This window comes from Rhizobium sp. 11_C7_N12_5 (genome assembly GCF_051811145.1).
Taxonomy (GTDB): domain Bacteria; phylum Pseudomonadota; class Alphaproteobacteria; order Rhizobiales; family Rhizobiaceae; genus Rhizobium; species Rhizobium lusitanum.
The window spans coordinates 2422162-2534925 of sequence record NZ_JBPWPY010000001.1; the positions used below are offsets into that span (position 1 = coordinate 2422162).

At 60.9% G+C, this 112764-nt stretch carries 108 protein-coding genes, 1 tRNA gene and 1 pseudogene (1 of these 110 only partly in view); 53 read left to right on the plus strand and 57 right to left on the minus strand.

The features are described 5' to 3' along the window. Nucleotides 1-31 carry the 3' portion of an NAD(P)H-dependent oxidoreductase gene (locus tag AB8B29_RS11955; protein ID WP_037195268.1) on the plus strand. It extends 551 nt beyond the left edge of the window, so 31 of the gene's 582 nt are visible here — the last part of the coding sequence; its start codon lies beyond the left edge, outside the window; it ends in the stop codon at nt 29-31. Nucleotides 32-41: 10 nt separating this feature from the next. Here AB8B29_RS11955 and AB8B29_RS11960 read toward each other — a convergent pair whose 3' ends face one another. From AB8B29_RS11960 to AB8B29_RS11970, 3 genes are all read right to left on the minus strand, one after another. Beyond that, nucleotides 42-770, minus strand: coding sequence for a class I SAM-dependent methyltransferase (locus AB8B29_RS11960; protein WP_037195270.1), 729 nt, complete (start codon nt 768-770; stop codon nt 42-44). Between the two features lie 66 nt (nt 771-836). Next, nucleotides 837-1226, minus strand: a complete 390-nt coding sequence (locus AB8B29_RS11965; RefSeq protein WP_037195272.1) for a RidA family protein — start codon at nt 1224-1226, stop codon at nt 837-839. Between the two features lie 61 nt (nt 1227-1287). Beyond that, nucleotides 1288-2187 (minus strand): DMT family transporter, encoded by a 900-nt coding sequence (locus AB8B29_RS11970; RefSeq protein ID WP_202032697.1) that lies wholly within the window; start codon nt 2185-2187, stop codon nt 1288-1290. 244 nt (nt 2188-2431) lie between these two features. Here AB8B29_RS11970 and AB8B29_RS11975 point away from each other — a divergent pair, with 244 nt between their 5' ends. Further along, nucleotides 2432-2857, plus strand: a complete 426-nt coding sequence (locus AB8B29_RS11975; RefSeq protein WP_439006545.1) for a hypothetical protein — start codon at nt 2432-2434, stop codon at nt 2855-2857. 33 nt (nt 2858-2890) lie between these two features. On the opposite strand, the gene AB8B29_RS11980 is transcribed toward AB8B29_RS11975, so the two are convergent. From AB8B29_RS11980 to AB8B29_RS11995, 4 genes are all read right to left on the minus strand, one after another. Further along, the gene (locus AB8B29_RS11980) at nt 2891-3502 is read right to left on the minus strand and encodes an alpha/beta hydrolase (RefSeq protein ID WP_037195276.1); all 612 of its coding nucleotides are present in this window, start codon (nt 3500-3502) and stop codon (nt 2891-2893) included. A gap of 13 nt (nt 3503-3515) precedes the next feature. Next, complete coding sequence (locus tag AB8B29_RS11985) at nt 3516-4448, minus strand: VOC family protein (protein ID WP_037195278.1); 933 nt, start codon at nt 4446-4448, stop codon at nt 3516-3518. A gap of 143 nt (nt 4449-4591) precedes the next feature. Then, entirely contained in the window at nt 4592-5293 is a 702-nt protein-coding gene (gene ung / locus AB8B29_RS11990; RefSeq protein ID WP_037195280.1) for a uracil-DNA glycosylase, read from the minus strand. A gap of 122 nt (nt 5294-5415) precedes the next feature. Further along, complete coding sequence (locus tag AB8B29_RS11995) at nt 5416-6291, minus strand: LysR substrate-binding domain-containing protein (protein WP_037195282.1); 876 nt, start codon at nt 6289-6291, stop codon at nt 5416-5418. A gap of 258 nt (nt 6292-6549) precedes the next feature. Between AB8B29_RS11995 and AB8B29_RS12000 the strand changes: the two genes are divergently transcribed. Then, entirely contained in the window at nt 6550-7806 is a 1257-nt protein-coding gene (locus AB8B29_RS12000) for an MFS transporter (RefSeq protein WP_113118445.1), read from the plus strand. Between the two features lie 79 nt (nt 7807-7885). Here AB8B29_RS12000 and AB8B29_RS12005 read toward each other — a convergent pair whose 3' ends face one another. Both AB8B29_RS12005 and AB8B29_RS12010 read right to left on the minus strand, forming a co-directional pair. Further along, nucleotides 7886-10333, minus strand: coding sequence for an FAD-dependent oxidoreductase (locus AB8B29_RS12005; protein ID WP_113118444.1), 2448 nt, complete (start codon nt 10331-10333; stop codon nt 7886-7888). Between the two features lie 9 nt (nt 10334-10342). Further along, on the minus strand, nt 10343-11221 hold the full coding sequence (locus AB8B29_RS12010) for a choline kinase family protein (RefSeq protein WP_092573329.1): 879 nt from the start codon (nt 11219-11221) through the stop codon (nt 10343-10345). Nucleotides 11222-11535: 314 nt separating this feature from the next. Here AB8B29_RS12010 and AB8B29_RS12015 point away from each other — a divergent pair, with 314 nt between their 5' ends. Continuing rightward, the gene (locus AB8B29_RS12015; protein ID WP_037195293.1) at nt 11536-12345 is read left to right on the plus strand and encodes a DeoR/GlpR family DNA-binding transcription regulator; all 810 of its coding nucleotides are present in this window, start codon (nt 11536-11538) and stop codon (nt 12343-12345) included. A gap of 4 nt (nt 12346-12349) precedes the next feature. On the opposite strand, the gene AB8B29_RS12020 is transcribed toward AB8B29_RS12015, so the two are convergent. Next, nucleotides 12350-13231: a LysR substrate-binding domain-containing protein gene (locus AB8B29_RS12020; protein ID WP_037195295.1), complete on the minus strand. Its 882-nt coding sequence runs from the start codon at nt 13229-13231 to the stop codon at nt 12350-12352. Nucleotides 13232-13346: 115 nt separating this feature from the next. Here AB8B29_RS12020 and AB8B29_RS12025 point away from each other — a divergent pair, with 115 nt between their 5' ends. Then, nucleotides 13347-14369 (plus strand): YeiH family protein, encoded by a 1023-nt coding sequence (locus AB8B29_RS12025; RefSeq protein WP_037195297.1) that lies wholly within the window; start codon nt 13347-13349, stop codon nt 14367-14369. Here the strand turns inward: AB8B29_RS12025 and AB8B29_RS12030 are convergent. The 6 genes from AB8B29_RS12030 to AB8B29_RS12055 form a co-directional block, all read right to left on the minus strand. Beyond that, nucleotides 14332-16164: a GGDEF domain-containing phosphodiesterase gene (locus AB8B29_RS12030; RefSeq protein ID WP_113118443.1), complete on the minus strand. Its 1833-nt coding sequence runs from the start codon at nt 16162-16164 to the stop codon at nt 14332-14334. The two genes, AB8B29_RS12025 and AB8B29_RS12030, sit on opposite strands and share 38 nt — an antisense overlap. Before the next feature lie 134 nt (nt 16165-16298). Next, complete coding sequence (locus AB8B29_RS12035) at nt 16299-18083, minus strand: IlvD/Edd family dehydratase (protein WP_113118513.1); 1785 nt, start codon at nt 18081-18083, stop codon at nt 16299-16301. A gap of 7 nt (nt 18084-18090) precedes the next feature. After that, on the minus strand, nt 18091-19044 hold the full coding sequence (locus tag AB8B29_RS12040) for an NAD(P)-dependent oxidoreductase (protein WP_376774233.1): 954 nt from the start codon (nt 19042-19044) through the stop codon (nt 18091-18093). Nucleotides 19045-19308: 264 nt separating this feature from the next. Beyond that, the gene (locus tag AB8B29_RS12045; RefSeq protein ID WP_037195302.1) at nt 19309-22506 is read right to left on the minus strand and encodes an efflux RND transporter permease subunit; all 3198 of its coding nucleotides are present in this window, start codon (nt 22504-22506) and stop codon (nt 19309-19311) included. A 132-nt stretch (nt 22507-22638) separates the two neighbouring features. After that, nucleotides 22639-23826, minus strand: a complete 1188-nt coding sequence (locus AB8B29_RS12050; RefSeq protein WP_037195304.1) for an efflux RND transporter periplasmic adaptor subunit — start codon at nt 23824-23826, stop codon at nt 22639-22641. A 172-nt stretch (nt 23827-23998) separates the two neighbouring features. Beyond that, nucleotides 23999-24811 (minus strand): alpha/beta hydrolase, encoded by an 813-nt coding sequence (locus AB8B29_RS12055; protein WP_113118442.1) that lies wholly within the window; start codon nt 24809-24811, stop codon nt 23999-24001. A gap of 232 nt (nt 24812-25043) precedes the next feature. On the opposite strand from AB8B29_RS12055, the gene AB8B29_RS12060 reads away from it, so the two are divergent. Further along, nucleotides 25044-25955, plus strand: coding sequence for a LysR family transcriptional regulator (locus AB8B29_RS12060; RefSeq protein ID WP_037195308.1), 912 nt, complete (start codon nt 25044-25046; stop codon nt 25953-25955). A gap of 143 nt (nt 25956-26098) precedes the next feature. Here the strand turns inward: AB8B29_RS12060 and AB8B29_RS12065 are convergent, their stop codons facing one another. Beyond that, the gene (locus AB8B29_RS12065) at nt 26099-26557 is read right to left on the minus strand and encodes a carboxymuconolactone decarboxylase family protein (protein WP_047638754.1); all 459 of its coding nucleotides are present in this window, start codon (nt 26555-26557) and stop codon (nt 26099-26101) included. 133 nt (nt 26558-26690) lie between these two features. On the opposite strand from AB8B29_RS12065, the gene AB8B29_RS12070 reads away from it, so the two are divergent. Next, nucleotides 26691-27557, plus strand: coding sequence for a sigma-70 family RNA polymerase sigma factor (locus AB8B29_RS12070; RefSeq protein ID WP_112440489.1), 867 nt, complete (start codon nt 26691-26693; stop codon nt 27555-27557). Nucleotides 27558-27560: 3 nt separating this feature from the next. On the opposite strand, the gene AB8B29_RS12075 is transcribed toward AB8B29_RS12070, so the two are convergent. Next, the gene (locus AB8B29_RS12075) at nt 27561-28322 is read right to left on the minus strand and encodes an AraC family transcriptional regulator (RefSeq protein WP_047562335.1); all 762 of its coding nucleotides are present in this window, start codon (nt 28320-28322) and stop codon (nt 27561-27563) included. A gap of 140 nt (nt 28323-28462) precedes the next feature. On the opposite strand from AB8B29_RS12075, the gene AB8B29_RS12080 reads away from it, so the two are divergent. From AB8B29_RS12080 to AB8B29_RS12110, 7 genes are all read left to right on the plus strand, one after another. Further along, nucleotides 28463-29422 (plus strand): DMT family transporter, encoded by a 960-nt coding sequence (locus tag AB8B29_RS12080; protein WP_439006546.1) that lies wholly within the window; start codon nt 28463-28465, stop codon nt 29420-29422. A gap of 80 nt (nt 29423-29502) precedes the next feature. Next, nucleotides 29503-30231 (plus strand): GntR family transcriptional regulator, encoded by a 729-nt coding sequence (locus tag AB8B29_RS12085; protein ID WP_037195457.1) that lies wholly within the window; start codon nt 29503-29505, stop codon nt 30229-30231. A 124-nt stretch (nt 30232-30355) separates the two neighbouring features. Next, a complete protein-coding gene (locus AB8B29_RS12090) occupies nt 30356-31636 on the plus strand; it encodes a cysteine desulfurase-like protein (protein ID WP_113118441.1) in 1281 nt (426 codons plus the stop codon). 180 nt (nt 31637-31816) lie between these two features. Continuing rightward, on the plus strand, nt 31817-32599 hold the full coding sequence (locus tag AB8B29_RS12095; RefSeq protein WP_113118440.1) for an aldolase/citrate lyase family protein: 783 nt from the start codon (nt 31817-31819) through the stop codon (nt 32597-32599). Nucleotides 32600-32788: 189 nt separating this feature from the next. Beyond that, on the plus strand, nt 32789-33997 hold the full coding sequence (locus tag AB8B29_RS12100; protein WP_113118439.1) for a pyridoxal phosphate-dependent aminotransferase: 1209 nt from the start codon (nt 32789-32791) through the stop codon (nt 33995-33997). A gap of 81 nt (nt 33998-34078) precedes the next feature. After that, nucleotides 34079-34876 (plus strand): ABC transporter substrate-binding protein, encoded by a 798-nt coding sequence (locus tag AB8B29_RS12105; protein WP_047562327.1) that lies wholly within the window; start codon nt 34079-34081, stop codon nt 34874-34876. 95 nt (nt 34877-34971) lie between these two features. After that, nucleotides 34972-35646: an amino acid ABC transporter permease gene (locus AB8B29_RS12110; RefSeq protein ID WP_037195322.1), complete on the plus strand. Its 675-nt coding sequence runs from the start codon at nt 34972-34974 to the stop codon at nt 35644-35646. A gap of 9 nt (nt 35647-35655) precedes the next feature. Here AB8B29_RS12110 and AB8B29_RS12115 read toward each other — a convergent pair whose 3' ends face one another. Next, on the minus strand, nt 35656-36171 hold the full coding sequence (locus AB8B29_RS12115) for a MarR family winged helix-turn-helix transcriptional regulator (RefSeq protein ID WP_037195324.1): 516 nt from the start codon (nt 36169-36171) through the stop codon (nt 35656-35658). A 97-nt stretch (nt 36172-36268) separates the two neighbouring features. Next, nucleotides 36269-37837: a phytoene desaturase family protein gene (locus AB8B29_RS12120; RefSeq protein ID WP_047562325.1), complete on the minus strand. Its 1569-nt coding sequence runs from the start codon at nt 37835-37837 to the stop codon at nt 36269-36271. A gap of 399 nt (nt 37838-38236) precedes the next feature. On the opposite strand from AB8B29_RS12120, the gene AB8B29_RS12125 reads away from it, so the two are divergent. From AB8B29_RS12125 to AB8B29_RS12135, 3 genes are all read left to right on the plus strand, one after another. Further along, nucleotides 38237-39019 carry a cyclase family protein gene (locus tag AB8B29_RS12125; protein WP_113118437.1) on the plus strand — a complete coding sequence of 261 codons (783 nt, stop codon included), beginning with the start codon at nt 38237-38239 and terminating at the stop codon, nt 39017-39019. 77 nt (nt 39020-39096) lie between these two features. Then, on the plus strand, nt 39097-40686 hold the full coding sequence (locus AB8B29_RS12130) for a phytoene desaturase family protein (RefSeq protein ID WP_113118436.1): 1590 nt from the start codon (nt 39097-39099) through the stop codon (nt 40684-40686). A 24-nt stretch (nt 40687-40710) separates the two neighbouring features. Then, on the plus strand, nt 40711-41217 hold the full coding sequence (locus AB8B29_RS12135; RefSeq protein ID WP_037195331.1) for a MarR family winged helix-turn-helix transcriptional regulator: 507 nt from the start codon (nt 40711-40713) through the stop codon (nt 41215-41217). A 20-nt stretch (nt 41218-41237) separates the two neighbouring features. On the opposite strand, the gene AB8B29_RS12140 is transcribed toward AB8B29_RS12135, so the two are convergent. The 4 genes from AB8B29_RS12140 to AB8B29_RS12155 form a co-directional block, all read right to left on the minus strand. Next, complete coding sequence (locus AB8B29_RS12140) at nt 41238-41543, minus strand: type II toxin-antitoxin system RelE/ParE family toxin (protein WP_081938715.1); 306 nt, start codon at nt 41541-41543, stop codon at nt 41238-41240. Further along, on the minus strand, nt 41533-41808 hold the full coding sequence (locus tag AB8B29_RS12145) for a type II toxin-antitoxin system ParD family antitoxin (RefSeq protein ID WP_037195333.1): 276 nt from the start codon (nt 41806-41808) through the stop codon (nt 41533-41535). The genes AB8B29_RS12140 and AB8B29_RS12145 overlap by 11 nt, the downstream gene beginning before the upstream one ends. A gap of 66 nt (nt 41809-41874) precedes the next feature. Further along, nucleotides 41875-43434, minus strand: a complete 1560-nt coding sequence (locus AB8B29_RS12150) for an indolepyruvate oxidoreductase subunit beta family protein (protein ID WP_112440491.1) — start codon at nt 43432-43434, stop codon at nt 41875-41877. A gap of 9 nt (nt 43435-43443) precedes the next feature. Then, nucleotides 43444-45597: an indolepyruvate ferredoxin oxidoreductase subunit alpha gene (locus tag AB8B29_RS12155; RefSeq protein ID WP_037195337.1), complete on the minus strand. Its 2154-nt coding sequence runs from the start codon at nt 45595-45597 to the stop codon at nt 43444-43446. A gap of 374 nt (nt 45598-45971) precedes the next feature. Between AB8B29_RS12155 and AB8B29_RS12160 the strand changes: the two genes are divergently transcribed. From AB8B29_RS12160 to AB8B29_RS12185, 6 genes are all read left to right on the plus strand, one after another. After that, nucleotides 45972-47507 (plus strand): ABC transporter substrate-binding protein, encoded by a 1536-nt coding sequence (locus AB8B29_RS12160; protein ID WP_037195342.1) that lies wholly within the window; start codon nt 45972-45974, stop codon nt 47505-47507. A gap of 226 nt (nt 47508-47733) precedes the next feature. Continuing rightward, entirely contained in the window at nt 47734-48741 is a 1008-nt protein-coding gene (locus tag AB8B29_RS12165) for an ABC transporter permease (RefSeq protein ID WP_037195345.1), read from the plus strand. Further along, entirely contained in the window at nt 48734-49627 is an 894-nt protein-coding gene (locus AB8B29_RS12170; RefSeq protein WP_051963388.1) for an ABC transporter permease, read from the plus strand. Before AB8B29_RS12165 ends, AB8B29_RS12170 begins: the two co-directional genes overlap by 8 nt. Further along, a complete protein-coding gene (locus AB8B29_RS12175; RefSeq protein ID WP_037195347.1) occupies nt 49624-50496 on the plus strand; it encodes an ABC transporter ATP-binding protein in 873 nt (290 codons plus the stop codon). The genes AB8B29_RS12170 and AB8B29_RS12175 overlap by 4 nt, the downstream gene beginning before the upstream one ends. Next, nucleotides 50493-51347, plus strand: coding sequence for an ATP-binding cassette domain-containing protein (locus tag AB8B29_RS12180; protein WP_037195351.1), 855 nt, complete (start codon nt 50493-50495; stop codon nt 51345-51347). The genes AB8B29_RS12175 and AB8B29_RS12180 overlap by 4 nt, the downstream gene beginning before the upstream one ends. A gap of 83 nt (nt 51348-51430) precedes the next feature. Next, nucleotides 51431-51994, plus strand: a complete 564-nt coding sequence (locus tag AB8B29_RS12185; RefSeq protein WP_037195353.1) for a VOC family protein — start codon at nt 51431-51433, stop codon at nt 51992-51994. A gap of 38 nt (nt 51995-52032) precedes the next feature. On the opposite strand, the gene AB8B29_RS12190 is transcribed toward AB8B29_RS12185, so the two are convergent. Further along, nucleotides 52033-53643 carry an AMP-binding protein gene (locus AB8B29_RS12190; protein ID WP_113118434.1) on the minus strand — a complete coding sequence of 537 codons (1611 nt, stop codon included), beginning with the start codon at nt 53641-53643 and terminating at the stop codon, nt 52033-52035. 297 nt (nt 53644-53940) lie between these two features. Between AB8B29_RS12190 and AB8B29_RS12195 the strand changes: the two genes are divergently transcribed. The 8 genes from AB8B29_RS12195 to AB8B29_RS12230 are packed head-to-tail and all read left to right on the plus strand — an operon-like array spanning nt 53941 to nt 63086. Next, complete coding sequence (locus AB8B29_RS12195) at nt 53941-56259, plus strand: bifunctional salicylyl-CoA 5-hydroxylase/oxidoreductase (protein WP_037195357.1); 2319 nt, start codon at nt 53941-53943, stop codon at nt 56257-56259. A gap of 7 nt (nt 56260-56266) precedes the next feature. After that, a complete protein-coding gene (locus AB8B29_RS12200; protein WP_037195360.1) occupies nt 56267-57046 on the plus strand; it encodes an SDR family NAD(P)-dependent oxidoreductase in 780 nt (259 codons plus the stop codon). Nucleotides 57047-57050: 4 nt separating this feature from the next. Continuing rightward, a complete protein-coding gene (locus tag AB8B29_RS12205) occupies nt 57051-57902 on the plus strand; it encodes an enoyl-CoA hydratase family protein (RefSeq protein WP_037195362.1) in 852 nt (283 codons plus the stop codon). Between the two features lie 3 nt (nt 57903-57905). Next, nucleotides 57906-59087 carry an acyl-CoA dehydrogenase family protein gene (locus tag AB8B29_RS12210; RefSeq protein ID WP_037195365.1) on the plus strand — a complete coding sequence of 394 codons (1182 nt, stop codon included), beginning with the start codon at nt 57906-57908 and terminating at the stop codon, nt 59085-59087. Nucleotides 59088-59101: 14 nt separating this feature from the next. Continuing rightward, the gene (locus AB8B29_RS12215) at nt 59102-60283 is read left to right on the plus strand and encodes an acyl-CoA dehydrogenase (RefSeq protein WP_145675869.1); all 1182 of its coding nucleotides are present in this window, start codon (nt 59102-59104) and stop codon (nt 60281-60283) included. An 8-nt stretch (nt 60284-60291) separates the two neighbouring features. Continuing rightward, on the plus strand, nt 60292-60723 hold the full coding sequence (locus tag AB8B29_RS12220; protein ID WP_037196573.1) for an acyl-CoA thioesterase: 432 nt from the start codon (nt 60292-60294) through the stop codon (nt 60721-60723). Further along, on the plus strand, nt 60701-61096 hold the full coding sequence (locus AB8B29_RS12225; RefSeq protein ID WP_037196571.1) for a RidA family protein: 396 nt from the start codon (nt 60701-60703) through the stop codon (nt 61094-61096). Before AB8B29_RS12220 ends, AB8B29_RS12225 begins: the two co-directional genes overlap by 23 nt. A gap of 22 nt (nt 61097-61118) precedes the next feature. After that, a complete protein-coding gene (locus AB8B29_RS12230; RefSeq protein ID WP_112440694.1) occupies nt 61119-63086 on the plus strand; it encodes a 3-hydroxyacyl-CoA dehydrogenase NAD-binding domain-containing protein in 1968 nt (655 codons plus the stop codon). 69 nt (nt 63087-63155) lie between these two features. On the opposite strand, the gene AB8B29_RS12235 is transcribed toward AB8B29_RS12230, so the two are convergent. The 3 genes from AB8B29_RS12235 to AB8B29_RS12245 all read right to left on the minus strand — a co-directional run bounded on the left by AB8B29_RS12235 (nt 63156) and on the right by AB8B29_RS12245 (nt 66259). After that, the gene (locus AB8B29_RS12235) at nt 63156-64367 is read right to left on the minus strand and encodes an adenylate/guanylate cyclase domain-containing protein (RefSeq protein ID WP_037196567.1); all 1212 of its coding nucleotides are present in this window, start codon (nt 64365-64367) and stop codon (nt 63156-63158) included. A gap of 156 nt (nt 64368-64523) precedes the next feature. After that, nucleotides 64524-65426 (minus strand): SDR family oxidoreductase, encoded by a 903-nt coding sequence (locus AB8B29_RS12240; RefSeq protein WP_439006547.1) that lies wholly within the window; start codon nt 65424-65426, stop codon nt 64524-64526. A 92-nt stretch (nt 65427-65518) separates the two neighbouring features. Beyond that, nucleotides 65519-66259 (minus strand): SDR family oxidoreductase, encoded by a 741-nt coding sequence (locus AB8B29_RS12245; RefSeq protein ID WP_037196564.1) that lies wholly within the window; start codon nt 66257-66259, stop codon nt 65519-65521. A gap of 122 nt (nt 66260-66381) precedes the next feature. On the opposite strand from AB8B29_RS12245, the gene AB8B29_RS12250 reads away from it, so the two are divergent. From AB8B29_RS12250 to AB8B29_RS12260, 3 genes are all read left to right on the plus strand, one after another. After that, a complete protein-coding gene (locus tag AB8B29_RS12250; RefSeq protein WP_113084932.1) occupies nt 66382-67293 on the plus strand; it encodes a LysR family transcriptional regulator in 912 nt (303 codons plus the stop codon). A gap of 140 nt (nt 67294-67433) precedes the next feature. Continuing rightward, nucleotides 67434-68780, plus strand: a complete 1347-nt coding sequence (locus AB8B29_RS12255; RefSeq protein ID WP_037196561.1) for an LLM class flavin-dependent oxidoreductase — start codon at nt 67434-67436, stop codon at nt 68778-68780. Nucleotides 68781-68789: 9 nt separating this feature from the next. Then, complete coding sequence (locus AB8B29_RS12260) at nt 68790-69332, plus strand: carboxymuconolactone decarboxylase family protein (RefSeq protein WP_037196560.1); 543 nt, start codon at nt 68790-68792, stop codon at nt 69330-69332. Between the two features lie 183 nt (nt 69333-69515). Here the strand turns inward: AB8B29_RS12260 and AB8B29_RS12265 are convergent, their stop codons facing one another. Continuing rightward, nucleotides 69516-69944, minus strand: a complete 429-nt coding sequence (locus AB8B29_RS12265) for an OsmC family protein (protein WP_037196558.1) — start codon at nt 69942-69944, stop codon at nt 69516-69518. A gap of 150 nt (nt 69945-70094) precedes the next feature. On the opposite strand from AB8B29_RS12265, the gene AB8B29_RS12270 reads away from it, so the two are divergent. Then, complete coding sequence (locus AB8B29_RS12270; protein WP_037196557.1) at nt 70095-71360, plus strand: glycerate kinase type-2 family protein; 1266 nt, start codon at nt 70095-70097, stop codon at nt 71358-71360. 20 nt (nt 71361-71380) lie between these two features. On the opposite strand, the gene AB8B29_RS12275 is transcribed toward AB8B29_RS12270, so the two are convergent. Together AB8B29_RS12275 and AB8B29_RS12280 are read right to left on the minus strand one after the other, a co-directional pair. After that, nucleotides 71381-71563, minus strand: a complete 183-nt coding sequence (locus tag AB8B29_RS12275; protein WP_037196556.1) for a hypothetical protein — start codon at nt 71561-71563, stop codon at nt 71381-71383. 146 nt (nt 71564-71709) lie between these two features. Beyond that, complete coding sequence (locus tag AB8B29_RS12280; protein WP_037196555.1) at nt 71710-71895, minus strand: hypothetical protein; 186 nt, start codon at nt 71893-71895, stop codon at nt 71710-71712. Between AB8B29_RS12280 and ggt the strand changes: the two genes are divergently transcribed. Continuing rightward, nucleotides 71894-73639: a gamma-glutamyltransferase gene (gene ggt, locus AB8B29_RS12285; RefSeq protein WP_439006548.1), complete on the plus strand. Its 1746-nt coding sequence runs from the start codon at nt 71894-71896 to the stop codon at nt 73637-73639. The two genes, AB8B29_RS12280 and ggt, sit on opposite strands and share 2 nt — an antisense overlap. Before the next feature lie 368 nt (nt 73640-74007). Next, nucleotides 74008-75462, plus strand: coding sequence for an MFS transporter (locus AB8B29_RS12290; RefSeq protein WP_037196552.1), 1455 nt, complete (start codon nt 74008-74010; stop codon nt 75460-75462). A gap of 207 nt (nt 75463-75669) precedes the next feature. Here AB8B29_RS12290 and AB8B29_RS12295 read toward each other — a convergent pair whose 3' ends face one another. After that, the gene (locus tag AB8B29_RS12295) at nt 75670-75879 is read right to left on the minus strand and encodes a cold-shock protein (protein ID WP_034503699.1); all 210 of its coding nucleotides are present in this window, start codon (nt 75877-75879) and stop codon (nt 75670-75672) included. A gap of 511 nt (nt 75880-76390) precedes the next feature. Between AB8B29_RS12295 and AB8B29_RS12300 the strand changes: the two genes are divergently transcribed. Both AB8B29_RS12300 and AB8B29_RS12305 read left to right on the plus strand, forming a co-directional pair. Further along, nucleotides 76391-76642, plus strand: coding sequence for a hypothetical protein (locus AB8B29_RS12300; protein ID WP_037196550.1), 252 nt, complete (start codon nt 76391-76393; stop codon nt 76640-76642). Between the two features lie 120 nt (nt 76643-76762). After that, nucleotides 76763-78316 carry a VOC family protein gene (locus tag AB8B29_RS12305; RefSeq protein ID WP_037196548.1) on the plus strand — a complete coding sequence of 518 codons (1554 nt, stop codon included), beginning with the start codon at nt 76763-76765 and terminating at the stop codon, nt 78314-78316. Nucleotides 78317-78358: 42 nt separating this feature from the next. Here AB8B29_RS12305 and AB8B29_RS12310 read toward each other — a convergent pair whose 3' ends face one another. Beyond that, a complete protein-coding gene (locus tag AB8B29_RS12310) occupies nt 78359-79636 on the minus strand; it encodes an L-fuconate dehydratase (protein ID WP_047638932.1) in 1278 nt (425 codons plus the stop codon). 41 nt (nt 79637-79677) lie between these two features. Further along, nucleotides 79678-80838, minus strand: a complete 1161-nt coding sequence (locus AB8B29_RS12315) for a CaiB/BaiF CoA transferase family protein (protein ID WP_037196546.1) — start codon at nt 80836-80838, stop codon at nt 79678-79680. Nucleotides 80839-81071: 233 nt separating this feature from the next. On the opposite strand from AB8B29_RS12315, the gene AB8B29_RS12320 reads away from it, so the two are divergent. Next, nucleotides 81072-81485 (plus strand): carboxymuconolactone decarboxylase family protein, encoded by a 414-nt coding sequence (locus AB8B29_RS12320; RefSeq protein ID WP_037196545.1) that lies wholly within the window; start codon nt 81072-81074, stop codon nt 81483-81485. 57 nt (nt 81486-81542) lie between these two features. Here AB8B29_RS12320 and AB8B29_RS12325 read toward each other — a convergent pair whose 3' ends face one another. Next, complete coding sequence (locus tag AB8B29_RS12325; RefSeq protein ID WP_037196544.1) at nt 81543-81932, minus strand: hypothetical protein; 390 nt, start codon at nt 81930-81932, stop codon at nt 81543-81545. A 338-nt stretch (nt 81933-82270) separates the two neighbouring features. Here AB8B29_RS12325 and AB8B29_RS12330 point away from each other — a divergent pair, with 338 nt between their 5' ends. From AB8B29_RS12330 to AB8B29_RS12345, 4 genes are all read left to right on the plus strand, one after another. Continuing rightward, complete coding sequence (locus AB8B29_RS12330) at nt 82271-82768, plus strand: cupin domain-containing protein (protein ID WP_037196543.1); 498 nt, start codon at nt 82271-82273, stop codon at nt 82766-82768. A 211-nt stretch (nt 82769-82979) separates the two neighbouring features. Then, nucleotides 82980-83828, plus strand: a complete 849-nt coding sequence (locus AB8B29_RS12335; RefSeq protein ID WP_037196542.1) for a MetQ/NlpA family lipoprotein — start codon at nt 82980-82982, stop codon at nt 83826-83828. Nucleotides 83829-83959: 131 nt separating this feature from the next. Then, the gene (locus AB8B29_RS12340; protein ID WP_113118522.1) at nt 83960-85045 is read left to right on the plus strand and encodes a methionine ABC transporter ATP-binding protein; all 1086 of its coding nucleotides are present in this window, start codon (nt 83960-83962) and stop codon (nt 85043-85045) included. Then, nucleotides 85035-85691, plus strand: coding sequence for a methionine ABC transporter permease (locus AB8B29_RS12345; protein ID WP_113118523.1), 657 nt, complete (start codon nt 85035-85037; stop codon nt 85689-85691). The genes AB8B29_RS12340 and AB8B29_RS12345 overlap by 11 nt, the downstream gene beginning before the upstream one ends. Nucleotides 85692-85711: 20 nt before the next feature. On the opposite strand, the gene AB8B29_RS12350 is transcribed toward AB8B29_RS12345, so the two are convergent. The 3 genes from AB8B29_RS12350 to AB8B29_RS12360 all read right to left on the minus strand — a co-directional run bounded on the left by AB8B29_RS12350 (nt 85712) and on the right by AB8B29_RS12360 (nt 88685). Next, nucleotides 85712-86710 carry an SPFH domain-containing protein gene (locus AB8B29_RS12350; RefSeq protein WP_037196538.1) on the minus strand — a complete coding sequence of 333 codons (999 nt, stop codon included), beginning with the start codon at nt 86708-86710 and terminating at the stop codon, nt 85712-85714. A gap of 191 nt (nt 86711-86901) precedes the next feature. After that, nucleotides 86902-87933 carry a hydroxyacid dehydrogenase gene (locus AB8B29_RS12355; RefSeq protein ID WP_047639019.1) on the minus strand — a complete coding sequence of 344 codons (1032 nt, stop codon included), beginning with the start codon at nt 87931-87933 and terminating at the stop codon, nt 86902-86904. A 56-nt stretch (nt 87934-87989) separates the two neighbouring features. Then, nucleotides 87990-88685 (minus strand): DNA-3-methyladenine glycosylase I, encoded by a 696-nt coding sequence (locus AB8B29_RS12360; RefSeq protein ID WP_047638935.1) that lies wholly within the window; start codon nt 88683-88685, stop codon nt 87990-87992. A gap of 258 nt (nt 88686-88943) precedes the next feature. On the opposite strand from AB8B29_RS12360, the gene AB8B29_RS12365 reads away from it, so the two are divergent. The 5 genes from AB8B29_RS12365 (at nt 88944) to AB8B29_RS12385 (ending at nt 91161) form a co-directional block, all read left to right on the plus strand. After that, the gene (locus tag AB8B29_RS12365; RefSeq protein ID WP_047555395.1) at nt 88944-89210 is read left to right on the plus strand and encodes a DUF982 domain-containing protein; all 267 of its coding nucleotides are present in this window, start codon (nt 88944-88946) and stop codon (nt 89208-89210) included. 172 nt (nt 89211-89382) lie between these two features. Further along, nucleotides 89383-89742: a DUF4189 domain-containing protein gene (locus AB8B29_RS12370; protein ID WP_080760475.1), complete on the plus strand. Its 360-nt coding sequence runs from the start codon at nt 89383-89385 to the stop codon at nt 89740-89742. A gap of 233 nt (nt 89743-89975) precedes the next feature. Further along, entirely contained in the window at nt 89976-90233 is a 258-nt protein-coding gene (locus tag AB8B29_RS12375) for a DUF982 domain-containing protein (protein ID WP_047555394.1), read from the plus strand. 299 nt (nt 90234-90532) lie between these two features. Further along, nucleotides 90533-90787, plus strand: a complete 255-nt coding sequence (locus tag AB8B29_RS12380; RefSeq protein ID WP_037196530.1) for a DUF982 domain-containing protein — start codon at nt 90533-90535, stop codon at nt 90785-90787. A gap of 122 nt (nt 90788-90909) precedes the next feature. Beyond that, nucleotides 90910-91161, plus strand: a complete 252-nt coding sequence (locus AB8B29_RS12385) for a DUF6074 family protein (protein WP_037196529.1) — start codon at nt 90910-90912, stop codon at nt 91159-91161. A gap of 5 nt (nt 91162-91166) precedes the next feature. On the opposite strand, the gene AB8B29_RS12390 is transcribed toward AB8B29_RS12385, so the two are convergent. The 3 genes from AB8B29_RS12390 to AB8B29_RS12400 all read right to left on the minus strand — a co-directional run bounded on the left by AB8B29_RS12390 (nt 91167) and on the right by AB8B29_RS12400 (nt 92982). Further along, complete coding sequence (locus AB8B29_RS12390) at nt 91167-91487, minus strand: hypothetical protein (RefSeq protein ID WP_234903749.1); 321 nt, start codon at nt 91485-91487, stop codon at nt 91167-91169. 598 nt (nt 91488-92085) lie between these two features. Continuing rightward, nucleotides 92086-92454, minus strand: a complete 369-nt coding sequence (locus tag AB8B29_RS12395; protein WP_113118524.1) for a VOC family protein — start codon at nt 92452-92454, stop codon at nt 92086-92088. Nucleotides 92455-92685: 231 nt separating this feature from the next. Then, the gene (locus AB8B29_RS12400) at nt 92686-92982 is read right to left on the minus strand and encodes a hypothetical protein (protein WP_051963452.1); all 297 of its coding nucleotides are present in this window, start codon (nt 92980-92982) and stop codon (nt 92686-92688) included. 153 nt (nt 92983-93135) lie between these two features. Here AB8B29_RS12400 and AB8B29_RS12405 point away from each other — a divergent pair. Together AB8B29_RS12405 and AB8B29_RS12410 are read left to right on the plus strand one after the other, a co-directional pair. Then, nucleotides 93136-93222, plus strand: a pseudogene (locus AB8B29_RS12405) (DNA cytosine methyltransferase); the annotation flags it as partial. Nucleotides 93223-93254: 32 nt separating this feature from the next. Further along, a complete protein-coding gene (locus AB8B29_RS12410; protein ID WP_439006549.1) occupies nt 93255-93566 on the plus strand; it encodes a hypothetical protein in 312 nt (103 codons plus the stop codon). Between the two features lie 220 nt (nt 93567-93786). Here the strand turns inward: AB8B29_RS12410 and AB8B29_RS12415 are convergent, their stop codons facing one another. From AB8B29_RS12415 to AB8B29_RS12455, 9 genes are all read right to left on the minus strand, one after another. Then, nucleotides 93787-94158: a hypothetical protein gene (locus tag AB8B29_RS12415; protein WP_439006550.1), complete on the minus strand. Its 372-nt coding sequence runs from the start codon at nt 94156-94158 to the stop codon at nt 93787-93789. A 218-nt stretch (nt 94159-94376) separates the two neighbouring features. Continuing rightward, nucleotides 94377-94453, minus strand: a tRNA-Met gene (locus AB8B29_RS12420). Nucleotides 94454-94617: 164 nt separating this feature from the next. Then, nucleotides 94618-95817 carry a tRNA 2-thiouridine(34) synthase MnmA gene (mnmA, locus tag AB8B29_RS12425; RefSeq protein WP_037196525.1) on the minus strand — a complete coding sequence of 400 codons (1200 nt, stop codon included), beginning with the start codon at nt 95815-95817 and terminating at the stop codon, nt 94618-94620. A 273-nt stretch (nt 95818-96090) separates the two neighbouring features. Next, nucleotides 96091-96741: a CDP-alcohol phosphatidyltransferase family protein gene (locus tag AB8B29_RS12430; RefSeq protein ID WP_037196523.1), complete on the minus strand. Its 651-nt coding sequence runs from the start codon at nt 96739-96741 to the stop codon at nt 96091-96093. Next, nucleotides 96731-97147 (minus strand): hypothetical protein, encoded by a 417-nt coding sequence (locus AB8B29_RS12435; RefSeq protein ID WP_037196521.1) that lies wholly within the window; start codon nt 97145-97147, stop codon nt 96731-96733. The genes AB8B29_RS12430 and AB8B29_RS12435 overlap by 11 nt, the downstream gene beginning before the upstream one ends. Further along, nucleotides 97144-98094: a phosphatidate cytidylyltransferase gene (locus AB8B29_RS12440; RefSeq protein WP_037196519.1), complete on the minus strand. Its 951-nt coding sequence runs from the start codon at nt 98092-98094 to the stop codon at nt 97144-97146. Before AB8B29_RS12440 ends, AB8B29_RS12435 begins: the two co-directional genes overlap by 4 nt. Nucleotides 98095-98096: 2 nt before the next feature. Then, entirely contained in the window at nt 98097-98744 is a 648-nt protein-coding gene (locus AB8B29_RS12445; protein ID WP_051963448.1) for a lysophospholipid acyltransferase family protein, read from the minus strand. A gap of 205 nt (nt 98745-98949) precedes the next feature. Next, nucleotides 98950-100545, minus strand: a complete 1596-nt coding sequence (serA, locus tag AB8B29_RS12450; RefSeq protein ID WP_037196518.1) for a phosphoglycerate dehydrogenase — start codon at nt 100543-100545, stop codon at nt 98950-98952. Nucleotides 100546-100689: 144 nt separating this feature from the next. Next, the gene (locus AB8B29_RS12455) at nt 100690-101868 is read right to left on the minus strand and encodes a phosphoserine transaminase (RefSeq protein WP_037196517.1); all 1179 of its coding nucleotides are present in this window, start codon (nt 101866-101868) and stop codon (nt 100690-100692) included. Between the two features lie 265 nt (nt 101869-102133). Here AB8B29_RS12455 and AB8B29_RS12460 point away from each other — a divergent pair, with 265 nt between their 5' ends. Beyond that, nucleotides 102134-102919 (plus strand): glycosyltransferase family 25 protein, encoded by a 786-nt coding sequence (locus tag AB8B29_RS12460; protein ID WP_439006551.1) that lies wholly within the window; start codon nt 102134-102136, stop codon nt 102917-102919. Nucleotides 102920-102928: 9 nt separating this feature from the next. On the opposite strand, the gene AB8B29_RS12465 is transcribed toward AB8B29_RS12460, so the two are convergent. Both AB8B29_RS12465 and AB8B29_RS12470 read right to left on the minus strand, forming a co-directional pair. Further along, nucleotides 102929-103747, minus strand: a complete 819-nt coding sequence (locus AB8B29_RS12465; protein ID WP_047638944.1) for an outer membrane protein — start codon at nt 103745-103747, stop codon at nt 102929-102931. Between the two features lie 246 nt (nt 103748-103993). Next, nucleotides 103994-104848 carry an outer membrane protein gene (locus AB8B29_RS12470; RefSeq protein ID WP_047639021.1) on the minus strand — a complete coding sequence of 285 codons (855 nt, stop codon included), beginning with the start codon at nt 104846-104848 and terminating at the stop codon, nt 103994-103996. Between the two features lie 321 nt (nt 104849-105169). Here AB8B29_RS12470 and AB8B29_RS12475 point away from each other — a divergent pair, with 321 nt between their 5' ends. Then, the gene (locus AB8B29_RS12475; RefSeq protein WP_047638945.1) at nt 105170-105724 is read left to right on the plus strand and encodes an SH3 domain-containing protein; all 555 of its coding nucleotides are present in this window, start codon (nt 105170-105172) and stop codon (nt 105722-105724) included. Nucleotides 105725-105814: 90 nt separating this feature from the next. Here AB8B29_RS12475 and glmM read toward each other — a convergent pair whose 3' ends face one another. From glmM to pal, 5 genes are all read right to left on the minus strand, one after another. Next, a complete protein-coding gene (gene glmM, locus AB8B29_RS12480; protein ID WP_037196514.1) occupies nt 105815-107167 on the minus strand; it encodes a phosphoglucosamine mutase in 1353 nt (450 codons plus the stop codon). A gap of 376 nt (nt 107168-107543) precedes the next feature. After that, nucleotides 107544-109487, minus strand: a complete 1944-nt coding sequence (gene ftsH / locus AB8B29_RS12485; RefSeq protein ID WP_034503653.1) for an ATP-dependent zinc metalloprotease FtsH — start codon at nt 109485-109487, stop codon at nt 107544-107546. A gap of 115 nt (nt 109488-109602) precedes the next feature. Beyond that, nucleotides 109603-110934 (minus strand): tRNA lysidine(34) synthetase TilS, encoded by a 1332-nt coding sequence (tilS, locus tag AB8B29_RS12490; protein ID WP_047555381.1) that lies wholly within the window; start codon nt 110932-110934, stop codon nt 109603-109605. Between the two features lie 5 nt (nt 110935-110939). Continuing rightward, nucleotides 110940-111947 (minus strand): tol-pal system protein YbgF, encoded by a 1008-nt coding sequence (gene ybgF / locus AB8B29_RS12495; RefSeq protein ID WP_037196512.1) that lies wholly within the window; start codon nt 111945-111947, stop codon nt 110940-110942. A gap of 161 nt (nt 111948-112108) precedes the next feature. Beyond that, nucleotides 112109-112642 carry a peptidoglycan-associated lipoprotein Pal gene (pal, locus tag AB8B29_RS12500; protein WP_037196511.1) on the minus strand — a complete coding sequence of 178 codons (534 nt, stop codon included), beginning with the start codon at nt 112640-112642 and terminating at the stop codon, nt 112109-112111. Nucleotides 112643-112764 lie beyond the last annotated feature (122 nt).

Genomic DNA, 112764 nt, shown 5'->3' on the forward strand with positions numbered 1-112764 from the left:
AAAGGTGAAGCAGGAAATGGGGCGGTTCTGACGCTCCAGCCTCAGGTCCGGGTCGAGATCAGCAGGAACATCGGCCGCTCGCGCTCGATCGCCCACTCCGGATGCAAGGCAAGTTCCGCATCGCTCGGCGACCACTCCTCGACATGCGCAATAGTGAAGCCTGACTTTATCAGCAGGTTGAGCGTCGTGCCCATGGTGCGATGCTGCTTGACAACGCCTTCGGCGAGCCAGTTCGTCACCCTCGGCCCCTCAATCTGATAGGCATTCAGCGGCCAAACCTTGCCGCCATCCGCGCCGACCAGCCATTCCGGCTGCCGCGGTGCCATGTAGATCGGATGTTCGATGGAAAAGATCAGCCGTCCGCCCGGCTTCAACGCCTGACGGATATTGATCAGAAGCCCGGCGAAATCCTTGATATAGTGGAAGGCGAGCGAGCTATAGACGAGATCGAAGCCGCCGGCCGGAAGCTGCAGCCTTTCCAGATCCGCCTTGTCGTAGCGAATGCGGGCATCCGTCGTCTCGGCGCGGGCACGCGCAAGCATGTTGTCCGACACATCGAGCCCTAGCACGCCGGCGGCGCCGTGCTCGGCCGCCCATCGGCAGAACCATCCGAAGCCGCAACCGAGATCGACGACATCGAGGGCATGCAGATCCGGCAGCAAGGCGCGAATAGCCGGCCACTCCGCAGCCCCAGCCAGCCCGTCGACCGAACGCTGAAGCCGGCTATAACCTTCGAAAAAGCCTGGATCGTCGTAGATATTCTGGGTCATGCCAGTCTCCCGAAGATCGGCAGGTTCGATCCGACAGCGCCAACACCGGAGCCGGAAGCGCTGAGGTTACATCACCTTCGCTGCCGTGACCTCGACCTCTACCAGAAACTCCGATCGGGTAAACCCGCCCACGATCAGCAGCGTCGAAACCGGCTTCGGATCCAGCGTATAGCGGTCGCGCACGGCCATATAGGCGGGGAAATCCTCGCGTGTGGTGACGAAACCGGCGATGCGGATGACGTCGGCGAAGCTCATGCCTGCATCGTCGAGAATGGCCTTGATTGCCTGGAAACACATCTCGGCCTGAGAGGTAACGTCATGCGGGATTCGGTCATCGAGGCCGATGCCGAGCTGGCCGGATGTGACAAGAAGACTGGCGCCAGGCGGCACCAGCAGGCCATGATTGTAATTGCCGAAGGGGCGTCGGACAGACGGTGGGTTGAATACCTTCTTCATCGATAGCGATTCCTCGTGATCGGACCGATTTCAGCATTTTGAGGCCAAGCCGACAAGCCGTTCAATGCGCTTGTGCTGAAGTAACCACCCGATTTCGACGGACCTCCAACAGGATATGACCGAAGAGTGCAGCCAGCACGATCGGGCCGCCGATCAACGTCGCCGTCGACGGGCGCTCGGCAAAGGCCATCCAGACCCAGAGCGGCGTCAGCGGCACTTCGAGCGCCGTCAGCAGGGCGGCATCCGAGGCCGGAACCAGCCGCGAGCCGAATGTGTAAAGGCTGAGGCCCATTGCATTCTGAATGATGCCGAAAGCGATGATCAGGCCGAGATCCTGTCCCGACAGCGCAAGCGGCGAAGCGAACCAGAAGGTAATGAAGGAGCACAGCCAGGCCGACAAAGCCATGGCCGGCAGCATCGGCACATTGCGATGCTGACGCATGACAACGGCGAGACCGGCGACCGTCAGTGTCATGACGCCCGCGAGAACCTTGCCGAGCCAGCTGCCCACGTCGCTCGCATGTCCCGAAAGCATGACGAGGACGCCGATGAAGGCGATGCCGCTGGCAACCAGCGTCCGCATGTTCGGACGCTCGCCGATGAAGAGAAAGGCAACGCCCGCGGTAACAAAGGGCACGGTCGCGTAGATGACCATGGCATCGGCAACCGAGGTATAATAGATCGAGCCGATACCGCTTATCATGGACGCCGTGGAAAAGATCGTCGCCGCCAGCGAAGGGCCGCGCATAGAGCGCAGGATGCGCCAGGCGTTGCGGCGTTCGATGTAGAAAAACAGCGTGAATACGCCCAGGCCTGAGACTATTCCACGACAGAAGAGGATGGTCATGAAGTCCGCATGGATCGCCCGCACGAAGAGACCGGAGGTCGACCAGGCCAGCGCCGAAAGCGCCACATAGGTCACGCCCAGCCTGTATTGCTGCTGTTCCGCCAGCGTCACCATCAACTCCCCCGTCCCTTAGCGGCAGATCATTAGCGAGCGGCGATGATACCCACAAGCAAAGCTTGCGCCGCTCCATGTCGCGGATGCCGGAAGATTGTGAGGGTTGCAGGAAGGCCACGCCAGATCCCGTCAGTTGAGTGGCGGATGGTCGATGTCGTCTTGAACACGGACCCGATCACATTCATCTTGCAGATATTCTCTGCCGCTTTACGGTCCGCATGGGTTTCGGTTCAGGGAGAATCAATTGCGCTTGCTGTCAGCCACCTTGTTCGCATGCGGCTGCGTCTGCCTGGCCGATGGTCCTCTTTGGCCGCCGGCGCAGACCTATGTCGATACGACGGTGCAATGCAGCCAGCGCAGCAATCCGGCCCGTTGCCAATACACGCGCGATACGTGGAAGGCCGACTATGACGAGGCCATTGCGGGCGGATATCGAGCCCAGAAACATGTCGCATTGTGCCTGAGTACCGGCTGCGATGAGGCAATTCAGCCCGACAAGATGCTCGGCTGCGCCTGGCGCATCGTCATTGCCGATGCGAGACATGCTGAGGCCGACAGCACCGATGCGATGAATCTCGACCGTTTCTGTGGAACCGATTATATCGACGAGAACGGAAAACTTGCGGCCGCATCCCAGGCGAAGGCAATGCTGCGCCTGATCGGAAAATAGCCGGCCGCAGAGCGGCCGGGGTCTCATTCAAACTCACGCGTAAGGCGTGAGGAAGACGCGGATCGCCTCGATCTCGTTCGGCCTGATGTCGTGGCCGCCGGGATGCCATTCGAGCGTCGTCTCAGCCTCCTGCCGCGCGAAATAATCGGCCAGAGCCTTGGTCACGGGCGCAGGCGAGATCGGATCCCGCTCGCCTGCGGTGATCAGCACACGCCTGCCCTCCAGCCGGGCATTGTCCTTCGGCTGGAACGGAATCAGCGGATGCATGAGCACGGCCGCGTCGAAAAGATCGCCATGCTCGATCAGCACGTTGGCGAGGATATTGGCCCCGTTGGAGAAACCGAGACCAAGCACCTGCGACGCGCCGTATTCGGCCGCAAGGCCCGAGACATAGGCCGCCATCTTGTCCGTTGCCCGAGCAAGGTCCGCCATATCGTAGACACCTTCGCCCGTCCGGCGGAAGAAGCGCGCCGCACCATGTTCCGAGACATCGCCGCGCGGCGACACGATGGTCGCCTCGGGCAGCAAGCGGGCACCGAAATCGAAGAACTGGTTCTCGTCACCGCCAGTGCCGTGAAAGGTGAAAAGAATGGGTTTTCCGGGTGCACCGGCCTTCAGCCGGTGCACATAGGTCGTATCCGTCATGATCCTCTCCCAATTAGCCTTCCAGCGGTTCGAGGTGCTGCTCGATCAAGGCGCGCAGATGCGCATGCTGCTCAGGCAGTTTCAGAGCCTCGCCGAGATGGGCCGTATCCTCGTCACGGTTGAAGCCGGGTTCGTTGGTGGCAACTTCGAACAGCACGCCGCCCGGCGTGCGGAAATAGATCGCCCAGAAGTAGTCGCGGTCGATAACAGGCGTGACCTGGTACCCCGTATCCATCAGCGCCTTGCGCACCTCAAGCTGCTTTGCGCGGTTCTCGACGGCAAAGGCGACGTGGTGGACGGAACCCGCGCCCGGAAGCGCACGGTTGATATTCGGCATGGTTTCAAGGTCGACATAGTCGGCACCGTTGCCGCCAGGCATGGCGAGGCGCTTGACGCCCTCATGCGTATCGACGACCTCGTAACCCATATATTTCAACAGTTCGGCCGTGGCGCCCTCGTCCCGCAGCCGCATGGCGACGGAATGGAAACCCCTGATGGCATGCTCGGCATCGACCCCGCCATGGGTCCAGGGCTGACGGCTGTCATCCTTGACTTCGACGAGAGCGAAGCCATCGCCATCCGGGCCGGCGAAATGCAGGCGCTTCTGACCGAAGGATTCGTCGGCTTTCAAGCCTTCGACACCCTGCTTGCCCAGCCGGTCGGTCCAATAGCCGATCGCACCTTCCGGAACGGAGAAGACGGTGTTGCCGACTTCGCCGGTGCCTGGGCGACCCTGTGCCATCTTCGGGAACGGAAAGTAGGTCATGATCGTGCCGGGCGCGCCGGTCTCGTCACCATAGTAGAGGTGATAGACATCGGGCGCATCGAAATTGACCGTTTTCTTAACGCGGCGCAGGCCGAGCGTATCGGTGAAGAACTTGTTGTTGGTCCGGGCGTCTCCAGCCATCGAAGTAACGTGGTGAAGACCTTTGATCTGATTGAGCATCTCTAACCCCTTGTCTCGCCTGCGACGGCAGGCGTTTCTCATGGGCAGAAGATGGTCCGGGAAGCCCTGTTTCGATAGCCCCCAAGTGCCAAACGGATTGTCTTCAATTGTTGAACGACGGATAGAGGTCGTTCAATATGAGCTTAGCTATTGCCCGGATTGCTCGGCAGCGCCCAATCGATCGGCTCTCGACCATTCTCAGCCAGATAGGCATTGGCCTTCGAAAAATGCCGGCAGCCGAGGAAACCGTTATGGGCAGACAGCGGCGATGGGTGGGCTGCCTTCAGCACCAGATGGCGTTCGGTATCGACAAAGGCCGCCTTCTTCTGTGCATAGGAGCCCCAGAGCATGAAGACGACGGCATCGCATTCGTCGTTGACCTTGCGGATCACGGCATCGGTAAAGCGCTCCCAGCCCTTGCCCTGATGTGAGGCGGCCTGCGATTCCTCGACCGTCAGCACGCTGTTGAGCAGCAGCACGCCCTGCTTCGCCCAGCTTTCCAGAAAGCCGTGCCGCGCTGGCGGAATGCCGAGATCGGTCTCGAGCTCCTTGTAGATATTGACAAGCGACGGCGGAATGCGCACGCCGGGGCGAACGCTGAAGCAGAGCCCATGCGCCTGACCGCTGCCGTGATAGGGGTCCTGCCCGAGAATGACGACCTGCACCTCATCGAGCGGCGTCAGATCCAGCGCCCGGAAATACTCGCTGCCGCGCGGAAAGATCACCTTGCCACGCTGCTTCTCCTCGACAAGAAAGGATTTGAGCTGCTGCATGTAGGGGCTTTCGAATTCCGGAGACAGCGCCTCTTTCCAGCTTTCCTCCAGCTTGATACCCGCTTCCGCCATCGTCTCTCGCCTCCGTCTGTTGTCAGCATGCCGATTGAGGATGAAAGCGAGGGCGTGTCAAGAAAATGGCGGATGCTGCGATGGGGAGATCACAGTTTTCAGGGCGCATGCACGGAAGCCTTTCATTCGAGGTTCCGCATTTCGGTATCCATCCAGCCGCAGAATTGCCGGACTGCTCTCGATTCCGAGCGGCGCTGGTAACGATATGTTCCGGTCTCCACTGGCTCATATCCGGGTAGCGTCACCAACGCGCCCGACTTCGTTTCCCTGCCTGTCAGAATTGTCGGTGCGAGTAACATCCCAAGACCGGCAACACAGGCATGAAGAGCAGCGTCGTCCGTGTCGAATGCATGGGCGAGAGAAAGGTCTGCTGGCGAAATATCAAACGTCTCGCACCAGAGCTTCCAGTCCCAGTTTCCCACACAGCATTGAAGAGCCGGTATGTCCGGAACGGCAATCTCCTGACTGGCATCCCTTGCCAGCAGGCTCGGAGAAACAACCGGGCGGCGCAGGTCGCGAGCAAGGAATTCCCATCCCTCGGCCGCCTCCCCTATCCGGAAATGACGGATGCTGACGTCAGAGTCCGGGACGGTTGGAAAACCTCGCGCAGAACTCGTTTCCACCCGAACGCGGACCTGTGGGCAGAGGGCGCGAAAACGATCCAGTGACGGGATGAGCCAACGCAGCGCAAGCGACGTCGTCGCGTGGACGCTGATTTCATTTTCGTCGCGATAAAGGGCATCGGCCGAACGCTCGATGAGTCCGATCGCCGGCGCGACCTCCTCATAGAACCGCCGTCCCACGTCGGTCAGCGAAATGGTGTTATTTCCTCGGCGGAAGAAGCCCACCCCAAGCTCGTCTTCGAGTTTTTTGAGTTGGTGGCTTACCGCGCCGGAGGTAACACCGAGTTCAGCGCCCGCGGCCGTCAGACTTCCGGTGCGCGCCACGATTGCAAATACCCTGATGGCGTTGAGAGAGACGCGATGCTTTTCCTGCATGAATTTTCCTCAGGCTCCCCTCAAATTCCTCGTTTGAGCATCACGCGAAAATCTAGCACAAGCGAAGGCGAAAAGGCTCCCAGGAAAATGAGATGTGCTCACGCCAATTACACAGATACCAAAGCCGTCGCATGGGTAGTCGCTGGGGCAGCATTATTTTCTTTAGGCCTCACATCGACAAAGTCTGCTGACGGAAGCATCGGTCCTTCGTCGTTTCCTTGACAGAAACAAAAAGCTACTCGCACTCAGAGGTCTTTAATGACTCCCCTTCGACATCACGGCCGCGATTTGATCGCGCTTTCCGCGCCAGTTGCAGGGATACCGTTCCGCTCGCCCACAGCCCGGGCTGTTGCCGCCCTGTCGCTGACCCAGCTCATTGGCTGGGGCGCCACGTTCTGGTTGCCTGCTGTCACAGGACCTGCCATGGCCGGCGAACTGGGCATGGCCCTGCCCATGGTCATGGCGGGACCGACAGTGATGCTTGTCGTGATGGCCATGGTGTCCTGGCCGCTGAGCGCCATCTTAGAGCGGCACGGCGCCCGCCCGATTATGGTTTGGGGGTCGCTTCTGGGCGCAGCCGGTCTGCTGGTCATGGGCTTGGCCAATGGTCCGGCACCCTATGTCCTGTCGTGGATCATTCTCGGGCTCGCCGGTGCCAGCATGTTAACGACACCGGCGCAAATCGCGGTGACCGAGATCGCCGGCGAGAAAGCGCGCCAGGCGCTCGGCGTGCTGATACTTGCCGGTGGGCTGACATCAACCATCGTCTGGCCGCTGACAGGCCTTCTGCAAGCTCAATGGGGATGGCGCACGACGACGCTGGTCTATGCCGCCCTCATGCTCCTTGTCTGCATGCCACTGCATTGGACCATGCTTGCGCACCGCCCCACGGAAAAATCGGCTGCGAAGGCGACGACCGAGCCTGCTTCCATCGACAGGCCGAGGTTCGTCCTGCTGGCCGCAAGCTTTGCCGCCAACGGCTTCGTAACCTGGGGATTTGCCCTCACCATCATCATTCTGTTCGAGGCTGCGGGGCTCGATCACGCCAGTGCGCTGGCGGCCGCAGCCTTCATCGGTATTGCTCGATGGGCGGGGCGCATGATCGACGTCCTCGGCGGCCGGCGATGGTCAGGCTTCGTCACCGGTGTTGCCGCCTCTGCCCTGTTTCCGCTGAGCTTCATCGTTCTTCTCCTAACCAACAATTTCATCGGCGCCATGCTTTTCGCCACGCTTTATGGAATTGCCAGTGGTATCACCGCCGTCACCCGAGCGACGCTGCCGCTCCAGATTTTCCCCGCCGGTGCCTATGCTCGCGCATCGGCACAGCTGGCCGTGCCGCTCAATCTCTCCTTTGCCGTCGCTCCACCGGCGTTCACCGCCATCATGACATCTGCCGGTCCTCATGCCGCCCTATGGCTGGCCTTTGCGATCTCAATCTTTGCCTTCTGCACGCTTCTTGGCCTTCTGCTGCTACATCGCCGAATGGACCACACAACACAAAGGGCTGAAACCTGATGTCATAGTCTCGGAGCAGGCTGACAGCTTACGACACCGTTCCCTTGGATCCTGTCTCACAACCGCCTCCCCTCCGCAATCACCCCTTGATCCGCACCATCTGCGGATCATAAAGCGGCTTCAGCGACACCTGGCATGGCACGCGCTGCTGCGCGACATCCAGCTCATAGCGGCCGGAAAGCACGAAATCCTCCGTCACCCCGCCGGGGTCACGGACATAGCCATAGCCGATGGCCTTGCCGATCGTGTAGCCATAGCCGCCGCTCGACAGCCAGCCAACGCGCTGGCCGTCGCGGTAGATCGTCTCTCGGCCGAGCAGCACGGTCTGCTGATCGTCGGGCACGAAGCAGGCAAGCATCTTCTTCACGCCTGATGCCAGTTGCCGCTCGATCGCCTCTCGGCCGCGGAATGCGACATCCTTCTTCGTCTTCACAGCCCAGGCAAGCCCTGCCTCGATCGGCGTATGATCCGGCCCGATATCGGAACCCCAGGCACGATAGCCCTTTTCCAGCCGGCAGCTTTCGATGGCGCGATAGCCGGCATTGATGAGGCCATGCTCGCGGCCGGCCGCCATCAGCACGTCATAGACAGTGCCGGCATATTCCACCGGCACATGCAGCTCATAGCCGAGTTCGCCGACATAGGTGATGCGCAGCGCCCGCACCGGGCAGCCGGCAATACCGATCGTCTTCACCCTGCCAAAGGGGAAAGTGGCGTTCGAAACATCGTCCGATGTGACAGTCTGTAATATCTCGCGCGATTTCGGCCCCATCAGCGACGACACGGAATAGGCGGAGGTCACATCCACCAGTTCGGCATGCAGGTCGGCTGGAATATTTCGGGCAATCCAGTCGAAATCATGCGTGGCGAAGCCGGTGCCCGTCGTGATGTAGAACTCGTTCTCGGCAATACGACCAATGGTGACATCGCACTCGATGCCGCCCCGATCGTTCAGCATCTGCGTATAGGTCAGCGCGCCCGCAGGCTTGGCGACGTCGTTGGAGGCGATCCACGAGATCGCCGCCTCAGCATCCCGGCCTTTCAACACGAACTTGGCAAAAGACGTCTGGTCGAAGATGACGGCGGCCTCGCGAACCGCCTTATGCTCACGACCGACGGCATCGAACCAGTTCTGACGGCCATAGGTGTAGACGTCCTTCGGCTCCTCGCCCGTAAAGAGATCGGCAAACCAGTTCGGCCGCTCCCAGCCGAGCTTTTCGCCGAAACAGGCGCCCTGCGCCTTCAGGCGATCATAGAGCGGCGACTTGCGGCAGGGTCGGCCGCTGGAATGCTCCTCGAAGGGCCAGGCCATGGTGTAGTGCTTGCCATAGGCTTCCAGCGTGCGCGTGCGTACCCAGTCTGTGTCGAAATGCGGGCGGCCGAAGCGGCGGATATCGACCGGCCAGAGATCGTAGGGCGGCTCGCCCTTTACCACCCATTCGGCGAGCGCCATGCCCGCGCCGCCGGCAGAGGCGATGCCGAAGGCGTTGAAGCCGGCGCCGACGAAGAAGTTTTTCAGCTCCGGCGCCTCGCCGAGGATGAAGTTGCCATCGGGCGTAAAGCTCTCGGGGCCGCAGAGCAGCTGCTTGACGCCGGCCGTCTGCAGGGCCGGCACGCGCACCAGCGCCTGCTCCATGATCTGCTCGAAATGATCGAAATTGCTGTCGAGCAGCGTGTAGTGGAAATCTTTGGGAATACCATCAAGCGCCCAGGGGATCGGGTTGGGCTCATAGCCACCCATGACCAGCCCGCCGACCTCTTCCTTGTAGTAGGTCAGCCTGTCCGGGTCGCGCAGCGTCGGCAGGTTGGAGGGCACGCCGAAGGACTCGGTGATCAGATATTGATGCTCGACGGAGACGAGCGGCACATTGACGCCGAAGCGACCGGCAAACGTCCGCGTCCACTGCCCGGCGCAAACGACGACGCGCTCGCATTTGATGCGGCCCCTCTCGGTAATGACGGCGCGGATCCGGCCCTTGTCGATCTCGAGATCCAGAACCTCGGTATCCTCGAAGATCGAGACGCCGCTCATGCGGGCGCCTTTCGCCAGCGCCTGGGTGATATCGGAAGGATTGGCCTGACCGTCGGTCGGCAGGAAGGCGGCGCCGACGAGATCGTCGATATCCATCAACGGCCAGAGATCGAAAGCCTCCTTGGGCGTCAGCAGATGCATCTGCAGGCCGAAGGATTGCGCCGTCGTCGCCTGCCGCTTGACCTCGGTCCAGCGTTCCTCGTTACAGGCGAGACGCAACCCGCCATTCATCTTCCACCCGGTGGCAAGCCCGGTCTCGGCCTCAAGCTTCTTGTAGAGATCGACGGAGTAGCCGAGCATCTGGGTGATATTGGCGCTGGTGCGCAACTGGCCGACAAGGCCGGCGGCGTGAAACGTGGTGCCCGACGTCAGCTTCTTGCGCTCCAGCAGCACGGTATCGGTGAAGCCGAGCTTGCCGAGATGATAGGCCGTCGAGCAGCCGATGATGCCGCCGCCGATGACGACGGTCTTTGCAGTGTTCGGCAGTTCCTTCATTGCTTCACCTCAAGAATTCCGAAAACTCTGCCAGGCGCTCTCGAACCGCCGCAGATTTTCGTTTGTGTAGGAAGAATAGTCGAAATCGATATCGGAATGGATTTCCGAAACCATGCTCCACATCGTCTCGCGCAGGAGCGAAGCGCATTTCATCGCCTGGTAGCGCCGGCGCAGATCGTCATTTATCGGCGCTTCGAAATAGGTTTCCAGCATGACGCTCTCCTGCGCTTCGGAGAATTCGTTGTTGGAGGCTAGGCCGCCAAGATCGAAGAGCGGCGTGTTGAAGCCGGCATAGTCCCAGTCGATCAGCCAAAGCCGCTTGCCATCATCGAGAAAATTCGCGGCCAGCAGGTCGTTATGGCCGAAGGCGATGTCGAAAGGGCCGGCCGCCTGTTCGAGCCGTTGCGCTATATCGAGAAAGGACGGCAGCAACGGCTTGTGCCGGCTACCGCCGGCATCGAGTGCGGCCGCATAATCCCTGACCACATGAAAGACCCAGAAGATCGCGGGCGGCCCGCGAAAATGCCCGGCGACATCGCGATGGCAGGAACGGACGAGACGCACGACGCGCGCCAACATCGCGGGATCGCGGACACCGTCGGCAGAGAGCGGCTTTGCATCGATATAATCCAGCACCAATATGCCGGGCTCATGGTGGATGACGGCCGGCGAAAGACCGGCCGCATGCGCTGCCCGGCTCGCAGCCACCTCGTGGACGCGGCTGATATGGTGAATGGGAATATCGGAGCCAAGCCTGACGACGAAGCGCCGGCCGCTGTCGCTGACCAGATAATTGCGATTGGTGATGCCGCCGACGAGCGGGGCGATATCGATCGGCCCGTGCCAAATGCCAAGAGACTGTATCTTGTCTTCAGCCGTTGCGATCATCCCCCCTCCGACGTTGCGACCGTGTATCCTCGATAATGGAAGGGTTCCTCACCAACGGAGGCTTGTCAAGCATCATCCCACAAAAGGAAACGAATATTTGGCTTTTTGTTGGTTTGACGAAAAGGAACGCCATCGCATGAGCTATGGATATCGCAACAGAGCGCTTCACCGTAAGTGAGATTTGACTTAAAAACTCACACGCGAGGCAAATGGATCGAGCTTGCGTCTTTACGCCACTTTCCGGCGTCGCATGACTGCCCGATCCGCAAGCCGCTCGCACATTTTGGGATCATACCCCTAATAGGATCAGGACCATGCCGGGCACCTCCCAACCGCCGCTTCATTCCAATCATCGCGAACGGGAGATCCTGGAGGAGCTGCGGCTGGCCGGCGGCGCCAGCCGCATTCAATTCCTCGCCGAACGGCTCGGCGTCTCGGAAGAAACCATTCGCCGCAACATCCGCAGTCTGGAGGCCAATGGCCTCGTGACCAAGGTGCATGGCGGCGTCCATATCAAGGACGCCATGATCGAGCCGCCGCTGCACCTGCGGATGAACGAGAATGCCGAAGCAAAGCGGATGATAGCCGCGTCCGTCGCGGCGATGATCAAGGACGGCGACACCCTCTTCCTTGATGTCGGCTCCACCACGGCTTTCATCGCCGTTGCGCTGCAAAAGCACCAGAACCTCTTCGTCGTCACCAACGCCGTGTCTGTGGCCCATGCGCTCGCCACCCGCAATGGCAACCGCGTCTTCTTCGCCGGCGGCGAGCTGCGTGGTCACGATGGCGGCACTTTCGGCATGGAAGCGGCCAATTTCCTGCGGCGCTTCAATGTGCGTCATGCCGTGTTGTCCGTCGGCGCCGTCAATGCCACGTCCGGCTTCATGCTGCACGATCTCGAGGAAGCGGAATACTCTCGAGAAGCCGCAAGCCGCGCCGAAAACCGCATCATCGTTGCCGACAGCGCCAAGTTCGGCCGCACCGCGCCGGTCGTTCTCAACGAACCGGCAACCTATGACGTGCTGGTCACCGACGACATGCCGCCGCCGGACATCCGGGCCATGCTGGAGCGCAACGAGATCGAACTGGTGATCGCCAACCGACAGCGGATGGAGCGGCGGTAAGCGGCTAACCCTTGCACATGGCTTCCAGCGTCAGCGCCGCCTTGCTGGCGTGGCGCTCCTTATGACGCAGCAATCGGAAGCTGCGGACGGGCATATCGAAGCGGGCCTGAACCAGCAGACCCTGCCCGAGATAGGCCCTGGCCGCCGCGCTGGAAATAGCGGCCGCGCTTTGTCCCGCGCAAGCGGCTGATAGCACGGCCTCGTTCGAGGGCAGGACGAGCGCCACCTTGAGATCACCCGGCGAAGCGCCAAGCTTGGCAACCGCGTTTTCGAATTCCGATCGGGTGCCGGAACCCTCTTCACGCATTACCCAGGATGTGTCGCTGGCAAGATCGGCCGCGGCAAGCTGCCGCCCATCCGCCCAGGGATGGTGTGGCGGCACGACAATGACCAGCGCATCCTGCGCAACGATCGTCATCGACAGGGCCGGCGCATCCACCTCACCTTCGATGAAACCGAGCTCGGCCGCGCCATTGATGACGGCTTCGGTGACGGTGCGCGTATTGCCGATCGTCAGGTCCAGTTCGATGCCGGGATAGTCACGATGAAACCGCATCAGCAACGGCGGCAGCCAGTAGCTGGCGATGGTCTGACTGGCATAGAGGCTGAGCTGACCGCGCTGCAGGCCGCCCAGCTCGGACAGCATCAGTTCGGCCGAGCGCACGCGGGCAAGCGTCGCCTTGGCTTCGCCGAGGAAGGAGCGGCCCGTCTCCGTGAGCTCGATCCGCCTGCCGACGCGGTGAAACAGCTCCACGCCGTAATAGGCTTCAAGGTTCTTGATCGCCGAACTGACAGCCGAGGGTGTCAGATGAATGGCTTCCGCGGCATGCGTCAGATGTTCCCGCTCGGCGACGGCGACGAAAATGGCAAGTTGCTCGAAGGTCATGGGAAATCATTCTAATTTATCGAACGAAACGTAGGATAATATTCGATGGATGTCCACATCGGGAGATGAGACTTTCCAGCCGTCACTCAATCGGAATAACGAACGGCAGTACGACATGTCCCATGCTCAGCGCGCAAACCAGATACTTCCCGGCCTTGCACTCACTTGCGTCGTTGCGCTTCTTGCCTATGCCGGCGAGCACATTGAGGAGGGCATTTTCGGTGGCAGGTGGATCGAAAGCCTGGTGCTTGCCATCGCGCTCGGCATCGTCGTCTGCACCATCAAACCGCTGAAGCCGGCCATGCGGCCAGGTATCGATTTCAGCGCCAAGATCCTGCTGGAAATCGCCATCGTCCTTCTGGGCGCATCCATCAGCCTTTCGGCGATCCGGGGCGCAGGCGTCTGGCTGATTGCCGGCATCGCCATCGTCGTCGTCCTTTCGATCGCGGCCACCTATCTCATCGGGCGGCTGCTCGGCCTGCCGCCGAAGCTGGCGACGCTGATCGCCTGCGGCAACTCGATATGCGGCAATTCGGCCATCGTCGCCGTAGCCCCCGTGATCGAGGCGGACTCGCAGGAAATCGCGGCAGCCCTGGCATTCACCGCCGTGCTCGGCATTGCGGCTGTATTCCTCTTGCCGCTTCTCTATTTTCATCTTGGCATGAGCGTACCGCAATACGGCACATTGGCCGGGCTCACCGTCTACGCCGTACCCCAGGTGCTTGCCGCCACGGCCCCGGCCGGCCTTCTCGCCGTCCAGACCGGCACACTCGTCAAGCTCGTGCGCGTCCTGATGCTGGGACCAGTCATCTTCCTGCTCGGCATCCTCACCAAGGTCGAAACGACAGACACGAAAGGACGCAGCGGCCATCATCACTCGCTGGTTCCGTGGTTCATCTGCGGTTTCCTTGGGCTGATGGCACTGCGCTCCTTCGGCCTCATTCCGGACGCGCTGATCGCCCCGATGGAATCGGTTTCAGGCATCCTGACTGTCATCGCGATGGCGGCACTCGGGCTGTCGGTGAATATCCGCTCGGTTGCCCATGCCGGCGGCCGCGTGATCGTAGCGGCCACATTGTCGCTGCTGATGCTGGGCGCCATCAGCTACGCTCTGATCGTCGCCTTGCAGATCCAGTAGTCCGCCCACCGCCACCAGCCGAGGATCGGTTCTTGCCCAATGTGCGGGCCGATTTCAGCAAAGCGGCGGTATCGCTCTCCGAAGAAGGATAGCCGATGGCGTAACCCTGAAGTTCATCGCAGCCGACCTCTGCCAGAATGCATGCATGCTCTTCGGTCTCGACACCCTCGGCGATAACCTCGACATTCAATGTCCGGGCGATTTCGACGATCGAGCCGACGAGGCGGCGCTGCTCGTCTGACACGGTTATCGCCGTCACCAGCTGCCGGTCGATCTTCAGCCGCTTCGGCTTCAGCTTGACCAGACCGATCAGCGAAGCATGACCCGATCCGAAATCGTCGATTTCAATATCGATCCCCATCTCCTTGATCGCATCGATATTGGCCAGCACCCTGTCATCGGGATCGTCGAGGAAAATGGTTTCCACCAGTTCGAAGGCGATGGCCTGGCGCGGTATCTCGAGCGCCTGCAACCCCTCGATCAAATTGGGGTCGGCAAGCCGGCGTCCGGAAATGTTGACGGCAATGCGCGGCGGCGTGATACCTTGCGAAACCCAGGCGGCGCGATCGGCAAGCGCGCGCTTCAACACAGCGGCATCGATCTCGGCCGTCAGCCCATATTCGTCTGCAACCTTGAGGAACGCTGCCGGGTTCAATAGTCCCTTTTCCGGATGCCGCCAGCGTGCCAGCGCCTCCAGCCCGACGATGTGGCGGCTGCGCGCATCCACCTGGATCTGATAGAAAGGCTCGATCTGACGCAGCACAGGCGCCAACCGCAACTCGTCGGCCAGCTGACGTTCCGTGTGCAGATCGGACTGGAGCTGCGGCGTGAAGAATTCGACCCGATTGCGCCCGAGCTTCTTGGCCTGGAAAAGCGCCACGTCGGATTCCGCCAGCAGATTGCCCGCGCGGTCAGCCCGGCTTGAGGCCACGCCAACGGATGCGCCGATCCGCAGCATTTCATTGCCGAAGCGCACTTCGCGCCGCAATCGCGAGAGAATATCGTCCGCAATGGCTTCCAGCTTTTCGGCACTGCCGACATTGGCCAAAACAGCGACGAATTCGTCGCCGCCGACACGGGCCACAATGTCGTTGGCGGTGATCGCGCCGGAGATACGCGCGGCCGCGCTCTGCAGGGTCGCATCCCCGGCCGCATGGCCCCATTTGTCGTTGATCTCCTTGAAGCCGTCGAGATCGATATGGAGCACGGCCAATGTCTGCCCGGCATTATCCTTGCGCAATTCGGCCAGCCGCCGGTCGAAATAACGTCGATTGGGAAGGCCGGTCAGATAATCATGATCGGCGGCATGCTCGATACGCGCGCGGCTTTGCTCGAGCGCCACCGCGCGCGCTTCGGCGATGGCCTTCTGGCTGCTGAGCTCGCGATTGAGCAGGACGTCGGCGGTGACATCCCATTCCGCACCGATGAAGGACGGCGCACCATCGGGACCTTCATAGAAATGAGCGCGTGAGCGCAGATGCCGCACCTCTCCGCCCGGCAGGACGACGCGAAACTGCGAGTTATAGAAACCCCTTTCGCCAAGGGCGGCCTGAAAGTCGCTAAGCGCCTCCTCAACGTCTTCGGGGTGCAGGGCTTTCAGCCAGACATCGGATGATACCTTGCGATCCTGGCGACCGGTCCCGTAGAGCTTGTGCATCTGGGGATCCCAGAGCAGTTCCTCATCCTTGATATTGTGCTGCCAGACACCGATTTGAGACGCCTCCAGCGCAAGCTCCAGCCTTCTCAAAAGGTCCTGGAACTCTTCCTCTGTTCGCCCTGACGCCGCCTCTGCCAACCGGCTTCACCCCCTTGGGACACATTGAGAGATTACGCACATGCAACTGATATATTTGCACTACTCCCTTACACGAACTTTAATGCCCGCGCGCGTGTCGTGACCTAGTCTGCGATTTCCCTCGATATCCTTAGCTAATGATTGTGCCGCGGCGGATTGGCCGCGATGTTGCAGAAATCGGCCGCGCCCTCGAGCACGGCACCATCGGACAGCTGCGTCACGGAGCGGCGATAGATGCGCTGCCATGGAGTTGCGTCGGGCGGGACGGCCGGGATGCCATCGCCCTTTCGACGCTCGATTTCCGTTTCGTCCACCAGCATGTCGCAGCGCCCGTGATTGAAATCGATACGAATGATATCGCCGGTCCGCAACCAGGCAAGCCCTCCACCCGCCGCACTCTCCGGCGAAGCGTTGAGGATCGAGGGGCTGTCGGCCGTGCCCGACTGACGCCCGTCGCCAATTGTGGGCAGGCTGCGGATGCCGCGCTTCAGAAGCGCGTCCGGCGGCTGCATGTTGACCACTTCGGCCGATCCCGGCCAGCCGATCGGCCCGGCACCACGGATGACGAGGATGGTTCTCTCGTCGATGCCGAGATCGGCGTCGTTGATGCGCCTGTGATAGTCCTCGGATCCGTCGAAGACCACCGCCTTGCCCTCGAACACGCCTTCTTGGCCCGGCTCCTGCAGATAACGAAGGCGGAAGTCTTCCGATATGACGCTCATCTTCATGATGGCGAAATCGAAGAGATTGCCCTTCAGCACGAGGAAGCCGGCCCGCTCTTTCAACGGCGCCGCGAAGGGGCGGATAACCTCTCGATCCGTCGCTTCGCGCCCCTTCAGATTCTCTGTCATCGTCCTGCCGGTCACCGTCGGACAGTCGCCATCGAGCTTGCCGGCCTGCAGCAGCTCCCACATGACGGCGGGTACACCGCCGGCACGGTGGAAGCGTTCGCCGAGATAGGCACCCGCAGGCTGCACATTGGCCAGAAGCGGAATGTCGAAACCATGCACCTGCCAGTCGTCGGGATAGAGCTCGACGCCGGCATGCTTGGCCATCGCGGCCAAATGCGGCTGCGCATTGGTCGATCCGCCGATGGCGGAATTGACCCGGATGGCATTCAGGAAGGCCTGCCGCGTCAGCACGTCGGACGGCTTGATGTCCTCAAGTACCAGTTCGACGGCGCGCCGCCCGGTGCGATAGGCCATCTGACCGCGCTCGCGATAGGCGCCGGGAATGGCCGCGCAGCCGGTAAGCGACATGCCGAGCGCCTCGGCCATCGCATTCATGGTCGAGGCCGTTCCCATCGTATTGCAGTGACCCACCGAAGGAGCAGAGGCGAGTGACGCCTCCATGAATTCCTCTTCGTCGATCTCTCCGGCCGCCAGCTTGCGGCGCGAACGCCAGATCACCGTGCCGGACCCGGCAAGCTCGCCATCGTGCCAGCCATCCAGCATCGGCCCGCCTGACAGCACGATCGCCGGAATATTCACGGTGGAGGCCGCCATCAGCGCCGACGGCGTGGTCTTGTCGCAGCCGGTCGTCAGCACAACCCCGTCGAGCGGATAGCCGTAGAGCACCTCGACGAGGCCGAGATAGGCGAGATTGCGGTCGAGCGCGGCCGTTGGGCGCTTGCAGTTCTCGAAGATCGGATGGGTCGGAAATTCGATCGGAATGCCGCCCGCGTCGCGAATGCCGTCGCGCACGCGCTTGGCAAGATCGAGATGATGGCGGTTGCAGGGAGTGAGATCGCTGCCGCTCTGGGCGATGCCGATGATCGGCTTGCCCGAACGCAGCTCTTCCGGCGTGATGCCGTAATTCATGAAGCGCTCCAGATAGAGCGCGGTCATATCGATGTGATCCGGATTGTCGAACCAATCCTGGGAACGCAGGCGACGCCTGGATGCAGCCTTATCGCTCATCTTTTCCTCAAGCCTTTCCTCGGGCATTCTTGTCTTCCAAATGCTGCAGCAAACCGCTGTGATCCTGTTCGCCGCCGCCATTTTCAACGAATTCGGCAAATTCGGTCCTGACGATTTCAGTCAGCGGCAGGTGAAGCGACAGGCTTTGCGCGGCAGCAAGAACCGTATCGAGATCCTTCAGCTGGTTGCGGGCCGTTCCACCCGGCTCGAAATTACGCTCGATCATGCGCTGGCCGTGCAGGTCCAGGATTCTGCTTTCAGCAAAACCACCGCGAATGGCGGCACGGAACGCCTCGCGCGATCCACCACCGGCTTCGACCAGCAACATCGCTTCCGCGACGGCACCGATCGTCACCGCGACGATCTGCTGATTGCCGAGCTTGGCAAGCTGGCCGGTGCCGCTCGGCCCGACGCGAGTCACGCGACCGAGCGGTGCCATCACATCGCGAACGCTGTCTATGATATCGGCATCGCCACCGGCCATGATGGCCAAAGTTCCGGCCATAGCGCCGGCCACACCGCCGGAGACCGGCGCATCGATATGCCGAATGCCGCGTTCGGCAAGCTTGAATGCGTGTTCACGCGCGACCGCCGGCGATATCGAGCTGTTGTCGATGACAACGGCACCTGGCTCCAGCGCGTCGGCCACCCCGCTGCCGAACAGGACTTCGCTGACGGCGCCGCCATTGGTCAGCATGGTAAAGAGCACCGATGCACCCCGCGCCGCCTCGGCGGCAGTGGCGGCCAGGGTCGCGCCATCATCCGCCAAGGGATCCGCCTTGCTACGGTCGCGATTCCAGACGGTGACCGGAAAGCCGGCGGCCAGCAGCCGCCGCGCCATCGGCGCTCCCATCAGACCCGTTCCGAGAAAGGCGATCTTTCTGCCGCTCATGGCAAGCGTCCTCCGACATAAATTTGTGCCGGCCCCGCCATCGCGCGGCCACCGATTATGCCGATCGATTCGGCAAGGACGTCATGCACGCAATCCTCCTCGAGCCTCGAGCGTCAAGAGCAACTCCTCTTGCCCGACGCACGTCAATCAACTCGTCCAAGAGCTTGATAAACCTATGGTGCCAGCATGCAAAAGAAATCGGCGCGCATACGGAAAATTCTTCAAAAAATCAGATGATCGAAGCGGCAGGAGTGAAAAAGTGGCCGCACAAAAACAAAAAGGGCGGGACCTTGCGGTCCCGCCCGTGAACGTATCCGGCACCGGAGTACCACCCTATTCGGCGGCGATCGGAAGCACCTCGGCCGAATGGTCGTTGTCGTTGTGATGGTGCTGCTTCAGCGGACGGTTGCCCGTCAGATTGCGGATCAGCACGTAGAATACCGGCGTCATGAAGATGCCGAAGAAGGTCACGCCGATCATGCCGGCGAACACCGCCACGCCCATGGCCGCACGCATCTCGGCACCGGCACCGGTCGAGGTAACGAGCGGGACGACGCCCATGATAAAGGCCATGGAGGTCATCAGGATCGGGCGCAGACGCAGGCGGCTGGCCTCGATAGCGGCCTGTACCGGCTTGCGGCCTTCCAACTCCAGCTCGCGGGCGAATTCCACGATCAGGATCGCATTCTTCGCCGAGAGGCCAACCAACACCATCAAGCCGATCTGCGTGAAGATGTTGTTGTCGCCACCCGTCAACCAGACGCCCGTCAAGGCAGCCAGCACGCCCATCGGCACGATCATGACGATCGCAAGCGGCAGCGTGACGCTCTCATACTGGGCAGCCAGCACGAGGTAGACGAGCAGCAGGGCTAGAGGGAAGATGATGATACCCGAGCTGCCGGCCAGGATCTGCTGGTAGGTCAGATCCGTCCATTCGAAACTGATGCCCTTGGGCAGGGTTTCGTTGGCGATACGCTCCACGGCCGCTTGTGCCTGACCGGACGAGAAGCCCGGAGCCGGACCGCCGTTGATATCGGCGGCGAGGAAGCCGTTGTAACGCGTCGTCCGCTCGGGACCGGTGCTGGCCTCGACCTTCAAGAGCGCCGACAGCGGGATCATCTGACCCGATGCCGAACGGACTTTCAACTGGCCGATGTCGCTTGCATGAGCACGGAACTGGGCGTCTGCCTGCACACGCACACTGTAGGTACGACCAAAGGCGTTGAAGTCGTTGACATAGAGCGAACCCAGGTAGATCTGCAGCGTATCGAAGACATCCGTCACCGAGACGCCGAGCTGCTCGGCCTTGGCGCGATCAAGGTCCGCATAAAGCTGCGGCACGTTGATCTGGTAGCTCGAGAACAGGCCGGTAAGCTCCGGCGCCTGATAGGCTTTGGCGAGGAATGCCTTGTTGGCCTGGTCAAGCGCCAGGTAGCCGAGGCCGGCGCGATCCTCGATCTGCATCTTGAAGCCGCCCGTCGTGCCGAGACCCTGAACGGGCGGCGGCGGGAACATGGCGATAAAGGCGTCCTGGATGCCGGCGAACTTCTGGTTCAACTGCATGGCAATGGCGCCGCCCGACAGATTCGGCGTCGTGCGCTCCTCGAACGCCTTCAGGGTCACGAAGACGATGCCGGCGTTGGACGAGTTGGTGAAGCCGTTGATCGACAGGCCCGGGAAGGCGATGGCATGCTCGACGCCCGGCTGCTGCATGGCGATGTCGCTCATGCGGTGGATGACGTCGTCCGTCCGGTCGAGGGTCGCGCCGTCAGGCAACTGCGCGAAGCCGATCAGATACTGCTTGTCCTGCTGCGGCACGAAGCCGCCCGGAACGGTCTGGAACAGGAAGTAGGTTGCGCCGATCAGAGCGATATAGATGACCATGACCAGGCTCTTCAGCGACAGGATGCCGCCGACGCCCTTGCCGTAGGCATTCGAACCACGGTTGAACACCCTGTTGAAGCCGCGGAAGAACCAGCCGAATGTCACGTCCATCACCCGCGTCAGCATGTCCTTCGGCGCGTGGTGGTCCTTCAGGAGAAGAGCCGCCAGAGCCGGAGACAAGGTCAGTGAGTTGAACGCGGAAATCACCGTCGAGATGGCGATCGTCAAGGCGAACTGACGATAGAACTGGCCCGACAGACCGGAGATGAACGCAAGCGGTACGAAGACGGCGACCAGCACGAGAGCGATCGCGATGATCGGACCCGAGACTTCCTTCATGGCGCGATAGGTTGCGTCACGCGGACTGAGGCCGTTCTCGATATTGCGCTCGACGTTCTCCACGACCACGATGGCGTCGTCCACGACGATACCGATCGCCAGCACTAGGCCGAAGAGGCTGAGCGCGTTGATCGAGAAGCCGAAGACATACATCACCGCGAAAGTACCGATGATCGAGACAGGAACGGCGATCAGCGGAATGATCGAGGCACGCCAGGTCTGCAGGAACAGAATGACGACGACGACGACCAGGGCGATGGCTTCGAGCAGGGTATGGACGACCTTGTCGATCGAGGCACGCACGAACTGCGTGGTATCGTAGACGATCTCATACTTGACGCCGTCGGGCATCGCCGTCTGCAGCTCGTTCATGGTCTTGATGACATTGTCCGAGATGGTAATCGCGTTCGATCCCGGGGCCTGGAAGACGGGAACGGCGACCGCCGGCTTGCCGTCGAGCAGCGAGCGCAGCGAATAGTCCGACGCGCCGAGTTCGACGCGGGCGACATCGCGCAGACGCGTGATCTGACCGTTTGCGCCACTCTTGACGATGATGTTGCCGAACTCTTCCGGCGTGGTCAGACGGCCCTGGGCGTTGACGGAAAGCTGGACGTCGAGACCGGGAACGCTGGGGGACGCGCCGATGATACCGGCGGCGGCCTGGACGTTCTGTTGACGGACGGCGTTTGCGATATCGCTGGCGGCAAGACCGCGCTCGGCGGCCTTCTGCGGATCGACCCAGACGCGCATCGAGTAATCGCCCGAACCGAACACCTGAACCTGGCCGACGCCCTCGATGCGGGCCAGACGGTCCTTGATGTTCAGCGTCGCATAGTTGCGCAGATAGGTGATGTCGTAGCGATTGTCGGGCGAGATGAGGTTGACCACCATCATCAGGTCAGGCGAGCTCTTCACCGTGGTGATGCCGAGGTCGCGGACGTTCTGCGGCAATCGCGGTTCTGCCTGCGAGACACGGTTCTGCACCAGCTGCTGCGCCTTGTCCGGATCAGTGCCGAGCTTGAAGGTGACCGTCAACGTCAACAGACCATCCGAGGTCGCCTGGCTGTTCATGTAGAGCATGCCGTCGACGCCGTTGATCTGCTCTTCCAGCGGCGTCGCCACTGTTTCGGCAATGACTTTCGGATTAGCGCCCGGATACTGCGCCGTGACGACGATCGAGGGCGGCACGACCTCCGGATATTCGGAGATCGGCAGCAGCCGCATGCCGATCAGGCCGGCGACCAGGATGAGGACCGATAGCACTCCGGCAAACACCGGACGGTCGACGAAAAATCTTGAGATGTTCATGGCAGAACCCTCTCCAGGGGGTGAATCAAGAGGACACGAGGCCCGTGCCCGCGGCCCACCGAGGCGCCACGAGCATTGAAAATCGAAACATTGGAATAGCGGCCGGAAGATTTCGCCTTCCGGCCGCGCAGATTACTTCGCGGCGACCTTCTCTTCCGGCTTCGGATCGACCACGGCACCGGGGCGAACCCGCTGCAGGCCGTTGATAATGACCCGGTCGCCGGCATTCAGGCCGGAATTGACGATGCGCATGCCATCGGAGGTATCGCCGAGACTGATCGGCCGATACTCAACCTTGTTATCGGCCCCAACAACGAAGACGAACTTCTTGTCCTGGTCCGTGCCGATCGCGCGCTCGCTGATGAGGAGCTTGCTCTCGGCCTTTGGCTGGCCCATGCGCACCCGCACGAACTGGCCCGGGATAAGACGGCCGCCCGGATTGTCGAAGACGGCGCGAACGGCGATGGTGCCGCTTGCAGTATCGACTTCATTGTCGATCAGTTGCAGCTTGCCGTTGACCGGCGTGCCGTTGTCGTTCGCTGTACCGATCTGCACGGGGATCTGCTCGACCGGTGGCGCCGCGCCATTGGTGACCGGAAGTTCGGCCAGCGCCTGGGTGACCGTCTGTTCGCTCGCATTGAAGCTCGCGTAGACCGGATCGACCGAAACAAGCGTCGTCAGCGCCGGCGAGGACGAACCGGCAGCAACCAGATTGCCGACGGTAACCGCGATCTTGCCGACGCGGCCGGAAATCGGAGCGCGAACCTGCGTGTAGTCGAGGTTCAATTGCGCCGTCTGCAAGGTTGCTTGCGCCGCCTTCACATTGGCATCCGCTTCGGCGTAATTGCTGGCGCGCGTATCCATGTCGCTCTGCGAGATCGTCTTGTTCTCGAAGAGCTTCTGACCACGGTCGACTTCGACCTTGGTCAGGTTAAGCCTGGCCTTTGCCGCTCCGACCTGGGCCTGAGCCTGGGCGACGGCCGCCTGGTAGGTTGCCGGATCGATCGTCACCAGCAGGTCGCCCTGCTTGACCAGGGCACCTTCGCGGAATTGCACCGACTGAATTGCGCCGGCCACACGCGGCCGGACTTCAACCCGGTCAATGGCTTCGAGCCGCCCCGAAAACTCCTGCCATGAGGTGATGTCACGCGGCTCTACCGCAGCAACGGTGACGGGGACGGGCGGCATTGCCGCCGGGCCAGCCGCCTCGGTTGCTTGAGCGCCGCGTGGCAGCTCAAGATAGAAAGCTGCGCCTGCAACAGCCGCAGCGACACCCATGCCGGCGCCCCACAGGGCCCAGCGCTTACCGTTGGACTTCATGTTATTCTCTCCTTTGGCACCGCCTTGGGAAACGGGACCGAAAATTCCTAATATCTCAATACAGTCTGGGGTCCGAAGCACTGCGCATCCGCGCGAAGATCACTCCGGCTTTCTGCCTCCAACATCCCGTCCAATTCCGCGATTTCCCTCGCGATCGGGATGCTGTAGTCGATCAAGCCTGCACTTCTTCGACAAAGCCCTTGAAACAACAGCAAACATCTTGCTGCCACGAGGGCCTGTCCTTCGACTGCCCGCCGTAGAGGGTGGGCCAGCCTGTCCCGGCGGGAAGGACTTGCTGGCGAACACGGACGCCGGCCGCTTTCAGCCGGCTGCCGTATTCCATGCTCTCGTCGCGGAGCGGGTCGTCCTCGGCCGTGAGCACCAATGTCGGCGCGAGGCCCGAAAGCCGCGAACAGTATCGAGGCGCCGCATAGGGGTGGCAGACACCGCCCAGGAAACCCAGGTATCGGTTCCAACCCTCCGTCCAGCGCTCGCGCATGCCGCTTTCCTCCGCCTGGAGGAAAGATTTCGATCCCATGAAGGGGTCGAGCAAAGGCGATATCAACACCTGTCCATCCAATGAACCCGGCATCTGATCGCGTGCCTTTAAAGCGACACCTGCTGCTACATTGCCACCCGATTCCTCTCCGGCGACAAACAGCAGTGATTTTTTCGCTCCACCCAGCGCAAGCATGTTTCGCTTGTTGCCGAGATAGGCCAGAATCCCGTAGGCGCATTCGAGCACCTGCGGAAAAGCATTCTGATTGCCGCTGGTATAGTCCGCGGCAACCACGATCGCGCCGGCTTCCGCGAGGCTTACGGCCACCGGCCGGTCGATTGCGTGATTGGTGTCCAGAAAAGCGCCGCCGTGCAAATAGAGCACGAGAGGTGCCGCCTTCTTCAAACCTTCGCCGTTATAGATCCGAGCTGCCACCGGCCCCGTAGGCACGTTTTCCAGCACAACATCTTTCCACGGCGCACTCATCGACCCAAATCCTATCTGCTCGAGTGAATATGATCACTTTCAGAGGCTTTTATCATGCCCTGTGACCATGTTCCCGATAATGCGGTCTTTAGCGCCCCCATGCCGCATTGCAACAATTACACAGACAACATATTGTTATTCCGTTCCGAGAATAAGTAGCCTATATTCGATCAGACTATTCACAATCACAAACAATCGACCCCTTTTCGTTGTGGTCGAGGGGCATCATGGAATGGACCAGTTGTCAGCAATGCGGGCATTCGCGCGTGTGGTGGAAACGGGTAATTTTACCCGCGCCGCCGCGGCCCTCTCCATGCCGAAAGCGACGGTGACGACACTCATCCAGTCGCTTGAGGCGCATCTGCACGCCAAGCTTCTGAACCGGACGACCCGGCGCGTCATGGTGACGACCGACGGCGCGCTTTATTACGAGCGCGCCATTCAAATCCTCTCGGAAATCGAGGAACTGGACGGCAGCATCAGCAATTCGCAGAGCCTGCCGAGCGGTCGCCTGCGCGTCGAAATGGCCGGCGCCTTCGCCGAGAGGATCGTGATGCCGGCGCTCTGTGATTTCCACCAGCGCTATCCCGATATCCATATCGACCTCGGTGTTGGTGACCGACTGGTGGACTATCTGGCCGAGAATGTCGACTGCGCCTTGCGCGCCGGCATGCCGAGCGACCAGTCGCTGATCGCCCGCCGCGTCGGCGAGATCCACTTCGTCACCTGCGCCGCGCCGCTTTATATTGAAAAGCACGGCATCCCGGAGCGCCCGGAAGAGCTGGAGACGGCTCACTATGCGGTCAGCTATTTCCGCGCGCAAACGGGCCGTACTATCCCTTTCATCTTCGAACACGGCAACGAGTCGCTGGAAATCACCCCGCGCTACATCCTTTCGGTGAATGACAGCCGCAGCTACATCCAAGCGGCACTGACCGGGCTAGGCATCGCACAGGTTCCCAGCTTCATGGCCCGCGAGGCGCTTGCCAAGGGTGATCTGGTGCCCATCTTCACCGGCTGGACCCGGCCTGCGCTGCCCATGCACATCGTCTATCCGCCCAACCGGCACCTGAGCAACAAGGTGCGCGTTTTCGTCGATTGGCTGGCGAAATTGCTGATCACCTCGCGGGTGGGAGAAGCCTGAGATAGCAAACTGCCTTCCCCTATTTGAGCAGGCAACCGTAAGCACCTTCTCCCCGAGGGGAGAAAAGTTGTGCGGCAACGACCTCACCTCATATACGATTGCTCTGCCTATCTGAGGGGAGAAGGCCAGGTTCTCCCGACCGCTCAGTTCCAGGAGGCTCCCGCCTGCTGGCGAACCGTTGCGTTCAACCGGTTCCAGACATTGTCGATCGCGATCGCAACGATCAGGGCGGACAGCGCCTTCTCGTCATAGTGTCGGGCAGCCTCGTTCCAGACCTCGTCGCTGACGGCATCCGGCCGGTCGGCAAGCCGGGTGACTGCCTCGCCGAGCGCAAGGGCCGCACGCTCGGCGTCCGAGAAATAGGGCATTTCTCGCCAGGCGGAGACCCCGACGATGCGCTCCATCGTTTCGCCCGCTTTCTGCAGCTTGCGAAAGCCCATGTCGGTGCAGACGCTGCAGCCGTTGATTTGGCTGATGCGCAGATGCACGAGGTCGATTGTGTTTTCAGAAAGGCCGCGATCCTTAATGGAAGCGCTGACGGCCAAAAGGGCCTGCAGTGTTTCCGGCAGGATGACGGCGGGGTTCTGCATACGAGCTTGCATGTTTTGTCCTCTGATTGTTCGGGCGCCACGATGGCCTCGATCTTGACGATGAATTTTCCTGTCGATCTTGTGTCACACCGGCCGGACTGCATTCGTCATGGGTTTGACGGAACACGATGAGGGAATGTGACAGATGGACGGAAAAAACTGGCAGGCTGAAAAATTCGAGGCGAACCGGCCGCATCTGCGCGCCGTCGCCTACCGCATGCTCGGCTCGCGGACGGAGGCGGAAGATGCAGTGCAGGAAGCATGGCTCCGTCTACTCAAGGCCGATAGGTCCGAAATCGAAAACCTCGGCGGCTGGCTGACGACGGTCACCGCACGCATCTGTCTCGATTTGCTGCGCGCCCGCAAATCGCGTCGCGAGGAGCCGTTAACGGTCCTCATCCCCGAGCCGGCAGTGACCCACGAGGCCGAGCAGGATGCGCTGCTGGCCGATTCCGTCGGCCTTGCTCTATTGGTCGTTCTGGAGAAGCTCAACCCGGCCGAGCGGCTTGCCTTCGTTCTGCATGACATGTTCGATGTGTCTTTCGACGATATAGCCCCGATCGTCGGGCGGACCACGGTTGCGACGCGCCAGCTTGCAAGCCGCGCCCGCCATCGCGTGCAGGAAACGCCTGTCTCGATGGAAGCCGACCTCGCCCGCCAGCGGCATGTCGTCGACGCCTTCTTCGCCGCCTCGCGCGGAGGCAACATGCACGCGCTGCTCGCCGTTCTCGATCCAGAGGCAGTCTTCCGCCCGGATGCCGTCGCGGCGCGTATGGGATCAGTCGGGGAAATCCGCGGGCGTGTCGATGTCGCCAAAACCTTCAACGGCCGCGCGCAGGCAGCCCGGCTCGCCGTCATCGATGGCGCGGTCGGCGCCATCGTGGTTATCGGTGGGCAGTTGCGTATCGCCCTACATTTCACCGTCAACGAAGACGGCATGGTCACGACCATCGATGCGATGGCCGATCCGCAACAGCTGCGCAGGCTCGATATCGTGTTGATCGAGCCATGAAACCTATCGCATCTGTGTCGGGCTCGTGCCCGTCAGCCGGCGAAACATGGCGATGAAGGCGGAGGCATTGCTGTAGCCCAGCTGCGATGCAATCCGGTGCACCGGCTCGCCGGCTTCGATCAGCGCCAGGGCTGCGACCAGCTTCAACCGCTGACGCCATTCGTTGAAGGAAAGGCCGAGATCATCCTGGCATCGACGCGACAGCGTCCGCTCGGTCGTCCCCATCCTGCGCGCCCATTCCGCCAGGGAGTGCCGATCACCCGGATCGGCCTGCAACGCGCTGAGCACCGGGCCGAGCAATGGGTCGTCGGAAAGCGGCAGATAGCTTTCACAGCGTGGCGCCAAGCGGATCTGGTCGACCAGAACCTGTGCGAGCCGCAGGTCCTCGGACGTTTCAGGCAAAGTGATATCCCGTGCCGCGAAATCCGCCAGGATTGCCTTCAGCAGCGGGCTGATGCTCAGCGTCGAAGGTTCGGCCGGCAGATCGGCGCAGAGGTCGCGCTCGACATAGACGGTCACATAGCGCAGGTCATGCCGGTTATGCGCCCCATGCATCGTATCCGGCGGCAGCCAGATGGCGTAATGCGGCGGCGACAGATAGGGCACGCCCTGAATATCGAACTCACAAACGCCGACCAGCGCATAGTTGAGCTCACCCCACGGCTGGCTTTTCCTCGGAAAAACCGTGCCCGCTCTATAGTTCTCCGTCCGAAAGGAAACGGGGCGCGGCGGATCGCCCTCAATGCGTGGAAGCCTGTCCGGCATGTCCTCATTTCGCTACCGATTGTCCTAATCTCGTTATATACCAAAATTCGGACAAAGAGTAGAAGGATATCCCAGTGGTGAACGATGTCCGCCATGCCTCGTTTAGTACAGAAGCCAGAATGACGTCGGGAGACCATTCCATGAGCACCCAGCCGCACTCATCCGCATCCGTCGTCAGCGTGGCCGGACTTGCGCCGCTGCAGACCGTGCTGATCTGGTCCGGCAATACCGTCGTCACCAAGGCATCCGCCGGCCTGATTTCGCCCGGCTCCATCTCCTTCTATCGCTGGCTGCTCGCCTTCGTCGTGCTCCTGCCCTTTGTCGGCCGAGCGGCATGGCGCAACCGCGCGCTAGTACGCGAGCATTGGTTGAAGCTCGCCATCCTCGGAGCCCTCGGCATGGTGATCTACCAGAGCCTTGCCTATGAGGCGGCCAAGACCACCTCGGCCGTCAACATGGGCGTCATGCTCGCCTTGATGCCATTGCTGTCGACGTTTTTCGCTAGTCTGCTCGCCGGAGAAAGACTGAGCGCTTCCAGCCTCGCAGGCGGCGCCATCTCGCTGATTGGGCTCATCTATCTGACGTCTCAGGGCGACCCGACAAGATTGATAAATGGCGGCTTCCATATCGGCGACGGCTTGATGATCATCGCCGTGCTGTCGAACGCGCTCTATGGCGTGATGTTGAAACGCTGGGCAATGCCGATCCCGATCTGGCAGCAGCTTTTCTGGCAGATCGGCTTTTCGACGCTGCTGCTGATCCCGGTTTTCCTGATGGGTGACATTTCGCCGGTCACGACGGCCAATCTGCCGCTGATCCTCTATGCGGCGATCCCGACGTCGCTTGTCGCCCCGCTCTGCTGGATGATCGGCATCCAGAAACTCGGCGCCAGCCGCACCTCGCTGCTGATCAATCTTCTGCCGATCGTGGTCGCGGCACTTGCCTGGGCGCTTCTCGGAGAGCAGTTGCATTCCTATCATGCCATCGGCGGCGCGCTCGCCCTGATCGGCGTCGGCCTTGGTCTGCGAAAGTCGCCGACGGCGAGCGATCAAGCGGCACCCGCAGCCGACGAAGCAGACTGGGAAGCGGAGGAAGCCTGAGCACTTCTCCGCGAAACTCTTTCCATTCGCCTGTCCTTCGTTCTACCATGAACGAGTCCCCAAGCGAAAAGGAAACGAGCGTGCGCATAGCCCTGGAACCGGTGTCCTCCAGAACGACGATCCAGGAGGGCGTCTACCAGCAGCTCAGAAACGCGCTGATGGCCGGTAATTTCGATCCCGGCCAGACGCTCACCATCGCCTCGCTCGCCGAAACGTTCGGCACAAGCAACATGCCGGTCCGCGAAGCCCTGCGCAGGCTGGCCGCCGAAAATGCGCTCGAAGTCGCCGCCAACGGCTCGGCCCGCATTCCGATGGTCACACTTGCCCGACTGGATGATCTCTGCCGCGCCCGCATCGCCGTGGAAGGGCTGGCCGCTGAGCTCGGCATACCCAATCTCACCCCGACCGACATCGCCGCGCTCGAGCGCATCGCCGTCGATCAACACGCAATCGGCCTTGGCAGCAATGTCTACGATCTGATGGCGAAGAACCAGCAGTTCCATTTCACAATCTATCGCGCCTCCGGCTCGGAAGTGCTGCTGCAGCTCATCGAAACATTATGGCTGCGGTTCGGCCCCTATATGCGCATGCTATCCGCCTCGGTCGAGCCCCTGATGCGCAGCGGGGAGCTGGATCCCGCCGGCCAGCATGTTCCGATTGTCGAGGCCCTGAAGGCCGGCGATTTTGCCGCTGCCCGCGACGGGGTCGTCGCCGACATTCGCCGCACACACGAAATTCTGCGCGATTATTGCCCGGTCACGCAGGACGAGCCACGAAGCAAGGGGTCCGGCTCGGCATCCCGCCGCTAACTTGCGAACCGTCGACAATTAACTTGCGGCCAGCGTCAGGCGAAATTTGGTTGAACCTTAAAGTATTTTGTGATCAAATGATCAAAATACAGATTTCAGTCCCATCGTTCAGAGCGAGATCCCCATGAGTTCCGCCCCTTCCACGTCGCAATTTGCCGGTCATAACAGCTTTCCGGTCGATGAGATCCGCGCCCTGTTTCCGGCTATCCAGAAGGCCGGCGACTTCGTCTTTCTCGACAATGCAGGTGGATCGCAGGTCCCCCAGACGGTGGTCGATGCGGTCGCCAACCATCTGATCGATTTCAACGTCCAGCGTATGGCGAAATACCGGCACAGCCAGGGCGTCGACCGCAATCTCGATGAAGCACGCGAAAGCGTCGCCATGCTGGTCAATGCCTATCGACCGGAGGAAATCTCCTTCGGCCAGAACGCCACCTCCTTCATCCGCCTGGTGAGCCTCGGCATCGCCAAGCTGCTCAGCGAGCGCAACGAGATCGTCATCACCGACATGGATCACGATGCCAACATCGCCACTTGGCTCGCCCTGGAAACAGACGGCGCCAAGATCGTATGGTGGCGCATGCGTGAGGACGGCATGCTGCATCCCGAGGATCTGAAGCCGCTCCTGAACAATAAGACCCGCCTCGTTGCCTGCACCGTGACAGCGCATTCCATCGGCACGATCGTCGATGTCGCCGCCGTCTGCAAACTGGCGCATGCGGCCGGCGCCGAGACCTTTCTCGATTGCGTTCACTACGGTCCGCATGGCCTGATCGATGTTCAGGCCTGGGGCTGCGATTATCTCGTCTGCTCCGGCTACAAGAACTTCTCGCCGCACATGGGCTTCCTCTGGGGCCGCTACGACGCGCTGGTCAAGCTTCCCACCTTCAAGGAAGACTTCATTCCCGACGTGCCGCCCTACAAGATCGAGGTCGGCACCTTCACCTACGAGAATGTTGCCGGCATGAACGCCGCGGTCAAATATCTGGAAGGCCTCGGCCGGCGTTTCCTCCCGACCGGCGACCATAGCCGTCGGGAAGCCCTGGCTGCGGCCATGGGCGCGATCCGCCAGTATGAGCTGATGCTCTCACGGGAGATGGTAGCGGTCCTGAAGCGCCACGGCGCCGTCATATACGGAATTTCGGATGAGGCCCGCCTCGAGCAGCGCGTTCCCACAATCTGCTTCAACATGCCTGGCATCACGCCGCAGGAATTCGCCACAGAGATGGGCGAAGCCGGCATCGGCCTGCGCGACGGGCATATGTTCGCACCACGTCTGATGAAACGCCTCGGTCTTTCCATGGAAACAGGCGCCATCCGCGTGTCGTTGGTGCATTATAACAAGGTCGAGGAGATCGCCCGCTTCGACTCCGTCCTGACTGAGATCATGGCGCGACGCAGATAAGCCGCGCCCATGAGCGGTGGCGGCGCCCGAACAACTCCGCCACCGCAATGCCTCCGTGCCGTCGACCCCAACCGGCAACGGCACGGAACGCTGCCTGAGTTGAGAGCAGATTGCCGCTTCGCAGCTAGGTTTTTTCGGTCTATCCCTCATTGAGATGACCGCTGAAATGTGAGGAAAAGGATGAGCGATTTCCGCCGGAACTGTATCGAGCGCGAGCTGCTCATCGGCACGTTTGCGGCCATCCCGCATCCGGTCGCCATCGAAGTCATCGCCGCTTCCGGCGTCGATTTCCTCTGCATCGACTGGGAACATTCGCAAATCAGCCGCGAGCGCATCGAGGATCTGATCCGCGCCGCCGACGTCCATCGCGTTCCCGCCATGGTCCGTGTGCCCGGCCACGCGGCGGAAGATATCGCCGCCGTGCTGGATGCAGGAGCAGCCGGCGTTCTGGTGCCGCGGATTTCGACGGCGGAGCAAGCTCGGTCTGCCGTTCGGGCCATGCGCTATCCGCCGCTCGGTGCGCGCGGCGTCGGTCCGGGCCGTGCGGCCGCATACGGCTATCGCATCCCGGATTATCTCGCCAAGGCCAATACCGAGCTGGTACTGGCCATTCAGGTCGAGACGGCCGAAGGGCTGGAGAATATCGTCGATATTGCCGCAGTCGACGGCGTCGATCTCATTTTCATCGGCCCCGGCGATCTCTCGGTCTCGATCGATGCCATGGGTCCGGCAGGCAAGGACAAGCTCGATGCGGCCATCCGGACCATTGTGAAAACGGCCCTGTCCGCCGGCCGCGCAGTCGGCATTTTCCGCCCGACAGCGGACGACGTCGGCACGTGGTCGGCGGCAGGGATAAGCTTCTTCCTGCTGGCCAGCGACACGATGTTTCTCGGCACCGGCCTGACCGCCGGCGTCATCGAAGCAAAGAAGCACAAGAGTAGTTTTGGAGTCGCGGAAAAATGAACGATTCCAGAGCTTTAAGATGTGCGCCACCCATAGATGAACCGGATGAAGGGGAAGACTTTTTAAGCTTAAACTTTATCCTTGAAATGCACTCGTTTTTGGATAACCATTCGAAAATGAAGGGCAATCCGAGCGCAGGCCTCTGCAATCGCATCGTCCCTTCGACACCGAATTCCGAGGGGAAGTTCCTTGTCTCTTCTGCCGCAGCATAACCTGCCGAACACGATCGGCGGCCGCGATGCCCTCGAAGGCATCCGCGCTCAGATCCGCGACATGCGCACCGACAATATTGCCGTGCTCGCCAAGCGCGCCCGCGAACTCGGCGGCGTCATCCCGCTCTGGTTCGGCGAAGGCGACATCGTGACGCCGGCCTTCATCCGCGACGCCGCAAAGAAGGCGCTGGACGATGGTGCGACCTTCTACGTTCCGAACATGCGCGGCCTCCAGACGCTGAACGAGACGCTGTCCGAATATCAGACCCACTGGCATGGACGCCCCATTCCCATCGAACGCACCACGGTCGCTCCCGGCGGCATGCAGGCGCTCTACATGGCGCTGGAACTGCTCGTCGATGTCGGCACCAATGTCGTCTACGTGGCGCCGCAATGGCCAAACATTCATAACGCCATCCATTTGATCGGTGGTGAGCCCCGGTCTGTATCGCTCGATTTCGACACCGATTGGCGCCTCGACCTCGACAAGCTCTTTGCGCGCTGCGATGCCCGCACCCGAGCGATCTTCCTGTCGACCCCCTCCAATCCGACCGGCTGGACGGCATCCCGCGAGGAGATGCAGGCCCTGCTCGATTTCAGCCGTCGTACCGGCATCTGGATCATCTCCGACGAGGTCTATGCCCGCCTCTATTTCGAGGGCGAAATCGCGCCCTCGATCCTGCAGATCGCCGAAGACGGCGATCGTGTGATTGCCATCAACAGCTTTTCGAAGGCATGGGCGATGACCGGCTGGCGCGTCGGCTGGCTGACGCATCCGTCGGCGATTGCCGACCAGCTCGGTGCGATGACGCAATATATCAACAGCGGCACATCGGCCATGGTCCAGGCGGGAGCAGCGGCGGCACTGCGCGAAGGCGAGCCGCTGGTTGCCGAGATCCGCGGCAGGATCAAGGCCGGCCTCGACCTTGCCTACGAGAAATTGCCGCAGATACCGGGCATGATCCTGCCGGAAAAGCCGCGTGGCGGCATGTATGCCTTCTTCGCGCTGCAGGGAGAAGCCGATGCGACCGTACTTTGCGAGCGCATTCTGGAGACGGCGCGCGTCGGCCTAGCGCCCGGATACCATTTCGGTGAATCGTCCCGCGCCTTCCTGCGCATGTGCACCTTCCGCGAAACAGAACAGATGCGTATCGCCCTCGACCGCATGGTCGATGCGATGACATGACACGGCCGCCCAGGCGGGCGGGCGGGAATACCCGCGGGTAAGAGGAATGCCCGCAGCCATAACCAGAGGGAGACTAAGAAAATGCATATTACTCGTCGCAGTCTGCTGGTCCTTGCGACCGCCGTTGGCCTCGCCGGCGGAAGCCACTTCGCCTATGCCGCCGATGTGCTGAATGTCGGCTCCTATCCGAACAATCCGCCATTCGAATACAAGACCGCCGAGGGCGGTTTCGAGGGCTTCGAGGTCGACATCGTCACCGAAGCGGCCAAGCGCGCCGGCATGACGACCAATATTGCCGACTACGGCTTCCAGGCCCTGTTCGCGGCAACGAGCTCCAAGCGCATCGACGTGGCGATCTCGTCCATAACAATCACGCCGGAACGTCTGAAGTCGCAATCCTTTACGCAGCCCTATTACGATTCCGACATGGGCGTCGCCGCCAAGGAAAGCAGCGCGATCAAAAACCTTGCCGATCTCAAGGGCAAGGCCGTCGGCGTGCTGTCGGGCTCGACGGGCGAAAAATGGGTCAACGACAACAAAGCCGCCCAGGGCTTCGCCGACGTCAAGGGCTACAACTCCCAGCAGGACATGTTCCTCGATCTCGGTGCCGGCCGCATTGACGCCGTCGTCAGCGATATCCCAGGCATGCAGTATCTCTTCGTCAAGACGAAGGGCTTTGCCATCAAGGATCGCATCAAGACCGGCGAACAATACGGCCTGATGATGACCAAGGATTCGCCGCTCGTCGGTAAGATCAACGATGCCATCACCGCGATGAAGAAGGACGGCACGCTGGAAAAGATCCACGAAAAGTGGTTCGGCAGCAAGGCGCCCGCCGGCTCCTCCACCGTCACCGAACTGCCCATCCCCAAGGCGTGATCAAAAGATCATCTACGAAATAGCGCTTACGCCGGCCATTGCGGCCGGCGTAAATGTAAGGAAATCCTATCTTCGTCTCGTACACGGGAGTGCCAATGTCTTTCGTCGATACCTTCTTCAATTCCGACGTCATGATCTCGGCTTTCCCTCAACTGCTGCGCGGGCTTTGGATGACCATCGCGCTTGGCGTGGTCAGCATCGTCATCGGCGTCTCTGCCGGCCTCATCGTCAGCCTGATCCGCCTCTATGCGCCGAAGCCGCTCCAAATGCTGATGATTGCCTACATCGACATCATGCGCGCCATGCCGATGCTGGTCGTGCTGATCCTGATCTATTACGCGCTGCCCTTCGTCGGCATCAGCTTTTCGGCCTGGTGGTCGGCGATCCTCGGCTTTTCCATCGTGCTGGCTGCCTACTCGGCTGAGGTCTTCCGCTCAGGCATCGAAAGCGTGCCGCGCGGCCAGTTCGAAGCCGCCGCCGCCCTCGGCATCCCGTTCCTGATCACGCTCTACAAGGTCGTGCTGCCGCAGGCGGTGCGGATCGTCATTCCGCCGACGACCAGCAACTGCGTCTCCATGTTCAAGGACACGTCGCTTGCCTCGACCGTTGCGCTGCCGGAACTTCTGAAAGAGGGGCAGAACGCTCAGGGCTTCTACGCCAATCCCTCGCCGCTGATCATGGCCGCACTGATCTACATCATCCTGCTCTGGCCGATGGTGCGTCTCGTCAGCGTGCTCGAAAAGAGGTTCAAAAGCGAGCGGGCCCGATAGAGCCGGCCATCAATCGAAGTCACCGCCTGAAAGGTGGTTGCTCACCGACGACTTTACCGCGCCGATATCCTGCCAGAGCTCGCTGACGATGGCGGGATCGACATCCGCCATCATATCGCGCAGCCAGCCTTCATGGGCGACAGCCATGGCGCCGAAGATCGTCTCGCCCTTCGCGGTCAGCTTCGCGACCGTCACACGCCGGTCGCCGTCAGGCGTGACGCGCAAGACCAGCCCGTCCGTTTCCAACCGCTCGACCAAGCCTGTGACATTGCCGTTGGTGACCATGGTGCGCTTGGAAAGCTCGCCGAGGCGCAGGCCGTCGCGTTCGCGATAGAGCTGCGCCATCAGGTCGAATTGCGGCAGGGTCGCGCCGAACTCGTTGCGCAGCCGGCGACGAATTTCCTGCGAGACCAGCTTGGTGGTCGACAGCATGCGCAGCCAGAGTCGCAGCTCCTGCTTTTTGCCTTCCTGCGCTCCCTGAACAATGATTTCCAGGTCGACGGCTGCACTCTCAGGCTCTGTCATCACGTCAGCTAAACCCACCGCTTTGCATTGCTTATATGAACGATCTAGGGGCCGACATTTGAAATGTCAAAGGTTTACACGTCAAGTCCGTTGGTCGTCACTTGGCCAGCATTTTCCCCAGCATGAAACCGGAACCGGCGCCGGTGCCCGCGCCGGGCCAGGTGGAGGCTCCACACATGAACAGCGACCCCACAGGCGTCCTGTAGCGCGAGTAGCCCGCGACGGGTCGGAACAGGAAGTTCTGGTCGAGGTGATGGCTGCCGGAGAGATTGTCGCCGCCGATGAGATTCGGGTTCTCCCGTTCGAGATCGAGGGGCGAAAACACGGATCGTCCCAGTATCTTGCCGCGCAGGCCGGGCGCGTAGCGCTCGACGATATCGAGAACGCGTTCTGCGTAGACATCCTTGATCTCGTCCCAGTTCGCACCGCTGATTTCCCCCGCGGCATCGCCGCGGAATTCCGCCGGCAGGACACGCACCTGGATCCAGAGCACATGCTGCCCGGTCGGAGCGCGCGACGGGTCGATGGCCGTCGGCTGTCCGACGACAAGGGCCGGCTCGGCGGGTAACAAGCCGCCCATCGCCTCGGCATAGACGCGCGACATCATCTCGAGATCTGGCGCTATATGGACATAGGCGAAATTCTGGAGCGCCTTGCCCGCCGTCCAGTCCGGAAGCCCCGATAGCGCCAGGTGGATCATCATCGTCCCTGGACCAGCCCGGAAGCGCGAGACTTTGTTATCGAATTCCTGGCGCGACGGCTCCCGATCGAGAAGCTTGCCGAACAGGATCTGCGGATGGACATTGGCAATGACGGCGCGCTTGGCTTCATAGCGACGGCCGTCGGCGAGGATGACGCCGGTCGCCTTCCTACCTGACGTCACGATCTTGTCGACGCGCGTCCCGAGCATAAGTTCGCCGCCCTTGCTCTTCAGCACGGCCGCCATCGCCTTGACGATCGTATCGGCCCCGCCCTTGCCGATCACCATGCCGAAAGCCTGGTTGGCCATGGATTCGAGATAGGGAAACAGCGCGCCACCGGCGACATCGGGCGCGAAGTCGAGATGTAGTCCCCAGGCAGCCATCATCGTCTTGAGCTTGGCGTTCTGGAAACGGGCGTCGAGAAAGTCGCGCGGCGAGGCAAATAGCATGCGCGCCGTGTCGTACAGCCAGCCGCTTCCCTTTTCGCGCCATGCCTTCCAAACGACCCTGGCGGCCGCCATCGAAGGCATCGGCGAACCGAGCAGGCCGAAGATATGAGGCGCATCCGCGCCGAACTCCGACAGCATGTGCCGCCACGCAGCTGCGTCCTGCGGCGATATGTCGGCGATGGCGCCGGTGGTCTTTTCGAGATCGGTGCTGACGCCGAGAAAGGTGCCGTCGCGAAAGACGCTGGCAAAGCAATCCGCCGCGGGCACGAAATTGAGACCTTCGGCAGAAAGCTCGTTCTTGTATTGCGCAAAAAAGGCCGAGCCGGCGAACATGGAGAGGTTCATGGCACAGAGATCGTGGCGGAAGCCCGGCAGCGTCACCTCGCGGGTTTTCACCGCTCCACCCGGCTCGGCATTGCCCTCGATGACGGCAACCTTCCAGCCCTTCGCCGCCAGATGCACCGCCGCTGCCAGGCCATTGTGGCCCGCCCCCACTATGATCGCATCATAGCTCATCGATTGCCCCTCTTTCGCCGGTGATTATTATTGTCACATGCATACATCTTGAGTTTTAAGCTTCAAGTACCAATCAACGCGAATCGTAAAGAAAAGAAACAATCTTGAGTAGTATAATCGCAATCAACCTCAGAGATTCACGTTTAGTTTCAGCGCCTTACAAACACCCGCTAGCCCGCCGGATATGGGTCAATTTTGGGCCTGGAGACCATGCCGGAATGCTTGCAATATCATATATTGTAACATAGGCTCCCTTCATTCCGCCGCCGCGCGGACCCGGTGCCTGGAGGAAAGGCACCCCTGCGCATGGCGATGAAGGCTTCAAGCTCGATCCTGGACGGAAGGCCCGCAATGCGACTCTTCGCATGGGATCAGGCGACAACAAGGGGAACGCTACTTATGACCGCCACCACACTTTCCAGCCTGGCCTCGGCCCTGCTTTCAGGCTCCATCAAGGTCGTCGATCTCACAGCGCCGCTCGGCCCTGAAACACCGGTACTCTACCTGCCACCACAGTTCGGCAAGAACACGCCGTCGGTCAAGGTCCATACGATCTCGGAATATAACGAGAACGGCCCCTTCTGGGCCTGGAACTGGCTGGAACTCGGCGAACATACTGGCACGCATTTCGACGCCCCCTGCCACTGGATCACCGGCAAGGACAATCCGAACAACACGACCGACACCATACCGACGCAGAATTTCGTCGCACCGGTCAACGTCATCGACCGGTCGAAGGAAGCCGCCGCCAATCCGGACTATCTGCTGACGGTTGACAGCATCAAGGAATGGGAAGCACAGAATGGCGCGATCGAGGCCGGCAGCTGGGTGCTGCTGCGCACCGACTGGTACAAGCGCAACGGCTCGACGGAAACCTTCCTGAACGCCGATGAGAGCGGCCCGCATTCTCCCGGCCCGACCGCCGAGGCGATCGAATATCTTCTGACCAAGAGCATTATCGGCTGGGGCTCGGAAACCATCGGTACCGACGCCGGTTCCGCCGGCGGAATGAACCCGCCCTTCCCGGCCCATAACCTCATGCACAAGGCCAACCGCTATGGCCTCGCCAGCCTCTCCAATCTCGATCAGCTCCCCGCCAAGGGCGCCGTGCTGATCGCCGCACCGCTGAAGTTCGTCAAGGGCACGGGTTCACCGGTCCGTGCGCTGGCACTTATCGCATGATAGGTTGGGAAGGCTGGACTCCAGGGGCGAATTAAGCTCCTCCTTTCCACACTCCTTGCCTATGAGGGGCAACGGCAATGGGCGATCATGACTACATCATCGTCGGCAGCGGCATAAATGCGCTTGTCGCGGCCGCAATGCTCGGCAAGAAGGGCCACAAGGTGCTCCTCCTCGAGCGCAACGACCGCATCGGCGGCTGTCTGCGCACAGAGGAGATCACCCAGCCCGGCTTCATCCACGACGTCATGGCGACGACCATGGTGCTGTTCCTCACCTCGCCGGCCTATAGCGCCATCGGCAAGGATCTCGAGGCCCGCGGCCTGGAATTTGCCCATGCCGACCTTCCCACAGGCGTGCTGAGGCCGGATGGCTCGCATGTGATCTTTTCCAAGGACAGGCGACGGAACATCGCCACCTTCGATGAATTGTCGCTCGGCGACGGGCAGACCTTCTCTCGCGAGATGGACGCGCTCGCCGCCGATGCCCCCTTCCTGTTTTCCCTGCTCGGTGGTGCACTCTGGTCGGGATCGACCCTGAAAAACGTTGCCGGCCAAGGCTGGAATCGCGGCCTGCGCAAGCTTGCGGCCTGGTTCGGTGAAGCCCTGACACCGGCCCGCGGCTATCTGGAGACCAGCTATCGCTCCGAGGATATTCATGCGCTCTGGGCACCCTGGGTCCTGCATTGCGGCCTCGGGCCCGAAAGCGCCTATTCCGCCGAAATGCTGAAGGTCATCGGCTTTGCGCTGGAGCTTGGCGGCGCGCCGATCGTCAAGGGCGGTGCGGGAACATTGCTGACGGCCTTCGAACGGCTGATCAAGGATAATGGCGGCGAGATCCGCATCAGCGCCGACGTCGAAGCCATCATTCCCGGCGCCAATCGCCGCGCCGACGGCGTGCGCCTTGCAGGGGGCGAAACGCTGAAAGCCAAGGCCGGCGTGATATGTTCGGTAACGCCCAACCAGCTCTACGAACGGCTGATGAAGGACTGGCCCGACCCGCTGCCGACAGAGATCAAGGCCGGCGTTGCGAGCTATCGCTACGGCAAGGGCGACATGCAGATCCACTATGCCCTCTCCGCGCCGCCGCGCTGGAAGGCCGATGCCGAGCTCGGCAAGGTGGCGCTGCTGCATCTGACGCCTGGTCTCGACGGTGTCTCCCGCGCCGCCAATGAATGCGAGCGCGGACTGCTGCCAGCTGAACCCACTGTCTGCGTCGGCCAGCCCGCCTCCCTCGATCCCAGCCGCGCACCGGAGGGTAAATCGATCCTCTGGCTGCAGCTTCCCGAAGCGCCGCGCCATATCAAGGGAGACGCCGCGGGCGAGATCGCAACGCCGAAGGACGGCTGCTGGACGGAAGAGGTGCGCGAGCGCTATGCCGACCGCGTCGAGGCGCTGCTCGAAAGCCATATCGAGAATTTCTCCGGTATAAAGCTCGCGCGGCGCGCCTATTCGCCGGGTGATCTGGAAGCCATGAACGTGAACCTTGTCGGCGGCGATCCCTATGGCGGCTATTGCGGCCTGGACCAGTTTTTCATCTGGCGCCCCTTCAAGTCATCTGTTAACCACCGCACCCACATATCAGGCCTATACCATATCGGCGCCTCGGCGCACCCGGGAGCCGGGCTCGGCGGAGGCTCAGGCTTCCTCCTCGCATCATCGCTGAAGTAACACGTTTCAGGAGGAGTATCGTCGATGGAGGAGCGATTTTCAGGCACTGTTTTAAGGCGTAGTCGGGAGGAGCCCGTAAAACGTCCGACCATGGGCGAAATAGGCCTCAATCACTTCGCGCCCTATCTGATGAACCGGTTGATGGCCCGCTGGAACGCCAACCTGTCGGACGAGCTGCGCGAATACGACATGACGACCGCCAAGATGCGGGCGCTTGCCGTGCTCAGCGTCTCCTCCAGCGTTACGATCAACGAACTCTCCGTCTTCGCCGTCACCGAGCAATCGACGATGAGCCGCACATTGGACTCGCTCGAGCGGCAGGGCTTCATCCGCCGCCAGCCACGCGCCGAGGACATGCGCATCCGCGACGTTTCCATCACCGAAGAAGGCCGCGCCGCCTTCGAGAAGGTGTGGCCGACCATGTACGACCTGTTCCTGCAGATGTTCGACGGCGTCGAGGAGGCCGAATATCGCGCATTTATTTCGACGCTGCACAAGGTGCTGCATAATATCAGGAAGCATGAGATTTGACGAGCAAAGCTGACGGCCAGCTACTCAGCCGACCAATCCTTCGGAAACATTTGTCCTCCGTACAGCACACGTAAAATGCGCACGGTGTCTGCTTCGACAATAAAAGCGATCGATGCACGGTGCTCGAAACCTATGACTCTGACACCCGGGAAAAGGTCATCTCTGACGGTGCCACGCTCAGGAAAAATTGCAAGTGAGCGACATGATGCTTCCATTCGGTCGATATAAGCACCAGCGACCCTATGATCGGCTTGTTTGGCAATATAACTATAGAGCGCCTTCAAATCGGCTCGTGCTGCCGGTCTGAAAACAATCTTATAAACCACGCTTGTCGGTTCTCACCTGTTCCAGATGATAAGCGCGCAATTCAGCAAAGACATCATCAACCGGAATATCAGGGGCAGGATCCTCCAGTGCTTCACGAATCTTGGCGCGAACGACCGCATTCACTGCAGCCTCCTCACGATCAAGAGCCCGAAGCGCAGCCCTGATAACTTCGCTGGCAGATTCATATGCGCCTGTCTCAAGACGCTCATCCAAAAGATGCTGCTGCTTTCCGAGCGTGACAGTAATCGGCTTGCTTGTGCGCATGGCAGATATCCTCAATTCGCCCCATCATAGCACACAATTATTACACTGTAATACACCCTCTGCCGTTCACAACGTCTCTACAGTCTTCAGCGCCCCATCCAGCGCAGCCCCATTCTCGTCTAGCAACGCCGCCTGCCGCAACCGCTTCATCCAGGCGGCTCCATCCTCGCGGTCGCGCAGCATCGGCAGCGCCGACATCACCCGATCGAATTTCGACAGGCCGCGCGCATGCGTATCGGAATAGCCTTTGACCAGGCGGCGATTGTTCAGCACCTCGATGGCGAGATCGTAATTGACCGTAAGCAGGTTGGCCGCCGCCACAAGCCAGGCTTCGCGATGCTGGACCTCGCGCATGTGCCGCAGCGTGCCGCGACGGGTGCGGCGCAAGGCCGAGACAATATAGAGGCTGAGGAACCAGAAGAGCGTTCCTGTCTGCACACGGCGGCCCTTGTTGACCATGCGATCGAGACGGTCGAAGAGCTTCGGCCGGTTTTCGATCCAAAGGCCGAGACCCTTCGGCATCGTGCCGCAGACTTCCTCCATGCGCGGATGCATGTACTCGGTCATATAAACGATCTGATCGTCCTTGGCGCCGACCTCCTTGCGCACCCGCTCGAAGCGCGATGCGCGCACCTTGAGATCGGCAACGCGGATGACATCGTCATAGGCCATGGCCACCGCAAGATATTTTGCGGCCTGCACGGTAAACGCAAAGTCTTTGTCCGCTCCGCCGGCTTTGCGGTCGAGCGCATGGAGAGCCGCCACGCGGCTCAGATATTCATCAGCATAGGCCGGGTCCTGATAGTCGGTCAGCCTCTTGGCGCCGGCAAACAGCAGCGGGCGAGCCGCTTCCGGAAATTCGACGCGGATGCGATTGACCAGCCGATCCAGTGCCGGGTGGCCGGCCGTCTCAGGCAGAACGTCGAAATGCTTCGTCGGCGTTGCGGAAACCGCATCACGCGGTTTGTCCTTGACCCGGTCGAAGGCGGCGTTGAACGCCTTGAGGCTCGGCTCGATACCCTTGCCGCCGGCCCGGATCATCGCTTCGAAAGCCTGCTTTGCGAAAGGAAGCGCCCCCGAACCAGCCAGAGCGCCGAACATGGAAGCCGAAATGACGCTGCCGTTCTTGATGGCCAGCGTCTCCATATCGAAGGCGATGGTGCGCTTGGCGGCGAAATCCGTTGCTTCGACCACGATTTCGGGATTGCCGATGCCGTCGCCCGGCTTTTCCTTCTCGCCGACCGCGAAGGAACGATGCGTCGAAGCGATCAGCACGGTCTTGTCTGGCGTAACCAGACCGCGCAGGACGGAGCGGCCGGCCTCCATCAACTCCGCCGCCATGACGACATCGACATCGCCAGGCGTCGGCATCAGCGAAAAGATCGGCGCGTGACCGTCCCTCGCCGGCAGCATCTCGATATAGTAGATCGTCGCGCCCGTTCGCTGCGCCACGCCGGGCACAGACGTCGTCTGCGCCATCCAGCCTTCGGCTTCCGCAAGACCGACGATCCAGTCGGCCAGCACGCCGCCGCCCTGCCCGCCCATGGCGAGAATGGCAAGCGACAATGGCTTGTCCGTCGAAAGGCGGCTGGCGCCGAGGTCACTCATGCTCACATGCTCGTTCATATCGCCCTCTCAATCCGAAAAGACGATGCGGCCGGCGCGGCGACGCGCCTGCAGCCAGCCGATCACGGCGGAACGCAAGCGGGCGGCGAAGCGGTCCCAACCCGTGGGGTTATGAATAATATCGGCGCGATAGAAGGAGGGACAGAGCACCGCAGCCTCCGCGACTTCGCCGCAATTGCCGCAGCCGACGCAATTATTGTCGATCGCCGCCACCGGATCATCCTTCAGCGGATCGTCGGTATGCTTGACCGACAGCGACGGACAGCCGGAAAGCCGGATGCAGGCGTGATCGCCGGTGCAGACATCCTCATCGACGCCGAAACGCTCCTTAACGATGCGCTTGCCGTCCTTGACAGCCTTGGCAAATTGCGGCTTCACGCGGCGCTGCTTGTTCAGCATGCATTCCGAGGAAGCGACGATGATCTTCGGCCCCGGCTCCTTCGAGGTCAGCGCCTCGCGCAGCGTGTCACGCATCTTGGCGACATCATAGGTGCGGTCGATCTGGCGGACCCAGGTCGCGCCGATGCCCTTGACCGCATTGACGATGGAATTATTGGTCTTGCGGCGCGGGTTCAACGCACGTGATGACGGGATGTCCTGCCCGCCAGTCGCGGCCGAATAAAAATTGTCGACAACGAGGATGACGCCGTCCTGCTTGTTGAAGACGGCATTGCCGACGGAAGTCGCCAAACCATTGTGCCAGAAGCCGCCATCGCCCATGACCGAGATCGCGCGCTTGTCGGCGGCGACATTGAAGGCCGAGGCCGCCGCCGGGCCGAGACCGTAGCCCATGGTCGTACTGCCCAGGTTGAACGGCGGCAGGATCGAGAACAGGTGGCAGCCGATATCGCCGGAGATGTGGTGCTGGCCGAGTTCGCCCTCTACCATCTTCATCGCGGCGAAGATCGGCCGCTCGGGACAGCCAATGCAGAAGCCCGGCGGGCGCGGCGGCACGACTTCGGCGAGCGCCTTGATCTTCGGATCGTTGAGGATCGGCGACGGGTCCGGCAGTGGCGGCTGGTTGCCGAGCAGCACGCGCTGATGTGTCTCCAGGAAATTCTTGATGCCCTTCATCAGGACAGGCGCGGTATATTCTCCGCCCATCGGCAGGACATCCTTGCCGGAAATCTTCGTCTGGATATCGCGGCGCCGCAGGATGGTGTTGAGCGACTGCTCGATATATTCGGGCGCACCCTCCTCGACCAGCAGAACCGCTTTCTTATTGGCGCAGAACTCGGCCATCTGATCGTCGATCAGCGGATAGGCGACGTTCAGTACGTAGAGCGGCACGGCGGAATTGCCGTAGACATCGGCAAGGCCGAGCTGCTGCAGCGCCCGCATGACGCCGTTATAGGCACCACCGAGCAGGATGATGCCGACCTCGCCTTCCGACGGACCGAAATACTCGTTGAGCTGGCGCCTCTTAATGAACTCGACGGCAGCCGGCCAGCGTTTCTCCAGCTTTTCCTTCTCATGCAGGAAAGAGGCAGGCGGCAGCACGATGCGGTTGACGTCACGGATCGGATTTTCCAGCGCCTGCTTCAACGTATAGGCCGGCCGCTTGTTGTCCTTGGCGACGAACTGGCCGTGCACATGACAGCTGCGAATGCCGACCTGCAGCATGACGGGCGTATTGGAGGCCTCCGAAAGCTCGAAACCCTCCTCCACCGCCCGCACGATCGACGGCAGGTTCGGGCGCGGGTTGAGCAGCCACATCTGCGATTTCATCGCATAGGCATGGCTGCGCTCCTGCATGATCGAGGAGCCCTCACCGTAGTCTTCGCCGATAATGATCAGCGCACCGCCGGTGACCCCACCCGAGGACAGGTTGGAGAGTGCATCGGAGGCGACATTTGTCCCCGCCGTCGATTTCCAGGTGACGGCGCCGCGCACCGGATACATCACGGAGGCCGAAAGCATGGCGGCAGCCGCCGCTTCCGATGCCGAGGTCTCGAAATGGACGCCGAGATCCTCCATCACATCCTTGGCGTCGGCGAGCACATCCATGAGATGGGAGATCGGCGAGCCCTGATAGCCGCCGACATAGGACACGCCGGATTGCAGGAGTGCCTTGGTGATCGCGAGAATACCCTCGCCGCGGAAGATATCGCCTTCCCCGAGCTTCAGATCCTCGACCTCGCGCGCAAAAGACCGCTCGGCCATAGACGTTACCCCTTTGCCCTATGGGCTTCTTTTAAATCATTTGCAAAATCATATTTTGAACTTCCTCGAGCTGTCAACGAACAAATATGAGACTTCGGGGGTTGATTGGCGCTCAAGCCGCAGAAATGTGCCGTCCGATTCCGAAAACGCCCCGAAGAAATCGTGGGTGAAAGCGCATATATATGCAAATGCATGAAATATGGGCGCATTACGAGGCGCGCTGAAAAATGAAGGCCTGGATTTTGTGAGACGCTCAGAGAAAGCGCTTGCCGCTCCGAAATACTTATTTTAGGATTAAAACATTCCGACAATAAATCGCCAGCGGCAGGCGGGCGTCATGCTTTTCTGCCGCTTAACAGGGGAACGGAGTGACCATGACAACGCTTACTCGGCGCGAGGCCTTGAGCCTCGGCGCAGCCGCATTCATTACTGGGATTCTCGCGGGCAGGACACATGTGGAAGCCGCCGAAGCCGGCACGCTGACCATCGCTTACAACGTCAACCTACCTTCTTTCGATCCGACCACAGGACCGTCGGCGGTCAATCCGTCGATCCAGGCGATCTATCGCTCGGTCTTCGACCAGTTCATCGCCCAGGGGCCGGACTTGAAATTCCAGCCGGGCCTTTTGACCGCCTGGGGCTGGAACGACGACAAGACCAAGGTTTGGATGGACGTTCGCGAGGGCGTTACCTGGCATGACGGCTCCAAGTTTACGCCCGACGACATCGTCTGGTCACTGGAGCGCGCCGCCAAGCAGGAAACCGGCAACCCGATCCAGTTCATCTGGTCGACGGCCAATAATTATAAGGTGGAAGGCAACCGTATCACCGGCGATGTCGTTCGCTTCGAACCCACTTACTTCAAGTGGATGGCTTTCCTCACCGGCTATGTCCTGCCGAAGGACTATTATACCAAAGTGGGCGCACAAGGCTTCGAGAAGAAGCCTGTAGGTACCGGCCCCTATATGGTCGACGCCTATGAGGGCAATTCCTATCTGCGCCTGAAGGCGAACCCCAACTATTTCGGCGGCAAGCCGGCCTTCGATACGGTCATCTTCAAGTTCGTGCCCGACACCACGAGCCGCGTCGCCGAAATCGAATCCGGCTCGTCGGATGTGACGCTGGAAATCCCCTATGAGGATTTCGACCGGCTGAGGAAGAAGTCCGGACTTGCAGGCGTTGCCACGCCGATCTCGGATATCGGCATGATCTTCATCAGCAACGTCGACCCGATGCTCGACAAGAACGTCCGTCTCGCTGCCAACCTGGCGATCGACAAGGAAGCGATCATCAAGCGTCTGCTGCGCGGCTACGGCAAGCCGCTTTCGACGCTGGAAGCGCCGGAATACGAAGCCTACGACGCCTCGATCAAGATCCCCTATGATCCGGAACAGGCGAAGAAGCTATTGGCGGCCAGCGGCTATTCGCCGGCAAAGCCAGTCAAGTTCGGCATCAAGACGACCCGCGGCTTCAAGCCGAAGGATTACGAGATGATCCAGGCGATCGTCGGCATGTGGCGCAAGGTCGGCATCGAAGCGGAAATCGAAGTCTACGAAATCGCCAAGCATTACGAACTGCGCGCCGCCCACCAGCTCGGCCCCGCCGCCTTCTACAACTGGGGCAACGCCATCGGCGACCCCACGACCTCGACCGGCTTCGCCATGTTCGGCCCCTCGCCGCACTCGGCCTGGAAGACCAAGGATGTCGACGACATGCTGGGTCCGCTCTGGGTGGAAAAGGACGAAGCGAAGCGCATCGCCGGCTGGAAGGCTGCAATCAAGTACATTGCAGAACAGGGCTATGTGATCCCGCTGCTGCAATATGTTCAGCCGATCGTCTATAAATCGAGCCTGAAGGTGACGCCGAACGTTTCCGGCGCGCTGCAGCCGACGCTGGTGTCGAAGGGGTGATCGTCCAGCTTTGAACGTGTAGCCCGGCCCCTCACCCTAGCCCTCTCCCCGTTTTGACGGGGAGAGGGGACGATCTTTGTATCCTCGCCGGAACATGTCGTTAGGGGTAGGCTGTAGGTGCGTCTTCCCTTCTCCCCGTCAAAACGGGGAGAAGGTGCCCGACAGGGCGGATGAGGGGCTTGGGGCTCTCCATCACCACCAGCCGTGCGATCGGAATTCATAACGAATGATAGCAGTCTCCATTCTCAACCGCCTGATCATGGCCGCCGCCACGCTCTTCGGCGTGGCGTTGATCGTGTTCGTGCTCCTGCGGGTCGTGCCGGGCGATCCCATCGCCATGATGATCTCACCGGGCGCTAGCCCCGCCGATATCGCCGCGCTCCGCGCCCATTACGGCCTCGACGCAAGCCTGACCACCCAATTCGGCATCTGGCTGAAGTCGGTGCTGGCGGGTGATTTCGGCACCTCGATCTCGCTGAAACGCGATGTGTTATCGCTCTTGGGAGAGCGCCTGCCGGCGACGCTGGAACTGGCTTTTGCGGCCCTCGTACTCGCGGTCCTTCTCGGCGGCGCTGTCGCCATCATCGGCACACTCGCCCGCCGCACCATCCTCGAACCGATCCTCGACAGCCTCAACGGCCTCTTCCTTGCCGTGCCGGATTTCGTCTGGGCGCTGGCGCTGGTTCTGGTCCTCGGCGTGCTGTTTCCGCTCTTCCCGCTTTCCGGCCGCATCGATCCAAGCACGGACGTGCAATTCGCGACCCCCTTCTATCTCATCGAAAGCCTGCTCACCCTCCGCTTCCGCGTCTTTGCCGATATATCAGCCCATATGGTCATGCCGGTGCTGGCGCTCGGCCTGCCGTTGGCGGCCATCATCGCCCGCGTGCTGAAGGCCGCACTCTCTGAAGCCATGGTGCAGGACTATATCCTGCTCGCCAAGCTGAAGGGCATGTCCGACCTGCGGCTGGTGCTGCAGGAAGCGTTGCGTAACGCCGTCGGCCCGACCATTGCGCTCACCGGCGTACAATTCACTTTCCTGATCGGCGGCACCGTCATCGTCGAGCGCATCTTCGCCTATCCCGGCATCGGAAACATGGCGATCGACGCGGTCATCAACCGCGACCTGCCGCTCATCCAGGGGCTCGTCTTGGTCTTCGGCGCTCTCTTCATCCTCGTCAACCTGGCAGTTGACCTGCTGGTCGCGGCCTTCAATCCGAGGCTCGCCCATGGCTGACGTCATCTCGCCCGCCATGCCAAGCCCGCCCTCCAGAATGGCGAAACGGGTTCGGGCATTGCTCTCCGAGCCGAAGGTGATCTTCGGCGGCGGCTTCATCCTCATCCTGATCATTCTCGCTGTTTTCGCGCCCTATCTCGCGCCGAAGGATCCGCTGGAGCAGGATCTCATGTCCGGCACCTTGCCGCCGGTCTGGGTCGACGGCTCCGATCCAGGCTTCCTGCTGGGCACGGACGATCTGGGCCGAGACGTCCTGTCCCGCGTCATCTTCGGCACGCGTATCGCATTGACGGTCGCCTTCGTCGCGGCAGGGCTTGCGGCATTCATCGGCACGTTGCTCGGCCTTCTCGCCGGCTGGTATGGCGGATGGATCGACAAGGTGATCTCGCGCCTGGTCGATATCTGGATGGCCTTCCCGCCGGTGCTCTTGTCGATCCTGCTGGTCGCTGTCTTCGGCTCGGGCGTGCATTCGGTCATCGCCGCCATCGTCATCATCGACTGGACCCGCTTCTGTCGCGTCGTGCGCTCCGAAACCCAGGCGCAGGCGCAGATGGACTACGTGACAGCCGCCCATACGATCGGCTTTTCGCGGGCGAAGATTCTCTTCAGCGAGATCCTGCCCAATGTCATGCCGGTCCTGATCGCGCTTGTCAGCCTGGAGATGGGCATCGCCGTCATCGTCGAGGCCATCCTGTCCTTCGTCGGCCTCTCCGTCTCCTCGGACACGCCGACCTGGGGCGGCATGATCGCCGAGGGCAGGCAGATGATCTACCAAGGCTGGTGGGTGCTGGTCGTGCCGCTGATCGCCCTCTTCGCGACTGTACTTGCCTTCAATCAACTCGGCGACGGCCTGCGTCGCGCTCTCGATCCGGTAATGCGCCGATGACATCTACGCTTCTCTCCATAATGGGCCTCAGCGCCGTATCCGACCGCGAAGGCGGCGCGCCGATCCTGCGAGATGTCTCCGTCACGCTCGAGCGCGGCGAAGTGCGCGGCCTCGTCGGAGAAAGCGGCGCCGGCAAATCGACGATCGCGAAGGCCTTGCTCGGCATCCTGCCGCGCGGCGTTCGCATCACCGGCGGCTCCATCCTTTTCGAGAATCGCGATCTTCTCACTCTCTCCGCTAGGGAATTGCGCGATATCATGGGCAGCGACATCTCGCTGATCCCGCAGGACCCGCAGACGGCGCTCAATCCTGGCCGCCGCATCGAGGCACAACTGACCGATGGCCTGCGGCTGAAGCGGGGTATGTCGTCGCGCGATGCGAGACTGCGCGCGCTGAAATTGCTGGAAGAAGTGCATATCCGCGATCCCGAGCGCGTGCTGCGTGCCTATCCCCATGAATTGTCGGGTGGCATGCGGCAACGCATCTTGATTGCCGCCGCCTTTGCGCTGGAGCCGAAGCTGGTTGTCGCCGACGAGCCGACCACGGCGCTTGACGTCACCGTGCAGAAGCAGATCCTGCGGCTGATCCGCGGCCTGCAGGAGGCGCATGGCACCGCCGTCGTCTTCGTCACTCACGATCTCGGCGTCGTCGCCCAGATCTGTGACAGCGTTACCCTGCTCTATGCCGGCAAGGTCATCGAGCAGGGAAGCACAAGCGATGTCCTTGCGCGCCCGCAGCACATCTACACGAAATCGCTGCTGTCAGCCGGCCCGCGCTACGACCGGCCGGATGCCGGGCTGACGCCGGTGCCGCAGGCGGTCTTCGAGCAATTGCGCCGAGAGATCGGCATTCCGGAGGTCGGACGATGAGCACTTCCGATAATCTCATGTCGGCCAGAGGCATCGAGGTCACCTATGGCGCCAAGCGGCATCTTTTCGGACCACCGGGCCACGGCATCAAGGTGCTGCACGGCGTCGACATCGATATCCGCCGCGGCGAGACCGTCGGCATCGTCGGCGAAAGCGGCTCGGGGAAGACGACGCTCGGCCGTGCCCTTCTGCGCCTGGTCGACGTCTCCGCCGGCAGCATCCATTTCGACGGCGGGGACATCACGCATCTGCCGGATAGCGAAATGCGGCCGCTGCGCCGGCGCATGCAGATGATTTTCCAGGACCCTATGGCTTCGCTCAACCCGCGCCATACGATCCGCCGCATTCTGGTCGAGCCGCTGCTCCTGCACGGACTGGCCTCGGATCGCAAGGAGGCCGAACGCCGCGTCGCCAAAATCCTCGAGCGTGTGACGCTGCCTCAAGCGTGCCTCGACCGCAATCCGCACGAGCTTTCCGGAGGCCAGCGCCAGCGCATCGGCATTGCCCGCGCCGCCCTGTTGGAACCGGACTTCGTGCTCGCCGACGAGATCGTTTCCGGCCTCGACGTGTCGACCCAGGCGCAAGTGCTTAACCTATTGAAGGAACTGTCGCGAGACCTCGGCCTGTCCATGGCCTTCATCAGCCACGACCTCTCGGTCATCCGCGCTCTCTGCGACCGCGTCTACGTCCTGCGGCACGGCCGCATCGAGGAAGAAGGCGATTGCGAGCGCGTCTTCACCGAACCCGCTTCCGCTTATACCCGCATGCTGCTCGATGCGATTCCCCTGCCGGAAATCGACCCGCACTGGCTCGGCCGCGAAAGCCTGATTGAAGAAGCATCCAGTGCTTGAATAGTCGCCCGCAGGGGGGCGCAAAGCTGCCATTTTAACCGCAGCGAGCTGCGCGACGGCACCGGCAACAGAAGGGAAGCAATATGAAATACCCTGTGTCAGCAGCAACAAAAGCCACCGGGCTACCCGGACTTCGTGGTCACGACCATACAGGACTCACGGTACCGGATATGAAGCAGGCGATCGATTTCTTCGAGAATGTGCTCGGCTGCGAGGTCGTAATGTCATTCGGGCCGTTTGCCGACGATAAGGGCACATTCATGAAAGATCTGCTCGGCGTCGACCCCAAGGCTGAAATAAAGCAGATAACGCAAGTCCGCTGTGGCTTCGGATCGAACATCGAGCTGTTCGAATATTCGGCTCCCGATCAGCGAGATCTCCAGCAGAAGAACAGCGATGTCGGTGCATTTCATATCTCGCTGTACGTTGACGATATCGCTGCAGCAAAAGCCTATCTCGATAGCAAGAACATCGAAACGCGGCTGGGACCATTCACAATCAACGACGGTCCGGCAGCTGGCCAGTCGATCCTTTACTTCCAGGCACCATGGGGGCTGCAGTTCGAAGCAATCAGCTATCCGAAGGGCATGGCCTATGAAAAAAGCGCCAAAACACGGCTATGGAATCCAAAGAGCCCGAGCAAGTGAGATTTGGCGGGAAAACGACGTCCTGATCGAACCTCCGGCTATTTCAGGCGAAAGCGCTGTATCTTGCCCGATTCCGTCTTCGGCAAGGCGTCGACGAAAATGATCGAACGTGGATATTTATAGGGCGCAATGACAGTCTTGACGTGGTCCTGTAGCGCCTTGACCAGAAGCTGCGAGCCGCTCACACCCGGCATCAACACGACATGCGCCTGAACAATGCTGCCCCGATCCTCGTCCGGCTTGCCGATGACAGCGCATTCCAGCACATCGGCATGCGACAGAAGTGCCGCTTCGACTTCCGGTCCGGCAATATTGTAGCCGGCGGAAAGAATGATGTCGTCGGAACGCGCGGCGAAATGGAAATAGCCTTCGTCGTCCCGGATGAAGCTGTCACCGGTGATGTTCCAGCCATCCCGCACGTAATCGGCCTGCCTGTGGTCGGCGAGATAACGGCAGCCGATCGGCCCGCGAACCACCAGCTTGCCGATCGTGCCGCGCGGCACCTCGTTCATCTCGTCATCGACGATGCGCGCCTCATAGCCGGTCAGCGGCCTGCCCGTGCAGTTCGGCCTGGCATCATCGAGCCGATTGGAAATGAAGATATGCAGCAGCTCGGTCGAGCCGATCCCGTCGAGGATCGGCTTGCCGGTCTTGCGCGTCCACTCCTCGAAGATTGGCCCGGGCAGCGTCTCGCCAGCGGATACCGCGATGCGCAGCGAGGAGAGATCTGCCCCCTCTTCCATCGCCGCCAGCATGGCGCGATAGGCAGTTGGCGCGGTGAAGCTGATCGTCGCGCCATATTCCTGGATGATCTCGACCATGTTCTTCGGCGAGGCATTTTCAAGCAGAGCGGTTGACGCTCCGAAGCGCAACGGGAAGACGACCAGACCGCCGAGCCCGAAGGTGAAGGCGATCGGCGGCGAGCCGATGAAGACATCGTCTGGCGTGACCTGCAGAACTTCTTTCGCATAGGCATCGGCGATGATCAGGATATCGCGATGGAAATGCATCGTCGCCTTCGGCACACCCGTCGATCCCGAGGTGAAGCCGAGCAGCGCCACATCGTCGCGCCCGGTTTTCACCGCTTCGAAACGAACTGATTTGTTGAGGGCGATACGGTCGAGTTCGGCATCGTGATTGGCGGTGCCGTCAAAGCCGACCACCTGCTTCAGGAAGCGGCTGTCCTTGGCCGCGGCGACAAGCTCCTCAAGCAGCCTCGTATCGCAAAGCGCCAGCGAGATTTCCGCCTTGTCGATGACCTTCGAAAGTTCGCCCGCCCGCAGCATCGGCATGGTATTGACGGCCACGGCTCCGACCTTCGTCACCGCCAGCCAGCAGGCAATCATCGCCGGGTTGTTGCCGGAGCGGATGAGAACGCGATTGCCGGGCTTCACGCCGAAATTTTTGACAAGCGCATGGGCGATGCGGTTGGTCCAGTCCGCCAATTCCTTATAAGTGCGGCGGCGGCCGTTGCCGATCAGCGCCACATGATCGCCGAAACCTCGCTCGACCATCCGGTCGCTGAGTTCGAAGCCGGCGTTCAGCCATTCGGGATAGTCGAAACCATCCATCAGCAACTCGGGCCATTCGCCGAAGGGCGGCAGATTGTCTCGCGTGAATGTATCGGTATGACCGGTCGGTCCCAGCATCGCCTTGCTCCCGCATTCTTCTCGATCAAATCGCCAGGGCAGCCGCTTTCCCCTGCAGCCGTGTAGCGCGATAAAAAAGATCGCATCGAAGATCGAAATGTTCAAGCAAGAAATTTTAAGCCTAAAATATTTTTGGATTCTCTTTGATTTCAAAAGGCAATTTTGGAATTTTGAGCTATTGTGACTTTCTGCTGATCGCAGATTCCGGCAAGACAAGCCTTGACGAACGGTCACGACAAGATATTTTAAACTTAAATGATTTTGAGGCGACTTCGGTCGCATGAGGAGGGATAAGCGATGCGCATCGTCTGTATCGGCGGCGGGCCTGCCGGCCTCTACTTCGCGCTTCTCATGAAGAAGCTTCATCCCGAACATTCGATCCGCGTCGTCGAGCGCAACCGCCCCTATGACACCTTCGGCTGGGGCGTCGTCTTCTCCGATGCCACCATGATATCGATGCGCGAATGGGATCCGGAAAGTGCGGCCGAGATCGAGGACGCCTTCAACCATTGGGACGATATCGAAGTCCTGTTCAAGGGCACGCGTCAGCGCACTTCAGGCCACGGCTTCGTCGGCATCGGCCGCAAGAAGCTGTTGAATATCCTGCAGAAGCGCTGCGAGGCTCTCGATGTCGAACTGATCTTCGAGACCGACGTCAATTCCGATCTCGATTACCCCGATGCCGATCTCATCATCGGTTCGGACGGCCTCAATTCCCGCATTCGCAACCATTATCCGGAGGTCTTCCAGCCGGATATGATCACCCGGCCGAACCGCTATATCTGGCTCGGCACAAACAAGCAGTACGACGCCTTCACCTTCGATTTCCGCAGGACCGAGCACGGCTGGTTCCAGGCGCACATCTACAAGTTCGACGACAAGACCTCGACCTTCATAGTAGAGACCACCGAGGAGGCCTACCTCGCCCACGGTCTCGACCAGATGGATCAGGATGGCTCCATCGCCTTCTGCGAAAACCTGTTTTCCGAAGTGCTCGACGGCGCGTCGCTGATGACCAATGCGCGTCACATCCGGGGATCGGCCTGGCTGAATTTCAACCGGCTCATCTGCGGCAAGTGGAGCCATTTCAACGGCAATTCGCATGTTGTGCTGATGGGTGACGCCGCCCACACCGCGCATTTCGCCATCGGCTCCGGCACCAAGCTCGCCATCGACGATGCCATCGAACTAACCAGGCAGTTCCAGATCCACGGGCACGATAAGGACAAGATCCCGGCCGTTCTCGAAACCTACGAGGAAATCCGCCGCGTCGACGTCGCCCGCATCCAGAATGCCGCCCGCAACGCGATGGAATGGTTCGAAGTCGTGGGACGCCGCTATGCCGACACGCTCGAGCCACCGCAATTCATGTATTCGATGCTCACCCGCTCGCAGCGCATCAGCCACGAAAATCTGAGGCTTCGCGACAAGAACTGGCTCGAAGGTTTCGAGCGCTGGTTCGCGGAGAAATCCGGCCTCGCCGTCGGCAACGACCGCTGCCTGCCGCCGATGTTCACGCCCTATCGCCTGCGCGATGTCCAGCTCGTCAACCGCATCGTCGTCTCGCCGATGGCGATGTACTCGGCGGAAAACGGCATCATGAACGATTTCCACATCGTTCATCTCGGCTCGCGCGCGCTTGGCGGTGCAGGCCTGATCTTCGCGGAGATGACCTGCGTCACACCGGATGCACGCATTACCCCCGGCTGCCTGGGCCTCTGGAACGACGAACAGGTCGCGCAATGGAAGCGGCTCGTCGATTTCGTCCATGCGAGCAGCGCCGCCAAGGTCGGCATTCAGCTCGGCCATGCCGGACGCAAGGGCGCAACGAAGCTTGCCTGGGAAGGGATCGATCAGCCGTTGGCGGAAGGTGAATGGCCGCTGATCTCGGCGTCAGCTGTCCCCTACCTTAAGAACAGCCAGGTGCCGAAGGCCATGGACCGCGCCGATATGGATCGCGTCAGGGCCGACTTCATCCGCTCGACCGAACTCGCCGTCAAGACCGGCGCCGACTGGCTGGAGCTGCACTGCGCCCACGGCTACCTGCTGTCGAGCTTCCTGTCGCCGATCACCAACACGCGTGATGACGAATATGGCGGCAGCCATGAAAACCGTGCCCGCTATCCCCTTGAAATCTTCAAGGCCATGCGCGCGATCTGGCCCGCAGACAAGCCCATGTCCGTCCGCCTCTCCTGCCATGACTGGACCGATGGCGGCAACACGCCTGAGGATGCTGCGATCTTCGCGCGTCTGTTCAAGGAGGCCGGCGCCGATCTGATCGATTGCTCCTCCGGCCAGGTATCGAAAGAGGAAAAGCCTGTTTACGGCCGCCTCTTCCAGACACCCTTTTCCGATAAGATCCGCAACGAGATTGGCATTCCCACGATTGCCGTCGGCGCAATCTCGGAAGCCGACCACGCCAATTCGATCATTGCCGCCGGCCGCGCCGATCTCTGCGCCGTCGCCCGCCCGCATTTGGCCGATCCCGCCTGGTCGCTGCATGAGGCCGCCAAGATCGGCCTGACGTCCATTCCCTGGCCGAAGCAGTATCTCTCCGGTAAGACGCAATATGAAACCAACCTTGCCCGCGCGGCCACGACCGCGCCGGCGAAGTGAGGATCGGATGACGACTTCTGGCAAACTTGCGGGCCGTCACGCCCTCATCACCGGCGCCGGCAGCGGCATCGGTGCAGCGATCGCAAGGGCGCTTGCAGCGGACGGCGCGCGCGTCACCCTGCTCGGCCGCCGCAAGGAGCCTCTGGAAGTGGTCGCAGCCGAAATCGGCGCGCAGGCATTCGTCGTCGATGGGTTCGACGTCACAAGTACCGAGGCTATCGCCCAAGGGCTCGCAAGGGCACGCGAAAAATTCGGCCCCATCGATATTCTCGTCAACAACGCCGGCGAAGCCCCGAGCGCGTCTTTCGAGAAGACCAGCCTGGACACATGGAACCATGTCCTGTCAGTCGACCTCACCGGTGTCTTTCTGGTGACGCAGGCAGTCTTGCCCGATCTGAAGGCGCATGGCGCCGGCGCGCGCATCATCAATATCGCCTCGACGGCCGGCTTGAAGGGATATGGCTACGTCTCCGCCTATGTTGCCGCCAAGCATGGCGTCGTCGGCCTGACCCGTTCGCTGGCGCTGGAATTCGCCAAGACCGGCATGACAGTCAATGCCGTCTGCCCCGGCTTCACCGATACCCCGATCATCCAGCGATCGATCGAAACCATCGTCGCCAAGACCGGGCGCACGGCCGAGCAGGCGCTTGGCGAGTTCACGAAATCCAATCCGCAGGGGCGGCTCGTCACACCGGAGGAAGTCGCTGATACCGTTCTCTGGCTGGCATCGCCGGTAGCGGCATCGATCAATGGACAGGCAATCGCGGTTGCCGGTGGGGAGATTTGAGGGGATGAGCGATCTAGATATGACGATGCGGGGCCATCTGAAGCCCTTCAAGGATTACAAGCCGCAGCATTTCCTCTGGGATGTCAGCGAGGATGGCCGCGTCGCTACGCTCACGCTGAACCGCCCGGAACGTAAGAATCCATTGACCTTCGAGAGCTATGCCGAGCTGCGCGACCTCTTCCGTGATCTCGTCTATGCATCGGATATTCGCGCCGTGGTATTGACGGGCGCCGGCGGCAATTTCTCCTCCGGTGGCGATGTGTTCGAGATCATCGAACCGTTGACCCGCATGGCCATGCCCGAGCTTCTGGCCTTCACACGCATGACCGGCGATCTCGTGAAGGCGATGCGCAAATGCCCGCAGCCGATCATATCGGCCGTCGACGGCATCTGCGCCGGTGCCGGCGCCATCCTCGCCATGGCCTCCGATCTGCGGTTGGCGACGCCCGAGGCCAAGACCGCCTTTCTCTTCACCCGCGTCGGCCTTGCCGGCGCCGATATGGGCGCATGCGGTATCCTGCCCCGTATCATCGGCCAGGGCCGCGCCGCCGAACTTCTCTTCACCGGCCGCTCAATGACGGCGAGCGAAGGTCAGGCCTGGGGCTTCTACAACGGCTTGCACGCCAGCGCCGATCTGAAGCAGGAAGCCGTCAAACTCGCTCGCTCGTTGGCCGATGGTCCCTGGTTCGCGCATGGTATGACGAAGACCATGCTGAACCAGGAATGGGCGATGGGCATCGACGAGATGATCGAATCCGAAGCGCAAGCCCAGGCCGTTTGTATGGCGACGCAGGACTTCCGTCGCGCCTTCGAGGCTTTCGCCGCCAAGCGCAAACCGGAATTTCAGGGAGACTAGGCAATGTCTATGGCAAGCGCCCTCCCCGGTCCGACGCGAGACCATTTGGATTGGCCGTTCTTCGAGGAACGCCACCGTGAATTCGCGGCTGAGGTGGACACTTTCGCCAAATCCCCTGCGATCGCGGCGACCGATCACAGGGATGTCGACGGCGCTTGCCGAAAGCTGGTCAAGGCGCTCGGCGATACCGGGCTTCTTGCCGCCGCCACGGGTTCTTCCCATGACGAACCGCTGATCGACTCCCGCCTCGTCTGCCTTGCACGCGAAACCCTTGCCTGGCATGACGGCCTTGCCGACTTCGCCTTTGCCATGCAGGGGCTGGGCACCGGCGCGATCGGCCTTTCCGGTTCACCAGAGCTGCGCGCGGCTGTTCTGCCCAAAGTGCGCTCGGGCGATTGGCTTGCCGCCTTCGCGCTTTCGGAAAAAGACGCCGGTTCCGATGTGGCGGCCATGAGCTGTGCCGCCCGCCTCGATGGCGACCATTATGTTCTCGACGGCGAGAAGACCTGGATCTCGAACGGCGGCATCGCCGACGTCTACACGGTCTTTGCCCGCACAGGCGAGGCACCGGGAACGCGCGGCATTTCCGCCTTCGTCGTCTTTGCCGATGATCCCGGCTTTTCCATCGCCGAGCGCATCGAGGTGATCGCGCCGCATCCGCTGGCGACGATCCGCTTCGAGAATTGCCGCATCCCCGCGTCGCGGCGGCTCGGTGCGCCGGGCGAAGGTTTCAAGATCGCCATGCGCACGCTCGATATCTTCCGCGCCTCGGTCGCTGCCGCAGGCCTCGGCTTTGCCCGCCGCGCGCTCGATGAATCCCTTGCCCATGTTCGCGCGCGTCCGATGTTTGGCGGAAGGCTCGCGGACCTTCAGTTGACGCAGGCCGCCCTCGGCGATATGGCGACCGGCATCGACGCGGCGGCATTGCTCACCTATCGGGCGGCCTGGCGTCGCGACGTGCAGCGCTTGCCGACGACGCGCGAGGCGGCCATGGCCAAGATGACGGCTACGGAAACCGCACAGAGCGTCATCGACCGCGCCGTTCAGCTCTTCGGTGGACGTGGCGTAAGGTCCGGCGAGATAACGGAAAAACTCTATCGGGAGATCCGCGCGCTTCGCATCTATGAAGGTGCGACGGAGGTTCAGAAACTCATCGTCGCGCGCGAACTTCTGAAAGCCAATTAGTGGGAGACGACAGCATGAGCCGCGAGATTTTCGACTGGGCCGATCCGTTCCGGCTGGTGGAGCAGCTGAGCGATGAAGAACGCATGGTGCTGGATACCGCACATGCCTATGCGCAGGAGAAGCTTGCCCCCCGCGTGCTTGAAGCCTTCCGCCACGAAAAGACCGATCCGACGATCTTCCGCGAGATGGGCGAGCTTGGGCTGCTCGGACCGACGATTGCGCCGGAATATGGCGGCGCCGGCCTCGGCTATGTCGCCTATGGCCTGATCGCCCGCGAAGTGGAACGCGTCGACAGCGGCTACCGCTCGATGATGAGTGTGCAGTCCTCGCTGGTCATGGTGCCGATCGATGCTTTCGGCTCCGAGGCGCAGAAGCAGAAATATCTGCCGAAGCTTGCCACTGGCGAATGGATCGGCTGCTTCGGCCTCACCGAGCCGAACCATGGCTCCGACCCCGGCTCGATGGTGACGCGGGCAAAGAAGGTCGATGGCGGCTATAGCCTGACCGGCGCCAAGACCTGGATCTCCAACGCACCGATCGCCGATGTCTTCGTCGTCTGGGCAAAGACCGAGGACGGCATCATCCGCGGCTTCATCCTTGAAAAGGGCTGGAAGGGACTGTCGGCACCCGCCATCCACGGCAAGGTGGGCTTACGCGCCTCGATCACGGGCGAAGTGGTCATGGAGAATGTCTTCGTGCCGGAGGAAAACCTGCTGCCGAACGTTTCTGGCTTGAAGGGTCCGTTCACCTGCCTCAACTCCGCCCGCTTCGGCATTGCCTGGGGCGCATTGGGTGCTGCCGAGGATTGCTATGCCAAGGCGCGGCAATATGTGCTCGACCGCAAGCAGTTCGACCGGCCGCTTGCCGCCAACCAGCTGATCCAGAAGAAGCTCGCCGACATGGTGACCGAGATCACCCTTGGCCTGCAGGGCTGCCTGCGTCTCGGCCGCATGAAGGAAGACGGCCATCCGCCTGTGGAGCTGACGTCGATCCTCAAGCGCAACAGCTGCGGCAAGGCGCTGGATATCGCCCGCGCCGCGCGCGACATGCTCGGCGGCAACGGCATTTCCGACGAGTTCGGCATTGCCCGCCACCTCGTCAACCTCGAGGTGGTCAACACCTACGAGGGAACCCACGACATCCACGCCCTCATCCTCGGCCGCGCCATCACAGGCATCGCCGCTTTTGCGAATTGAGGTCCGTCTTGGCGTTTAAAACCACCAGACCCCTGCGCTTCGGAGATTGCGACCCCTCGGGAATCGCCTATTTCCCGTCCTATCTGAACATCCTCGTCGGGGTGTTGGAAGATTACTTTGCCTCGATCGGCTTTTCCTGGCGAAAGCTGATCGACGAGCGCCGCATCGGTGTCCCGACCGTGCGGCTCGATCTGACTTTCATGAAGCCGGGCCTTCAGGGCGACGACCTCGAATTCCTGCTGACAGTACGCGGCATCGGCCGCTCGTCGCTGGACCTGGAACACCAGGTCTCTGCAAACGGCCATGTGCTGTGGACGGCCAGGCACCGCGTCGTCGCCACCTCGCTCGATAACCATCAATCGCTTGCCTGGCCGGATGATATCCGCGCCGCACTGACCTCTCATCTGGAGACGACCGATGCACACCATCCTGCAACCTGAAGGCTGGGCCAAGCCGATCGGCTATGCCAACGGCATGACGGCAACCGGCCGCATGGTGTTCGTCGGCGGCCAGGTCGGCTGGAATGCCGCCTGCGAATTCGAAAGCGACGACTTTGTCGAGCAGGTGCGCCAGACATTGAAAAATGTCGTCGCCATCCTGGCCGAAGGCGGCGCCGAGCCGAAGCACATCACCTCGATGACCTGGTATTTCACCGACAAGCAGGAATATCTCGGTAGCCTCAAGGCTATCGGTCAGGCCTATCGCGAAATCATCGGCCGGCACTTCCCGGCCATGGCTGCCGTACAGGTCGTCGCTCTGGTCGAGGATCGCGCCAAGATCGAGATCCAGGCGACCGCCATCATTCCGGAATAATATCGCACAGGCGGTCAAGATCATGTCGGCACTGCGCTTTTCGGACACCATCTCGGCGGCGCTGACTGACGGGGTCATCGTCGTCACCATAGACAATGCGCCCGTCAACGCGCTCTCGGCCGATGTCCGGGCCGGCCTGATGGCGGCGCTCGATCATGCCGAGAACGAAAGCGCAATCGCCGGCGTCGTACTGACAGGCGCGGGCAACAGCTTCATCGGCGGCGCAGACATCAAGGAACTCGGCAAGCCACCGGTCGAACCGCTCCTGCCTGACGTCATTGCCCGCATCGAAACCTTTCCGAAACCCGTCGCCGCGGCGATCAATGGCGCAGCGCTCGGGGGCGGCCTGGAAGTGGCGTTGGCCTGCCACCGCCGCCATGCGGCTCCATCAGCCAAGCTCGGCCTGCCGGAAGTCAAGCTCGGCATCGTGCCCGGCGCTGGCGGCACGCAACGCCTGCCACGCCTCATCGGCACCGCTGCCGCCATCGATATGATCGCCGGCGGACGCATCATTTCTGCCTCGGAAGCCCTCAAGCTCGGCATTGTGGACAGAGTCTCCGAAAGCACGCTGCTCGCAGACACCATTGCCGATATCAAGAATGCCGACGCCTCATCTTTGCGCCGTACCGGTATGCTTTCCGTTCCATCTACTCTCATTGAAACCATCGAAAAGGCAGCCGCCGATGCACTGCGCAAGGCACGCGGCCAGCGTGCCCCAACGGAAGCCGTCCGCCTCGTTCGCCTCTCCGCAACCGCTCCCCTGGCCGAGGGGTTGGCCGAAGAACGCCGCACCTTCCTAGAGCTTCGCGACAGCGAGGAGGCGACCGCGCTGCGCCATGTCTTCTTCGCCGAACGCGCAGCCGGCAAGGTCGAAGGTTTGGAGGCAGTCACGCCACGCAGGATTGAAACCGTCGGGATCGTCGGCACCGGCCTGATGGGATCGGGCATCGCGGTCGCCGCGCTCAACGGCGGCTATCGCGTCATCGGCGTCGAGCAGAGTGCCGAAGCAGCCGAGAAGGGCCGCGAACGGATCGCCGGCATTCTCGACAAGGCGGTGCAATCCGGCCGCCTCGACGCGGCCGGTCGCGAGGACCGTTTAAGTCGATTGAGCGTGACCGCCGATATGCAGCAACTCGGGCAGGCCGATATCGTCATCGAAGCCGTCTTCGACGACCTCATCGTCAAGACCGAACTGTTCCAGCGCCTCGATACGATCGTCCGCGCCGACGCAATTCTCGCGACCAATACCAGCTATCTCGATCCTGACGTCATCGCTGCGGCAACCGCGCGGCCCGGGCGGGTCGTCGGCCTGCACTTCTTCTCGCCCGCCCACATCATGCGGCTGCTGGAAGTGGTGAACTGCAAGAAGACGGCGCCGGAGGTCCTGGCGAGCGCATTGGCATTCGCGAAACGCTTAAGCAAACTGCCCATCGTCTGCGGTGTCACCGAAGGCTTCATCGGCAACCGCGTCTTCTCGGCCTATCGCCGCGAGGCCGAATACATGGTCGAGGACGGCGCTTTGCCCGACGAAATCGATGCGGCTCTGGAAGCCTATGGTTTTCCCATGGGTCTTTTCGCCGTCTACGACATGGCAGGCCTGGAGATCGCCTGGGCGCGCCGCAAGCGGCAGGCTGCAACGCGCAATCCTGCGGAACGCTATGTCGTCATCGCCGACCGACTCTGCGAGGCCGGCCGCTTCGGACAGAAGGCCGGGCGTGGCTGGTATGCCTATCCCGACGGCAAACGGACGATCGATCCCGACGTAACAGCCATGATCGAAGCTGCGCGCGCCGAGAAAGGCATTGTGCCAAAGCGCTTCACCGCCGAAGAGATCGTTGCCCGCCTGCTGAAAGCCATGTCCGATGAGGGCGACGCACTGCTTGCGGAAGGCATTGCTGCCCGCGCCAGCGACATCGATCTCGTCATGATCAACGGCTACGGCTTTCCATCGAGCAAGGGCGGCCCGATGTTCGCCGCCGGCCGCCGCTAGAGCATTTCCAGGAAAAGTGCGAAGCGGTTTTCCGTCTGGAATGCGTAAAGAAACAAAAAGATAGAGCGTTCACGCTGCCGAAGACAGCAGCGTGAACAGTTCCTGTGGTCGGTTGACCCCGCGCAGCGCGTAGCGACCGACGGAGACAAGATCGTTGCTGTTGTGTGTCGATAGCGCCTCGACGAAGTTCGACGACATCAGGACATTGCGGTCGGCCGAACGGCACATGGAGGCAATGCGGCTCACCTCGTTGACAGCAGGCCCGATGACGGTGAAGTCCAGCCGGTCCATGCTGCCGATATTGCCGTAGAAGACATCGCCGATATGCAGGCCGAGATAGACATCCGTGACGGGCCTGCCCTCGATCTGCCGCTGGGCGTTAAGATCGCGCAACCGCTGGCGCAACAGCGATTCCGCCATCAGCGCAGCGGCGCAGGCATCGGCCGAATTTCTGGCCTTGAAGATCGCCAGCGTGCCGTCGCCGATCAGCTTCAGCACGTTGCCGCCCGCCTCGTGGATCGAGGAAATGACGGCATCGGCATAGGCGTTCAGCATCGGGATGATCTCATCCGGCTCGGCGGTATCCGAGATGCGCGTATAGTTGGCGAGATCGGAAAACCAGAGCGCCGCTGAAATCCGTTCGGTCTTGCCGCGCGTGATCTTGCCTTCGAGAACATGGCGGGCGGCATCCTCGCCGAGATAGACCTCAGCGATCGTGCGGGCGATGCGGCTCATGCCGGTGCACTTGATTGCCAGCGCCAGCGCCGGCGTGAGCTTGCGCAGCACGTACAGATCCTCGTCGGGGAAACCGACTTCGGCAGCGGTGGCGAAATTGGAATAGAAGCAGTCCATCTCGCCGATCGTACCGCCCTCTTCGAAACGGTGCACCATGGCAATGTAGTCCGTGTGACCATCGGCCTGCAGTGTATCGAGCCCGTAGAAATCTGCCGGCTCGCCAAAACCGATACGCCGGCGCACCTCGTCCCCGCCTGTCGTCAACATATGATAGAAGGCGGAACGTTGCCAATTCTCGGCGGCGATCCCCTGATGCGACGGGCCATATTCGAACTCGCGCTCGATCACCCGGTTGCCGTCCCAGCGGAAGGCACGGCCTTCATAGACCGGATGCAGCGTGTCCATCAGCGCCATGGCTCGATCGAGGTTGAGGCCATGCTGGCGGCACTGCTCGCAGAAACCCGCCAGGATATCGGTTTCTGCCATGCCCTTGAGGCCTGCTTGCATGAGCCAGCTGGCGATTTCGCCGATGTCCTTCGCGTCCATGGATATCTCCCGACCCTCTAAAGGATTCGCTTTAGTACGAAACTTATAGGCTTGGAATGCCATACGACGCAAAATAGTCTCTATGGAAGCAAGTGATCGCCGCCCCTGTGGCACAGAAGCGGCGATTTGACCCGCTGGAAGGGTGGTGGCGAAGCCTCAGCCCCTTACATGCGGCTTCAGCAGATCCTCCAGGCCGATGCGCCGGAAAATCTCGGCGCGCACCCGGTCGGCGACGCCATTGACGATTTCCGCACCATCTTCCGACGGATCGATATGGATACGGAACGGGCGTGTGCCGAAGGGCATATCCACGACTTCAACGATCGCGGTCGCGACGGAGGCCGCATCGGCGTCGGCCGGTTCCAGCGAGGCGAGACCCTTCAATGCCTGATCAGGAACGCCTGCATAGGGACCGTTGTCGTATTCGGCAGCGCGGGCCTTGTCTGCGGGCGAGCCGGAGTGGGCGAAATGGTTGGTGCCCTTCGTGAAGGCGCCGGGCACGATGATCGCTGTTTCGATGCCCCAACGGGTGAGCTCCGACGCATAGGAGACAGCCAGCGAATCCATCGCCGCCTTGGCGGCGAAATAAGGCGACAAGTAGGGCGGCGTGCCGCCACGGGTGCTGGACGAGGATACCCAGACAACCAGGCCGCTGCGCTGTTTGCGCAGATGTGGCAGCACGGCGCGATTGACGCGCTGGGTGCTGAGCACGTTGATGTCGTAGAGCTCGGCAAACTGCTCCGGCGTGAAGGCTTCCGCCGGGCCGAAGGACATATGGCCGGCATTGTGGATGACGGTGTCGATACGACCCTGCTGGGCGATGATCTCGGCAATGCCGGCTTCGACCGATGCATCCGAGGCAACATCGAGCTCGACAGCTCTAAGATCGACCCCATTCTCCCTGGCGAAAGCGGCAACGGCTTCCGCCTGCGGCGCGTTGCGCCCCTTGGTTTCGCGAATGCCGGCATAGACGGTATGGCCTGCTCTGGCGAGGGCACGCGCCGTCAGAGCGCCGAAACCGCTCGATGCGCCTGTTATGACGATGACTTGCTTGCTCATGATCCTGTTCCTTTTTGGATGTTCAGTTGCTGACGATGACATGATGTCGAGAGGGGTGGTGGCGGCAGGCATTGCCCTACCGCCAGAATGGCTCAGATCATGCCGCCGTTGGCGCGCAGCGTCTGGCCGTTGATCCAGCCGCCATCAGGACCGACGAGGAAGGAGACGGCGGCAGCAATGTCCTCAGGCGTGCCCAGTCGCTCCAGCGGATTCATCTTGGCCAGCCGGTCGATGAGTTCGTCGCTCTTGCCATTGAGGAAGAGGTCGGTGGCCGTCGGGCCGGGAGCAACGGCGTTGACAGTGATCGAGCGGCCGCGCAGTTCCTTCGACATGATGCCCGTCAGTGTTTCGACGGCCGCCTTCGTGGCGGCGTAGACGCCATAGGATTCGAGCTTAAGCCCGACGACGCTGGTCGAGAAGTTGACGATGCGGCCGCCGTCGCGCAGGCGCTTGCCGGCTTCGCGCAGCGTGTTGAACGTGCCCTTGAGGTTGATGGCGATATGATGGTCGAAATGCGCGTCGTCCGCATCGGCGATCTTGGCAAGCTGCATGATGCCGGCATTGTTGATGAGCACGTCGACGCCGCCGAAAGCCGCCTCGGCTGCATCGAACATGCGGCGCACGGCATCGACATCGGAAACATCGGCCTTGGCGGTCAGCGCCTTGCCGCCCTTTTCTTCGATCTTGCGGGCCAGCTCCTCGGCGGCAGCTTCGCTGCCTGCATAATTGATGACGACGGTGAAACCGTCTGCGGCCAGCCGCTGCGCAATGGCTGCGCCAATACCGCGGGACGCGCCGGTGACGATCGCTACCTTGTTGGAATTATTGCTCATTTTCTTCATCCTTGCTGGTTTTGCGCCTCAGCGCCTTTCGACGAGGAGAAGATGCCTCTTTTCATGACGCGGATAATCGGCCATTAATCGGCATCACTATCCGAAATAGGCGAACAAATAAGATGGACAGATTCGATGCCATGCGCGTGTTTTGCCGCCTCGTGGAGCGGCGCAGCTTCACGCTGGCGGCCGAAGACACCGGCCTGCCGCGCTCGACAGTGACGGATGCGATCAAGCAGCTGGAGGCGAGGCTCGGCGTACGGCTGTTGCAGCGCACGACGCGGCATGTGAGCCCGACGCTCGACGGCGAGGCCTATTATCAGCGCTGCCTGCGCATCCTCTCCGACATAGAGGATGCCGAAGGCGCCTTTGCCGGCGCCAAGCCGAAGGGGGTGCTGCGCGTCGACGTGCATGGAACTCTGGCTCGGCACTTCGTCTTGCCGAACCTGCCGTCCTTCCTCGAAACCTACCCCGAAATCGAATTTCAGATGACCGAGGGCGACCGCTTCGTCGATCTCATCCGCGAGGGAATCGACTGCGTGCTGCGTGTCGGCACGCTGCAGGACAGCGACATGATCGGGCGTCGCGTCGCGATGCTGGAAGAGGTCACACTGGCAGCCCCGGCCTATGTGGAGCGTCACGGCATGCCCATGCATCCGGATGCGCTCGACGGCCATCGCATGGTCGGCTTCCGCTCCTCGGCGACGGGCGGCCTGCTGCCGCTGGAATTCGAGGCAGGCGGCACGCTGCGCGAGATCACCTTGCCCGCAACCATCTCCGTCAATGCGGCCGAGAGTTATTTTGCCGCGGCCAAGCTCGGCCTCGGCTTGATCCAGGTCCCGCGCTACCACGCCGAGGATGCCCTGGAAAAAGGTCAGTTGCTGCATATTCTGAAGGACTTTCCGCCGACCCGGACGCCGGTATCCATGCTCTATCCGCGCAGCCGCCAGCTTTCACCGCGCGTGCGCGTTTTCATAGACTGGCTGGTCAAGGTCTTCGCGGGACAGATCGGCGTGGAAACGCAGGCTGGATGAATATTCCGCGCAAGCGATCAAATAAATGAAATCGGCTCTTTGAATGCGTGAGGAGCACGCCTACGTCGTAGTGCATATTCCGCTGACGACGGCGTCGCGATGTTGTGGCGACCCGGCAATTTTCGAGAGAGACTGAGCCGATGACCGAACAGAAGCAATTGAAGCTCGGGGCCTTCATGCGCCCCGTCAGCCTGCATACCGGCGCATGGCGCTATCCTGGCGCCTATCCGGACGCCAATTTCAATTTCCAGCATATCAAGAGCTTTGCGCAGGAGCTCGAAAAGGCGAAGTTCGACGCCTTCTTCATGGCCGACCATCTGGCAGTCCTCAACATGCCGATCGAGGCGCTGAAGCGCAGCCACACAGTAACCTCCTTCGAGCCCTTTACCCTGCTTTCGGCGCTGGCCGCCGTCACCGACAGGATCGGCCTCGTCGCCACCGCGTCGACCACCTTCGACCAGCCCTATCATATCGCCCGCCGTTTCGCCTCGCTCGACCATATCAGCGGCGGCCGCGCCGGCTGGAATATCGTCACGACATCCAACCCGGACGCAGCCCTCAATTTCGGCCTCGACGAGCATATGGACCATGGCGAGCGCTACCATCGCGCCCGCGAATTCTACGATGTCGTCACCGGCCTCTGGGACAGCTTCGCCGACGACGCCTTCATCCGCAATGCCGAGACCGGCATCTTCTTCGACCCGGAAAAGATGCATGTGCTCGCCCACAAGGGCGAGGAGCTCAGCGTACGCGGCCCGCTCAACATCGCCCGTTCTCCTCAAGGCTGGCCTGTCATCGTACAGGCCGGACAATCCGATGCCGGCCGCCAGCTTGCGGCCGAGACGGCGGAAGCGGTCTTTGCCGCACCGCGCAATCTCGGCGACGGCAAGGCGATTTTCGCCGACATCAAGGGACGAATGAGAGAGATCGGTCGCAACCCCGATTATCTGAAGATCCTGCCGGCCGCCTTCATCGTCGTCGGCGATACAGTTGAAGAGGCGAAGGCCAAGCGGGCGAAGCTTGACAGCCTCGTTCACTACGACAGCGCCATCGCATCTCTGTCGATTGCGCTCGGCCATGATGCCTCCGGCTTCGATCCGGATGGCCTGCTGCCTGAAATTCCGGATACCAATGCCAGCAAGAGCGGACGCGAGCGCGTCATCGCACTTGCCGAGGCGGAGAAGCTGACGGTACGCCAGCTTGCCCAGCGTCTCGGCGGCTATGCCGGCCTCGCTTTCGTCGGCACGCCGCAAACCATCGCCAACGAGATGGAGCAATGGCTGCACGAGGAAGGCTCCGACGGCTTCAATGTCGTCTTCCCGTTCCTGCCGCAGGGCCTCCTCGACGTGACGACCCGCGTCGTTCCGGAGCTGCAGCGCCGCGGTATTTTCCGCCGCGAATACGAAGGCACGACCTTGCGCGAGCATCTGGGCCTGCCGCGCCCGTGCAATCGGTTCTTCAAGGCAACGCCTGCGGCAGCGCAGTGAGAGATACCAATGAGCCATATCACGCCGATCGATTACGAGACCGCCTCCGACGCCGTGCGTGCCGAGCACGACCGCGAAGTGGAGCTGCGCGGCCGCATGACGAATATGAAGCGGACACTGCTGCATTCGCCGGTGGCGCATCGCATCTATGCCGAATGGTTCACGCTGCGCGAGGAGCTGCGCCCGGCACTTGATGATCGCGCCGTCTGGCTTCTCTGCCAGGCCATTGCAACGGAATGCCGCTCGATCATCCCGGTCGGCTTCTTCCGCCGCGCGCTGATCAATGCGGGGCTGACGCCGGAGACCATCGTGCCGAGCGAAGACGAAGCCCTGCTGATCGATTTCGGCAAAGCTATCGTCAGGGATTCCAATGCCGTTCCCGAGGAATTGTGGGAGCGGCTGAAGGCGCGCTATGACGAGCCCACGCTCGTCAACCTCGTTGCCTTTGCCGGCATCATGATTGCCACGGCGATCTACACCAACGCCGTGAAGGTGGATATCGACCCGGAGCTTGGGCCTTATCTGGAAGGGTTTGAGCTGCCCGCCAAATAGCGGAACGGCCCCCTCACCCTAGCCCTCTCCCCGCTCGCGGGGAGAGGGGACAACCTCTGTACCCTCGCTTAGACCAGAGCTGAAAGAGGGATAGTAATGGTGCTTCTATCCCCTTCTCCCCGTCAAAACGGGGAGAAGGGGCCCGACAGGGCGGATGAGGGGGCCTCTCCGTCTGCGCCAACCCTACCCCGAAATCACCGTCTCGAACTTCGGATTGCCGCGGATCGTGTTGCTCACCGTGCAGATCTCGTCTTCGGCGGCATGCGCGATCGCGTTGCGGATCTCGTCGCCGAAATCGCCCTTGATGGTGAAGGCGATGTTGAACTTTTCGACGCGGGAAAGCCCTTCCGTCGCCTTTTCGCCTGTTACGACGGCGGTGACTTCGGTGAGCTTGTCGAGCACGCCGAGGCTGCTCGCCGCCATGCGGGCGCTGAGAACCAGGCAGGCCGACAGCGACGAATAGAGCAGATCGAGCGGGTTGAATCCCGGCTGCGACGGCGAGGTGACGATGTCGATTTCGCCACCCATCACCGATGTCACATGCGGAAGACCGGTGCGGCCAACCGTAGCGGTGGCACCGGTCTGTCTCGTCTTCACCTTCAATTCGGCCATTTCGAAAATCCTTCAAATCGTGCAATAAAACCCATGCTCAGAACATAGGGATTCACATCCTCGGACACAATTGCCGCTGTGGCCTCTTGCGTGTCGGCGCGAGTTAAGCCACCAAATGGTTACAAGCTCATCGCAGACAGGCACTTTGACATGACCGTTTCCGATCCCCGCACCTTCCTCACCTCCCTGTTCGACGCAGCCGTGCGTGCGGCCGATCCGCTGACCGGCATTCGCGCGCATCTGCCGGCCAAGCCGAAAGGACGGACGATCGTCATCGGCGCCGGCAAAGGCTCGGCACAAATGGCGGCGGCACTGGAGCGATGCTGGGATGGTCCGCTCGAAGGGCTGGTGGTGACGCGATATGGTTTCGCAGCGCCCTGCCGCCAGATCGAGATCATCGAAGCTGCCCATCCCGTGCCCGATGAGGCAGGACTGATCGCCTCCGGCCGGCTGCTGAAGTTCGTCGAAGGCCTGACGGAGGACGATCTGGTGATCGCCCTCATTTCCGGCGGCGGCTCGGCGCTGCTGCCGTCTCCGGCCGGCTCTTTGACGCTGGCCGACGAGATCGCCGTCAACAAGGCACTGCTCGCCTCCGGCGCGCCGATTTCGGCGATGAACGTCATCCGCAAGCATCTGTCGACCATCAAGGGCGGCCGCCTCGCAGCGGCAGCTCATCCGGCCAAGGTCGTCTCGCTTGTTGTCTCGGATATTCCCGGCGATGACCCGGCTTTGGTTGCCTCCGGTCCGACCGTGCCGGGTGCCGGCACGCGTGCGGAGGCGCTCGATCTCATCCGCCTCTACCGGATCGAGCTGCCCGCCGCCGTTCTCGCGCATATCGAAAGACAGGAGGCCGATGCGCCCCGGCCCGATGATCCACGCTTTGCCGGCAACGAGGTGCATCTCATCGCCTCCGCCGGCGTCTCTCTGGAGGCGGCTGCCGAAGTGGCACGCGCAGCCGGCATCGAAACGGCCATTCTCTCGGACGCCATAGAGGGCGAAGCCCGCGAAGCCGCACACATGCATGCCGCCATCGCCCGCGAGGTGCTGCACCGCAACCGGCCCTTCACAAGGCCGATCGTACTGCTCTCGGGCGGCGAAACGACGGTGACCCTGAGAGGCAAAGGCAAGGGCGGCCGAAACTCCGAATTCCTGCTGTCGCTGGCGATGGACATAGACGGCCATGGCGGTATTTATGCCATGGCGGCGGATACCGACGGCATCGACGGCAGCGAGGACAATGCCGGCGCCTTTGCCGACGCCGGCACGGTGGCGCGGCTGCGCAACGCCGGAGTGATTCCAGCCGAAATGCTTGTGAATAACGATGCCTGGACGGCGTTCAACGCCATTGGTGATCTCTTCGTCCCCGGCCCGACGGGAACGAATGTCAACGATTTCCGCGCCATTCTGATCGTGTAAACGCTAGGGGTAGATGCAAGTCAGGTGCCAACAGTGCAGTCGTCGCAGCGCCAGTAGGCGGCCGCCATCGATGTCCATCGAAGAAAGTGGCGGCTGCAATGCATGCACTCGATTTCGACGACATGCGTCTTCTCGGCAATGACGTGCGGCTTGGCCTTGGCCTTGCGTTCGTTCTTCCACTGTTCAAGCTTCGTGACGGCCATCATTACCTTCCGCGCAACACTTCGGCCTCGACAAGGTCTTCACTAAAGTAGGCTTAACTAATGAAAGAAATATTGCAAGTGCGAAGGCACAGCCAATTCCTATATCCGGGAAGGACGAAAGGAGCCGTCCGTCGCACGCGCTTGACTCAATAATCGGTCAGTTGGCAGCCGCCGCGGTCTCTCGCGAAAGGTGGGCGTTTTACTTTCGATTCATCTCTCGACGGCACCGTCAAAAAAATCACAACCGCGGATATCGCCATTTTCGCGCTGAACACCATGTCAATGATGGGTTCCTTTACCCCTAATACGGAAACGAGAGGCATCATCATCATGCGCCAATTCCGCCTGCGGGCGATCTCCTCGGCCACTCTGGTCACATTCGCTCTTTTCTCCATCACGACAGCCCGAGCCGCCTCGCCGCCGCCGGTGGAGGCCGAGCATGGCATGGTGGTCACCGCCCAGCATCTGGCCACAGATGTCGGCGTGCAGGTGCTGAAAAGCGGCGGCAATGCCGTCGATGCCGCGGTCGCGGTCGGCTATGCGCTGGCCGTGGTCTATCCGACCGCCGGAAATATCGGCGGCGGCGGCTTCATGACCATCCGCTTGCGGGACGGCAAGACTACATTCCTGGATTTTCGTGAGCGTGCACCGCTTGCAGCCACCAAAGGCATGTATCTTGACGACAAGGGCAATGTCGTCAAAGGCGCAAGCACCGATGGCTATCTTGCCGTCGGCGTGCCCGGCTCGGTCATGGGTTTCGAAATGGCCCGCGAGAAATATGGCACCAAGTCCCGCCAGGATCTGATGGCGCCCGCCATTCGCTATGCCAAGGAAGGCTTCACGCTCAATCAGGCCGATGCGGCCGAGCTGAACGGAGGCAAGAAATGGCTCGCGCGCGATCCGGCCACGGCCGCGATCTTCACCAAGGTGGACGGAACGCCCTTTGCAACCGGCGATAAGCTGACGCAGCCGGATCTCGCCAATGCTCTTTCCGGCATTTCGGAACAGGGGCCGGATGGCTTCTACAAGGGACCCATCGCCAACGCCATTGTCAAGGCAAGCCAGGACAAGGGCGGCATTCTCGCAAACCAGGATTTCGAGCAATATAAGGTCCGCGAACTCGATCCCGTGAAGTGCGACTATCGCGGCTACGAGATCATTTCCTCGCCACCGCCCTCTTCCGGCGGCATCATCATCTGCGAAATCCTCAACGTGCTGGAAGGCTACCCGCTTTCCTATACCGGCTATGCCTCGGCTGATACGGTGCATTTCATGACCGAAGCCATGCGTTACGCCTATGTCGACCGCAATTCGGCTCTCGGCGATCCAGACTTCGTCGACAACCCGGTCAGCAAGCTGCTGGAAAGAGACTATGCCAAGAAGATCCGCGACAGCATCAATCCCTACAAGGCCGGCATTTCCAAGGATCTGATGCCGAAGGGCCTCGGCGAAAGCCATGAGACGACGCATTATTCGATCATCGACAACGATGGCAACGCGGTTGCCGTCACCTATACGCTGAACGGTTCCTTCGGCGCCGGCGTCGTCGCGCCCGGAACGGGCATCCTTTTGAACAACGAGATGGACGAGTTTACCTCCAAGCCGGGCGTGCCCAACCTCTATGGCCTGGTGCAGGGCGAAGCCAATGCCATCCAGCCTAAGAAGACGCCGCTTTCATCCATGAGCCCGACGATCATCGCCAAGGACGGCAAGCCCTTCATGGTGATCGGCAGCCCCGGCGGCTCGCGCATCATCACCATCACGCTCGAAGCGATCATCAACGTCATCGATTTCGGCATGAATATCCAGCAGGCGATCGACGCACCGCGCATCCATCATCAATGGCTGCCGGATAAGATCTATACCGAACCCTATGCGCTCTCACCCGATACGATGAAGCTGCTGGCCGGCATGGGCTACACGATTCAGGTCGGCGGCGACTGGCCGGTCTGGGGTCAGGCCGCAGGCATCCTGGTCGGCGGCAAGAGCCTCGGCGATATCGCCAAGGGCGGCGGCGCCCGCTACAACGGCGCCATGGACAGCCGCGCCGGCTCGGGCCTTGCCGAAGGCTACTGACCGCTTCCCCACATGCCATCGCGACACTACAGGCCGGTGCCGTCGTCTTTCGGCACCGGCATTTTTGCGCGCAACGTCTAAGACCGAAACGCCGACGCGCGCGCACCATCTTACGTGGTAAAATGAACCGTGAGCGCCACAACCACGGCATAATGCCTCATCTGTTCATCTGGCATTCATCCGTTGTTGCATTCCTGCCCGGCTGCGTCATTTTTTCCATTTCGATCAATAAGTTTTGCGATTTCTGATATAGAAATCGCGCGCGAGCGGGAGTATACAGGCGGCTATTCGAACCGGCCTTGGCGCCGCGACCAGACTTGCGGTTCTGTCTCCGGACCCCTCCGCACCATCGAGAGCGATCCCCGACAATGTCGGATCAGATATTCCAGGCCGCCCCCACCCGGCGGGCCGCACCGAATTTTCGTGTAGTAGCGCTTATCGTAGCAAGCGCGATGTTCATGGAGCAGCTTGACGCGACAGTGCTCGCAACAGCCCTTCCGACCATGGCAAGAGATTTCGGCGTCAGCGCGCCGGCCATGAGTATCTCGCTGACTTCATACCTTCTCAGCCTCGCGATCTTCATTCCCGCCAGCGGCGCCATCGCCGACCGTTTCGGGTCGCGCACCGTCTTCCGATCCGCCATTGCGGTCTTCGTTGTCGGCTCACTTCTCTGCGCACAGGCGCCGAACCTGTTCTTCCTCGTCATCGCGCGGCTCCTCCAGGGTCTCGGCGGCGCCATGATGCTGCCTGTGGGACGTCTGGTGCTGATGCGCAGCGTCGCCCGCAAGGATATGGTGAACGCTATGTCCTGGCTGCTCATTCCGGCGCTCGTCGGCCCCATCCTCGGGCCTCCCGTCGGCGGCATGTTCGTTACCTATCTCGACTGGCGTTGGATCTTCTATATCAATGTGCCCATCGGTGTCATCGGCTTCATACTGGTGACGATGTTCATCGAAGATGTGAAAGGTCCGCGCAACGGCCGTTTTGACCTGTCGGGCTTCATTCTATCAGGCATTTCGCTCGGCTCGCTGCTGTTCGGCTTCGAAATGTCCAGCCGTGAGGGCGAAGGCTATATGGCCGTCTTCCTCATCTCGGTCGGCCTGCTCTTCGGCATCGCCTATCTTCGCCATGCCCGCAAGCATCCATCGCCGATCATGGATTTCTCGCTGATGAAGGTGCCGACCTTCCGGACATCGGTTATCGCCGGCTCGTTGACGCGCATCAGCCAGGGCGCCCATCCCTTCCTCATTCCGCTGATGCTGCAGCTCGGTTTTGGCCTTTCAGCCGCCGCAGCCGGCCAGATCGCCATCGCGACCGCGCTCGGCTCCATGGCCATGAAGCCGTTCCAGGTCCGCATCCTGCGCACGCTCGGCTTTCGTACCGCCCTCATCATCTTCGGTCTGATCGGCACGCTCGGCTACGGACTGTGCTCCATCTTCCAGCCCGACTGGCCGCTGCCTGTCATCTTCGTGATCTTGTTCTTCTGCGGCTTCTTCATGTCGTTCCAGTTCACGGCCTACAACACGATCGCCTATGACGAAATCGAGCGCGACCGGATGAGCATAGCGACCAGCTTCTATTCGACCTTCCAGCAGCTGATGCTTTCTCTCGGCATCTGCATCGCTGCCCTTGCCCTGCACGGCTCGACGCAGCTGCGCGGACATGCGAAAGCCGAAATGAGCGACTTCTCCGTCGCCTTCATCGTCGTCACAGCCATCGCGCTTCTTGCGGTCATCTGGAACGCCAGATTCTCGCGCACGGCCGGCTCGGAGATCAGCGGCCACCGCCGCAAATCGCCGGCGGATGGGCTCGGCGAACACTGAGTCGGCCATACCGCTCAACTGCAAAGACAAAATAAAAAGCGCCGATCATCGAGCGGCGCTATCGGTCTTGATAGACGGTCTTGTCTACCCTGCTCAACCGGAGCTGATTGCAGACAACAAAAAAGGCCGGGCTAACCCGACCTCTTCCTTCATTGTCTCTACGATCGATGCCAGTAAATCCGTGGCCAAAGATCGGAAACAAATGGCTTACATGGCTTCCAGCTGATCAGCCGACATCTTGCCCGAACGCTTGTCCTTGACAAGCTCGTAGGAAATCTTCTGGCCGTCGCGGAGAGTGCTCATTCCAGCGCGTTCAACGGCTGAAATATGCACGAAAACGTCCGTCGCGCCATCATCGGGCTGAATGAAACCAAAACCCTTGGCAGCATTGAACCACTTTACAGTACCTGTGCTCATAACGATGACCTTTCAATCGCTCATATAATAGTCCCTATCCAGGGAATAACTGGATGGCAGTACACCGATTTTGAGAGGAAGCTCGTCAGTATTGCGCGGAACGCGTCGCAGCAAAGTTCATTCACCAATATCGATGCCGGTGCTTATATCCGATATGCATATTCCTCACAAGCAGAAACACCTAAAATATCGAAACAGCCAGATATCTCATCAAAAACCGGCCCGGATGGAGGAAAATCCAGACACAATTTTTGATTGAAAAAACGAAGGTTTTTCAATTGATTTCCCGCTATTTCCATTATCTTTCGCCACGCTTCACCGGGTATTTTTAGTCAAGTTGCAGCTTGTGATAGAGCTTCCATCGACTGTTTCCGCCAAGGGTCGCGGAATTATATCGCTTATTCGGCGCATCATCTGCTACAGGATGAAATCATAAGTCCTGCAAGCGCGGTCGATCACCGCGCAGTATTTGCAACCAACGCCAACGCCGACACGAACCATGGAGGCCGATATGGCGCCACCCAACAAAGACAATCTATTCGGCTCCAAGAAACAGGCAGCTCCGGCCAAGGCCAATCAGCTCGATTCCACCGTCAAGGAAATCCTCGCCAGCGAACAGGCGATGCGCGCGCGGAAAACGGCTCGCCTGCGTGAGCTTCGCCTCGAGAAGGAGGCATCGCAACCGCCGCCGGAGCCAAAGACGAAGGCCAAGCGGAAGACGGCAAAAGCATCCGAAGCGGCCAAATCCGAATCCGAAAAATAACATAGCCCGATAGACGTCATTGCGCATTTCGTGAACACACCCTCCACGTCCCACGCATTGAACAGACGGCAGCTTGTGCCCTAGATTGCGACCAATCTCACAATCGAGTCTGGAGCAACCATGATCGCCGGCATCCACCACGTCACGCTGATCACCCGCAAGGTACAAGCGAATGTCGATTTCTACGTCGGCTTCCTTGGCATGCGCCTCGTCAAGCGCACGGGCGGCTTCGAGGATGCCACCCAGCTTCATCTGCTCTATGGCGACGCGAAGGGTTCACCCGGTTCGCTGGTGACCTTCCTCGTCTGGGAGGACGGCTCGCCGGGCCGCGCCGGCGTCGGCCAGGTCGGCGAGATTTCTCTTGGCATCGACCCCATGAGTATCGGTTTCTGGCTGACGCGTGCCTTGAGCGCCGGCCTGAAGCCGGAAGGTCCTTTCGAGGAATTCGGCGAACCGGTCCTGCGGCTGAAGGATCCCGACGGCATCATCGTCAAGCTGGTCGGCACCAACGCCTTGCAGGCGGCCGCCCCCTGGACGAACGATACTATCCCGCAGGAGCACGCCATTCGCCGCATTCGCGGGGCGACGCTGTTCAGCGAAACGCCGGACGAGACGCGGGAGCTTCTGGTCAACCATTTCGACTATCGGCCGCAGGCAACCAATGGCGCCATCAGCCGGCTCGTGTCGGAACCCGGCGATATCATCGACATCAGGGATGCGCGCGGCTTCTGGGCGAGTGCACCGGGCACGGGTACGGTCGACCACGTCGCCTTTCGCGCTGCCGACGATGCCGAGCTTCAGTCCGTGCGGACAGCATTGCAGGCCGTCAATTCCTGGCCGACCGCGATGCATGACCGCAAGTATTTCCGCTCGCTCTATGTTCGCGAACCCGGCCGCATCCTCTTCGAACTGGCAACGGATGCACCGGGCATGCTGGTCGATGAGGATGAGACAACGCTCGGCACGCGCCTCTTTTCGCCTGACGACAAGCCTGAGCGACAGGCCGAGCTGGAGGTGATCCTGCCGCAGTTCTCCATGCCCGGCGACCCGCGCGTCATCTATCGCGACCTGCCCTTCATCCATCGCTTCTTCACGCCACAGCAGCCGAACGGCAATATCTTCGTCCTGTTGCACGGCTCCGGCGCCAACGAGACGGCGATGTTGCCGATTGCCCATAAGATCAATGCCCATGCGACGCTGCTCGGCGTGCGCGGCCGGGCGCTCGAAGAAGGCGCGCCGCGCTGGTTTCGCCGGAACGGGCCCATGTCCTTCGATCAGGCCGATATCGTCAGCGAAGCGGAGGCCTTCGCCGCTTTCATCGACGGCGCGATCCATGCCTATGGCCTCGATCCGGAGCGCATGGTCTATATCGGCTATTCGAACGGCGCCAACCTGCTCGGCGCCATGCTGTCACTGCACCCGCAACTCATTCGCCGCGCGGTGCTGCTGCGGTCCATGGCCGTGCTGACCGATCCGCCGGCGGTGGATATGTCGACCGCCGACGTGCTTGTTATCGCAGGCGAGAAGGATCTGTACGGCCCATACACCCAACCTCTTGCCGAGCGCCTGCAGAACGGCGGCGCAAAGGTCGAGCTTGCGACCGTTCCTGCTGGTCACGAGCTTGACGATGCCGATGTGCCGGTCATTCAGCGCTGGCTGAAGCAGTCCGTGTGACCCCTTCCCCCCAAAAGGGGAGAAGGTACTTGAGGCAGATGATCAACCCTTGAAGGTGTATTCGGTGATCGACTCCGGCTTCATCTCGATCGAGAAGCCCGGCAGGCTTGGCGGCATGTAAGCGGCATCGCGGATGATGCACGGGTCGATGAAGTGCTCGTGCAGATGGTCGACATATTCGATAACGCGGCCGTCCTTGGTGCCGGACACGGCGATGTAGTCGATCATCGACAGATGCTGCACATATTCGCAGAGCCCAACGCCGCCGGCATGCGGCCAGACCGGCAATCCATACTTGGCGGCAATCAACAGCACGGCCAGAACTTCGTTGAGACCGCCCATGCGGCAGGAATCGATCTGCACGATATCGATCGCGCCTTCGGCGATGAACTGCTTGAACATGATGCGGTTCTGGCACATTTCACCTGTCGCCACCTTCACCGGGCCGATCGCCTCGCGGATCTTGCGATGGCCGGCGACGTCGTCCGGGCTGGTCGGCTCTTCGATGAAGAACGGCTTTGCGAAGGCAAGCTTGCGCACCCAGTCGATCGCCTGACCGACTTCCCAGACCTGATTGGCATCGATCATCAGGTAACGGTCGGGACCGATCACCTCGCGGGCGATGGTGAGGCGGCGGATATCGTCTTCGAGATCGCGGCCGACCTTCATCTTCACATGATTGAAACCGGCATCGATAGCCTCCTGGCAGAGGCGGCGCAGCTTGGCATCGTCATAGCCGAGCCAGCCGGCCGAGGTCGTGTAGCAGGCATAGCCCTCGCGCTCGAGCGTGGCGATACGATCCGCCTTGCCGGCTTCCGCCTTCTTCAGAATGGCGACCGCTTCGTCGCGGGTGAGCACGTCAGTCAGATAGCGATAGTCGACGATATCGGCGATGTGCTCCGCATCCATCTCCGCGACCAGGCGCCAGACCGGCTTGCCTGCCTCCTTGGCGAGCAGATCCCAGACGGCATTGACGACCGCGCCGGTAGCAAGGTGCATTGCGCCCTTTTCCGGGCCGATCCAGCGCAGCTGGCTGTCGCTGGTCAGATGCCGCCAGTATTTGCCGGGGTTTTCCAGCACCGTCGCAAGCTCGGTGCCGACAACGAGATGCCGCATCGCCTCGATCGCCATGCAGCAGATGTCGTTGCCGCGCCCGATGGTGAAGGTCAGGCCGTGGCCCGCAAGGCCCGGCCTGTCGGTCTCGAGAATGACATAGGCCGCCGAATAATCCGGATCCGGATTCATCGCATCGGAGCCGTCGAGGCTCTGCGATGTCGGGAAGCGCAAATCGAAAACGCGAAGATTGGTGATGCGCGTCATTGGAAAACTCCTTCTAAATCCATCGGCCGCCTCTCGAAACCTCAACCGAGGTCGAACTCCTCCCAGAGCGCCGCATTATGCTCGCCAACGTGCGGGGCCGCACGCTCGAATTTCGGTCGCTGCCCGTCGATGCGGATAGGCGAGCGGGTGGTGCTGAGGCTAACCCCGTCTTCGCGTCCGATCGTCTGTAGCATGTCGAGAACGCGAAAACCCTCGCTGCCGAGCAGCTCCGGCCAGTTCAGCACCCGGGCGCACCAGATGTCGGCAGGCTCCAGGATAGCAAGCCATTCGTCGACGCCGCGGGTCGCAATGCGCGCCGCGATAATCGCCTTGATATCGTCGCGCGAGGTGAACCAGCTTTTCGGGTCGTCTCGATAAGGCGCCAGTTCCTCGATGCCGAGCAGATCGGCAAGCTTCGGGATCGGCGTCATGGCGATGGCAAGGTAGCCGTCGGCCACCGGGTAGACGCCATATGGCGCGGAAAGATAGGCATGGGCGCTGCGAACATGCGAACGCTCCGGCAGCTTGTTGCCGCTGTTCATGTGCACGCTCAGCACCTCGACCTGCAGGTCGATCAGCGCCTCAAGCAAGCTAGTCTCGACCAGGCCGCCCTCGCCTGTCACGCCGCGCCGAACCAGCGCCGCCAGAATGCCCTGAGCCGCTGCCGCACCGGCCAGCATGTCGCCGATCGCCAGACCGAAGGGCACTGGCCCCTGCCCTTCGTCGCCATTCAGCCACATGACACCGGAGCGTGACTGCGCCAGGAGATCCTGACCCGGCCGCGATACCCACGGGCCTTCTTCGCCGTAGCCGCTGATCGAGCAATAGACGAGGCGCGGGTTGAGCTTGCTGGCGGCCTCGTAATCCAGCCCCAGCCGCTCGATCACGCCCGGGCGGAAATTCTGCACGAGAACGTCGGCCTTGGAGATGAGCTTGCGCAGCGCGCTCATATCGCGCTCGTTCTTCAGGTCGACCGCGAGGCTTTCCTTCGAACGGTTGATGGCATGGAAAATGGTGGAATCGCCGCTCTCGGCATCGCTGAGATAGAGCCCGCGAGAGAGATCGCCACCACCGGGCCGTTCGATCTTGATGACCCTGGCGCCGAGATCCATCAGCCTGAGGGTGCAGTAAGGCCCGGACAGGAACTGGCTCATATCGACGACCACCAACCCGGCCAGCGGCAAGTCCTTCTTCAGCGCCATCAGTATTTCTGCTCCCCCGCCATCATCTCGGCCAAAAGCGCTTCTCCACCTCGGCGAACACTCTCGCCGCCGATTCCCGCGTCAGCCTCAATCTTCTTATGTAAATAGTATTTTCACATATGGATGACATTTGCAAACAAAAAGAGGGAGGATATTCGCCGGCCATCCCGCCAAGACCACAGGAAAATGCGATATGGTTCGACAAGATCAGGATTGCTGAAAGGAGATTGAGGATGGCGACGGTCAAATTGCTCGATGATACGGAGGCGGAAGCGATCCCGGCGGTGAAGGCGGTGTTCGATGATATACGTGCGGTCCGAAAGTCCGATTTCGTCAATAATTTCTGGCGCGGCCTCGCCAAGGATCCAGCCTTGCTGAAGCGTACCTGGGAAGGCCTGAAGGCGGTCATGATGGCGGAGGGCGCGCTCGATCCGCTGGTGCGCGAGATGATCTACATCGCTGTCTCGACAGCCAATGGCTGCACCTACTGCGTCCATTCCCACACCGCAGCCGCCAGGGCAAAGGGCATGACGGATGCTCAACATGGGGAACTGCTGGCTGTCATCGGCCTTGCCGGACAGACGAACCACCTGGTCACGGCAATGCAGATTCCCGTCGATCCAGAGTTCGACGTCGGTCATCCCTGACAATGAAAAAGGCCCGCCAGCATTGCGCCGGCGGGCCTTCGATCATTGATCGCGTTTCTAGCGGTCAGACTTTTCCGTAGCCTGAGCTTCTACGGCAATAGCAGCGACGCTGATGCCGTTGTTCACGGCCAGCAGCCTTTTGCGAACCAGGACGCCCATGACGCGGGCGGCGGTCGAAAAGGTCATCGTGTCAAGCGGACCTTCGCCCTCCCAGGGCTTGGTCAACCGTTCGGTCACAGCCGAAACGATGTTGTTGGGCACGATGTCGGTGCATTCGCGCATGGCTTCGAAAACGACGCTGATGGGGATGATCCGCCCCTCGAACGTCACAATCGGTTCGGTTACTTCACTGTCCCATTCCTCGAAGGCATAAAGTCCTTCGCGAAAAAGCTGCTGCAACGTAATGGGGGCATGACCCTCATGAAGGGGCGGCAAGGCATTCGACATGTCTGTCTCCTTTCAATTGGAAGTCCGGCGCATGATATGAAAGTGATCGGTCTCCTTCAGAGACCAGGCGCTGCTTCTTGAGTTTGGCGCGCCCCGAACGCAGTCTATGGGGCAAGCGGCGCGGCAAACCATGTCGTGACCGGCGCAACGCGGGACACACACAAAATGTTCCCACCGGTCATTTAACTTGATCAAGTCTATAGATTAATCTCGACTTGAAAAGCCTCTTTGATAATTTTCTGCAATTCTCTTTATTTTTGAAGGACTTCGCGTAGAGTAAAACGACCCTCATAGTCGGGAGGCGCGCGAATCCCTTCCAAAACGGTGAAAGGAAGACCATGTGCGGCAATCATGAAAATGAGCATGACCATGGGCACGCTCACCAAACGATCGACTGGCGGGAACATGGGGTTAAAATCATCCCTGGCAATGCCCTCGACCCGAATACGGCGCAGACGCCGGGCATGAATCGCGCAACCGCGATCAATCACGCCCGCGCCGGCGCGGAAAAGATCTGGGCCGGCACTGTGACGATCCACGCCAACGCCAAGACAGGCGCCCATCATCACGGCGATCTCGAAAGCATTATCTACGTCGTCAAGGGCAAGGCGCGGATGCGCTGGGGCGACAATCTGGAATTCGTCGCCGAAGCCGGCCCGGGCGATTTCATCTTCGTGCCGCCCTACGTGCCGCATCAGGAAATCAACGCCAGCCGCGACGAGACACTGGAATGCGTGCTGGTCCGCTCCGGACAGGAGCCTATCGTCGTCAATCTCGATATCGAGCCGGTGGAAAAGCCGGAAAATGTCCTTTGGAAGGACCCGATCCATCGCTAGCTTGCATAATCTTTGGGCAATTGCCTATTTTGCCACACAAATAATCTATAATATTTGTAGAAAATTAGTTTCCGCTTTGCACTGCACTGAAAAGAGTTTTTCAGAAGTGCGTCGCACAACGCATGATCCTGCTTCGCGACGCGAACATGCGTCTGAGATGATTAAGCCGTCAACGAGATAATGATCTCGATCATCTGGAACAGGATTTCCCATGACTGAAAAGCTTTCTAGAGGCTTCGACGCGCTGCGCCTTTCCCGTCGCGCCGGCCTTGCCGCCATCTTTGCTTCCGCTGTCGCCGCTTTCGGCTTGATGACAACCGCTACCCCGTCTTTCGCTGCCGACAAGACGATCAAGGTCGGCATCATGAGCGGTGAAGACGAAGATGTTTGGCGGGTGGTGACCACGGAAGCCGCCAAGAAGGGGCTGAAGATCGAGACCGTCGTCTTCAACGACTATACCCAGCCGAACGAAGCGCTTGAACGCGGCGAGGTCGACGCCAACGCCTTCCAGCATCAGCCCTATCTCGACAACCAGGTCAAGCAGCACGGCTACCATATCGTCCGCGTCGGCTATACCGGTGTCTGGCCGATCGGCCTCTACACCAAGAAGTACAAGGCGGTGGCCGATCTTCCGAAAGGCGCGGTCATCGGCGTGCCGAACGATCCTTCCAACGAGGGCCGCGCGTTGCGCGTGCTGCAGAACCAAGGCGTGATCAAGCTCAAGGACGGCACCGGCATTCTCGCCACGACAGCCGACATCGCTGAGAACCCGAAAAATGTCGAGATCAAGGAACTGGACGCCGGCATCGTCGGCCGCTCGATCGACGACCTCGACGCTGCTGTCGTCAATACCGACTGGGCACTGAAAAGCGGCCTGACACCGAAGGATCGCATCGCGCAGGAGCCGATCGACGGCAACCCCTACCGCAATTTCATCGCCGTCAAACAGGGCAGCGAGAATGAAGCTTGGGTGAAGACGCTGGTGGCAGCCTACCAGAATGACACCGTCAAGGCTGAGTTCGACAAGGTCTACAAGGGAACGGGCCTCAGCGCCTATTGATAACCGGACCGCGCGGGGGACAGCGCTGAGCGGCAGGGCGGCCGGGGCATCTTGCCCGGGCCGCCTTTGGCGTTTTCCGCGCAGCCTCAACCCGCGCCGCACCCAAAAAGAAGATCGGGAAGCAGACAGACATGAACTCCTTCACCCCTGTCACGTCAATCAACGGCCATCCGCCGCCCCACCCATCGACCGGCGATGAAATCATCCGTCTCGTCGATGTCCGCCGTCGGTTTGGCACAACGCCTGCGCTGGACGGCGTTTCGCTGACGGCGCGTCGTGGCGAGATCGTCGGCATCATCGGCCGCAGCGGCGCCGGCAAGTCGACGCTGATTCGTTGCCTGAACGGGCTGGAGCGCGCCGATAGTGGCGAGATCCATATCGAAGGCCGCGACATCGCAGGCCTTTCGGAGAAGGAACTGCAACCGCTGCGCCGCCGCATCGGCATGGTCTTCCAGCACTTCAATCTGCTTTCCGCCAAGACGGTCGAGGAAAATATCGCCCTGCCGTTGAAGATCGAGGGCGTCGCCAAGGCCGAACGGCTGCAGCGGGCGCGCGACCTGCTTGAACTCGTCGGCCTTGCCGACAAGGCAAAGGCCTATCCGGCTGCCCTTTCCGGCGGCCAGAAACAGCGTGTCGGCATTGCCCGCGCTCTCGCTGCACGCCCGGCGCTTCTTCTGTCGGATGAAGCGACCTCGGCGCTCGATCCGGAAACGACGCGATCGATCCTTGCACTGCTCAAGGATATCAATCGCAAGCTCGGGCTCACCATTCTGCTGATCACCCATGAGATGGAAGTGGTGCGCTCGATCGCAGATCGCGTTGCCGTTATCGATGCGGGCCGGATCGTCGAGGAAGGTTCCGTGTGGACCGTCTTCGCCAATCCCGAAACGGACATCACCGCTAGCCTGCTCGGCGGCATTCGCCCGCAGCTTCCCGAACACATTGCCGCCCGCCTGTCGCCGACAGCAGGGGTCGAGGCCATCCTCAGCGTCGACCTCGCCGGTCCGGCGGCGCAAGGAGCGCTCTTCGCCGAGCTTTCCGCAGCGCTACCGCGCTCTTTCCGGCTGGTCCACGGCGGCATCGACCACATCCAGAACCAGCCCGTCGCCCGTTTCTTCATCGCGGTGCCGACGCGTGATGCAGCCTTGCCGGCGCAGGTCAGCGATTTTCTGAAAGCCCGCTCCGCCCGGGTGGAGGTTCTAGGCTATGACAACTGATGTAATCCTCGGCCTGCTTTGGCGCTCCTTCTGGGAGACCGTATGGATGACGACAGCGTCCGGCGTGCTCTCTCTCATCATCGGCCTGCCGCTCGGTCTCGCCCTCGTCGTGACAAGCCGCGGCGGCATTGCCGAGCAACTCGCCGTTAACGGCGTCCTTGCGGCATTGGTCAATGGCTTCCGCGCCGTGCCTTTCGTGATCCTGCTCATCGCGTTGATTCCGCTGACGCGGCTGATCGTCGGCACTGCACTCGGCACCACGGCGGCGATCGTGCCGCTCACCATCGCGGCAATCCCCTATTATGCCCGTATCGCTGAGGTATCCCTGCGGGAAGTCGATCGCGGCCTCATCGACGCGGTGCGTGCCATGGGCGGCAATCGCTGGACCATCATCCGCGAGGTGCTGGTGCCGGAAGCCATGCCCGGCATCGTCGCAGGCTTCACCGTGACGCTGGTGACGCTGATCGGTGCCTCCGCCATGGCGGGCACGATCGGCGGCGGCGGGCTTGGCGATCTTGCCATCCGCTATGGCTACCAGCGCTTCGAAACGGGCGTGATGGTCGCCGTCGTCGTCGTGCTGATCATCCTCGTCTGCGGCATGCAATGGCTTGGCGACCGGCTGGCCGCCAGGCTCGATCGTCGCTAGGACCTTAGCCAGCCCTCCCGCTATTCATGCTCCGCCGCCGGTGCGGCGGGGTTCTGGCGCGCGTCGAGATTAAGCATCGGCACCGCGCCATTTGGAAGCATGGTGGTGGGCAGTTGCCCGTTCCATTTTTCCGCTTGGGTCAGGAAGATCAGGTTGGGGTTATCGCGCAATGCATCGCCGCGGGCCTTGATCGCCTTGGCTTCCGCATCGCCGCGAAGCTGGATCGCCTCGGCATCAGCTTCCGCCTGCAGCCTCACGGAATCGGCCTGTGCCTGCGCATCGGCACGGCGGGCATCAGCCGCCGCCTGCGCCTGCGTCACAGTGATCTGCGCCTGCACCTTCTCGCGCTCGGCATTCTGCCGCAGCTTCTGCACCTCGACTTCAGCGAGCATGCGCTGCTCGATGCTGTTCTCATAAGCGTCGGAGAAATCGATATTCTCGACCTGGACGCTATCGATCTGCACCGGCCCCTGGATACCGGCCTCGATTGCCGCCTGTACGTCCGTGTTGAACTGCGCCCGGTTCTGAATGACGGAGGCGGCGGTGAATTTGCCGAAAACCGTCTTCACGTCCTGCGGCGCACGCCGGGCAATCAGCCGCGATTCCAGATTGCCGATCGAACCGAACTCCGAATAGACATGCTCCACCGCATCTGCAGGCACATGCCAGGAGATCGTCACACGCATGTCGGCGGGCTGCTGATCCTGCGAATAGGCCTGCATCTGCGGATGCTCATTGTTTTCGCAGCTGGCCCCATTCTGACAGGTCCAATAGGTCACCTGCTGCGTCACCGGGATTTTGACGACAGTCTCGATCCAGGGCAGCTTGAAATGCAAGCCCGGTTCGGCCGTACCGACCATGGCGCCGGTGCGCAGGATGACGCCGCGCTCGCCCTGATCGATCGTGTACCATGAACTGAAGACGAGCATCAGCACGGCGATAATGGCAACGATGCCGATAAACGCCGTTGCACGGCCTTTGCTCGCCATGGATGCTATGTCGATTTCCCGGTTTGCCATCGATATCCTCACCATTCCCCAGAGCATTCAAGCGTTTCGCGGAATCGCTTGAATGCTCTAAGTTATTGTTTCCACGCAATTCCGGAGAGAAAACCGCTGCGCGCTTTTCCGAGAATTGCTCCAGTAGCCGAGACATAGATGAGTCGAACCGAAAATGCACTCGTAGGTATACTACGGGCCCATGGCATCCGTTAGTTCCGCGTCACCGGTTTCGAGCGCATGCGCGATACCGTTTCCCGCTCCGCGCGCTTGCAGCGCATTGGCGGCAGACCGCGATCCATCAGATCCATGTCCTCCAGCACCATGTCGCCCATTTTCTTGAAGGCGCTGTCGAGTGCTCCGGCGCGATGGGCAGAGCGGATGAAACCCTTGAGAGCGCGTACCGGATGATCCTTGCCGAGCGGCTCCTCGGGATAGACGTCGCTCGCCGCCACGATATGGCCGGAGGAGACCGCGGCCATCAGCGCATCGAAATCGACGACGTCGGCCCGGCTGAGCAGGATGAAGGCTGCACCCTTGCGCATACGCGCGAAAGCCCCGGCACCGAGAAATCCCTTGTTCTCGCTGGTGACGGAGGCCACCACGAAAATGAAATCGCTGCCCGACAGCACCTCGTCAAGGCTAGCAGGCTGCACACCGTTTTCCCTGAGGATCGACGGCGGCATCCAGGGATCGAACACCTTGATATTGGCCCGGAAGCCCGTCAGCACCCGGTTCAGTGCCTTGCCGAGCTCGCCGAACCCAACAATGCCGATATCGCTGCCCGAAAGCAGCCGGGCGCTGGCATTGCCGTCACCGCCCCAGAGCTCCCTGCCCTCGCGGAAATCCAGATCGGCATCGATGATGCCCCGCGCCAGGCTCAGCGCGAATCCGAGCCCGATCTCGGCGACCGGCTCTGCAAAGACCAGACCCGTGGTGACGACATGGATGCCACGCTCGAAAAGCACATCGTACGGCATGTTGTTGATAAGGTTGCTTTCGACATTCAGGATGCAGCGCAGCTGCGGCATGCGCTCCAGCGTCTCCTTCGACAACGGCGGCTGGCCGATGATGTAGCGCGCTTCTGCCAGCACCTCGTCGCCCAATGCGGCGATTTCATTCGGATCCGCCTCGACGATGCGGTATTTCGAGTGAAGCAGGGATAGCGCGTCCTTGGTGAAAATGAGTTCAAGCGAGCGCGGCTCCGGCGCGCTGATGGCCAAAGGCCTGCTGTCGGTCGTCATCTTAATCTTTCCCTGTTTCAGCGTGCGATCCAATATTATTCGATGGATCAAATCAATCAGGCTTCGTCCTCTTCTCCCGGCATTCCGACAGAGAAGGCGCAGATGCGTGAGAGATGGGTGAGCGGCAGGCCCGTCTCGGCGTGCCAGGCATTGAACTGATCCTGGATCAGCCGCAGGTCCTTCTTCGTCGGCTTGCCTTCCGAGATCGGCAGGCCGGAAAGGCGCAGGCAGACGAGCACATCATGGCTCATGACGAAGCTGTCACGGCCGATCGCCCGCAGGAAATATTGGCCGCTCATGCCGCCGAGCCGTTCTGCCCGCTTGTCGAGCACGCCGAGCAGGCCGATGTGATCCTCAATCGGCCAATCGGCAAAAAACTGGCCGGCGCTGCCATGCTCATCGGCAAGCTGGCGAATGAATTGGGCATTCGCCCGCACCGACATGATCTTGGCGCCGTTGCGGACAATACGCGTGTCGGACGTCAGATCGTGCCAGTAATCATCAGGCGCGAGATTGAGAAAGGCAGGATCGAAACCGGAGAAGGCCGCTTCAAAACCCGGCCACTTGGAATCGATAACGTTGCGGACGAAACCGGCGTAGAAGACATAACGCGTCATCTCCGACAAAAGCCGATCGTCCGGCTGCGCGCGCAAGACATCGCGATCAGGCAATTTCGGCATCAGCGTCTTCAGCGCGGCGGCCCCACCCTTGCGCTTTTCGGCTCGCTCCTCAATCTCCGCAAAGCTTCCCATGGCTGTCTTCCTCCGGCTGCGCTGCACGCCAAGTCATTTATGATCCCGTCGCTCTGCACAAGGGTCTTCGGCGCCTCGGGTATCGGTCAGACGCACCGCATCGTGACGCGCGACCCCAAAATTGATCGCGCTACGCCTTGAATCAACCGGGCGATGATTGAAACAACGGTGACCTGCACCAGTTACGTCCCGAAATTAACTTGAGATTTTGCGCGCCGTGGCATTAACCTCTGCGGCGTCGGATCGGAGCTTCGCACCATGAGCATTAAAGACTGGAATTATCCCATCATGGTCATCTGCAAGCGTACCGGGAAGGTCTATACCGTCGGGACCACGAAGGATGCATTGGACATGCTGCTGAACGCCTGGCCCGTGGCGGAAGGCAAGGCGTTTTTGATGGCCCTGCAGATCTGTGCCGATGTCGAGAGCGGCCACGGGCACCCGCTGGAAGCCCGAAACAGCTTCATGGCCGCGGCAATGGAAGCCGGTGTTCCGATCGAGACCACCATGGTCCAACAGCACTGACCGCGCTCAATAGGTCCCCCCCGAAGACAATTGCTGCGCATTCCGGCAAGATCAGCTAATCCGCTTCCGGCCAAATCCACCCAAAAATGGAGCCTCAACCCGCCTTGTCTTGGCGGGGGCGCAATATATACCGAGGTTGACCTAAGTTATCTGGGTTTTCGGGGATTTAATCATGAAGAAGAACATTCGCGCGGCCCTGGCCGCAGCATTGATTTCGTGCGCCTTCGCATCATCCGCACTCGCTTTTGGCGCAATCGCCGTCGACGACCAGCAGGGCCTTTCTGCAGGGGAAGCCGGCTATGGCCTGGGCTGGGGCTCCAGCCGCGCGGAAGCCGAGCATAATGCCATCAAAGAGTGCCGTTCGGCGGGCAATGACTCCTGCAAGTCGGCCGTGTGGTTCGAACAATGCGGCGCCTATGTCGGCGATCGCGTCAACTACGGCATTGGCTACGGCAGCAGCAAGCGCGAAGCCGAGCGCATGGCGCTGGACAACTGCCCGCATTGCAAGATCGTCGTATCCGACTGCCAGTGATCCGCCGACCTTTCGATCGGCCGCTTGCAAGGTGATTTGAGACGTCCCGCCGCCAGTAGTTCAGCACTTGCGGCGGGCTCGACGAGATCAGTGCTCCACATAAGCTCTTCGGCGCCCGGCATTTTCTATAGGCTGGGCTGCCGCGTCATTCCGACAAGACAATCAATTTTCAAGAAATTGCGAAACTTTTTCCGCTCGCGGGAGTTTCGATGCCAATGTCGGAGCACCATTGAATGAACATGATCATTATGACCAGCGGCGTTCGCTGGAGCGAACCTGTGTACCTGCGCATCGGCTACGGCATGCCGGAGAGAATAAGAAGCCCGAAGGATGCCCTCAACCATCTTCTGTTCCGCTGGCCGACCGTTCGAGGGGAAAAGTATAGTACGGCAAGGCATATTTGCTCGGCGGCGGAAGGAAACTCACTTCTTCACAACGAAGCCAGGATGGCATTTGTTGAAGCCTGCGTCGAAGCTGACGTGCTGGACTAAGCCCGTCGGCATCGATTTTACAGCATCGGGCGCCGCCAAAGGCGCGGCGCTGACCGGTCTGAACCTGTTCGCAAACGCACATTCCGAGAGGTCGACGGCGACAGCCGTCGGACATCCAAACATGGCTTATTCGGACAATAGGCGTGGCAGGTGCTGTTGAAGCAAGCTGCCGGCTCGATCGCGCCCCCTGGCAACAGGCTGACAGAAGCAACCTCGAAGACACCAGGCAAGATGACGTTCGACGCGGAACGCTTTTTGCAATGGTTACCGAAGCATATACGTTTCGGAGGTAGTGCGTTTTGAAACGAAACACTTTGCGACCATTCCCGGCCGTAACACTCGTACTCGGAGAGACCGGCGGATATCGCCGCGTCAATTCGGTACATCAAGTCGCCGAGTTGCTACTGGAGCATTGGCCGGTCGAAAGCGGCGAAGAATATGTGACTGCGGTGCGCATTTGCCTCGAGGCGATGCTGGGCGCCGTTCCTCCGGAGGCCGCACGGGACGCCTTGATCAGGGCCGCCCGGGAGGCGGGCCTATCCGTGATGCAGTGAACTCATCCGGTCATTTCGGAACCAGGTGGGATCTCCGAAGGGGCAATTCATTCTTTGTGAACCAGTGCGGGCGAAGGTGCCAACAAAGGCAGGCGATTCGCCTTGCTGATGACGGAGATGATATGTCGCTTTTAGCATTCCCAGCCGACAGACGCGCCAGTGATATCAGGCGGTGCGCCAGTGCCCTGCAGCAGCTTCACGGAGAGGAAGCAAATCGCTTCTGGCGCTCGGAAATGGCGGGCTTTGCCGCCACCCTGAAACGGCAGGGAATGGATGAAGACGAGATATCGCGCCAAGCTGGGCTCTTCATGCATGCGGTTCTGATGGAACTGCAGTTGGCCTTTGCGGCGGACGAAATGAACGCGTCCGCCTGAGGAGGCTACTTCGGCAGCCGGCAGAACACGATCGATCGGTCGCCGCTCGATGGCGACCTGATCTGCACGGTCCAGTCTGCGCCGGGAAAATGAAATCCCTTCGACGCAACAACGCCCGTAATCTGCGTGCAAGCCTTCCGAGCATCGATGGTCGTCAAGTCGATCGTCGCCGTCACGGAGTATTTCCGGCTGGAAACCTGGCACGGCGCGGTGAACAGGCCAGTATTATCTATCATCTTGCAGACCCGGAACGCGTTGTTCACGGCATCGTCAGCAGCCAATACAGAATTGGCGACCACCAGAGCAGTGGCCGCCGCCAAAAACATCCTCATTGAACACCCCGTTCCCCTGTGGCGGCACGGTGCCAGAGCGCGTTTCGTCTTGCAAGATATCTAGCATGAATTATCCATGGCAGTTTACAAATGCGGGTGATAAGCGGATTTTCTCGCGCCATTCAGTCCGTCTACCGATCATCTAGAGAACAGCGCTCAGGGCTTGCTATCGTTTCTTCCGGACGCAAAGAACTTCGCCCGGCTTGCATTCAAGCACCAACAAAAAGAGCCGCAAAAGCGACCCCTCGTCCGACAATGATTTCATATCGTCTTGTCGTCTTTCTTGCCGAACTGCCTATGCGATCATCGAAAGCACAACGACCCCCAGGATGCTTAAGCCGCCGAAAACAGGCAAAAGCGTCACCATGATATGCCGAGCAAGTCTCTTCTCTCTTGAGGTCATGACCAGATCCTCGCAAATTCCGTGACGCTTGAACACAAAGACGCGCAAGAAGTTTCACTTCCATCGTAGTTTCCTAATCTAAGATGTCGCTGAAAGTATGGCGAGCTGATGGTGGTTATCGTGAGGTCGATGGTGCACCCGTTTGGATACCGCGCCGCCGGCAACTGTTCTTGACCCGAACCTATCTGGCTACTGCGGTTCGCCAATCTCCACAGCGTGCCCATCAGGATCATAAAACCGGAACACGCGCTGTCCCCAGTCTTGTCGCTCGACGGAATGGATCAGCTCAACATGCGGTGCAATTCTTTCGAACGCTGCATCCACATCCTCATGTTCGAAATAGAGAAGCATGTTTCCGCGCCCGTATGGGCTGGACGTTTCAATAGTTTTCTTCCAGACCGTTTGCTCAAGTGACTTCCCGTCATGAATGGCGAAGCCGGTCTCGAAGAGAATGAAGTTCCCGAAATCGCTCAGGATTTTGAGACCCAGCAGGTCGCAATAAAATGCCTTCGAGCGAGCTATGTCGCAGACGAAGGGGATTGGATTGACGAAACGCATTGAGGATGCCAGCTCCTTTGAGGAAATCTGGAGAAGGGTAAGGAAATTCCGATGATTGCCAACCAGTCAATTGGTGATTGTGTTTGGACTTCGATAGCAGGCACCGGTGGGAACGCTAGGCGTGACACAGGGCAAAGCTCGGGTTGGAGGCGGCCCGGTCATCCTGACAACCCGATCGGCATGACTGCTGATCGGGCTTTTACTTTTCGAGAATGAGATTATCTCGTTCTCTTAGTCCGTCAGCTTGCCGATCAAAAGCCCGGCAAAGAGACCAAGCAGGGCCGTAACCATAAGAATGGAACTTGTCGCCGTTGGATTGTCCTTGGCGGCCTGAACTACATTTCTGCCTTCGGTCCGCGCCTGGTCCGCAACATTGGAAACCCTCGTCTTCACCGACGACAGCGCTTCGTCAGCGCGTTCGGAAGCAATGTCAATCCTGCTGGCCAAATCCGCTGAAAGCTTGGCAATCTGATTTCGAAGCTCTTCGATCTGCGCATTGATGTCTTTGTCTAGCGTGATGTCGGCCATTAGATCCTCCTGATAGTGGCGTAAAGTCGCCTGTCAGGAACGGCGATGGCTCGCTTTGGTTCCCTGTCCATTCTGACGAGCGGAATAGGACCATCCTCGCCCGATTCATTACATGTATAGATATTCGGCCGCCCTTGGCGCGGAAAGGTTCATATCCTCACTGGCGGATATCCATGCCAGCCCTTCAGCTTCGCCGGCCTACGGCGTGGCGAAGACGATCCCCGCCACCTCTGGCCTCACATCAGCCGGATCATTCGGGAATTCGACCCCGAATGGCGCTTCTTCGAGAACAAGCGGGCCTGTTCAGCGCGGCAGAGATCGGCGCATCTCACCAGCGTCGGCCGCTCTTCATTGTGGCCCACGCCGACAAAGTCCCTCTACTGTACGAAGATCGTGCTGGTGCTGGTGAACAATTGCTTCCTGATGAAGGACGACGCCGCAGCTGCGGGGTCACAGTTCGGGATCGGCAAGGCCGCGAGGGTTTGGACGCATCTTTGGATGCTCATGCAGGCATGCGGGGCGACACCGACGAAGCCCTTCAGCTTCCCATCTTCCCACCCGCTCCATCTGAGTTTGAACGCTGAGCCCCGATCCTCGCCCGGAGACCTGACCTTCAACCCGAACTTTTCGGATTGGATCATGGGCTGGCCGATCGGGCGGACCGACCCGATGCGGCCGGTAACGGAGTGGTCAGCCTGGCTGCGGCGTATGCGTGGCGAGCTCTCACAGATGCCCACTTTGAAGGGCTTCAAACAGCGCTTAAAGACCCTTCAAAACAGCGGTGAGCCGAGTTTCGCACTTTGCCTACCGGCAAATATAGCGAACCTCGTATTGCGGTTCGATTACAAGAAACGTTTGGGTGGCGGAGCAATGCCGCCCACTCGATGCCAGCCAAGCAATGGCAGTGTCTTGATAAAGGATCATCGGCGTTCTCGTGTCGGCGGCGCCAAGCGTGATCCCTTGTCCGGCACCCTGTAGAGCCGCACCGCCAATACCCAGGGTGATCATCATTCGGTTTTCTGCCGGTTTATCGAAAATCCGCCATTGCGCATTCGTCGATGGATTTACCCATGTGACGACTTTCACGCCGGAGTAATTCTTCATCGCGTAGTCCAAGCCAGCACAGCCGGCCAGACCCGCCACAAGCAAAGCAACCAAGCCAATTTTTTTGAACATGCGATCCCCATCTGCATTCGAAATGAATGCAGAGTGCGTAACGTGAGTCGAGGGTTTTAGGGAGTGCCTGGAGGGTGACCTGCGATCCTATAATTCGGCGCTCCCCACGTGGTCTTGGGCGCGGTCGGCAGAAAACCATAAATTCCGGAAGCCCGTGTCAAAATTCCGGGAAGTCGCGTCCGGCTACACCCAAGGTATTGATATTATACGGGGAATTTTGGTAGCGGAGGAGGGATTTGAACCCCCGACACAAGGATTATGATTCCTCTGCTCTGACCTACTGAGCTACTCCGCCACGTCTGCGCATAATAATTGTCTATGATGCACAAAGGTCAAACGAACCACTGCTCGAAAAGCGTTGGCCCGTCGGTTGAGCGGCTTATAAGGTGCGGCTCGGCTTGGTGTCAAGCGGATGATTTGGAAAAATCAGTGCTTTCTCTTGGCCGGGCCGCTTACTCCTTAAGCCGCGACAGGGCTTGCCAGCAAAGCCTTCAGGGAGGCCTCGGCAATCGGCTCGCGCTCGGAGCGCTCGATGAAGCCGCCGCCGTAGACGCGGGCATCGTCGCCGGGCGCTGAATAGAGCGCGCAGGCCTGCCCCGGAGCAACGCCGGCCTCGCCGATCGTCAGGTCGACATAAATGCCGCTGGCATCGGTGTGCAACACGGCCGGCGACGGTGCGCGGGTGGAGCGGACCTTGGCGTAACAGGCAAAGCCCTCGCCTGAAGCCGCCTGCATCAGCGTTTCGTCGCCCAGCCAGTTAGCGTCGCGCAGATAGACGCGGTGCGTTTCCAGCGCTTCCTTCGGGCCGACGATGACGCGGCGCGAGCGGGCGTCGAGATAGACGACGTAGAGCGGCTCGCCGGTGGCGATGCCGATGCCGCGGCGCTGGCCGATCGTATAATGCAGGATGCCCTCGTGCTGGCCCAGCACACGGCCGTCAAGATGGACGATTTCGCCGGCGAGCGCCGCATTCGGCTTCAGCTTGGCTATCACATCGGAATATTTGCCCTGCGGCACGAAACAGATGTCCTGGCTGTCGGCCTTCTTGGCGACGACAAGGCCCATCTCCTCGGCAAGCGCCCGCGTCTCCGCCTTCGGCATGCCGCCGAGCGGAAAGCGCAGATAGTCGATCTGCTCCTGCGTCGTCGCAAAGAGGAAATAGCTCTGGTCACGATCGGCATCGGCCGGGCGATAGAGCGCACGGCGGCCGGGATTGTCGGCAGAGGGGTTCGGGCGCGAGCGAATGTAGTGGCCGGTCGCCAGAGCATCGGCGCCGAGCTCCTTGGCGGTCAACAGAAGGTCGGCGAATTTGACGGTCTGGTTGCAGGCAACGCAGGGGATCGGCGTCTCGCCGGCGACATAGCTCTCGGCGAAAGGATTGATCACCGTCTCGCGGAAGCGCTTTTCGTAATCGAGCACGTAATGCGGGATGCCGAGCGTCTCGCAGACGCGGCGCGCATCGTCGATATCCTGGCCGGCGCAACAGGAGCCGGCGCGATGCACGGCCGCGCCATGATCGTAGAGCTGCAGCGTGATGCCGAGCACATCATAGCCCTGCCGTTTCAAAATGCCGGCGACGACGGAGCTGTCAACGCCGCCCGACATGGCGACGACGACGCGGGTATCTTCCGGCCTCTTGTCAAAATCCAGTGTATTCACGGTCGTTGCCGCCAGTCTTGAACGATCTTCGATGCTGCCGAGCGGGATGACTTTTTTTTCGAAACGTCGTCACGCTCTCGCTATTTGATGTCGCATGATCTTATCCAAAAACCGCTGCACACTTTTTGGGATCATGCTCTTCTCGCCGAATGCCATGCAAAAGCGGCGAATTTTCATGCGGGACAATGGGCCGCACACTTTGCAGCCCGCCTCAATTGTGGACGGATATAGAAAGGATTGCCATCCGGCGCAAGGGGCAGGCCGATATGCGAATCACCCCTTGGCCTTCAAATGCCCGATCAGATTGCGCCCGCGCCGCAGCACGGTGACGGCCGACCCGATCGCAACGACCCAGAGGGCAACGGTCAGGACCCATATGCCGCCGCTCCACAAGGCCTCGACAACAGAGAGGAGCGCCGCAGCGGTGACGACCGCCATGCGATGCTGCTTGGCCATCGGGCCGGAGAAATCACTGGGGTTCCCGGTGGCGCGCCCGAGTTCACGGACATAGGCGGTCAGCACCGCGAAAGCGGCCGCAGCCCAGCCGAGGCCCGGCGCTGCTATGCCGTAGCCGATGCCGGCAAGGATGAGAATATCGGCGATACGGTCCGGGAATTCGTTCCAGAAGGGTCCGTCAGCCTCGCCCTTGCCGCCCTCGACCGCCACCATTCCATCGAGCAGGTTGCAGAGCAGGCGCAATTGGCAGAACAGCGCCGAAAGGATCAGCAGCAGCACGCGCATACCGACGCCGCCGGATCCGGAAAGCCAGAAGCAACCTCCGGCCAGCGCCGCCATCGCCATGCTCGCCTGCGAAATCTGGTTCGGCGTCACCGAAAGCGCGGTCATGCGCCGCGCCAAGGCCTGCGCCCAGCGCGTGTTGCGGCTGGCTAGAGGCCGCCTGTCGCCTGCTCCCTCACCCTTCATGGCCCTCACCTGTCATACTTTGACGCCTCCCGCCGGAAATCGAATAATTGTAGATCGCCGCATAGCTCGATGACACCAGCAGCGGCACCGCGATCGTCTTCAGTATCTCCGGCGTGCCGCTGAGAGCATGGATCGTCACCAGGATCGCCGCGGAACCCAGACAGGCGATCAGCGGCGGCGCCCAGAGGACTGTAAAGCCGCTGAACCGCCGTGACAGGGCCTCGACGGCCGACTTCAGAAACAGCGTCAGGCAGCCCGAAAGCACGCCTTGCACAAGACCCGCAATCAAAGGCCGCGGCATCGGATGCGTGCGATTGGCGAAGACGGCCCAGCCGCCCATGGCAAGGAACGCGAAAAGCACGTGCACGATGCTGCTGCCGGCAAGCGCTTTCAGCCTGCCTGTCATGACACTGACCACCAGAAGCGGACGAGATGGAAGAAGATGGGCGCCGAGAAGACGACCGAATCCAGCCGGTCGATCAGCCCGCCATGGCCTTCGATCAGGTGGCCCCAATCCTTGACGCCGCGGTCCCGCTTGATTGCCGACATCACCAAGCCGCCGAAGAAGCCCATGATCGTGATGACAAAGGCGAGCAGGCCCGCCTGCAGCGGCGTGAACGGCGTTACCCACCAGAGCGCCGCCCCGATCAGCGAAGCGCTGATGACGCCGCCGACGAAGCCCTCCACCGTCTTCGACGGCGACAGCCGCGGCGCGATCTTGGTTTTCCCGAAGAGCTTGCCCCAGACATATTGCAACACGTCGCTCAATTGGACGACGATCACCAGGAAGGCGATGAGCAGCACGTTGCGGCCTTCATAGCCCGGAATATGCAGGGTGAGCAGTGCGGGCACATGCGAGGCGCAGAAGACGCAGATCATCAGCGCCCATTGCACTTCGGCGATGCGCACCAGGAACCGCTCGGTATCGCCGCGCAGCACCGCGACGATGGGCATGAACAGGAAGGCATAAACGGGAATGAAGATCGAATAGATGCCATATTGCTCGGCCCAGAGCAGGTAATATTGCACCGGCAGGGCAACGAAGAAGGCGGCGGCAAGCGCCCAATGATCGGCGCGTCTTGTGTTGATCAGCGTCACAAATTCGCGCAGCGCGGCAAAGGAGCAGAAGGCAAAGAGCAAGATGACGCCGGCACGCCCGGCCACGAAAGCGATGCCGATCAGCACCACCATCACCCACCAGGCCTTGATGCGTGCATTCAGGTTTTCGATCGCCGCATTCGATCCATCCGGCGACAAGCGCCGCTGCAGCACGTAGCCGACAATGGAAGCGACGATCAGCACGCCAAAAATGCCGAGGACAAGGTGGATCAGATCGGCGCTGGCAGCATTCATGCTCAGTCTCCCGCCCGCTTCGGCGCAAGCGCCAGCAACGCCGATTCGGCTCTCGCCAGGAAACCCGCCTTCTCCTCGGTCTCGCCGATATGCAGCGCCTCGCCGAAGGTAACGGTGCAGATCAGCGGAATGGGCACGAACTCGCCCTTGGGCATGACGCGATTGAGATTGTCGATCCAGACGGGGACGAGATCGATATCCGGGCGGGCCTGGGCAAGATGGAAGAGCCCGCTCTTGAACGGCTGCAGCGGCACCTCCGTCAGATTGCGCGTACCCTCCGGAAACAGGATCAACGAAGAGCCGGCATCGAGTGCCTGCGCCATCTGCGTGACCGGATCTTCCTTGCGCGCCTCGCGATCCCGCTCGATCAGCACCGCATTGAAGACATCGCGGCCGATGAAACTGTTGAGCTTCGATTTCAGCCAGTAGTCGGCGCCGGCCACGGGCCGAACACGCCGGCGCAGCCGGGGCGGCAGCACTGCCCAGATGAGGATGAAATCACCATGGCTGGAATGATTGGCGAAATAGATGCAACGGCCGGTATGCATGCCGCTCTCGGGCCAGATCGCCCTGACGGCGGTAACGGCTCGCGCAAACAGCACGATCGCCACTGATACGGGCTTTGCCAGCCACTCTATCGGCTTGCCCATCCCTTCCCCAAAAATCGTTTTCCAGAGTGCCTCCATGGCAAAGAGATAGGCCCGTTTGACCGGCCTCGATAGCCCGCCCGGCCGACTTATCCACAACCCTGCCAACAGTAGTGGAAACCCGGCGCAACTTGCGTCGCGCCGGGTTTCAGGACGGCTCTTGGGAGGTGCAAATGGATGCCCCACCTCCTTTGCGAAGGCGGCGGGCTTAGTCGACGTTGAAGACCAACGGCTTGGCCTGGCGGATCGCGTGATGGGCGGTCAGCTTGGCCAACACATCATCGCTGATTGGGCCATCGACATAAAGCAGCGCGATCGCGTCGCCGCCCTGCTTGTCTCGGCCGAGCTGGAAGTTGGCGATGTTGACGCCAGCGGAGCCGAGCGTCGTGCCGATGAAGCCGATCATGCCGGGAACGTCGGTATTGGCGAGGTAGACCATGTGGTTGCCGACATCGGCGTCGAGGTTGATGCCCTTGATCTGGATGAAGCGCGGCTTGCCATCCGAGAAGACGGTGCCGGCAACAGAGCGGGTCATGGTGTCGGTGGTGACAGTCAGCTTGATGTAGCCATCATAGACGCCGGTCTTGTCGCGCTTGACTTCGGCAAGCACGATGCCCTTTTCCTTGATCATGATCGGCGCCGAAACCATGTTGACATCGGCGACCTGATTGCGGATGAGACCGGCCAGCAGCGCGCTCGTCAACGCCTTGGTGTTCATGCCGGCGGTGATGCCGTCATAAAGGATCTCGATTTCCTTGATCGGGTCTTCCGTGACCTGGCCGACGAAGGCGCCGAGAACATCGGCAAGCTTTATGAACGGCTTTAGGATCGGCGCTTCCTCGGCGGTGATCGACGGCATGTTGATCGCGTTGGAAACCGCACCCTTGACGAGGTAGTCGGCCATCTGCTCGGCGACCTGGAGAGCGACGTTCTCCTGCGCTTCCGTTGTGGACGCGCCGAGATGCGGCGTGCAGACGACGTTCGGCAGGCCGAACAGCGGGCTTTCCTTGGCGGGCTCGACTTCGAAGACGTCGAAGGCGGCACCGGCGACATGGCCCGACTTGATAGCAGCGGCAAGAGCCGCCTCATCCACGAGACCGCCACGGGCGCAGTTGATGATGCGCACGCCCGGCTTGATCTTGGCGAGCGCTGCGGCGTCGATGATGTTGCGGGTCTTGTCCGTCAGCGGCACGTGCAGGGTGATGAAATCGGCGCGAGCGAACAGCTCGTCGAGCTCGACCTTGGTGACGCCCATTTCCTCGGCACGTTCCTTCGAAAGGAACGGGTCATAGGCAACGACATGCATCTTCAGGCCGATGGCGCGGGCAATGACGATAGAACCGATATTGCCGGCGCCGATGACGCCGAGCGTCTTGCCGGTGATCTCGACACCCATGAACTTTGACTTTTCCCACTTGCCGGCCTGGGTCGAGGCGTCGGCAGAGGGAAGCTGGCGGGCAACGGCGAACATCAGGGCGATGGCATGCTCGGCCGTGGTGATCGAATTGCCGAACGGCGTGTTCATGACGATGATACCGCGGCGCGAAGCGGCGGGAATATCGACATTGTCGACACCGATACCGGCGCGGCCGACGACCTTGAGGTTCTTGGCCGCTTCGATGATCTTCTCGGTCACCTTGGTGGCGGACCGGATGGCGAGACCATCGTAATTGCCGATGATTTCGAACAGCTTGTCCTTGTCCTTGCCGAGCTGTGGCTGGAAATCGACTTCGACGCCGCGATCGCGGAAAATCTGGACGGCGGTTTCCGACAGTTCGTCGGATACGAGAACGCGAGGTGCCATGATAGGCCTCCTGAAAGGGTCAGCGATGATGAGCAATTCCAGGAAGATGCGAAGCGGTTTTCCGTCCGGAATTGCGTGAAAGCAAACAGATAATTCGGAATGCTGGGCTCCGCCCTATCGGCGGAGCCGTGAACGCTTGAAGTCTCAGGCAGCGGCCTGGGAGAGCGTCGCCTTCTGCGTTTCGAAGGCCCAGGAAAGCCAGGGCATCAGTTTCTGCATGTCGGCGGCTTCGATCGTCGCACCGGCCCATATGCGCAGGCCCGACGGTGCGTCGCGATAGTGGCCGACGTCATAGGCGACGCCTTCCTTTTCGAGAAGCGCGACCAGACCCTTGGCGAAATTCGCCTGGCCGTCTTCGTCCAGAGCGGCGATATCCTTGTCGACGATCTTCAGGCAGACGGACGTGTTGGACTGCGTCTCGGCCTTGGCGGCGAGATTGGCGATCCAGCCGTTGGCGGCGACGAAGTCATGGATGACCTTGGCGTTGGCGTCGGCGCGGCCGATCAGCGCCTTGAGGCCGCCGATCTCCTTGGCCCAGAGCAGAGCATCGATATAATCCTCGACGCAAAGCATCGACGGCGTGTTGATCGTCTCGCCGGTGAAGATGCCTTCGATGAGCTTGCCGCCGCTGGTCATGCGGAAGATCTTCGGCAGCGGCCAGGCGGGCTGATAGGTGGTCAGACGCTCGACGGCGCGCGGCGACAGGATGATGACGCCGTGCGCGCCTTCGCCGCCGAGAACCTTCTGCCAGGAGAAGGTGACGACATCGAGCTTGGCAAAGTCGAGGTTCTGCGCGAAAGCGGCCGAGGTGGCATCGCAGATCGTCAGGCCCTTGCGGTCGGCCGGGATGAAATCGGCGTTCGGAACGCGGACACCGGAGGTGGTGCCGTTCCAGGTGAAGACCACGTCGCGGTCGAAATCGACGGTGGAAAGATCGGGCAGTTCGCCGTAGCCGGCTTCGAGCTTGCGGACGTCCTTGAGCTTCAGCTGCTTGACGACGTCGGTGACCCAGCCAGCGCCGAAGCTTTCCCAGGCGAGCATGTCGACACCGCGCTCTCCAAGCAGCGACCAAAGCGCCATTTCCACGGCGCCGGTATCTGAAGCGGGAACGATGCCGATGCGGTAATCCGCCGGCACTTCCAGAATTTCGCGGGTAAGATCAATGGCCTGCTTCAGCTTGGCTTTGCCAACCTTCGCGCGGTGCGAACGGCCAAGGGCCGCGTCGGAAAGAGCGTCGAGCGACCAACCGGGGCGCTTCGAGCAGGGGCCAGAAGAAAAATGGGTATTCTCCGGACGCGTGTCCGGCTTGGCGAGCTTAGTCATGATGCTATCCTCTCAGATAGAAAGCCCTTCGTTGGGGAAGGGTGTCCCGCCGCCGGATATATTGGAAGCCGCCTGCAAGCGCAACAGAAAAATATACTCGTGTTGCTGCATCACGGATTCGTGCGAAAAGTTTGATGGGGCAAGTTACACGCAATGAAATTAGGTCAAATTCAGCCTCACAAAAGCTGGTTTCTGTGCCGACACGCAATCATATAAAGCATGGCGCTTATTGACTTGCGCCGACAGGAAATAACAAGTGTGCTCGATGTCTCTAACTGCACTCGCCGAAAGCCACTTCATGCCCGCGCAGCCAGTGCCTGTCTATCTGATCAACATTGATCGAGCGACAGACAGACTGGCGGAAATTCAACGGCAGAGCGATGAACTCGGCATTCGGTTCGAGCGCGTCGACGGCGTCGATGGCGGACTCTTGCCGCGCGACCAATGGGTTGACGTCGATCACCTTCGCTTTCAACGCCGCCACGGCAGGATCATCCTTCCTGGAGAATACGGCTGCTATCGCAGCCACCTGATGGCCTTGCGCCAATTTTTGGCCAATGGCGGCGAAATGGCGGTCATCATCGAAGACGATGTGGCCCTGGACGCTGATTTCCTCGCCCGCACCATGGCAGCCAAGAAAGCAGCTCCTACGGCCGATCTGATCAAGCTCGTCAATCACCGCTGGAGCGGCTTCCGCGTCGCAACGCGCAGCGACAAGGGAGATGCGATCGGTCGTTGCCTCTTCGGTCCCCAGGGATCAACGGCGTGTTATCTGGTGACGCGAAGCGGGGCTCAAAAGATCGTGAAGTCGCTGGCCATCATGTCCCTGCCCTGGGATGTCGCGGTCGAGCGCGGCTGGGACATGCAGACGTCCATCTTCAGCACGCGCACCAATATCGTCGGCTTCAGCCGCTTGCAGAAAAGCACGATGATCGGCTGGCGCCGCGACTATCGCGCGGCCAAATCCTCAGCGTGGCGACGTGTTCCCGCACACCTCTTCCGGACCTGGGATTTCTTTCGCCGGATCGCCTATGTGCTGACGACGCAGTAGGCACCCGACCTACCAGGTGGTTACCCGCAAACCGATGCGAATCTCGTGGCGCGACAGAGCGCCATCGCGGCCCGTCGTCCCGCCGGCGCTTGCGGATGAATCGCCGAACATATCGCCGCCGGCGATGTGGGAGAAACGATAGCCGAGATCGACCTTTACATTCGGCGCCACCTCGTAGGCGACGCCGGCCATCAGGGCATAGGTCATGCGCCAGTCGCTGTCGCCGGGATAGCGTGCGCTGACCGAGGCCGCGCCACCGCAACCCGAAGCGCCGTCGATGCACGAGCCGACCGCATCGACGCTGCTCCAGGAAACCCGCGTCGCGCCGAGGCCGGCACCGAGATAGGGCGTGAATCCGGCAAGCGTCCCCAGATCGACGTAGCCATTCACCATCAAGCTGCCCGCCCTGAAGGAAGAGCGCGCCTTGGTAGAGCAGCTGGTACCGCCTGCCCCGCCGGAACAAGGCGAAGCGCTTGAGATGCTGCCATTGAAGTCACCGCTGAAGAAATCGCCGGTGACATCGGCGCGCAACAGGTCATTGAACTGGTAACCGACGCCGAGACCACCGGAAAAGTTGCCGCCGAACCGATCCGAATCGAAGCGTCCGGAGCTGCTATCGCCGCCAGCCGGATCATAGGCACGGAACGTCGTGTCGTTGCGGCTGGCGTTGACGGCGTAGCCGAGATCCCCGCGGACATACCACCCCTTCGCATCCTTGACGCTGACTTCGGGCATCTTGATTTCCGGCGGCGCGTCGCCTGCAAGGGCAGCACCCGCCGATGCGCCTGCCATCACCGTGGCCAGCGCCAGAGCGTCGAAACGGATCATTACCCCTCGCCTTCCATCCTTCGGGCGCAGCCCGCACACCGACCCGGCTGATTTTTGTCTTCCGCTCCGGGCTCCAGCACGAGGATCCACGACGGAATGACCATCATTCTCATTTCATTAACCATAGGGAATTCATGGTTAATGAAGCTTTAAAACGCCGAACAATTGCTTAACGAGGGAGATGAAAAAGCAAAAAGCCGCCCGGATGAAACCGGACGGCTTTTCAATGACTTGCGCGAGAGACGCTTACTTGTAGACCGGCTGCGGCTGGATCGGGATATCGGCCGGCGGCATGTAGCTTGCGGTCTGGCAACCGCCGAAGGTGTAGCGGGCGCCGATGCGGGCTTCATGCAGGTTGAGGCCCTTGTCGTAGCCAGGACCGCCGTTTTCCGCGTAACCGAACATGTCGCCGCCCTGGATGTGACGGAAGCGATAGCCAACGTCGGCCTTGAGGTTACATGTGAGGTCGATGGACGTACCTGCCATCAACGCATAGGTGAAGCGCCAGCTGCCGCGGCCATTATGCGTGACGGAGCCGTCGCAGGAATCCGGATTGGCGTCCGAGCACGAGGTGTTCTTCAGATTGCTCCATTTGACATAGGTGCCGCCGAGACCGCCACCGACATAAGGGGTGAACGCGCCATAGGTGCCGAGATCGACATAGGCGTTGGCAAGCAAGCTGTAGGCCGTCAAGGACGCCACGTCGCGGGAAGTCGCCGGAACAGCCGTGAAATCAGGGCCGCAGCCGCCGCAATCACCCTTCGTCGAGCCCTTGAAGTCCGACTTGAAGAGATAGTCCAGCGTCACGTCCGTCCGGAGGTAGTTGTTGATCTGGTAACCGACACCGCCGCCAAGCGTAACGTTGCCATCCAACTTTGCGCTGTTGAAATCCACCAGGCTGGAATTCGAACCCTGGAAGTAGTTCGAGCCGCGCAGGTGGGTAAAGGCGTAGCCGACATCGCCACGCAGATACCAACCGCTGGATTGGGCGACTGCCACTTCCTGCGCCGGCTGCTGGGGCTCCGGTGTGTAAAGATCAGCGGAGAACGCTGACGTGCCGACAAGCAACGTGGCAAGTGCTCCAATCAGGGATTTCATCATGGTTTTGGCTCCAAATTTCTTGCCATTGGCACAGCAGATGCTTGCCAATCAAAACGACATGGCACGGATAATGATGAAAAGGAGTTAAAACCTGATTAACTACGAATATTTACCCTATCTATTCACGAATTATACTTTAATTTATACATTAGGAATAGATTATTTTATAATGAAGGGAACGGGATGCGCCCGTCCAGCCCCCTCTTCCCGCCGGAAAACGCGTGTATCTGCAAGTACAGCCGGGGCCGCCTTTCTAAATCAATTGGCAACAATCGTACCATTACAGTGCGGCAGCCGGGGGTTAAGCCCAGGAGGGAGTCGTTGACTTACCATCGAAAATTATGCGCCGGCCTGTGCCTTGCCCTTGTCTTCCTGAATTCCGCGGCGCTTGCCGGCGCGATGCCGGTGAAGTCGGTTGCCGCTGCGGCATGGAACAAGGGACGCGAGACCGGATTGCCGATCCCACGCTATGTTTCGTTGAAGGCACACAAGGCGCGCATGCGGGTCGGCCCGTCGACGATCTATGCCACCAAATGGATCTATATCAAGCCCGGCCTTCCCATGGAGATCATCGACGAATACGGCCACTGGCGGCAGGTTCGCGACGAGACCGGCGTCACCGGGTGGATGCACAGCGCCCTTCTTTCGGCGACGCGCACGGCGGTGGTCGCACCCTGGCTGACGAAGAATGCAATGCTGCGCGCCGATCCGGAGCCTACCGGAACACTGGTTGCCGAACTGCAACCACGGGTGCTGCTTTCACTGCACTCCTGCACCGGAGTTTGGTGCCGCGTTTCCGTCAGGGAACATGCGGCAAAAGGATACATCAGGCAGGACACGCTCTGGGGCGCCTATCCCGGCGAGATGTTCCAATAGAACAAGGCCACGCCGTCGCCGAAAGCAGCATGGCCGCCCTTAACGGAGCGGCCACGAATCTCATATGCCCGATGGAATGCTGATGCTCGATCAGGCGGCCGTGCGGACGCTTGAGATCACATCGATCAGCCCACCGACGATGCGCTCGATCTGGCTGCGATCGTCGCCCTCCGCCATGACGCGGATCAGCGGTTCCGTGCCGGAGGGGCGGATGACCAGGCGGCCGTTGCGGGCAAGCTCGCTTTCCGCATCGGCGATCGCCTTCCGTACCTGATTGTCCTCCAGAGGCTTGCCGCCGGAAATGCGCACGTTGCGCAGCAATTGCGGCACCGGTTCGAAACGCCGGCAGACTTCGCTCACCGGTTTGCCCGTGCGCTTGACCGCGACGAGGATCTGCAAGGCAGCAACGAGCCCGTCGCCGGTCGTGCCATAGTCGGACAGCACAATGTGGCCGGATTGCTCGCCGCCGACATTGTAATTGTGCTGGCGCATGTGCTCGACGACATAGCGGTCGCCGACCGCCGTGCGTGCCAGCGACATGCTGCGCTCTTCCAGGAAACGTTCCAGCCCGAGATTGGACATCACGGTCGCCACGATGCCATTGCCGCGCAGCAGCTGGCTCTCGGCCCAGCTCTCGGCGATGACCGCCATGAGCTGATCGCCGTCGATGATCGTGCCTGTTTCGTCGACGATGATGACGCGATCGGCATCGCCATCCAATGCGATGCCGATATCGGCACGCACTTCATCCACCTTCCTCTGGAGCGCCACCGGGCTGGTGGAGCCGCAATTGAGGTTGATATTGGTGCCGTTCGGCTCGTTGCCGATGGTGACGACATCGGCGCCCAGCTCCCACAGGACGGCAGGCGCGACCTTGTAGGCAGCGCCATTTGCGCAGTCGATCGCAATCCGCAGCCCCTGCAGCGTGACGTCGCGCGGCAAGGTGCGCTTGGCATGTTCGATATAGCGGTCGTGCACGCCGTCAACACGCTTCGCGCGGCCGATATTCTCGGCCTTGGCAAGATGCTCGGTCATATCCTTTTCAAGCAGATCCTCGATCTTCATTTCGAGATCGTCCGACAGTTTGTACCCGTCGGGGCCAAAGAGCTTGATGCCGTTATCTTCGTAAGGGTTATGCGACGCGGAGATCATCACGCCGATATCGGCGCGCAATGACCGTGTGAGCATGGCGACGGCCGGCGTCGGGATCGGGCCGAGAACGAAGGCATCGACGCCGGCTGCGGTGAAGCCCGCGACCATTGCATTCTCCAGCATATAGCCGGAAAGGCGCGTATCCTTGCCGATAACCACCCGATGTCGATGACTACCTCGATGGAAGATCGTGCCGGCAGCGATACCCACGCGCATGGCAAGATCGGGCGTCATCGGATAGATGTTGGATTGACCGCGAATTCCGTCGGTTCCGAAATAGCGACGTTTCATATGCACTCCTGTCGTTGCGGCATCCCATGAGATGCAGCGGCATCGAAATCGCTGCCTCGGATTCCGGAGACACGACGAGCATCGATGCTTGTGGCTCATGCCACAGATTGTAAAAATCGGCACTTAAATTACCGAGAACGGCTATTACAACGCGTTACCATTAATAAGCACTAAAAAACTGCATAGGCGTGAGACAGGCAATATTCCGATTTCGCGGATCAAGGCGTTTGCGTTACTTCGCCCGGGTCCGTGGATTGTCATGCCGCTTCGCCAACGCTCAGTGCATTACCTCCTGTTGCACGCCGAAAAACAAAAGGCCAGCTCCCTATTCGAGGTAGCTGGCCCTTCATTTTTGCAGTTTGGTGCTCTTGATCCGCTAGCGCGGCTGCGGCTCGAAACCACCTTCAGGCTCATCGCCCTTGGTGCCGAGCGAACCATCCTTCTTGGCGCCGGTCTTCGGCACGGCCGAACCGCGGCTCGGCGGAGTGTCGTCGCCAAGATCGCGAGCAGGCTTTTCGCCGCGGATGAGGGCCTTGATCTCTTCGCCGCTCAGCGTTTCGTATTCAAGCAGGCCTTCGGCGATTGCCACGAACCCGTTATGCTGTTCGGTGAGGATATCCTTGGCCTGATGATAGGCCTGATCGATCAGGCGGCGCACCTCGTTGTCGATCGTCTGCGCGGTCGCTTCCGAAACGTTCTTCGACTGCGAGACGGAGTGGCCGAGGAAGACTTCCTGCTGGTTCTCGCCATAGGCGACCAGGCCGAGCTCGTCGGAGAAGCCCCATTGGGTCACCATCGCACGGGCCAGCTTGGTGGCCTGTTCGATATCGGAGGATGCACCTGACGTGATGTTCTCCTTGCCGAAAGTCAGCTCTTCCGCGACGCGGCCGCCCATCATGATGCAGAGGCGCGACACCATCCACTTGTAGCTCATCGAGTAGCGGTCGCCCTCGGGGAGCTGCATGACCATGCCGAGCGCACGGCCACGCGGAATGATGGTCGCCTTGTGCAGCGGATCGGCGACTGCGACATAGAGCGCCGTGATCGCGTGACCGGCTTCGTGATAGGCGGTGAGCTTCTTTTCCGCTTCGGTCATGGCCGAAGAGCGGCGCTCGGCGCCCATCATGATCTTGTCCTTGGCGTCTTCGAACTCCTGCATCGTCACCAGCCGCTTGTTGCGACGGGCGGCCATCAGCGCAGCTTCGTTGACGAGGTTCATCAGATCCGCACCGGAGAAGCCGGGCGTGCCGCGGGCAAGCGTCTTCAGATCGACGTTCGGAGCCAACGGGACATTGCGGGCATGAACCTTGAGGATACGCTCGCGGCCGACGATGTCCGGGTTCGGCACGACAACCTGACGGTCGAAACGGCCTGGACGCAGCAGCGCCGGGTCGAGAACGTCGGGACGGTTGGTCGCGGCAATCAGGATGATACCCTCATTGGCCTCGAAGCCGTCCATCTCGACCAGCAACTGGTTCAGCGTCTGCTCGCGCTCGTCGTTACCACCGCCGAGACCGGCGCCACGATGGCGGCCGACCGCGTCGATTTCGTCGATGAAGATGATGCAGGGTGCATTCTTCTTCGCCTGCTCGAACATGTCACGGACGCGGCTTGCGCCGACGCCGACGAACATTTCGACGAAGTCGGAACCGGAAATGGTGAAGAACGGCACATTGGCCTCGCCGGCGATGGCGCGCGCCAAAAGCGTCTTACCCGTACCGGGAGGTCCCACAAGCAGAACGCCGCGCGGGATGCGGCCACCTAGGCGCTGGAACTTCTGCGGATCGCGCAGGAATTCAACGATTTCCTCGAGATCCTGCTTGGCTTCATCGACACCGGCGACATCATCGAAGGTGACACGGCCATGCGCTTCCGTCAAAAGCTTAGCCTTCGACTTCCCGAAGCCCATCGCACCCCGCGAACCTCCCTGCATCTGCCGCATGAAAAACAGCCAGACGCCGAGGATCAGCAGCATCGGCAGCAGCGTGCCGAGATAGCTCAGGAAGCTCGAGGAGCCATCCGACTCCGGACGACCAACAATGTTGACGTTCTTGTTTTGCAGGCGTTCAAGCAAGCTGTCATCCACGACCGGAGCGTAGGTCTGGAATGGTGTACCGTTTTCCACATAGCTGCCGACGACGCGATTGCCGGTGACGGTGACGTCACGAACGCGGCCGGAATCAACTTCCCGGAGGAACTGCGAATACGGAATTTCCCTGGAGCCTGTTTGTGCCGGCGCGTTCTGAAACATACTGAACAGGGCAATCAACAGCAGAGCTATGATTGCCCACAGAGCGAAATTACGAAAATTAGGGTTCATCGAACTCCCCAGCACTGAAACTTCCGCCGCAAAGCGACGGCATTACTTGATCCCTAACATAGGGTTGCGCCAAGCCGTTGCCAAGGCAAACCGCGTCGGTGCATGTTTTTTCCGTCTATATGACTGAAAGCGGCAGCCGCCTATAGGCTTCACGACCAAAAGCGACCGAAAGCCGATCTGCGAATGTGAGATCGAATCGTGTCAAAAAGCGGTCGAACGGTGCAAGATAGGGCGAGATGGTGACGTCTGCAGCCATATTGGCCTTATCCGCCTCGATCAGAGGCATCGCGGCGCGGGCGCGCTGTGCAGCCCCTCTCGGCAAATCCGGAGGAAGAAAGGCCGCACCCTCCGCCCCGGCGGCTTGCACATGGACAGGCGCCCGGCCTGGATTGACCACTTCGAAACGGCCATCCCAAATGGCCCTCGCGCCAGGCATGAGCGTCAGCGGCTCGATGTTGCGGCTTTCACGCATGAGGTAGAGCGCATCGCGGCGCAGGTCGAAGACCACCCCACCTGCCGTGCGTCGCCCAGGGCTTCCCGTAGTCACGAAATCGAGAATGCGTTCCATTTGCCCACGGCCAGGCCCGTAGGCTTTGCCGCCGAAAGCTGCTGCAAGATAGGACAAACTGTAGACGACAACCGTTTCGTCTGACGAAAAGGCCGCTCGGTCGATGACACAAAGCGCGTTCGCATGAATGGCGGCGTAATCATCCAGCCATGAGGCTGCTTTTGCGGAAAGCGCGGCTCGATTTGCTCCACCATCCACGAAAAGAGCAGGGGCCGGTTCCCGCGCGAGGCGCATGCGCGTGCGCACGCGCTCGAACCGGCTATCCTCATTGCTGGGGTCATCGAGCCAGGATACACCATGCCTTTCGAGATAGGCGCGTATATCCATGCGCCGGCAAGCCAGAAACGGTCTGGCGATCCAGATGCGACGATCAAACAGCACCGCGTCGGCAATGCCGGTGCCCATGCCATCCCCGCCCTCACCTCTGCGCGCGGCACGCATGGCCATCGTCTCGCGCTGATCATCCAGGGTATGAGCCGTAACGATCACATCCGCCGAGATTTCGGATGCCAGGTCGGCGAGTAGTCCGTAGCGCGCCTCGCGGGCAGCGGCCATGATGCCGCTCTTGGGCTTTTCGCCCTCCCAACGGCGCACGAAATGAGGAATGCCGTGAAGGGCACAGAGCGCGGCGACCTCTAGCGCTTCGTCCGTAGAGCCGGCGCGCAAGCCGTGATCAATGGTCGCGGCGGCAAGAGTAATCGCGGAATGGGGAGAGGATTTCAGCTGCTCGGCAAGGGCGATCAGAAGACCGGTGGAATCGCTGCCGCCGGAAATGGCGACCAGGATATGAGCAGGCTTCGAAAGGGAATGGAGAAAATCGGATGCTGCGGCTTCAGGCGTACGGGCTGTGGCAGCACCGGTCACAGCTTGAGTGGGCATGGCGATCAGCAGGCAAGCCGCTTCTCTTCGCTGGCAACCTTGCCGGTAACAGCTTTCGAAGCCTTGGGATAACGCTTGGTCACCTCGCGAAGCGTGGCGCAGGCCGTATCCTTGTTATCGAGCGCGGCAAGCGACATGCCGAGCTTCAGCAGCATTTCAGGCGCCTTTTCGGAACCGCTGTATTTCTGATGCGCATTCAGAAACGTCTTGGCAGCGTCGTTGTACTTGCCCTGGGAATAGAGCGCTTCGCCGAGCCAGAAATTGGCGTCCGCAGCCCGCGCGCTGCTCGGATAGCTGTCGAGATACTGGCGGAACTCCTGTTCGGCGACGCTGTAGTCGCCGGACAGGACGTGGCCGTAGGCAGCCTTATACTGGTCACCTTCATTGCCGAGCGACGCCGTCTGCGCTCCGGAGCTGGCGCTTGGCGGCGCGCCCGAGCCATTATTGGCCGGCGTCAAGGCAGAACCCACCTGTTTACCGCTCTGATCGAACTGGATCGAACCGAGTTGGCTCGGCGGCTTGCCCGTGCCGCTCCCCTGTTGGGGCGACACGCCGTTGCTACCGGAATCGCTGATGACGCTGGCGATGTCATCCTGCCGACTGCCGGCGCCCTGGGCCGGAACGTCGGCTTCGCTCTTCTTCATCGGCGCATTGCTGGCGGCAGGGGCGCTACCGCCGCGCTTCTCGAGCTGCTGGAAGCGGAACTCGTTGTCTTCCTGCGTCTTGCGAATCTGCTCCTGCATCTGCAGCAACTGATAGCTCATCTCCTCGACGCGGCCGTTCAGCTGGCGCATCTGGTCTTCGAGCTGCTGAAGACGCACTTCAGCATCGCTGTTCTGAACATTGACGACAGGCGCCTGGCCTTGTCTCTGATAAGCGTTGTTCGGAGCCGACTGCGCGGAGGCGTCGCGGCCTCCGAGGTGGATTCCGAACAGCGACAAGGCAGAAGCGTCGCGCTCACTGCCTGCAACGGCAGCGAGACAAAGCAGGCTCGCCACGACAAGTCTTCTCATATGGATCTTCCTGTCTCATTGATTCTTCGGGCCATGGGGCTCGAACAGGAGATTTTTACAATTGCTCTCAAAAAGCAACGGAGTTCGGCCAAAGTGTGGTCAAAAAAGTAAAGGCGGTCACGAGGACCGCCTTTATGTATTTCGACCGGTGCTTTGCCCTATCAGGAGCCAGCGCCGTTGAGCACGGTAACGGCACGACGGTTCTGCGACCAGCAGGAGATGTCGTCGCAGGTCGCGACCGGACGTTCCTTGCCGTAGGAGATCGTCTTCATGCGCTTAGCCGGAACGCCGCGCGAAGCGAGATAGTCCTTGGTGGCAGTCGCACGACGGGCGCCGAGCGCCAGGTTGTATTCGCGCGTGCCGCGTTCGTCGGCATGGCCTTCGACGGTGATCGAATAGTTCGGATAACGGGCAAGCCACTGAGCCTGACGATCGAGCGTCTGGCCGGCATCGGCGCGAATCGACGAGCTGTCGGTGTCGAAGAAGATGCGGTCGCCGACATTGACGGTGAAATCCTGCGGCGAACCCGGAGCAGCATTGCCGGCACCATTCAGGCCAAGACCATTGGCATCATTCGGCAAGCCCTTCTTGGATGCACAACCGGCGAGCGAAAGGCCGACGAAAAGCGCGATCAGGATCGGGTTGCGGGCGAGGTTTTGCATATGGCCAACGGCCGGGGTTGCGATGCGGCTCATTGCCGGTCTCTCCTTAGTCTCTATCAGGGTTGCCAGACTGTAACCGGGTTCGGTTAATCCGATTCCAACAAATATGGTTAATGGTGTCCTAAAATTGTCCCGAAACGGTCCACTCACAGGAC

Coding starts and splice junctions, on each gene's coding strand:
- AB8B29_RS11960 (WP_037195270.1), bottom strand. CDS start 770: ATGACCCAGAATATCTACGACGATCCAGGCTTTTTCGAAGGTTATAGC.
- AB8B29_RS11965 (WP_037195272.1), bottom strand. CDS start 1,226: ATGAAGAAGGTATTCAACCCACCGTCTGTCCGACGCCCCTTCGGCAAT.
- AB8B29_RS11970 (WP_202032697.1), bottom strand. CDS start 2,187: ATGGTGACGCTGGCGGAACAGCAGCAATACAGGCTGGGCGTGACCTAT.
- AB8B29_RS11980 (WP_037195276.1), bottom strand. CDS start 3,502: ATGACGGATACGACCTATGTGCACCGGCTGAAGGCCGGTGCACCCGGA.
- AB8B29_RS11985 (WP_037195278.1), bottom strand. CDS start 4,448: ATGCTCAATCAGATCAAAGGTCTTCACCACGTTACTTCGATGGCTGGA.
- ung (WP_037195280.1), bottom strand. CDS start 5,293: ATGGCGGAAGCGGGTATCAAGCTGGAGGAAAGCTGGAAAGAGGCGCTG.
- AB8B29_RS11995 (WP_037195282.1), bottom strand. CDS start 6,291: ATGCAGGAAAAGCATCGCGTCTCTCTCAACGCCATCAGGGTATTTGCA.
- AB8B29_RS12000 (WP_113118445.1), top strand. CDS start 6,550: ATGACTCCCCTTCGACATCACGGCCGCGATTTGATCGCGCTTTCCGCG.
- AB8B29_RS12005 (WP_113118444.1), bottom strand. CDS start 10,333: ATGAAGGAACTGCCGAACACTGCAAAGACCGTCGTCATCGGCGGCGGC.
- AB8B29_RS12010 (WP_092573329.1), bottom strand. CDS start 11,221: ATGATCGCAACGGCTGAAGACAAGATACAGTCTCTTGGCATTTGGCAC.
- AB8B29_RS12015 (WP_037195293.1), top strand. CDS start 11,536: ATGCCGGGCACCTCCCAACCGCCGCTTCATTCCAATCATCGCGAACGG.
- AB8B29_RS12020 (WP_037195295.1), bottom strand. CDS start 13,231: ATGACCTTCGAGCAACTTGCCATTTTCGTCGCCGTCGCCGAGCGGGAA.
- AB8B29_RS12025 (WP_037195297.1), top strand. CDS start 13,347: ATGTCCCATGCTCAGCGCGCAAACCAGATACTTCCCGGCCTTGCACTC.
- AB8B29_RS12035 (WP_113118513.1), bottom strand. CDS start 18,083: ATGAGCGATAAGGCTGCATCCAGGCGTCGCCTGCGTTCCCAGGATTGG.
- AB8B29_RS12045 (WP_037195302.1), bottom strand. CDS start 22,506: ATGAACATCTCAAGATTTTTCGTCGACCGTCCGGTGTTTGCCGGAGTG.
- AB8B29_RS12050 (WP_037195304.1), bottom strand. CDS start 23,826: ATGAAGTCCAACGGTAAGCGCTGGGCCCTGTGGGGCGCCGGCATGGGT.
- AB8B29_RS12055 (WP_113118442.1), bottom strand. CDS start 24,811: ATGAGTGCGCCGTGGAAAGATGTTGTGCTGGAAAACGTGCCTACGGGG.
- AB8B29_RS12060 (WP_037195308.1), top strand. CDS start 25,044: ATGGACCAGTTGTCAGCAATGCGGGCATTCGCGCGTGTGGTGGAAACG.
- AB8B29_RS12065 (WP_047638754.1), bottom strand. CDS start 26,557: ATGCAAGCTCGTATGCAGAACCCCGCCGTCATCCTGCCGGAAACACTG.
- AB8B29_RS12070 (WP_112440489.1), top strand. CDS start 26,691: ATGGACGGAAAAAACTGGCAGGCTGAAAAATTCGAGGCGAACCGGCCG.
- AB8B29_RS12075 (WP_047562335.1), bottom strand. CDS start 28,322: ATGCCGGACAGGCTTCCACGCATTGAGGGCGATCCGCCGCGCCCCGTT.
- AB8B29_RS12080 (WP_439006546.1), top strand. CDS start 28,463: ATGAGCACCCAGCCGCACTCATCCGCATCCGTCGTCAGCGTGGCCGGA.
- AB8B29_RS12090 (WP_113118441.1), top strand. CDS start 30,356: ATGAGTTCCGCCCCTTCCACGTCGCAATTTGCCGGTCATAACAGCTTT.
- AB8B29_RS12095 (WP_113118440.1), top strand. CDS start 31,817: ATGAGCGATTTCCGCCGGAACTGTATCGAGCGCGAGCTGCTCATCGGC.
- AB8B29_RS12105 (WP_047562327.1), top strand. CDS start 34,079: ATGCATATTACTCGTCGCAGTCTGCTGGTCCTTGCGACCGCCGTTGGC.
- AB8B29_RS12110 (WP_037195322.1), top strand. CDS start 34,972: ATGTCTTTCGTCGATACCTTCTTCAATTCCGACGTCATGATCTCGGCT.
- AB8B29_RS12115 (WP_037195324.1), bottom strand. CDS start 36,171: ATGACAGAGCCTGAGAGTGCAGCCGTCGACCTGGAAATCATTGTTCAG.
- AB8B29_RS12120 (WP_047562325.1), bottom strand. CDS start 37,837: ATGAGCTATGATGCGATCATAGTGGGGGCGGGCCACAATGGCCTGGCA.
- AB8B29_RS12125 (WP_113118437.1), top strand. CDS start 38,237: ATGACCGCCACCACACTTTCCAGCCTGGCCTCGGCCCTGCTTTCAGGC.
- AB8B29_RS12130 (WP_113118436.1), top strand. CDS start 39,097: ATGGGCGATCATGACTACATCATCGTCGGCAGCGGCATAAATGCGCTT.
- AB8B29_RS12135 (WP_037195331.1), top strand. CDS start 40,711: ATGGAGGAGCGATTTTCAGGCACTGTTTTAAGGCGTAGTCGGGAGGAG.
- AB8B29_RS12145 (WP_037195333.1), bottom strand. CDS start 41,808: ATGCGCACAAGCAAGCCGATTACTGTCACGCTCGGAAAGCAGCAGCAT.
- AB8B29_RS12150 (WP_112440491.1), bottom strand. CDS start 43,434: ATGAACGAGCATGTGAGCATGAGTGACCTCGGCGCCAGCCGCCTTTCG.
- AB8B29_RS12155 (WP_037195337.1), bottom strand. CDS start 45,597: ATGGCCGAGCGGTCTTTTGCGCGCGAGGTCGAGGATCTGAAGCTCGGG.
- AB8B29_RS12160 (WP_037195342.1), top strand. CDS start 45,972: ATGACAACGCTTACTCGGCGCGAGGCCTTGAGCCTCGGCGCAGCCGCA.
- AB8B29_RS12165 (WP_037195345.1), top strand. CDS start 47,734: ATGATAGCAGTCTCCATTCTCAACCGCCTGATCATGGCCGCCGCCACG.
- AB8B29_RS12170 (WP_051963388.1), top strand. CDS start 48,734: ATGGCTGACGTCATCTCGCCCGCCATGCCAAGCCCGCCCTCCAGAATG.
- AB8B29_RS12175 (WP_037195347.1), top strand. CDS start 49,624: ATGACATCTACGCTTCTCTCCATAATGGGCCTCAGCGCCGTATCCGAC.
- AB8B29_RS12180 (WP_037195351.1), top strand. CDS start 50,493: ATGAGCACTTCCGATAATCTCATGTCGGCCAGAGGCATCGAGGTCACC.
- AB8B29_RS12185 (WP_037195353.1), top strand. CDS start 51,431: ATGAAATACCCTGTGTCAGCAGCAACAAAAGCCACCGGGCTACCCGGA.
- AB8B29_RS12190 (WP_113118434.1), bottom strand. CDS start 53,643: ATGCTGGGACCGACCGGTCATACCGATACATTCACGCGAGACAATCTG.
- AB8B29_RS12195 (WP_037195357.1), top strand. CDS start 53,941: ATGCGCATCGTCTGTATCGGCGGCGGGCCTGCCGGCCTCTACTTCGCG.
- AB8B29_RS12200 (WP_037195360.1), top strand. CDS start 56,267: ATGACGACTTCTGGCAAACTTGCGGGCCGTCACGCCCTCATCACCGGC.
- AB8B29_RS12205 (WP_037195362.1), top strand. CDS start 57,051: ATGAGCGATCTAGATATGACGATGCGGGGCCATCTGAAGCCCTTCAAG.
- AB8B29_RS12210 (WP_037195365.1), top strand. CDS start 57,906: ATGTCTATGGCAAGCGCCCTCCCCGGTCCGACGCGAGACCATTTGGAT.
- AB8B29_RS12215 (WP_145675869.1), top strand. CDS start 59,102: ATGAGCCGCGAGATTTTCGACTGGGCCGATCCGTTCCGGCTGGTGGAG.
- AB8B29_RS12225 (WP_037196571.1), top strand. CDS start 60,701: ATGCACACCATCCTGCAACCTGAAGGCTGGGCCAAGCCGATCGGCTAT.
- AB8B29_RS12230 (WP_112440694.1), top strand. CDS start 61,119: ATGTCGGCACTGCGCTTTTCGGACACCATCTCGGCGGCGCTGACTGAC.
- AB8B29_RS12235 (WP_037196567.1), bottom strand. CDS start 64,367: ATGGACGCGAAGGACATCGGCGAAATCGCCAGCTGGCTCATGCAAGCA.
- AB8B29_RS12240 (WP_439006547.1), bottom strand. CDS start 65,426: ATGAGCAAGCAAGTCATCGTCATAACAGGCGCATCGAGCGGTTTCGGC.
- AB8B29_RS12245 (WP_037196564.1), bottom strand. CDS start 66,259: ATGAGCAATAATTCCAACAAGGTAGCGATCGTCACCGGCGCGTCCCGC.
- AB8B29_RS12250 (WP_113084932.1), top strand. CDS start 66,382: ATGGACAGATTCGATGCCATGCGCGTGTTTTGCCGCCTCGTGGAGCGG.
- AB8B29_RS12255 (WP_037196561.1), top strand. CDS start 67,434: ATGACCGAACAGAAGCAATTGAAGCTCGGGGCCTTCATGCGCCCCGTC.
- AB8B29_RS12260 (WP_037196560.1), top strand. CDS start 68,790: ATGAGCCATATCACGCCGATCGATTACGAGACCGCCTCCGACGCCGTG.
- AB8B29_RS12265 (WP_037196558.1), bottom strand. CDS start 69,944: ATGGCCGAATTGAAGGTGAAGACGAGACAGACCGGTGCCACCGCTACG.
- AB8B29_RS12270 (WP_037196557.1), top strand. CDS start 70,095: ATGACCGTTTCCGATCCCCGCACCTTCCTCACCTCCCTGTTCGACGCA.
- AB8B29_RS12275 (WP_037196556.1), bottom strand. CDS start 71,563: ATGGCCGTCACGAAGCTTGAACAGTGGAAGAACGAACGCAAGGCCAAG.
- ggt (WP_439006548.1), top strand. CDS start 71,894: ATGCGCCAATTCCGCCTGCGGGCGATCTCCTCGGCCACTCTGGTCACA.
- AB8B29_RS12280 (WP_037196555.1), bottom strand. CDS start 71,895: ATGATGATGATGCCTCTCGTTTCCGTATTAGGGGTAAAGGAACCCATC.
- AB8B29_RS12290 (WP_037196552.1), top strand. CDS start 74,008: ATGTCGGATCAGATATTCCAGGCCGCCCCCACCCGGCGGGCCGCACCG.
- AB8B29_RS12295 (WP_034503699.1), bottom strand. CDS start 75,879: ATGAGCACAGGTACTGTAAAGTGGTTCAATGCTGCCAAGGGTTTTGGT.
- AB8B29_RS12300 (WP_037196550.1), top strand. CDS start 76,391: ATGGCGCCACCCAACAAAGACAATCTATTCGGCTCCAAGAAACAGGCA.
- AB8B29_RS12305 (WP_037196548.1), top strand. CDS start 76,763: ATGATCGCCGGCATCCACCACGTCACGCTGATCACCCGCAAGGTACAA.
- AB8B29_RS12310 (WP_047638932.1), bottom strand. CDS start 79,636: ATGACGCGCATCACCAATCTTCGCGTTTTCGATTTGCGCTTCCCGACA.
- AB8B29_RS12315 (WP_037196546.1), bottom strand. CDS start 80,838: ATGGCGCTGAAGAAGGACTTGCCGCTGGCCGGGTTGGTGGTCGTCGAT.
- AB8B29_RS12320 (WP_037196545.1), top strand. CDS start 81,072: ATGGCGACGGTCAAATTGCTCGATGATACGGAGGCGGAAGCGATCCCG.
- AB8B29_RS12325 (WP_037196544.1), bottom strand. CDS start 81,932: ATGTCGAATGCCTTGCCGCCCCTTCATGAGGGTCATGCCCCCATTACG.
- AB8B29_RS12330 (WP_037196543.1), top strand. CDS start 82,271: ATGTGCGGCAATCATGAAAATGAGCATGACCATGGGCACGCTCACCAA.
- AB8B29_RS12335 (WP_037196542.1), top strand. CDS start 82,980: ATGACTGAAAAGCTTTCTAGAGGCTTCGACGCGCTGCGCCTTTCCCGT.
- AB8B29_RS12340 (WP_113118522.1), top strand. CDS start 83,960: ATGAACTCCTTCACCCCTGTCACGTCAATCAACGGCCATCCGCCGCCC.
- AB8B29_RS12345 (WP_113118523.1), top strand. CDS start 85,035: ATGACAACTGATGTAATCCTCGGCCTGCTTTGGCGCTCCTTCTGGGAG.
- AB8B29_RS12350 (WP_037196538.1), bottom strand. CDS start 86,710: ATGGCAAACCGGGAAATCGACATAGCATCCATGGCGAGCAAAGGCCGT.
- AB8B29_RS12355 (WP_047639019.1), bottom strand. CDS start 87,933: ATGACGACCGACAGCAGGCCTTTGGCCATCAGCGCGCCGGAGCCGCGC.
- AB8B29_RS12360 (WP_047638935.1), bottom strand. CDS start 88,685: ATGGGAAGCTTTGCGGAGATTGAGGAGCGAGCCGAAAAGCGCAAGGGT.
- AB8B29_RS12365 (WP_047555395.1), top strand. CDS start 88,944: ATGAGCATTAAAGACTGGAATTATCCCATCATGGTCATCTGCAAGCGT.
- AB8B29_RS12370 (WP_080760475.1), top strand. CDS start 89,383: ATGAAGAAGAACATTCGCGCGGCCCTGGCCGCAGCATTGATTTCGTGC.
- AB8B29_RS12375 (WP_047555394.1), top strand. CDS start 89,976: ATGAACATGATCATTATGACCAGCGGCGTTCGCTGGAGCGAACCTGTG.
- AB8B29_RS12385 (WP_037196529.1), top strand. CDS start 90,910: ATGTCGCTTTTAGCATTCCCAGCCGACAGACGCGCCAGTGATATCAGG.
- AB8B29_RS12390 (WP_234903749.1), bottom strand. CDS start 91,487: ATGTTTTTGGCGGCGGCCACTGCTCTGGTGGTCGCCAATTCTGTATTG.
- AB8B29_RS12395 (WP_113118524.1), bottom strand. CDS start 92,454: ATGCGTTTCGTCAATCCAATCCCCTTCGTCTGCGACATAGCTCGCTCG.
- AB8B29_RS12400 (WP_051963452.1), bottom strand. CDS start 92,982: ATGGCCGACATCACGCTAGACAAAGACATCAATGCGCAGATCGAAGAG.
- AB8B29_RS12410 (WP_439006549.1), top strand. CDS start 93,255: ATGGCGCTTCTTCGAGAACAAGCGGGCCTGTTCAGCGCGGCAGAGATC.
- AB8B29_RS12415 (WP_439006550.1), bottom strand. CDS start 94,158: ATGTTCAAAAAAATTGGCTTGGTTGCTTTGCTTGTGGCGGGTCTGGCC.
- AB8B29_RS12430 (WP_037196523.1), bottom strand. CDS start 96,741: ATGAAGGGTGAGGGAGCAGGCGACAGGCGGCCTCTAGCCAGCCGCAAC.
- AB8B29_RS12435 (WP_037196521.1), bottom strand. CDS start 97,147: ATGACAGGCAGGCTGAAAGCGCTTGCCGGCAGCAGCATCGTGCACGTG.
- AB8B29_RS12440 (WP_037196519.1), bottom strand. CDS start 98,094: ATGAATGCTGCCAGCGCCGATCTGATCCACCTTGTCCTCGGCATTTTT.
- AB8B29_RS12445 (WP_051963448.1), bottom strand. CDS start 98,744: ATGGGCAAGCCGATAGAGTGGCTGGCAAAGCCCGTATCAGTGGCGATC.
- serA (WP_037196518.1), bottom strand. CDS start 100,545: ATGGCACCTCGCGTTCTCGTATCCGACGAACTGTCGGAAACCGCCGTC.
- AB8B29_RS12455 (WP_037196517.1), bottom strand. CDS start 101,868: ATGACTAAGCTCGCCAAGCCGGACACGCGTCCGGAGAATACCCATTTT.
- AB8B29_RS12460 (WP_439006551.1), top strand. CDS start 102,134: ATGTCTCTAACTGCACTCGCCGAAAGCCACTTCATGCCCGCGCAGCCA.
- AB8B29_RS12465 (WP_047638944.1), bottom strand. CDS start 103,747: ATGATCCGTTTCGACGCTCTGGCGCTGGCCACGGTGATGGCAGGCGCA.
- AB8B29_RS12470 (WP_047639021.1), bottom strand. CDS start 104,848: ATGATGAAATCCCTGATTGGAGCACTTGCCACGTTGCTTGTCGGCACG.
- glmM (WP_037196514.1), bottom strand. CDS start 107,167: ATGAAACGTCGCTATTTCGGAACCGACGGAATTCGCGGTCAATCCAAC.
- ftsH (WP_034503653.1), bottom strand. CDS start 109,487: ATGAACCCTAATTTTCGTAATTTCGCTCTGTGGGCAATCATAGCTCTG.
- tilS (WP_047555381.1), bottom strand. CDS start 110,934: ATGCCCACTCAAGCTGTGACCGGTGCTGCCACAGCCCGTACGCCTGAA.
- ybgF (WP_037196512.1), bottom strand. CDS start 111,947: ATGAGAAGACTTGTCGTGGCGAGCCTGCTTTGTCTCGCTGCCGTTGCA.
- pal (WP_037196511.1), bottom strand. CDS start 112,642: ATGAGCCGCATCGCAACCCCGGCCGTTGGCCATATGCAAAACCTCGCC.